The sequence below is a fragment of the Paenibacillus sp. OAS669 genome, from assembly GCF_014873645.1.
Classification (GTDB): Bacteria; Bacillota; Bacilli; order Paenibacillales; family NBRC-103111; genus Paenibacillus_S; species Paenibacillus_S vulneris.
This window is the reverse complement of sequence record NZ_JADBDR010000019.1, coordinates 57135-155773: the sequence shown is the minus strand read 5'-3', so window position 1 is coordinate 155773 and position 98639 is coordinate 57135. Positions and strand designations below refer to the sequence as shown.

The 98639-nt window shown below is 49.4% G+C and carries 106 protein-coding genes, 2 pseudogenes and 1 riboswitch (1 of these 109 only partly in view); of the genes and pseudogenes, 81 read left to right on the top strand and 27 right to left on the bottom strand.

The window, feature by feature from the left end:
- The first annotated feature begins 316 nt into the window (after positions 1-316).
- Both GGC63_RS34735 and GGC63_RS30585 read left to right on the top strand, forming a co-directional pair.
- Positions 317-805 carry a hypothetical protein gene (locus GGC63_RS34735; RefSeq protein WP_225948605.1) on the top strand — a complete coding sequence of 163 codons (489 nt, stop codon included), beginning with the start codon at positions 317-319 and terminating at the stop codon, positions 803-805.
- A 12-nt stretch (positions 806-817) separates the two neighbouring features.
- Positions 818-1273 (top strand): annotated as a pseudogene (locus GGC63_RS30585) (phosphoadenosine phosphosulfate reductase family protein); the annotation flags it as partial.
- 221 nt (positions 1274-1494) lie between these two features.
- Here GGC63_RS30585 and GGC63_RS30580 read toward each other — a convergent pair.
- Complete coding sequence (locus tag GGC63_RS30580) at positions 1495-1965, bottom strand: hypothetical protein (RefSeq protein WP_192705507.1); 471 nt, start codon at positions 1963-1965, stop codon at positions 1495-1497.
- Positions 1966-2085: 120 nt separating this feature from the next.
- Here GGC63_RS30580 and GGC63_RS30575 point away from each other — a divergent pair, with 120 nt between their 5' ends.
- The 16 genes and pseudogenes from GGC63_RS30575 (at position 2086) to GGC63_RS35010 (ending at position 15525) form a co-directional block, all read left to right on the top strand.
- Positions 2086-2226, top strand: a complete 141-nt coding sequence (locus tag GGC63_RS30575; RefSeq protein WP_192705506.1) for a hypothetical protein — start codon at positions 2086-2088, stop codon at positions 2224-2226.
- 101 nt (positions 2227-2327) lie between these two features.
- On the top strand, positions 2328-2576 hold the full coding sequence (locus GGC63_RS30570; RefSeq protein WP_225948604.1) for a hypothetical protein: 249 nt from the start codon (positions 2328-2330) through the stop codon (positions 2574-2576).
- Positions 2577-3000: 424 nt separating this feature from the next.
- Entirely contained in the window at positions 3001-3561 is a 561-nt protein-coding gene (locus GGC63_RS30565) for a tyrosine-type recombinase/integrase (RefSeq protein ID WP_192705505.1), read from the top strand.
- 279 nt (positions 3562-3840) lie between these two features.
- Complete coding sequence (gene terS / locus GGC63_RS30560) at positions 3841-4590, top strand: phage terminase small subunit (protein ID WP_192705504.1); 750 nt, start codon at positions 3841-3843, stop codon at positions 4588-4590.
- A 1-nt stretch (position 4591) separates the two neighbouring features.
- Complete coding sequence (locus tag GGC63_RS30555) at positions 4592-5266, top strand: HNH endonuclease (RefSeq protein WP_192705503.1); 675 nt, start codon at positions 4592-4594, stop codon at positions 5264-5266.
- A 40-nt stretch (positions 5267-5306) separates the two neighbouring features.
- Complete coding sequence (locus GGC63_RS34730) at positions 5307-6035, top strand: DUF4145 domain-containing protein (RefSeq protein WP_225948603.1); 729 nt, start codon at positions 5307-5309, stop codon at positions 6033-6035.
- 20 nt (positions 6036-6055) lie between these two features.
- Complete coding sequence (locus GGC63_RS30545) at positions 6056-6388, top strand: hypothetical protein (protein ID WP_192705502.1); 333 nt, start codon at positions 6056-6058, stop codon at positions 6386-6388.
- Between the two features lie 76 nt (positions 6389-6464).
- Complete coding sequence (locus GGC63_RS30540) at positions 6465-7295, top strand: sugar phosphate isomerase/epimerase family protein (RefSeq protein WP_192705501.1); 831 nt, start codon at positions 6465-6467, stop codon at positions 7293-7295.
- Positions 7296-7300: 5 nt separating this feature from the next.
- Positions 7301-7801, top strand: a complete 501-nt coding sequence (locus GGC63_RS30535; RefSeq protein WP_192705500.1) for a GNAT family N-acetyltransferase — start codon at positions 7301-7303, stop codon at positions 7799-7801.
- A 262-nt stretch (positions 7802-8063) separates the two neighbouring features.
- On the top strand, positions 8064-8909 hold the full coding sequence (locus GGC63_RS30530; protein WP_192705499.1) for an rRNA adenine N-6-methyltransferase family protein: 846 nt from the start codon (positions 8064-8066) through the stop codon (positions 8907-8909).
- Between the two features lie 4 nt (positions 8910-8913).
- The gene (locus GGC63_RS30525) at positions 8914-10146 is read left to right on the top strand and encodes an MFS transporter (RefSeq protein ID WP_079912187.1); all 1233 of its coding nucleotides are present in this window, start codon (positions 8914-8916) and stop codon (positions 10144-10146) included.
- 297 nt (positions 10147-10443) lie between these two features.
- Positions 10444-11877 (top strand): annotated as a pseudogene (locus GGC63_RS30520) (MDR family MFS transporter); the annotation flags it as partial.
- Positions 11878-12007: 130 nt separating this feature from the next.
- Positions 12008-12991: a ribose-phosphate diphosphokinase gene (locus tag GGC63_RS30515; RefSeq protein ID WP_079912189.1), complete on the top strand. Its 984-nt coding sequence runs from the start codon at positions 12008-12010 to the stop codon at positions 12989-12991.
- 88 nt (positions 12992-13079) lie between these two features.
- Complete coding sequence (locus GGC63_RS30510; protein WP_192705497.1) at positions 13080-13544, top strand: GNAT family N-acetyltransferase; 465 nt, start codon at positions 13080-13082, stop codon at positions 13542-13544.
- Between the two features lie 125 nt (positions 13545-13669).
- Entirely contained in the window at positions 13670-15238 is a 1569-nt protein-coding gene (locus GGC63_RS30505; protein WP_192705496.1) for a VOC family protein, read from the top strand.
- 152 nt (positions 15239-15390) lie between these two features.
- Positions 15391-15525 (top strand): hypothetical protein, encoded by a 135-nt coding sequence (locus tag GGC63_RS35010; RefSeq protein WP_256865432.1) that lies wholly within the window; start codon positions 15391-15393, stop codon positions 15523-15525.
- Between the two features lie 164 nt (positions 15526-15689).
- Here GGC63_RS35010 and GGC63_RS30500 read toward each other — a convergent pair whose 3' ends face one another.
- Entirely contained in the window at positions 15690-16079 is a 390-nt protein-coding gene (locus tag GGC63_RS30500) for an SET domain-containing protein (RefSeq protein ID WP_079912193.1), read from the bottom strand.
- Between the two features lie 313 nt (positions 16080-16392).
- On the opposite strand from GGC63_RS30500, the gene GGC63_RS30495 reads away from it, so the two are divergent.
- The gene (locus GGC63_RS30495; protein ID WP_192705495.1) at positions 16393-17070 is read left to right on the top strand and encodes a type 1 glutamine amidotransferase; all 678 of its coding nucleotides are present in this window, start codon (positions 16393-16395) and stop codon (positions 17068-17070) included.
- 26 nt (positions 17071-17096) lie between these two features.
- Positions 17097-18383 (top strand): ammonium transporter, encoded by a 1287-nt coding sequence (locus GGC63_RS30490; protein WP_192705494.1) that lies wholly within the window; start codon positions 17097-17099, stop codon positions 18381-18383.
- 292 nt (positions 18384-18675) lie between these two features.
- On the opposite strand, the gene GGC63_RS30485 is transcribed toward GGC63_RS30490, so the two are convergent.
- Together GGC63_RS30485 and GGC63_RS30480 are read right to left on the bottom strand one after the other, a co-directional pair.
- Positions 18676-20196, bottom strand: coding sequence for an MFS transporter (locus GGC63_RS30485; RefSeq protein ID WP_192705493.1), 1521 nt, complete (start codon positions 20194-20196; stop codon positions 18676-18678).
- A gap of 3 nt (positions 20197-20199) precedes the next feature.
- Positions 20200-20760 (bottom strand): PadR family transcriptional regulator, encoded by a 561-nt coding sequence (locus GGC63_RS30480; protein ID WP_192705492.1) that lies wholly within the window; start codon positions 20758-20760, stop codon positions 20200-20202.
- A gap of 201 nt (positions 20761-20961) precedes the next feature.
- On the opposite strand from GGC63_RS30480, the gene GGC63_RS30475 reads away from it, so the two are divergent.
- The 15 genes from GGC63_RS30475 (at position 20962) to GGC63_RS30405 (ending at position 35679) form a co-directional block, all read left to right on the top strand.
- Positions 20962-21969 carry an aldose 1-epimerase gene (locus GGC63_RS30475; protein ID WP_192705491.1) on the top strand — a complete coding sequence of 336 codons (1008 nt, stop codon included), beginning with the start codon at positions 20962-20964 and terminating at the stop codon, positions 21967-21969.
- Positions 21970-22017: 48 nt separating this feature from the next.
- Positions 22018-22989, top strand: a complete 972-nt coding sequence (locus GGC63_RS30470; RefSeq protein ID WP_192705490.1) for a Gfo/Idh/MocA family protein — start codon at positions 22018-22020, stop codon at positions 22987-22989.
- Between the two features lie 107 nt (positions 22990-23096).
- The gene (locus GGC63_RS30465; protein WP_192705489.1) at positions 23097-23333 is read left to right on the top strand and encodes a hypothetical protein; all 237 of its coding nucleotides are present in this window, start codon (positions 23097-23099) and stop codon (positions 23331-23333) included.
- 115 nt (positions 23334-23448) lie between these two features.
- Complete coding sequence (locus GGC63_RS30460) at positions 23449-24267, top strand: PPK2 family polyphosphate kinase (RefSeq protein ID WP_192705488.1); 819 nt, start codon at positions 23449-23451, stop codon at positions 24265-24267.
- Between the two features lie 215 nt (positions 24268-24482).
- The gene (locus GGC63_RS30455; RefSeq protein WP_192705487.1) at positions 24483-24647 is read left to right on the top strand and encodes a hypothetical protein; all 165 of its coding nucleotides are present in this window, start codon (positions 24483-24485) and stop codon (positions 24645-24647) included.
- Between the two features lie 102 nt (positions 24648-24749).
- On the top strand, positions 24750-25607 hold the full coding sequence (locus GGC63_RS30450) for an aldo/keto reductase (RefSeq protein WP_192705486.1): 858 nt from the start codon (positions 24750-24752) through the stop codon (positions 25605-25607).
- A gap of 19 nt (positions 25608-25626) precedes the next feature.
- Positions 25627-26634 carry a phosphotransferase gene (locus tag GGC63_RS30445; RefSeq protein WP_192705485.1) on the top strand — a complete coding sequence of 336 codons (1008 nt, stop codon included), beginning with the start codon at positions 25627-25629 and terminating at the stop codon, positions 26632-26634.
- Positions 26635-26692: 58 nt separating this feature from the next.
- Positions 26693-27010, top strand: coding sequence for a hypothetical protein (locus GGC63_RS30440; protein WP_192705484.1), 318 nt, complete (start codon positions 26693-26695; stop codon positions 27008-27010).
- Positions 27011-27349: 339 nt separating this feature from the next.
- Complete coding sequence (locus GGC63_RS30435; RefSeq protein ID WP_079912205.1) at positions 27350-27667, top strand: heterocycloanthracin/sonorensin family bacteriocin; 318 nt, start codon at positions 27350-27352, stop codon at positions 27665-27667.
- A 179-nt stretch (positions 27668-27846) separates the two neighbouring features.
- The gene (locus tag GGC63_RS30430) at positions 27847-29772 is read left to right on the top strand and encodes a putative thiazole-containing bacteriocin maturation protein (RefSeq protein ID WP_192705483.1); all 1926 of its coding nucleotides are present in this window, start codon (positions 27847-27849) and stop codon (positions 29770-29772) included.
- A complete protein-coding gene (locus GGC63_RS30425) occupies positions 29769-31712 on the top strand; it encodes a TOMM precursor leader peptide-binding protein (protein ID WP_192705482.1) in 1944 nt (647 codons plus the stop codon). The genes GGC63_RS30430 and GGC63_RS30425 overlap by 4 nt, the downstream gene beginning before the upstream one ends.
- Positions 31713-31731: 19 nt before the next feature.
- Positions 31732-33303, top strand: a complete 1572-nt coding sequence (locus tag GGC63_RS30420; protein WP_192705481.1) for a SagB family peptide dehydrogenase — start codon at positions 31732-31734, stop codon at positions 33301-33303.
- A gap of 238 nt (positions 33304-33541) precedes the next feature.
- A complete protein-coding gene (locus GGC63_RS30415; protein WP_192705480.1) occupies positions 33542-34300 on the top strand; it encodes a copper amine oxidase N-terminal domain-containing protein in 759 nt (252 codons plus the stop codon).
- A gap of 204 nt (positions 34301-34504) precedes the next feature.
- Positions 34505-34972, top strand: coding sequence for an SRPBCC family protein (locus GGC63_RS30410; protein WP_192705479.1), 468 nt, complete (start codon positions 34505-34507; stop codon positions 34970-34972).
- A gap of 209 nt (positions 34973-35181) precedes the next feature.
- Positions 35182-35679 (top strand): FUSC family protein, encoded by a 498-nt coding sequence (locus tag GGC63_RS30405; protein WP_225948617.1) that lies wholly within the window; start codon positions 35182-35184, stop codon positions 35677-35679.
- Here GGC63_RS30405 and GGC63_RS30400 read toward each other — a convergent pair.
- From GGC63_RS30400 to GGC63_RS30365, 8 genes are all read right to left on the bottom strand, one after another.
- Positions 35676-36092 (bottom strand): NUDIX hydrolase, encoded by a 417-nt coding sequence (locus tag GGC63_RS30400; protein ID WP_192705478.1) that lies wholly within the window; start codon positions 36090-36092, stop codon positions 35676-35678. The genes GGC63_RS30405 and GGC63_RS30400 overlap by 4 nt on opposite strands.
- Positions 36093-36279: 187 nt before the next feature.
- Complete coding sequence (locus GGC63_RS30395) at positions 36280-37038, bottom strand: sugar isomerase domain-containing protein (RefSeq protein ID WP_192705477.1); 759 nt, start codon at positions 37036-37038, stop codon at positions 36280-36282.
- Entirely contained in the window at positions 37035-38225 is a 1191-nt protein-coding gene (locus tag GGC63_RS30390) for an N-acetylglucosamine-6-phosphate deacetylase (RefSeq protein ID WP_192705476.1), read from the bottom strand. Before GGC63_RS30390 ends, GGC63_RS30395 begins: the two co-directional genes overlap by 4 nt.
- Positions 38226-38237: 12 nt before the next feature.
- Positions 38238-39017: a glucosamine-6-phosphate deaminase gene (locus GGC63_RS30385; RefSeq protein ID WP_192705475.1), complete on the bottom strand. Its 780-nt coding sequence runs from the start codon at positions 39015-39017 to the stop codon at positions 38238-38240.
- Positions 39014-40309: a neutral/alkaline non-lysosomal ceramidase N-terminal domain-containing protein gene (locus GGC63_RS30380; RefSeq protein ID WP_192705474.1), complete on the bottom strand. Its 1296-nt coding sequence runs from the start codon at positions 40307-40309 to the stop codon at positions 39014-39016. Before GGC63_RS30380 ends, GGC63_RS30385 begins: the two co-directional genes overlap by 4 nt.
- 11 nt (positions 40310-40320) lie before the next feature.
- Complete coding sequence (locus tag GGC63_RS30375) at positions 40321-41604, bottom strand: AGE family epimerase/isomerase (RefSeq protein ID WP_192705473.1); 1284 nt, start codon at positions 41602-41604, stop codon at positions 40321-40323.
- A 78-nt stretch (positions 41605-41682) separates the two neighbouring features.
- Positions 41683-43191 carry a sodium:solute symporter family protein gene (locus GGC63_RS30370; RefSeq protein ID WP_192705472.1) on the bottom strand — a complete coding sequence of 503 codons (1509 nt, stop codon included), beginning with the start codon at positions 43189-43191 and terminating at the stop codon, positions 41683-41685.
- Between the two features lie 150 nt (positions 43192-43341).
- Entirely contained in the window at positions 43342-44484 is a 1143-nt protein-coding gene (locus tag GGC63_RS30365; protein ID WP_192705471.1) for an ROK family transcriptional regulator, read from the bottom strand.
- A 183-nt stretch (positions 44485-44667) separates the two neighbouring features.
- On the opposite strand from GGC63_RS30365, the gene GGC63_RS30360 reads away from it, so the two are divergent.
- Positions 44668-45477 carry an MBL fold metallo-hydrolase gene (locus GGC63_RS30360; RefSeq protein ID WP_079912219.1) on the top strand — a complete coding sequence of 270 codons (810 nt, stop codon included), beginning with the start codon at positions 44668-44670 and terminating at the stop codon, positions 45475-45477.
- Between the two features lie 143 nt (positions 45478-45620).
- On the top strand, positions 45621-46247 hold the full coding sequence (locus GGC63_RS30355; RefSeq protein WP_079912220.1) for a LysE family translocator: 627 nt from the start codon (positions 45621-45623) through the stop codon (positions 46245-46247).
- Positions 46248-46344: 97 nt separating this feature from the next.
- Here the strand turns inward: GGC63_RS30355 and GGC63_RS30350 are convergent, their stop codons facing one another.
- On the bottom strand, positions 46345-47169 hold the full coding sequence (locus GGC63_RS30350; RefSeq protein WP_192705470.1) for a hypothetical protein: 825 nt from the start codon (positions 47167-47169) through the stop codon (positions 46345-46347).
- A gap of 255 nt (positions 47170-47424) precedes the next feature.
- Here GGC63_RS30350 and GGC63_RS30345 point away from each other — a divergent pair, with 255 nt between their 5' ends.
- Together GGC63_RS30345 and GGC63_RS30340 are read left to right on the top strand one after the other, a co-directional pair.
- The gene (locus GGC63_RS30345; protein ID WP_192705469.1) at positions 47425-48219 is read left to right on the top strand and encodes a class I SAM-dependent methyltransferase; all 795 of its coding nucleotides are present in this window, start codon (positions 47425-47427) and stop codon (positions 48217-48219) included.
- Between the two features lie 132 nt (positions 48220-48351).
- Complete coding sequence (locus GGC63_RS30340) at positions 48352-49506, top strand: serine hydrolase domain-containing protein (RefSeq protein WP_192705468.1); 1155 nt, start codon at positions 48352-48354, stop codon at positions 49504-49506.
- A 113-nt stretch (positions 49507-49619) separates the two neighbouring features.
- Here the strand turns inward: GGC63_RS30340 and GGC63_RS30335 are convergent, their stop codons facing one another.
- Together GGC63_RS30335 and GGC63_RS30330 are read right to left on the bottom strand one after the other, a co-directional pair.
- Positions 49620-49916: a GyrI-like domain-containing protein gene (locus GGC63_RS30335; protein WP_192705467.1), complete on the bottom strand. Its 297-nt coding sequence runs from the start codon at positions 49914-49916 to the stop codon at positions 49620-49622.
- Between the two features lie 27 nt (positions 49917-49943).
- On the bottom strand, positions 49944-50210 hold the full coding sequence (locus GGC63_RS30330; RefSeq protein WP_192705466.1) for a hypothetical protein: 267 nt from the start codon (positions 50208-50210) through the stop codon (positions 49944-49946).
- A gap of 268 nt (positions 50211-50478) precedes the next feature.
- Here GGC63_RS30330 and aac(2')-IIb point away from each other — a divergent pair, with 268 nt between their 5' ends.
- From aac(2')-IIb to GGC63_RS30295, 7 genes are all read left to right on the top strand, one after another.
- Positions 50479-51198, top strand: coding sequence for a kasugamycin N-acetyltransferase AAC(2')-IIb (gene aac(2')-IIb, locus GGC63_RS30325; RefSeq protein ID WP_225948602.1), 720 nt, complete (start codon positions 50479-50481; stop codon positions 51196-51198).
- A gap of 114 nt (positions 51199-51312) precedes the next feature.
- Positions 51313-52224: an aminoglycoside phosphotransferase family protein gene (locus GGC63_RS30320; RefSeq protein ID WP_225948601.1), complete on the top strand. Its 912-nt coding sequence runs from the start codon at positions 51313-51315 to the stop codon at positions 52222-52224.
- A 25-nt stretch (positions 52225-52249) separates the two neighbouring features.
- Entirely contained in the window at positions 52250-52444 is a 195-nt protein-coding gene (locus GGC63_RS30315; protein ID WP_144027935.1) for a hypothetical protein, read from the top strand.
- 86 nt (positions 52445-52530) lie between these two features.
- The gene (locus tag GGC63_RS30310) at positions 52531-53481 is read left to right on the top strand and encodes a methylenetetrahydrofolate reductase (protein ID WP_192705465.1); all 951 of its coding nucleotides are present in this window, start codon (positions 52531-52533) and stop codon (positions 53479-53481) included.
- A 26-nt stretch (positions 53482-53507) separates the two neighbouring features.
- The gene (locus GGC63_RS30305; protein WP_192705464.1) at positions 53508-54398 is read left to right on the top strand and encodes a GNAT family N-acetyltransferase; all 891 of its coding nucleotides are present in this window, start codon (positions 53508-53510) and stop codon (positions 54396-54398) included.
- A gap of 174 nt (positions 54399-54572) precedes the next feature.
- Positions 54573-55124 carry a sigma-70 family RNA polymerase sigma factor gene (locus GGC63_RS30300; RefSeq protein WP_192705463.1) on the top strand — a complete coding sequence of 184 codons (552 nt, stop codon included), beginning with the start codon at positions 54573-54575 and terminating at the stop codon, positions 55122-55124.
- Between the two features lie 12 nt (positions 55125-55136).
- The gene (locus GGC63_RS30295) at positions 55137-56168 is read left to right on the top strand and encodes a DUF4179 domain-containing protein (RefSeq protein ID WP_192705462.1); all 1032 of its coding nucleotides are present in this window, start codon (positions 55137-55139) and stop codon (positions 56166-56168) included.
- A 103-nt stretch (positions 56169-56271) separates the two neighbouring features.
- Here GGC63_RS30295 and GGC63_RS30290 read toward each other — a convergent pair whose 3' ends face one another.
- A complete protein-coding gene (locus tag GGC63_RS30290; RefSeq protein ID WP_192705461.1) occupies positions 56272-56829 on the bottom strand; it encodes an NUDIX hydrolase in 558 nt (185 codons plus the stop codon).
- 318 nt (positions 56830-57147) lie between these two features.
- Between GGC63_RS30290 and GGC63_RS30285 the strand changes: the two genes are divergently transcribed.
- From GGC63_RS30285 to GGC63_RS30260, 6 genes are all read left to right on the top strand, one after another.
- Positions 57148-59217, top strand: coding sequence for a bifunctional aldolase/short-chain dehydrogenase (locus tag GGC63_RS30285; RefSeq protein WP_192705460.1), 2070 nt, complete (start codon positions 57148-57150; stop codon positions 59215-59217).
- A 45-nt stretch (positions 59218-59262) separates the two neighbouring features.
- Positions 59263-59634 carry a sensory rhodopsin transducer gene (locus tag GGC63_RS30280; protein ID WP_079912230.1) on the top strand — a complete coding sequence of 124 codons (372 nt, stop codon included), beginning with the start codon at positions 59263-59265 and terminating at the stop codon, positions 59632-59634.
- An 18-nt stretch (positions 59635-59652) separates the two neighbouring features.
- Entirely contained in the window at positions 59653-60915 is a 1263-nt protein-coding gene (rhaA, locus tag GGC63_RS30275) for an L-rhamnose isomerase (protein ID WP_192705459.1), read from the top strand.
- Positions 60916-60937: 22 nt separating this feature from the next.
- The gene (locus GGC63_RS30270; protein ID WP_192705458.1) at positions 60938-62425 is read left to right on the top strand and encodes a rhamnulokinase; all 1488 of its coding nucleotides are present in this window, start codon (positions 60938-60940) and stop codon (positions 62423-62425) included.
- A 13-nt stretch (positions 62426-62438) separates the two neighbouring features.
- Complete coding sequence (locus tag GGC63_RS30265) at positions 62439-63200, top strand: DeoR/GlpR family DNA-binding transcription regulator (protein WP_079912233.1); 762 nt, start codon at positions 62439-62441, stop codon at positions 63198-63200.
- A 219-nt stretch (positions 63201-63419) separates the two neighbouring features.
- Complete coding sequence (locus GGC63_RS30260; RefSeq protein WP_192705457.1) at positions 63420-63836, top strand: VOC family protein; 417 nt, start codon at positions 63420-63422, stop codon at positions 63834-63836.
- Between the two features lie 328 nt (positions 63837-64164).
- On the opposite strand, the gene GGC63_RS30255 is transcribed toward GGC63_RS30260, so the two are convergent.
- On the bottom strand, positions 64165-65007 hold the full coding sequence (locus GGC63_RS30255) for an NlpC/P60 family protein (RefSeq protein ID WP_225948600.1): 843 nt from the start codon (positions 65005-65007) through the stop codon (positions 64165-64167).
- A gap of 3 nt (positions 65008-65010) precedes the next feature.
- A riboswitch (cyclic di-AMP (ydaO/yuaA leader) is annotated at positions 65011-65158 on the bottom strand.
- Between the two features lie 306 nt (positions 65159-65464).
- On the opposite strand from GGC63_RS30255, the gene GGC63_RS30250 reads away from it, so the two are divergent.
- On the top strand, positions 65465-66445 hold the full coding sequence (locus GGC63_RS30250; RefSeq protein ID WP_192705456.1) for an aldo/keto reductase: 981 nt from the start codon (positions 65465-65467) through the stop codon (positions 66443-66445).
- Between the two features lie 92 nt (positions 66446-66537).
- Here the strand turns inward: GGC63_RS30250 and GGC63_RS30245 are convergent, their stop codons facing one another.
- Positions 66538-67380, bottom strand: coding sequence for an aldo/keto reductase (locus tag GGC63_RS30245; protein WP_192705455.1), 843 nt, complete (start codon positions 67378-67380; stop codon positions 66538-66540).
- 60 nt (positions 67381-67440) lie between these two features.
- Positions 67441-68649, bottom strand: a complete 1209-nt coding sequence (locus GGC63_RS30240) for an MFS transporter (RefSeq protein WP_192705454.1) — start codon at positions 68647-68649, stop codon at positions 67441-67443.
- A gap of 152 nt (positions 68650-68801) precedes the next feature.
- On the opposite strand from GGC63_RS30240, the gene GGC63_RS30235 reads away from it, so the two are divergent.
- Complete coding sequence (locus GGC63_RS30235; protein WP_192705453.1) at positions 68802-69200, top strand: winged helix-turn-helix transcriptional regulator; 399 nt, start codon at positions 68802-68804, stop codon at positions 69198-69200.
- A gap of 180 nt (positions 69201-69380) precedes the next feature.
- Here GGC63_RS30235 and GGC63_RS30230 read toward each other — a convergent pair whose 3' ends face one another.
- A complete protein-coding gene (locus GGC63_RS30230) occupies positions 69381-69851 on the bottom strand; it encodes a hypothetical protein (RefSeq protein WP_192705452.1) in 471 nt (156 codons plus the stop codon).
- 250 nt (positions 69852-70101) lie between these two features.
- On the opposite strand from GGC63_RS30230, the gene GGC63_RS30225 reads away from it, so the two are divergent.
- The 9 genes from GGC63_RS30225 to GGC63_RS30185 all read left to right on the top strand — a co-directional run bounded on the left by GGC63_RS30225 (position 70102) and on the right by GGC63_RS30185 (position 75452).
- The gene (locus GGC63_RS30225) at positions 70102-70266 is read left to right on the top strand and encodes a hypothetical protein (protein ID WP_192705451.1); all 165 of its coding nucleotides are present in this window, start codon (positions 70102-70104) and stop codon (positions 70264-70266) included.
- 580 nt (positions 70267-70846) lie between these two features.
- Positions 70847-71398 carry a hypothetical protein gene (locus GGC63_RS30220; RefSeq protein WP_192705450.1) on the top strand — a complete coding sequence of 184 codons (552 nt, stop codon included), beginning with the start codon at positions 70847-70849 and terminating at the stop codon, positions 71396-71398.
- A 477-nt stretch (positions 71399-71875) separates the two neighbouring features.
- Positions 71876-72328: a DUF4274 domain-containing protein gene (locus tag GGC63_RS30215; protein WP_192705449.1), complete on the top strand. Its 453-nt coding sequence runs from the start codon at positions 71876-71878 to the stop codon at positions 72326-72328.
- Positions 72329-72845: 517 nt separating this feature from the next.
- Positions 72846-73148 carry a hypothetical protein gene (locus GGC63_RS30210; protein ID WP_192705448.1) on the top strand — a complete coding sequence of 101 codons (303 nt, stop codon included), beginning with the start codon at positions 72846-72848 and terminating at the stop codon, positions 73146-73148.
- Between the two features lie 87 nt (positions 73149-73235).
- Complete coding sequence (locus GGC63_RS35445) at positions 73236-73463, top strand: pre-toxin TG domain-containing protein (protein WP_192705447.1); 228 nt, start codon at positions 73236-73238, stop codon at positions 73461-73463.
- 132 nt (positions 73464-73595) lie between these two features.
- Positions 73596-73814 carry a hypothetical protein gene (locus GGC63_RS30200; protein ID WP_192705446.1) on the top strand — a complete coding sequence of 73 codons (219 nt, stop codon included), beginning with the start codon at positions 73596-73598 and terminating at the stop codon, positions 73812-73814.
- A 722-nt stretch (positions 73815-74536) separates the two neighbouring features.
- Positions 74537-74773: a hypothetical protein gene (locus GGC63_RS30195; RefSeq protein ID WP_192705445.1), complete on the top strand. Its 237-nt coding sequence runs from the start codon at positions 74537-74539 to the stop codon at positions 74771-74773.
- Positions 74774-74896: 123 nt separating this feature from the next.
- Positions 74897-75157, top strand: coding sequence for a hypothetical protein (locus GGC63_RS30190; protein WP_192705444.1), 261 nt, complete (start codon positions 74897-74899; stop codon positions 75155-75157).
- Between the two features lie 97 nt (positions 75158-75254).
- Entirely contained in the window at positions 75255-75452 is a 198-nt protein-coding gene (locus GGC63_RS30185; protein ID WP_079912242.1) for a DUF4177 domain-containing protein, read from the top strand.
- Positions 75453-75865: 413 nt separating this feature from the next.
- Here GGC63_RS30185 and GGC63_RS30180 read toward each other — a convergent pair whose 3' ends face one another.
- Together GGC63_RS30180 and GGC63_RS30175 are read right to left on the bottom strand one after the other, a co-directional pair.
- Positions 75866-77752 (bottom strand): FtsX-like permease family protein, encoded by a 1887-nt coding sequence (locus tag GGC63_RS30180; RefSeq protein WP_192705443.1) that lies wholly within the window; start codon positions 77750-77752, stop codon positions 75866-75868.
- On the bottom strand, positions 77727-78491 hold the full coding sequence (locus GGC63_RS30175) for an ABC transporter ATP-binding protein (RefSeq protein WP_192705442.1): 765 nt from the start codon (positions 78489-78491) through the stop codon (positions 77727-77729). Before GGC63_RS30175 ends, GGC63_RS30180 begins: the two co-directional genes overlap by 26 nt.
- A 286-nt stretch (positions 78492-78777) precedes the next feature.
- Between GGC63_RS30175 and GGC63_RS30170 the strand changes: the two genes are divergently transcribed.
- The 3 genes from GGC63_RS30170 to GGC63_RS30160 all read left to right on the top strand — a co-directional run bounded on the left by GGC63_RS30170 (position 78778) and on the right by GGC63_RS30160 (position 80625).
- A complete protein-coding gene (locus GGC63_RS30170) occupies positions 78778-79692 on the top strand; it encodes a DUF4097 family beta strand repeat-containing protein (protein ID WP_192705441.1) in 915 nt (304 codons plus the stop codon).
- A 76-nt stretch (positions 79693-79768) separates the two neighbouring features.
- Positions 79769-80038 carry a DUF1294 domain-containing protein gene (locus GGC63_RS30165; RefSeq protein ID WP_192705440.1) on the top strand — a complete coding sequence of 90 codons (270 nt, stop codon included), beginning with the start codon at positions 79769-79771 and terminating at the stop codon, positions 80036-80038.
- A gap of 167 nt (positions 80039-80205) precedes the next feature.
- The gene (locus tag GGC63_RS30160; protein WP_225948599.1) at positions 80206-80625 is read left to right on the top strand and encodes a DUF2809 domain-containing protein; all 420 of its coding nucleotides are present in this window, start codon (positions 80206-80208) and stop codon (positions 80623-80625) included.
- Between the two features lie 44 nt (positions 80626-80669).
- Here GGC63_RS30160 and GGC63_RS30155 read toward each other — a convergent pair whose 3' ends face one another.
- Both GGC63_RS30155 and GGC63_RS30150 read right to left on the bottom strand, forming a co-directional pair.
- Positions 80670-81200: a GNAT family N-acetyltransferase gene (locus GGC63_RS30155; RefSeq protein ID WP_192705439.1), complete on the bottom strand. Its 531-nt coding sequence runs from the start codon at positions 81198-81200 to the stop codon at positions 80670-80672.
- Between the two features lie 22 nt (positions 81201-81222).
- Complete coding sequence (locus GGC63_RS30150) at positions 81223-81690, bottom strand: GyrI-like domain-containing protein (RefSeq protein ID WP_192705438.1); 468 nt, start codon at positions 81688-81690, stop codon at positions 81223-81225.
- Between the two features lie 312 nt (positions 81691-82002).
- Here GGC63_RS30150 and GGC63_RS30145 point away from each other — a divergent pair, with 312 nt between their 5' ends.
- The 9 genes from GGC63_RS30145 to GGC63_RS30105 all read left to right on the top strand — a co-directional run bounded on the left by GGC63_RS30145 (position 82003) and on the right by GGC63_RS30105 (position 91860).
- Positions 82003-82479, top strand: a complete 477-nt coding sequence (locus GGC63_RS30145; protein WP_192705437.1) for a GNAT family N-acetyltransferase — start codon at positions 82003-82005, stop codon at positions 82477-82479.
- Between the two features lie 164 nt (positions 82480-82643).
- Positions 82644-84359 carry an RNA polymerase sigma factor gene (locus GGC63_RS30140; RefSeq protein WP_192705436.1) on the top strand — a complete coding sequence of 572 codons (1716 nt, stop codon included), beginning with the start codon at positions 82644-82646 and terminating at the stop codon, positions 84357-84359.
- The gene (locus GGC63_RS30135) at positions 84356-85489 is read left to right on the top strand and encodes an ABC transporter substrate-binding protein (protein WP_192705435.1); all 1134 of its coding nucleotides are present in this window, start codon (positions 84356-84358) and stop codon (positions 85487-85489) included. Before GGC63_RS30140 ends, GGC63_RS30135 begins: the two co-directional genes overlap by 4 nt.
- A 90-nt stretch (positions 85490-85579) precedes the next feature.
- Positions 85580-86056 (top strand): hypothetical protein, encoded by a 477-nt coding sequence (locus GGC63_RS30130; protein ID WP_192705434.1) that lies wholly within the window; start codon positions 85580-85582, stop codon positions 86054-86056.
- Positions 86057-86278: 222 nt separating this feature from the next.
- Positions 86279-86710 (top strand): hypothetical protein, encoded by a 432-nt coding sequence (locus GGC63_RS30125; protein WP_192705433.1) that lies wholly within the window; start codon positions 86279-86281, stop codon positions 86708-86710.
- 728 nt (positions 86711-87438) lie between these two features.
- Positions 87439-88554, top strand: a complete 1116-nt coding sequence (locus tag GGC63_RS30120; protein ID WP_192705432.1) for a phytase — start codon at positions 87439-87441, stop codon at positions 88552-88554.
- A gap of 327 nt (positions 88555-88881) precedes the next feature.
- The gene (locus tag GGC63_RS30115; RefSeq protein ID WP_192705431.1) at positions 88882-90135 is read left to right on the top strand and encodes a serine hydrolase domain-containing protein; all 1254 of its coding nucleotides are present in this window, start codon (positions 88882-88884) and stop codon (positions 90133-90135) included.
- 17 nt (positions 90136-90152) lie between these two features.
- Positions 90153-90881: a class I SAM-dependent methyltransferase gene (locus tag GGC63_RS30110; protein WP_192705430.1), complete on the top strand. Its 729-nt coding sequence runs from the start codon at positions 90153-90155 to the stop codon at positions 90879-90881.
- 193 nt (positions 90882-91074) lie between these two features.
- Positions 91075-91860, top strand: a complete 786-nt coding sequence (locus tag GGC63_RS30105) for a CAP domain-containing protein (protein ID WP_192705429.1) — start codon at positions 91075-91077, stop codon at positions 91858-91860.
- Positions 91861-91921: 61 nt separating this feature from the next.
- Here GGC63_RS30105 and GGC63_RS30100 read toward each other — a convergent pair whose 3' ends face one another.
- Entirely contained in the window at positions 91922-92791 is an 870-nt protein-coding gene (locus tag GGC63_RS30100; protein WP_192705428.1) for a LysR family transcriptional regulator, read from the bottom strand.
- A 202-nt stretch (positions 92792-92993) separates the two neighbouring features.
- Between GGC63_RS30100 and GGC63_RS30095 the strand changes: the two genes are divergently transcribed.
- Both GGC63_RS30095 and GGC63_RS30090 read left to right on the top strand, forming a co-directional pair.
- Positions 92994-93383: a tautomerase family protein gene (locus GGC63_RS30095; RefSeq protein ID WP_192705427.1), complete on the top strand. Its 390-nt coding sequence runs from the start codon at positions 92994-92996 to the stop codon at positions 93381-93383.
- A gap of 52 nt (positions 93384-93435) precedes the next feature.
- Positions 93436-94518 carry an NAD(P)H-dependent flavin oxidoreductase gene (locus GGC63_RS30090; RefSeq protein WP_192705426.1) on the top strand — a complete coding sequence of 361 codons (1083 nt, stop codon included), beginning with the start codon at positions 93436-93438 and terminating at the stop codon, positions 94516-94518.
- A gap of 292 nt (positions 94519-94810) precedes the next feature.
- Here the strand turns inward: GGC63_RS30090 and GGC63_RS30085 are convergent, their stop codons facing one another.
- Positions 94811-95452: an HAD family hydrolase gene (locus tag GGC63_RS30085; protein ID WP_192705425.1), complete on the bottom strand. Its 642-nt coding sequence runs from the start codon at positions 95450-95452 to the stop codon at positions 94811-94813.
- Between the two features lie 345 nt (positions 95453-95797).
- Here GGC63_RS30085 and GGC63_RS30080 point away from each other — a divergent pair, with 345 nt between their 5' ends.
- The 4 genes from GGC63_RS30080 to GGC63_RS30070 all read left to right on the top strand — a co-directional run bounded on the left by GGC63_RS30080 (position 95798) and on the right by GGC63_RS30070 (position 98076).
- A complete protein-coding gene (locus GGC63_RS30080) occupies positions 95798-96742 on the top strand; it encodes an alpha/beta hydrolase (RefSeq protein ID WP_192705424.1) in 945 nt (314 codons plus the stop codon).
- A gap of 204 nt (positions 96743-96946) precedes the next feature.
- The gene (locus tag GGC63_RS34715; protein WP_225948598.1) at positions 96947-97267 is read left to right on the top strand and encodes an ankyrin repeat domain-containing protein; all 321 of its coding nucleotides are present in this window, start codon (positions 96947-96949) and stop codon (positions 97265-97267) included.
- Positions 97219-97677 (top strand): ankyrin repeat domain-containing protein, encoded by a 459-nt coding sequence (locus GGC63_RS34710; RefSeq protein ID WP_225948614.1) that lies wholly within the window; start codon positions 97219-97221, stop codon positions 97675-97677. The genes GGC63_RS34715 and GGC63_RS34710 overlap by 49 nt, the downstream gene beginning before the upstream one ends.
- Before the next feature lie 126 nt (positions 97678-97803).
- Entirely contained in the window at positions 97804-98076 is a 273-nt protein-coding gene (locus GGC63_RS30070) for a hypothetical protein (protein WP_192705423.1), read from the top strand.
- Between the two features lie 63 nt (positions 98077-98139).
- On the opposite strand, the gene GGC63_RS30065 is transcribed toward GGC63_RS30070, so the two are convergent.
- A protein-coding gene (locus GGC63_RS30065) for a serine hydrolase domain-containing protein (protein WP_192705422.1) crosses the window boundary here: on the bottom strand, positions 98140-98639 show its 3' portion. 1000 nt of this gene lie beyond the right edge of the window; the window shows 500 of its 1500 coding nt (coding positions 1001-1500); the start codon falls outside the window, past its right edge — the gene reads right to left on this strand; its stop codon occupies positions 98140-98142.

Genomic DNA, 98639 nt, shown 5'->3' with positions numbered 1-98639 from the left:
TCCCCTGGGTAGGTATAACGAAGGAATGTAAGGGCATAGACCCGTTGAGACTTGGGAGGGATAACCCCTAGGGATAGAATGGAGCAGGTGCATAATATGAGAATAAATGGGATTTCATTCGAATCCTTTATTTCTCTATGCCCTTTTTGGGTATACCTTCAAGTATAAACATCATCATTAATATTTTTTTAAATCGATGATGATGGAATCCTGCGAATGAGCGAGGTTGAACGAGAAAAGTGAAGCATAATGAGGGAGGCGGACGCTATCGCTCCTACGAGGGATACCCCACCTACCACCTTTCGCATTTTTCTATATGAAATGGGTTTCTCAACAACCTGACCCCACAAAGTGGGGTCTTGGCTTCGAAGCTGATTCAGGTACTTTGCGGGGAGCCCCGAAATTACAAAGATATGTGGTCGAACAATGGCCGACAAAGTTGCAGAAGGATAAACCTGGGCTTTGGGTAAAAAAAGATGATTATGAACTGTATGCGGACGACCCCGAATGTGTCGATCCACCCGAATCCGAGCCCATCGATCCATATAAACCGTATTTTGGTGTTGCAGGGTGGAGATGGGAGCCAACCATTAAGGGTATGACTCCTAAGGTAACCGAATCGACGATCCAGCGGGCATTGAATGCACTTGTTCCTACTGGTAACCCCTTCCTTGACCTCTGCATCTGGAAAGGAGGGTTTCCATCGACAAAAGCTCGTTTTTGCACTCAATACCTGAAAATTATACCGATTGCCAAGCAAGTATACTTCCCGTTGTTTGATGAAGGTTATCACGTTGTCAGCTAGCAGGGTGTAAGGGCAGCGGAGAGCCCGGCCTGTGCGAAACTTCCCGAGAGAGAAGATACTCCAGAGGGATATGAAGTTTACAGGCCATTATTTCACTGGAGCGCCAAGGATGTTTTCGCAATCCATAAAAAATATGGAATCGATCCAAATCCGCTCTATATGCAGGGCATGTCCCGGGTAGGATGCATGCCATGCATAAATGTTAACAAGTCCGAGCTCTTTGAAATCTCGCGCAGGTTTCCAGAGGAGATAGAACGGATTGCAGAATGGGAGCGTATTGTGGCCGGTGCTTCTAGGAGAGGAGATTCATCCTTCCTGCCGGCCCTTGATGATGACGACAAGAAAAACATATATGACTGGGTTGAGTGGTCGAAAACGAGCTATGGCGGCCACAATTATGACCTTTTTAAAATGATAGCTTTGGAAGAGCCAGTGACGTGCTCCAGCGTTTACGGATTGTGCGAGTGACGAACATTATGAATATTAAAATACATGGCAGGGTTTAGAATAATTCAAATACCGACTAAGGGCTGTGGGGGCAGCTTTTGTCAGGATTATGGTGTTTCATACGATGAAGGAGGTCTTACTAGAGAAATTATTAAAGAAATCATCTATAAAGTAAGATAGGCATTAACCACTCCCTAAAGAATGATAAATGCCTATCACTTTTGCACATGCTATAAGGCTATTTAGTTTTCACCCAGAGTACCGACGATGTCGGCAGTGGCATTTCCGATATTTTCAGCTATAACAAAATATGTGCCTTTTTCAAGATAAACCTTAAATGTTTCAGCCCTATGTCCTGATACGGTAAACGGCGGAATGCTACTGATACCATTCTCTTTTACAATTCTGTATTTAATTACAGGATTCGTCTCGTTAATAAAAGAAGGCATTTGAGAAACCCTAAAAGTCGCATAATGTCCGGAATATGCTTCGTATGTTGCAAAAGTTTGAGTTGAGATCGATTCATTAGGATGAAGATAATACACCTCGAACCACATGTTACCTGATACTAAAGCATTGGCGCTTCCCTTTGCCTGAACGCTTAGTTGTCTCTCAGGTGATGCTACCGGGTTGGTCGATGCAAAAGCTGATTGCGCCAAGAGCATCATACTTCCACCAATAATCAGAGCTGAGAATAATTTTTTTAGCTTCATACAGATACCTCCAACATTTATTATGAAATCTATTAGATGATCACCTAAAATATACCATTAATATAATAATATGTAAATAGTAGCATTATAATTTGATCTAAGTGATATCGGAGGGATAGTATGCAACGAGGAAAATGGGAGAAAGTAGTTATGTATGTCAAAAGAAATGAGCATGGAGTAATTGTCCAGCTTCAAGAGCAACAGCCAGAAGAATATGAAGAAACAAAAGAAGAACCGAAATATCGAGTAGTTGGTGATTAAAATAAAGGAATTCCCCAGCGTGTGCCTTGGTCGGAGGCGCTGGGGAATGTATGTTCTCACCCATATTATAACATAAATAAAGGGTGAGGGTATTGTTGGTTATGATGGATGAATTATTCCCTGAGGCTACTGCATCTGATATCAAACGTGCCAGAGTATATTTGTCCCAGTATAAAGAGAAAAAGTGTATCGTTAAACTCCTTGAAAGTAACCCACCCGAGTCTGTAGAAATGAAGAAAGTGCAGGCAGCAGCAATTAATTTTACAAATCTCATTGAGCGTGCTGTTGACCAGATTCTTCATAATGATGTAAAGGCGGTTACTGAGTACAGATTTATAAAAGGAAACTAGCGTGCAGCAACAATCATTAGATTTAGCGGATGTATGTAATTATTGCGATAAAACCATAGATCGAAAAATAGAAGAAGGGGTTGTATCTGTAGCAAATACATTATTATATCTTGCTCAATAATTTCAAGATGTTAAACAGCTGAGGGTGATCAAATTGGTTGCCTTTTTTTCCCTTGCACAGTGATACGGAATTCCTCCGTATTGCTGCGGAAGGAACGACTCAATTAATGAGCTGCTCAGAGAGCAGCTTTTTTATTTATATGAGATTGAAGAGAGGAGGGAAGCGAACTATGAGAGTTTATCTCTCAAAGGATCCGCCATTACCAAAGCAACCGGTTAAATGCAAGGGTTGCGAGTGGGGGCGTTGGGAAGGAACGAAACAAATCTGCATACGGCTGCCGTGTATTAAGGACGGTGGGGAAAAATGAATGTTGTTCAACCGATCCGGGACCCAGCAATCATTGAAGGTATTAAGTATTACCTCAAAATGAGAAGTATGAGGGATTTTCTATTGTTTTGCTTTGGGATATACAGTGGTCTCCGCGTATCCGACTTACTGACTTTACGGGTGTGGATGGTGCGCGGTACACATGTAAAAACGAAGGAAAAGAAGAACGCCCATGACAAGCTATTCATAGTTCATCCTGGAATCCGCAAGGATTTGGATAGCTATATTGCAGACATGGCAGATGATTACTTCCTCTTCCAAAGCCGTCAGACGAAGAAAAAAATTCCTATGAAGAAACAGCCGATTGACCGAAGCACAGCTTACCGCATGCTTAATAAAACAGCAAAGCATTTCGGGCTAAAAGAAATCGGCTGTCACACACTTCGGAAGACATGGGCCTACCAATTATATAAGCAGGACCCCAAGAATTTAGCGTTACTAATGAAAATGTTTGGACACCGTGATCCGGCCTACACTTTGGACAATATTAGAGTCACTCAGGACATGATGGATGCCGCAATTGCCCAACTTCCATGATTTGAGTGAAACATAATTACAACATTGTTGCACTCATTTTCTGAAAGCGAGAAGAAGTCATAAATAGCAAGAAAAACGTCTTTTTAGCGAGTGCAACAGAATATTAATTATGGTTCACTCAACTGACAATATTTAATGGAAAACGGGGCCTAAAAGCAGGCTTTTCAGGATCGATTCTAAGAAAGAAAAGCGTACCGAATAGGCAAAAAGTGACTCAATTCACGTTATACGGGCAATTTCGGAGCCTGAAATGGCTATAAAGGAGGTGAGGTTGATGTAATGTCACGAGAAAGAAGCCCTAACCTGGAAAAGGCATTCAAGTTATGGTGTGAGGGTGATCGTAAGAGAAAGCTTTCTTCGATTGCTAAGGAACTCGGCGTCAGGCCAGAAATGATTCGTAAGTGGAAACACATCGATAATTGGGAAGAACGACCTGATCCTGGTCCTCGTCGGCGCGGTGCTCCTGATGGCAATAAAAATGCTCTTGGTAACAGGGGCGGCAAGGGAGGACCCGAAAGAAACAAGCATGCACTTAGACATGGGGAGTATGAAACGATTTGGCTGGATGCTCTTGAACCTGAAGAACAAATTCGTTTGATGGAAGTAGAAACTGACCCGATCAAGCAGAATGAAAACGAAATTCGGTTGCTGGAACTCCGCGAGCGGCGAATGCTTCAACTCCGGGCCAAAATTCTGAACGGCTGGGATGCCGAAGAGTTAATCAGTATAAGCCAGCTGATCGATGAGGAAACTACCGATGTCACAATCATCAATGAATTGGGCAATGTATCGCAAATGCAAATAAAGCAGCCGGCATTCCGTGAGGTTGAGAAGATCGTAAAAACCCCTCAAATGCTCGAACGCATACTTGCAATCGAAGAAGCTTTGACCCGAGTCCAGGACAAGAAGTCAAAGCTCATTGACCAAAACTTTAAGCTAAGTATGAAGCCGATGCTTGAGAAGGAAGCAGATTTGCGAATGAAAAAAGCGCAGCTTGAAATTAAGAAAATGGAGGAGCAGTCATGGTGATATGGCGAAGCACAGCATACTTCAAACTTTCTACGCCTCTACAAAATGGCGCAATTTCCGGTTAGGTCTTATCAATGAAAGGGGTAATCGATGCCAACGATGCAGCCGCATTATTTTAAAGACCATCGATATAATCGGCCACCATAAAACAGAGCTTACACCGGAAAACGTTCATGATTACAATATCAGCTTGAACCCTGAAATGGTCGAGCTAGTATGCAGCGACTGCCATAATGAGGAACACGGACGCTTTGGCTTCCAAAAAACTAAGAGCGTTTTTATTGTTTATGGTCCACCAATGTCCGGCAAAAAGGAATTTGTTCGGCAGCAGCTGCAGCGTGGGGATTTGGTCGTTGACATGGACGCACTCTATGAAGCCGTGTCAGGGCTTCCCTATTACGATAAGCCGGATGTGCTATTCAATAATGTGATTGGCCTCTTGATCGATAATATCAAGACAAGGCTGGGTAAGTGGGGAAATGCTTGGGTGATTGGTGGCTTTCCAGAACGTTTCAAGCGTGAGCGTATGGCGCAAGACCTTGGCGCTGAGATGATCTTCTGTGAGGCCAGTCGAGATGAATGCATGGCAAGGCTGGCAGCTGACAATGACCGACGCCATAGACAAGCGGAATGGCGCGGGTACATTGATAAGTGGTTTGAAAACTATCAGAAATAACATCTCGTAATACTTTTACCTTTTTCATTGAGTCTACCTCATGTTAATATTAGGTAAAAAGTATAGGGTGATGAAAATGCTTTGTCCACATTGCGGTGTTCACTTTAAGATTCAAAGACCAAAATCAATTTCTTTTGTGACTTCAAATGATGATGAGGCTGTTACTAAGGGGCGCGAGGTAAAAGGGTTCACATGTCCAGATTGCAATGAGGCTATAATTCTATTGAGGACAGGGGAACTTGATTACGATAGTAATAATCCTTTTAACCCATACTATGTAGACGCATTGGAAAGTGAAACAATGATATATCCTAAGTCAAGCGGTGCTGATTTAGGTAAAGAAATTCCTGAGAAGTATAGGAAGGATTTTAATGAAGCTGCAATGATTCTTCGTATAAGCCCTAAAGCCAGTGCAGCTATATGTAGAAGGATGTTACAAGAAATACTGCGAGAAGAATTTAGCATAAGTAAAAGGGACCTTTACCAAGAAATTGAAGAGTTTATCAGCCTACCAAATGTTCCATCTTACTTAGCTGATTCCGTAGATGCCATCAGAAATATAGGAAATTATGCAGCTCATCCTCTGAAAAGCACTCAAACTGGCCAAATCATTGAGGTGGAAGATGGGGAAGCAGAATGGCTACTTGAAGTATTAGAAGCACTTTTTGATTTTGCCTTTATTCAACCGGTTAGACTTCAAGAGCGGAGAGATAAACTAAACGATCGGCTACGTGAACTAGGTAAACAAGAAATGTTAGGAAGACGATGACCCCCGGGTCATTATTTTTTTTGGAAAGACAAATAACCGTATGGGCTGGCAAAAAAAGAAGGCTCGCTAAAGGAGAGAAGAATGGGGAGATTATCATCCTTTATTACTTAGGCTGGCTGTGGATGTTCCTATACGTAGCACTTGGCTGGGTAGCCGTTTCCATGGTCGGCTTCCGGTTCCAGGCTGTTTATTTTATACTCTGTGTTCTGCAAATGCTGGCTTTGGGCGCATATCAAATCTATTGGAAAGGATTACGAACAAGAGATTATGTACTGACGGGTCTTATCCTGGCAGGTTTGTACGCAGAAATGAAGTGGGTGCTGGATATTGTGAAAATGGCATTTGGCAGCTAGCGGACAGAAGAAAAGTTCTCTTCGTTTCAATCGTATGGTACTATTGGATTTATATGGGTTGAAAGAGGTGAGGACTGTGGGCAAGCCGAAGTTCGGCGTTTCAGGAAGTACCATTTTATCCAACCCGGAACGTTTGGAAGAGCTATTTTGGGATGATATAGATCAGATTGAAATAGGAGAATTTCCTGACGAGCGGGCATTTGAACAATTTCTCGAATTGGCCCGGCAGAAGGGAGTGCCGTATGGCGTTCATTCTCCCCTGCTTCGCAGCGGGAGCAAATATGACTTGATTCAACACGTCTATATGGAGCCTGAGGAGGCGTGGAAGCGGCTGGAAGCCGAAGTCTGCCAATTGTCGCGGCTGGGTGCCCAATACGTTTTGGTCCATTTTCCTTATTTTAAAGAAGAGCTTCCCCCTACGGAAGACGTTCATGTACTCATCGAACAAGGCTTGCAAAGATTACATTCGCTGCAGGAAAAGTATTCGATTCCTTTGGTGTGCGAGCCCAAGCTTGGATGGAACCGTTCTGCCGTCGGGATAGAGTATCTGCATCATTTTCCTGTCGAGGTGTGGGAGAAATACAGTATTTCCCTGTGCATTGATATTGGCGATTACCTCATGGCGACGGGAGATCGGATTCTCTCTTATCTGGCCAAGTGGAGGAACCACATCAAGTCGGTTCATCTGCATAATGTAGAGCTTGTGCCGGGGCATTACCACTGGATTCCCGTTCATCCGTCCCACGAAACGAATGGCAGGCAATATCCGATTCAAGAGCTGATTCGTTTTTTAGCCGAATGTGAGGATGTCGTCTTTATATTCGAGCATACACCGCATGGCCAGCATGATAAAGCTTTCATCCAAAGCGGCTATGAATGGATCCGGAAGCTTGCGGAGGGGAGATGACGCCTGTGGACTTAGAGGTCAGGAAGACAGCTTCGAACGAGCTGGAGGACTTCCTGTCCATTCTCCGGGAAGCGGCCTTATGGCTGAAGCAAGGCGGACGGGAGATGTGGAGCGACAGCCAGCTGTCCGCAGAGAGACTGCTGAAGCATCATTCGCTAGACGATATGTACATAGGATATTGTAACGGTGAAGCGGCAGCCGCGATGATTCTCCAGGAGGAGGACGCTATGCTGTGGCCGGATTTGGAACAGAAGGACTCGTTGTTTGTGCACAAGCTTGCCGTTCGCAGGAAGTATGCCAAGCAAGGCGTGTCCGAGCATATGATGGATTGGGCCAAAGCTCACGCCGAATGCGCCGGCAAAGCCTGGATCAGACTCGATTGTGCTGCGGATAGGTCTAAGCTATGCCAGTTTTACGAGAAGCAAGGCTTTAAGAGAGTAAGGGAAAGAGTTGTGCTTGGACAATACCCTACCGCTTTTTATGAATATCGCATTGTGACTACGTAGAATGATACGTAATCCATGCAGAAAGGCTGTGAAAACGGATGATTTGGAAAGTTGGAGCCATTGCAGCGCTTGCCGTGCTGCCGGCGTATTATTACTGGAAATACCGGCTGTGGAATAAACGGGTATAGAACCGCCCCTCCAAGGCGGTCTTTTATTGCCCGGGAAAAGGAAGATGAAGCTGTATCCGGCTGAAAACAGGAACGCTTTTACCAGAAAGGTCAAGCAGTACAATGAGGAAACGGGGATAGGATGAAGATGACGGTTGTATGGTATAATAAATGTCCACGAATTTCCAGACGGCGAGGTGAATCTTCTGAGAAGAAATGAATCCTTCAATACGGACGCGCAGCTGTATGACGAAATGAGGCCTCCTTATGATTCATCGGTGATTGACTGGATCATTAACAAGACCGGGGTGACGGAGCGGGACCAGCTGATCGAGATAGGACCGGGCACGGGGCAGGCGACATTGCCGTTTGCCGAGCGCGGGCTTTCCATTCATTGCATCGAGCTTGGAGAGAAGCTTGCCGCTATCTTAAAGCGGAAGTGTGAGAGATATCCGCAAGTGACGGTAGACGTGAGCCCGTTTGAAACATGGGAATCGGATACGGTACCCCAGCCCAGGCTGATCTATTCGGCTGCAGCCTTCCATTGGATAGATAAGCAGGTAAAGTATAAGAAATGCTCCGACCTGCTGGTGGATCATGGCTTTCTTGCCTTGATGTGGCACGAGCATACGGATGATACGCCGGATATCATAGTCAAGTCCTACGAACTGCTGGAGCGGTATTCAGACAAATCATTTCACTATCCATCCAGACAAGAGCGAAGGCAGAAGCGAATTAACGAGATCGATCATAGCGGTTACTTTACCTTCTGTGAGGCATTTGAGCACAAGTGGATGACGGAGCAAACACCGGACGAATATTTGCAAGCGTTTAAGACGCAATCCTCTTATTTATCGCTTGACGACTCTAGTAAAAAGCGGCTTTCAGAGGAATTGGCGAACCTGCTGGCCGGCTGCGATCAGCCCATCCGCAAGGCGTATGTGACCGCGGTGTACTTGGCCCGGAAAAAGAGTCTGTCTTGTGTAGAAAGCGAGGCTTAGCGCTTTGGAAAAATACAGTCGCTACAATACGATACTGCTGCTTATCGTCGTCTTCGGAGGCTTTCTGATCTTCGGATTTTCGGAAAATATTAAAGGTCCGGCCATTCCCAGAATGCAGGCTGATTTCAGCTTGAATGAAGCGCAGCTGGGATGGCTCCTGGCCTTAAATTCGCTTGGCTATTTGGCTGCCTGCTCTTATACTTCTATTTTATCAAGGAAAATAGGGATCCGATGGACGGGAATCATCGCCTTTGTATCCATGGCGGTTTCGGGCGTATTGATGTATCTCTCCACCTCCTATCCTTTTTTGTCCGCCGCTTATTTTGTGATGTATCTGGGGAACGGGATGCTGGAAATCGGTCTTGCGATTATGGCGGCGCGTATCTTTACCAGGAATACGGGAATGATGATGAATCTCGCCCATTTCTTTTATGGACTCAGCTCGACGGTAGCCCCGATCATTGCGGCTTCCCTTATGGGATGGCATGTGATGGGCGGCGAGCTGGGATGGCGCGGGATGTACCTGATCATGCTGTCTTTATCCTTGCTGCCCGTCATTCCTTCGCTGCTGGGCCGGTTTCCGACGGGGAATCAGGAGGAGGGGGCCAACAGCTCCTTTCGCGATCTGGTCGCTGATCCTGTCGCCTGGCTTATCGTCGCCGTCCTGTCCTTCGGGGTCGTATCGGAGCTTGCTGTCGGAAGCTGGCTGGTTTATTTCCTGGAAAGAGCATATGCATGGCCGATAGAGGACGCTTCACGCATGCTGTCGGTTTTCTTCCTTTTCTTCATGCTCTCCCGTTTATTTCTCGGACCTGTTACCGATAAGATCGGATATACGATGTCCATCATGATATTTTCCGCATTCTCAGGCTTGTGCAGCCTGGCGGCCATTGTACTCGGCGAAAAAGCCGCCATCTTGTTTGCCGTCGCCGGAATCGGCATTGCCCCGATCTATCCGACTGTGATGGCGCTGCTGGCCAAGCGATACGGGAAGGGCGTGGATACCGCGATCACGTTTACCGTCACGCTGATGGGAATTGCCAGTGTTATCGGCAATCTTCTGATAGGATATATCATCGATGGGGTCCGCAGCATGTTCTCTATGCGTGACACCGCGGACAGCCAGCTTATCGGGCTTCAGGCAGGGTATGGGTTTATAGCCGTACTGGCGCTCTTGTGCTCGGTTACCTGCGGGATTCTGTACCTGCGCCTGCGGGAACAGAAGGAAGTCGTATAAAACGGGTAGATGAAGAGGAGATCTAGACCGTAATGAAGGAGAGGGCGCCCGGATGAAGTCAGATCGTAACGCTGGACTTAATAAGGCAGCCAAGAAGGATGTACTGGGAGATGCTTTAGCCGATTGAAGGCTTCCGCCGTTATCAATATTATAACTGCATAAATTTACCACCCCGGTCCCTGTACGAGCAGTTACAGCTGCTTCTCAAAATGAACCGGTATAACCCGGGTGGTTAAGGAGATATTAGAAAGAAATGGATGATGCTTATATGTTGCCTTACGGGACTCAACGCGTTCAGTCAGACGAGAGGAGGCAGACGCTATGAATGCATATCAGCGCAAAATTACAGCAGCGCTATTAATCGCAACGTTTCTATCAGCTATTGAAGGAACGATCATCAGCTCTGCGATGCCCGCCATTGTTAAAAAGCTGGGAGGCATGGAGCTTATCAGCTGGGTGTTTGCCATCTACCTGCTAACATCGGCGGTCACCACTCCGATTTTCGGTAAATTAGCGGATCTTTTCGGCCGCAAAAAGGTGTTCCTAATCGGAACCTCCTTATTTTTATTGGGCTCCATGCTGTGTGGACTTTCTCAGACGATGCAGCAGCTGATCTGGTTCCGCGCCATTCAAGGGATCGGAGCGGGGGCCGTGGTGCCGATTACCTTCACGATCATCGGCGATATTTTTACATTTGAACAGCGGTCCAAGGTCCAGGGAATGTTCAGCTCGGTATGGGGGATCGCCGGTATTTTCGGTCCGCTTGTCGGCGGCTTTCTCGTCGATTATGTCAGCTGGCATTGGATCTTTTACATGAATCTTCCTTTTGGAATCATCTCCATGTTCATTATCGCGAAGAGTCTGCAAGAAAATCTTGAAAAACGGAAGCGTAAAATCGATTACGGCGGGGCTGTAACCTTTACGGTCGGGACGACGGCGCTGCTCTATGCGCTGATTTCCGGCGGCAACGAGTTGTCGTGGAATTCCGCTCCAATGTATATTTTACTCGCGGTTTCGGTCGTATTTCTCATCTCGTTTGTTTGGATTCAGATGCGGCATCCGGAGCCGATGATCCCGGTACAATTGTTTCATCATCGGGAGGTTACGATTTCCAATGTCGTCTCGTTTCTGGCAAGCGGCATTCTGATCGGGATCACGGCTTATCTTCCTCTATGGATTCAAGGAGTTCTTCAGCAAGGAGCTATGTTCTCGGGATTCATTCTTATGCCGATGTCCATCGGATGGCCTATAGGCGCTATGGTTGGAAGCCGTCTCTTGCTCCGGCTGGGCTCCAGACTGATATCCCTGATGGGAATATTTCTTCTGGTTGTCAGCACTCTTTCCTTGACGTTTATAACCATTTCGACACCTAGCTGGGTTATCTTGATCATGATCTTTATATCAGGGCTTGGCTTCGGCTTATCGATGACGATTTTTACTATTGTGGTTCAATCTGCCGTGGGATGGAATTTGCGCGGGGTGGCTACATCCTCCAATACATTTCTGCGCACATTGGGGCAGACCTTGGGCGTTGCGGTGCTGGGAACGTTCCTGAATCAACGTATCGGAACTTACGCCAAAGCAGGCGAAGAGGTTCCTCCTGCCATTCTTGCCGGAGGCATTCATGGCGTGTTCTTGATTATTGCAGGACTAGCTGTCCTCAGCTTGCTTATTTCCTTCTGGATTCCCAAGTTTAAACCGGAGCAGGAGACGGAAAAAGCGAAAGCCTGACCGGCCAGCACAGCAGGAGGGTCCGTTCTTTGAAGCGGCGGCAATCGTTCATCATATTGTCACTCCATGATCTGGGTTTATATGGAATAATTATACATGAATTCAGCTGCAGCTAAATAAGGAGGGCCTTATGAAGATTGGTGAGATCAAAATATTCGCCGGAAGCTCCGGGAAAGCCTTTGCGGACAAGATGTGCCGGTATATGGGAGTCGAAGTCGGGCAATCGGAAACGTTGACCTTCTCCGAAGGCAACACCTTCGTCAGGATCAGGGAGACCGTTCGGGATAAGGACGTCTACCTGGTACAGTCCATCGGCCTCAGGCCAAACGATGAATTTGTGGAGATCTTGTTTTGGGTCGATGCCTTCAAGAGAGCGAGCGCCAATACGGTGACGGTCATAATGCCCTACTTCAGCTACGCCAAGGGGGATAAGAAGGACGAGCCCCGAGTCTCCATCAGAGCCAGGGTGTGCGCGGAAGCGATTGAAATGGCCGGCGCGGACCGGGTCGTTGCGATGGACCTGCACAGCCACCAAATCCAGGGCTTTTTCAAAAAGCCGGTAGACCATCTTTTTGCCCTGCCTGTACTATGTGAAACGATAGCCCGGATGCAACTAGCCGACCCGATTATCGTGTCTCCGGATGCGGGCTTTGCCAAGCAGGCGCGCAAATACGCAGATTACCTGGGTACGTCGCTTGCCATTGGGGACAAGACCCGGAAGGGTCACGATGAGAAAGCTGAGATTTTGGAGCTCATCGGTCATGTTGAGGGAAAAACGGCGATCATCGTCGATGATTTCTCCATTTCCGGCGGCACGTTGATCGAGCTTTCGAAGCTGCTGGTGGAACGGGGCGCAGCAAGAGTCCTCGCATGCTTATCGCATCTGGTTCTCAACGAAGCCGCCGTACGAAAAATCGACAACAGCCCCATCGAGCTCGTAATCAGCACCGATTCCGTGGACAATCCTCATCTGGTCCATTCCAACAAGTTTAAGCTGGTCTCCGTCGCGCCACTGTTCGGGGAGGCCATAAGCCGAATTCATAACCGGGAGTCTTTAAGTCCTTTGTTCGACAGGGTTCCCGATAAAGTCATCACCTGTTCCTTTGATCAATGATACGCAGCATAATGGAAGAGAGAGTTTGCCTATCTGTTTGGCAGGCTCTTTTTTTCATCACATGTACATGTAAGAGGGGGGATCGGATGTGAACGAAGTGATTATCCATAAGGCGGAGCAGCTGGATGGCTCGGAGCTAACCCGATTAGTAGAAGAGAGCACGGGGGAGGGCTTTCGTCATCTTCAGCGGCTAATCCGTGATTATGAAAGCGGAACCAACACCTTCGATAAGCAGGGGGAGGCGCTTTTTCTCGCCTATTATCAAGGCGCTCTTGCCGGTGTATGCGGATTGAATCAGGATCCGTATGCCTTGGATCAGCCGGTTGGCCGCGTTCGCCGTATGTATGTTTCAACAGGAAGCCGGAGACTCGGCATCGGAAGACGGTTGATGGAGGCCGTCATTGCGGAGGCAAGATGTCATTACAGCATGCTGGTTCTAAGAACGGACAATCCGGAAGCGGATCGGTTTTATCGTTCTTTAGGCTTTAAGCCAGATGAAACGGCCGATCATAACAGTCATTACCTCCCATTAGAAGCTTGCGGGCTTGGCTAAGACGACCTGAAGCATGCTGCTTCCAAAGTTTCTGATAATTTTGGACATATCCCTTGTGTTGGAACTCTATTATAATGGGTGACAAATCATACCAAATTAACAAAAGATTTGGAGGGAATCGGGAAATGGAACAAGGTGCAAATCAAATGAACCGGCATGCTGAGGAGGATTATAAGCCTGCTGCGCTGCCGTACGCATTAAAGATAATACACGGCAGCCTGTTTCCGACCAAGGGAGACCATGCTGTTTCAACGGCGGGCTCGCTGCAATTGCTTAGAAGCTTCAAGGCCGCAGCTATCCGCTGTCAGGGGTTGGGGCGCTTCGAGACATTGATTCCCGAAGCGGCCAAACGTTGGCGCGAAAAGCTGCATAAGGTGCCGAACCGGATTCACCCGGAGCTGCATTTCGGACTAGCTCCCTGCTCCGTATCACAGGATTCGGCTGAGACCCATACCTACTATATGGCCGTGGAGGTTAGCAGCTTTGAAGGGCTGCCGGAGGAGTTCGAGCGCATTGAGGTTCGTGCGGATCACTACGTAGTGGTTCGAAAAGAACCAGGGCAGGATGTGAAGGACATCTATGATACCGCTCATAAATTCATCCGGAGCGAACAGAAAAGGATGGCGCCCAAGGATGCGGAGCCGTTAGCTTACCAGCTTGAAATTTTTTATGAAAGCATGGAAGCGTACGGGGAGAGATTGTCAGGGGCTGCGGGCCCCCCGTTCGTCATGGATTTATGTATTCCTGTGGAGGACAGTGAAGGCTACCGTCCAACATCCGTTCCATCCGCTCTCAAAGTCCTGCATCAGCCGCTTGACGGCACAGATACGGGCTTGGTTGACAGGTCATCGGCGACAGAGGGGCCAGCTCCCATAGAGCGTTTCGTTCCGCAGATTGTCTTCGACGGCGGGACGGTTACAACGACATTGGAAGAGCATGAGGAGATGATCGCTTGGCTTGAGCGACATGCCGGTTGGAAAATAGCTCAGCAGGAGAACTGGAAGCCTGTCCCTCAGGCAGCGGTCGGTAAAATGACCCATATGGGTTGGGGAGTTTGGATCGAGTCCGGCAGTTCATCCGAAGGAGAGCCTGTTCCTGCCGTGGCTAAAGGACCCTTCGATCCATTCGTCCGCTGGTGCTGGAGGACCGGGAATGTGCAGGAAAAACGCCAGGAGCTAATGGCAAACGGCGTTCGGGTAAGCGAGCTGTACAGAGACCCAGAGGACTGCGAAAGCTTTGATTTCTGGGCCGGCCCTAAAGAGATGCTGCTGACGGCCATAGAGGATCCGGCATGGAAGGAGCCTTTTCTCGCCGACGCGAACCGGTTCCGGATTACAGTCCGGCATTTGCAGAAGTCGATGGAGTGGTACCACAATTACATTGGAATGGAAACGGTAACAGATCGTTCCGAGCATGGATACGCGGTCATGAAGCTTGGCATCAATTACCATCCGGATGGACAATCCCGATGGCTATTGGAAGAGGACCCTAGCCGTCCCGAAACCGGCCCCGTCGATGGGCTGTTCCGAACCCGGTGCATCATTACTAGCCGGGAGTCGTTCTTCAAGTATCACCAGTTTCTGCGGGATAGCGGAGTTGAGGTTTCGGAAGTCACAGGGTTTCTTCAGCGGGGCCGCGTCTGCTTCCATCTGTATGATCCTGACGGCAACCGGTTTGATGTTAGCAGCTTTTAGTATGCTGTACATGGATGTAGGTCTTTCATCTTATAAGGAAAAAGCGGCGGATATTGTTTAGAATAGCTGGAATTCAGGTAATAGAATGTATAGAAATTAGAGATTGTGAGAATAATAGATTACTAGAGAGGAAAAGAAGGGAGGGAAACCGAATGAAGAGTCCAACCAATCAAGCTGCGGCACACAGCAATCGTTACTATTTCTTAATGTACATAAAAACCGGCGATAAGAAGTATCTAATGCGGATTTTACCTATGGAGCTTGAACAGAAAGCATCCTTTGCCTAGAAAAGCTTTATGGTTAGAATAAAGAGTGAAAAAGACCTTTCCTTTGTCAGAAAAGGTCTTTTTTGACGTTCGGGGCTCCCTGCAAAGCACCTGAATCAGCATCGAAGCCGAGGCCCAGTGAACCCAGGTACAGCGGTTCTTTTTTTGCAGGCAGGATGGCGGGGTTACTCGGCGGATGATTTCTCATCAAACCAAAGAGGATCGTCGCAATCGACTTCCCCGTTGTAATTGATTAAGATTTCCTCCCCGGCCTTGATGTCCGTATACGCATAGAAATCAACCGTATGGTTGTCGAAGTTCAGCTCGTAATAGGCATTAGGCTCATAAGCGTGATTAAACAGCATGCCATAGCCCAGGAGGATAGCGGAATGATGGGCACCGTACTCAAACGCGTAATCCGCAAGCAAGGTTTTCTCAATGTGAACATGCTCTTCGTTAGGGTAAGGAATAACAGGCGCCTCGTGGATCAGAGACCCTTTGGCTATATCACAAGTTGCAAAAACCCCTCTATTGAATTCTCCGTCGCTAAGTTTGGAAGTCTTGATCTCAATCATGGTAGTCACCTGCACGATCTATAGTCTATGAAAAGTCTGAAGATTGGACAATCAGGAAGAACAATATCATGTTACCCCATATCCGAACCTTATTACAATAGAATACCAAAAACATGCAAGTAACTCCAATTCCAAACGACGTGTTATATTCATGTTATGTTATGTAATATAAATGTTAGTTTTTTACTTAATTATCGTTAGTTTTGGTGGTGAATCAATATATTATGTTAGATTTATTGACAAAAACGACATGAGTCCGGTAAAATACGTTCAAGACCTTTAAAGTTTATAGAGAAAAGGGAGGTTTTATTACATGAGGATGCTGCTGCTGAAGCATTTTGACTTCGATGACCCGTCGTATTTCATCTCTTGGGCAGGGCAGCATGAAGCTGAATTGACGATTCTGTTTCCTCCCAACGGATTTCACGCACCTGCCATGGATTCCTTTGATCTCATGATCATATTAGGCGGCCCCATGAGTGCCTATCAGGATAATGAGTATCCTTGGCTGCAGAGCGAGAAGGCGTTCATTCGGGAGGCGGTCGAATCGGGGAGGAAGGTGCTCGGAATATGCCTCGGGGCCCAAATGCTGGCGGAAGTGCTGGGAGGACGGGTGTACCGCAGCCCTCATAAAGAGATCGGTTGGCATCTGGTAAAGCGGAACGGCACCCAGCATCCTTTATTGGAGGGAGTTCCGGACGATTTTTACTCCTTTCATTGGCACGGTGATTGCTTTGATATTCCCGCGGGGGCGGTTTCGCTGGCTTCGTCGGAAGCATGCAGGCATCAGGCGTTTACTTATGGAGAACACGTTCTTGGTCTTCAATTCCATCTGGAAACGACGGAAGGCTGCATGACGACGATGCTGGAGAGATGGCAGCATGAATTGGTAGAGGCACCGTGGATACAGAAAGCGGAGCGCATCCTTGAACAGACAGAGCGGACACAAGCTTCCAAAGCACTATTGCATCAAATTCTTAACAACTATTAAATTTACCAGCGAGCGAGGGTGACGATATGGAAATAGGCGTAAACGGGATATGGACAATGTTGGGCGCCATCCTGGTGCTGTTCATGCAATGCGGATTTATTATGCTGGAGGCCGGCTCCACGCGAATGAAAAATGCCGGTCACATAGCAGGAAAAACGGTTTTTACCGTAGGGATCGTTTCTTTGGTTTTCTGGGCGGTGGGGTATGCTTTTATTTTCGGCTCACAAGGCGGCTCGCTTATCGGCTGGGGCGATTATTTCGGCTTCAATATGATGAATGTGCCGGAAGGAAGCAATGTAGCGCCTACGGTCATGTTCGTATTTCAGCTGTCCTTTGCTGCGATATCGATGTCGGTGGCGTGGGGCGGATTTGCTGAAAGAGCGAAGCTGTCGGCTTACCTGATTTTTGCGGTGCTATTCTCCGCCGTGGTCTACCCTGTCATAGCCCACTGGATCTGGGGCGGCGGCTGGCTGGCTCAGCACGGGAAGCAGGATTTTGCCGGCTCCACTGTCGTACATCTTACAGGAGCTATGGCTGCTTTTGCCGCAACCTTGCTGCTGAAGCCGCGTATCGGCAAATATAACAAGAACGGTACGCCGAACGAAATTCCTGGCCATAACCAAGTGTTCACCACTTTAGGCGTCATGCTGCTGTGGATCGGCTGGTTCGGATTCAATGCAGGCAGTACGATTACGGCCGGTGACGGAAGCTTTTTCGGCTACATTGCGATCAATACCCAATTGGGTGCAGCAGCAGGCGCTGTAGCCGCCTTAATAATCTCCTGGATGTTTACGGGAAAAAGCGACATCAGCACGATGCTGAACGGCGCTTTGGCTGGACTTGTTGCCATTACTGCCTCCTGCGCATTTGTTGAGCCTTGGGCCGCGATCGTCATTGGTCTGGTAGCAGGAATCGTCGTATTCGCCAGCATGAGATTGTTCGAGAAGCTGCGCATCGATGATCCGATCTACGCGCTTTCTGCGCACGGAACGGCTGGGGTATGGGGAACCTTGTCCAACGGCTTCTTCGCCACTCCGGAGTTGGCCGAGAAGGTAGGCGTAGGGAAAGCCGGTCTGTTCTATGGCGGCGGCTTTGAGCAATTGGGCGTTCAAATAATAGGGATTGTCGCTTGCGGCGCTTTTGCTTTCATCGTCTCTTACGTCATTCTTTACGCAATGAAAGCGACTATCGGCATTCGTGTTACGGAAGAGGAAGAAATGATGGGTCTTGACCTGAGCGAGCATGGCACCTACGGATATCCGGAGCAAATGAAGGAAGTCAAGCCGGCTTCGGGTGTATTGGTAAAAGGATAAAAAAACGGCTCTCCCGTCTATAGATGGGGGAGCCGTTTCGTTACAAAGAAACTAAAAAAACTCGAAATGATGCCAATATACTTGCGGTAAGGTATGCCCCTCCGACCGCTGTTGAAATCTATGAATTTGATTGATTTAGCGGTATTTTCACAGATTTCAAAGGCGGGCGTAAACTCCTCCGAGGCATACCTCATCTCCCGTATAGCGCATTTTCTCGAAGTCAGTTTCACTATCCCAAAACGGCTCCCCCGTTAACCACGGGAGAGCCGTTTTGAGGTGGGGCGGGCTAAGGTTAAGCCGATTTGGCCGCTTCGGGAGGAGCGGCCTTAGGTTTGACCATCTTGCCTGGTCCGACGTAGAACCCGGCAATGATCCCCAAGGCGGCAAGGCACAGAGCCAGAATGAACCCGTGATTGATGGAGGCGGCCAGCGACTCTCTCAAGAAATCCTTGATTTCCTGGGGAACCGAGGCCCCTGCTCTCATCAGAAGCTCCGGATTAGCCAATGTATCCAGCTTATCCGCAGGAATCTGATGTGTGGACGCGCCGTCTTGTATCTGATGCGACAAATGGCTGTTAACGATAGCCGCCATCATGGTCGCCCCCAAGACGCCGCCGATGTTTCTCCAAAAGCCTACGATGGAGGAGCTGATGCCGATATATTGCTTGTCGACGCTGAACGCTACCGCACTCTGGGCGATGCTCATTAACGGCCCTATGGCCCCAAAGCCCAGCAGAATCATCAGGAGGATCATATAGCCATTGGAAGCGTTGCTGGGTACGTTCATCAATAAATAGGCGGCAACGATACCGAATAGCATCGATGTGATAATAAGGGAACGAAACGAGACTACTGTTTGGAACGAGGCAAAGACGATCGAACCGACGATTAAGGAGAACATCATGGGAGTTAACAGTCCGTTCGAATTTGGCTGGCCCAGTACAGCGACAGAAAACATAGGCAGATAAGTGATGGCGGAGAACATGATCGCCCCTTGGCAAATACAAGCTATACTGGTGCCGGTAATCATCCGGTTGCGAAACAGCTTCAACGGAAGCACCGGCTCTTCGGCCCGCAGCTCGGTTCGTACGAAGAAGATACCTCCGACTATGGCAACTGCCAATAACGATAGGGTCGGCCATGAAGTCCAGCTGCCATCCTTGCCGCCCCATTCAAGCGCCAGCATCAGCGATACGGTGGAAAGGATCAGCAGGAGAGTGCCCAGATAGTCGATCTTGGGACGTCGTTCGGAGCGGGATTCCTTCAAGGCGAACAACAAGGTCAGGAAGGATAGCGCGCCAAGCGGCACATTGACATAAAAGCACCAGCGCCAGCCCCAGGCTTCGGACAGCAGCGTGCCGATCTGCGGACCGGCGACGGAGGATAGGCCGAAGATGGCCGCAAAGACGCCGGACAGCTTCGCGGCTTGCTTGGGGTCCGCGAACAGCGTGTAGATGATCGTAAAGCTGATAGGCATTAACGCTCCGGAACCGATGCCTTGAAGAGCGCGGAACCAGATCAGCTGTGTTATATTTTGCGAGATGCCGCACAAGGCGGAGCCGATCAGGAAGAAGCCGATCCCGATCAGGTAAAATCGTTTGCGTCCGAACAGATCGGACATTTTGCCGAAGACCAGCATGGTGCTGGTCGCAGCAAGCATGTAAGCGGAGAATACCCAGCTCATGCTTTCAAAGCCGCCGATGTCTTTAATAATGTGGCTCACCGCGGCCGAAGTGATGGTATTATCTAGCGATGACATTAGCAGACCGAGCGCCATGGCTAATAAGATCAAACCGTTATGCTGCTTGCTCATCTATCATTCCTCCTCAATTTGGTTGGTTGCAGGGCGTTCGCCTTGCTCCGTTTGCCTTATTTTAGCTAATCCTTCCTTGACGATCTTCAGATTGCTCTCCGCGCTGGCGATCCCGATTTGGATGCAAATTTCCTGCGTCGGCGTCATGTATTTGCCGAAGCGATCGTAGTCTTTTTTCAATCGCACGAGGTGCGCTTCCTCTCTAAGGATAGCTTCTTCCATCCAGCTTTGGATCAGCTCAGAGTCGGCGAATTGGCCGAAAAACATCCGAACCATGAAATCAGAGCGAAGCACGTTATCCTGCAGCTTGCTCTCCAAATAGCTGTGGAATTGCGCTTTGCCTTTTTCCGTGATGGTGTACACGTTTTTGTTAGGCTTTCCCTGCTGCTCGATGCTTTCCTTGGTAATGAGCTCCTCTTTCTCCATCTTGCTTAGGGTAGGGTAGATGGTACCGAAGCTTGCGTCAAAAAAGTAGGAAAGCAGCTCTTCGAATTGCTGTTTAATGTCATAGCCGGACATGCTTTTGCGCATCAATAAACCAAGAATTGCGTCTTGACCTGTCATCTTTGTCACTCCTATATCGAACTGATATATCAATCGTGAGGTTATATTAACATCCGATATATATCGTGTCAATATATAGACTTGCCTTATTTTGCCCAAAATATTCAAAACCTTTTTGCGCTTCCAGGGGTTTTATTGGATAATGAAGTCAGGATATCGTCTTTATTCCAACTACTACATAGATTTCAGGAGGGCTTTTTCATGAGCCAGGCTTCGATTCAACATGTACTTTTTGATGATGTGCCTTCGATTCAACTGGATGCCGGAGGATACCGGGCTGTTATTGCGTACGCGGTGGGCAGCAATATGGTCGAGCTTAGCCGGCCTGCCGAAGGGTTGAGCTTTCTTCGCACCCCGGATAATGGAGAGCTTCTGCGGCAAAAAAGCCAACGCTACGGGCTGCCCCCCTTATTTCCTCCTAACCGGATTATTGACGGGAAATTTTCCACGCCATACCGGGATTATGTTCTCCCGTTGAACAGCTCGGACGGGGCTCATTTCATGCATGGCATTTTGCACAAACGTCCTTGGCGTATCGAATCGGAGAAGGTTCTTGAGAACGGCGCAGCCGAGGTGGTTCTTGTTATGGACATGGGTAAGGACGGTGAAATGTATCCCTATTTTCCTCATGAATTTACTTATGAGCTCACCTATACCTTGTCAGAGCAGGGTCTTCATCAGCTGGTGCGGATTACGAACCATAGCCATGAACCGATGCCGCTTGGGGTTGGATTTCATACGGCGCTGCGCGTCCCGTTTCACAAGGAAGGACGGGAGGAAGACTACCGTCTCGCGATTTCCGTAGGGGAAGAATGGGACCTGACGCAATTGTTCGTGTCTACCGGCAAGCTGCTGCCATTATCCGAAGCAGATCGAGCACTGCGCGGGGAAGGAATTGCTCCAACGGGGGAGCCGTATGCGAAGCATTTTATAAGCAGCGCCGTGGAGCGGAACGGCAAGCCGTTTTCAGGTGCTGTACTGAAGGATACGGCAAGGAACATCAGCCTGGTCTATGAGGTCGATCCTCAATATGGGCATTGGACGGTTTGGAATGATGACGGCAAGAGCGGATTTACATGTCCTGAGCCGCAAACCTGGACGAATAACGCGCCTAACGTGCCGCTCCCAGGGGAAGTGACCGGATTCCGGCTGCTGGAGCCGGGAGAGACCTGGTCGGCATGGACGAAGCTATTTGCAGAGCTAAGCTAGATTTGTAAGGAAGAAGCATGATGGAATCATTAAGGGGAGAGTGAGTCGATGACACTGCAAATCGGATTTGTCGGCACCGGAGGCTTTACGAAGTTTCACTGCAATTTATTGGCCAAAATGGATGGAGTGCAAATACGGGCCTTCTGCGCGACGAACCAGGAGAAGGCGGACCGGCTAGCCGCTGAGTGGCAGGGAGCCGAAGGCTACGACAGCATTCACCGGATGCTGGACGAGACGTCCCTGGACGCCGTCTACATTTGCGTTCCCCCGATGGCTCATGGAGAAATCGAAACCGCGTTGATTGAGCGGGGCATCCCCTTTTTTGTAGAGAAGCCGGTGGGGCTTGATCTGGAGCTTCCTCACGCAATTTTGCAAAAGGTTCAGGAGAAAAAGCTGATTACCTCCGTCGGGTATCATTTCCGGTATATGGATTCCACGCAGCGTGCGGCGGCGGTGTTAGCCGAGCGTACGATCGGGATGGGCCTCGGCTACTGGATGGGCGGAATGCCACGGGTGGCTTGGTGGCGCAAGCAGGACGGCTCCGGCGGGCAGTTCATCGAGCAGACGACGCATATCGTCGATTTGATGCGCTATCTGATGGGCGAGGCGGTGGAAGTGTACGCAGCCTACGGCAGCCGTTTTATGCATACCTTGGAAGAAGGAGTAACGACCCCGGATGTCGGAACGGTGACGATCAAGCTGGCGAGCGGCGCGGTAGCGACTATCTCGAACACGTGCATGCTTCCTGCAGGAGGGCCGACAGGTCTGCATCTGTATACGGATCAAGGCATTATGGAGCTGACACAGGGGGGCTTGAAGGATATCGGCAAAACGACGGTGTGCGAATATAAGAATCAGAGCAACCCTTACGCTCGCGCGCATGAAGCGTTCCTTCATGCCGTACGGACAGGCGATACCAGCGGCATACTATCCACGTACGAGGATGCGGTCAAAACACAGGCGATTGCTGTAGCTGCTCTTCAATCTGCCGAGCGGGGAGTGCCTGTACGTCTAGGCTGATGAGAATAAACGGAGTGTTCGCCGCAGGACGCTCCGTTAGTCTTTTTTACCGGCAAGTTCAAATAATGGTCACAGTCAAGCGTGGAAAAATATGGGATACTAGAGAGGTGACGCATAAGGCGGAGGAGGTCTTTCGATGTCCCTGGAGGTTTCAATGCTTTACCTGCAACGGCAAATTTCTTCTTGATCCTAGCGACCCGCAGTATAGGAAGGTCAAAACCAAGCAAACCAAATATTATGTATGCCGATCCTGCAATTCGTCGATCCAAGGAGAGGCCGTGAAGCAAACCGGCTTGGACCCTAAGCTGCTTGATCCGAAAGGCTATGACAAGTTCATCCCGTAACTCCTTTTCGCCCGCACGGCTGAAAGGGTAAAAACATCAGAGAGATTGGCTGCAGCCTAGATTTGAGTCAGGTTACATTCTTGTAAAACTATGGATACTTCAGGAGGCTGATCTTGTGCTGAAAAACTACATCTGGCCCCGCGGAAAGAAAAAGAAGCTAAGTCAATACGATCCGGAGGATACGGGATTAGCCGCGAGTAAGGAAGAAGCCGCCGAAGCTGTGGAGAAGCTGAAGGAGGATCTGCAGCAGCTGCAGGACATACTATTCGCCCAAAAGAAATATTCGGTGCTTATTGTATTTCAAGGGATGGATTGCAGCGGCAAGGACGGTGTTATTAAAAAGGTGCTGTCTGGTGTGAATCCGCAGGGCTTCAAGGCAATAGCCTTCAAAAAACCGACGCTGGATGAGGCGGCTCACGATTTTTTATGGAGAACCCACAAGGAAGTGCCTGCCCGGGGCTACATCACCGCCTTCAATCGTTCTTACTACGAGGATGTGCTCATAACCCGCGTCCACGAACAGATCGATGATGAAGAGGCAGAACAGCGCTTTAAGCACATTAAGCATTTTGAAAAGCTGCTGAGCGACCATAACACCGTAGTCATTAAGCTGTTTCTTCATATATCCAAAGACTTCCAAATTTCCAAAATCGAGCAAAGGCTAAAAGACCCGTCCAAAACGTGGAAATTCGATCCTAATGATTTGCTGGAGCGCAATTTCTGGGATTCCTATGAAAAGGTATACGAGGATGTTTTCAATAATTGCAGCTTCAAGCACGCTCCATGGCATATCATCCCTTCGAATCATCGCTGGTACCGTGATTATCTTGTTCTAAGCATTATAGTCGATGAGCTGCGAAAGCTGCCGCTGGAATATCCCGAGCCGGATGCGCAAGTGAAGGAACGAATCCTGCTGCTTCCGGACAGCAAGTGATGATCCCAAGAAGAGCGGTCAACATGCTAATGTGCTGGCGGCTCTTTTTTTGTTCAATCGATATCCCGCATCTAGTTCCTCTGATCGGCTTTTCCTCAGGTAAGTTTGCCTATAATCAAAAAACCTCTTGCTGCCTTATAAGACCGGCTTGTAAAATAATACCAACCCTGAATGGAAGATGAGGTTGGAATAAAGAAAGCAAGGAGAAATGGTATATGAACAACATTGCATTGATCTGTCCTACCCATGATCCTGCCGGCGGCAATGTAGCCTTTATTCGTACCTGTGTGGGGCAACTGCGTGAGATCTATCGAGATATCTACATTACAGTGAGCGATGAAAGCGATAACAGAGTGGTTCGTGAATTGGTTCCAGCATAAGATTCAAGTGTAATGGGGGCGGACGGCTTAGCCTTGCATCATAATCGTAGCGATAAAATAAGCACACCAACGCTGTTAATCCATGGAAAGGGATGAGGCTTGATGTTATACCGAAGATTAGGCGTGACGGACGTACAAATTCCTGTAATCGGTCAAGGAACCTGGAAGCTCGGGGAGGACCCGAGTAACGCTGGGAGAGAAATCGAAGCCTTAAGGTTTGGTTTGGAAAATGGGATGACCTTGATCGATACGGCAGAGGAATATGCCAAAGGAGGCTCGGAGCGCATCGTAGGCGAGGCTGTTGCGGACGTGCGCAAGGAGGTCTTCCTGGTTACGAAGGTGTCCGCCAAGCATTGCTCGTACGAAGGAGTTTTGCAGGCGGCGGAGGCCAGTCTGGAGCGTCTGCGAACCGGCTATATCGACCTTTATTTGCAGCATTGGCCAAGCCCGCAGTTCGAGGTGGCAGAGACAATGAGCGCGATGGCCGAATTGGTCGATAGAGGCTGGGTCCGGTACGTTGGGGTCAGCAATTTTAGCCCTGAGCTGATGATGGAAGCACAGCGCGCTTTGGGCAAGCATCCCCTGGTCTGCAATCAGGTAGGCTATCATCTGAACGATAGATCGGTTGAGAAGGATATACTGCCTTATTGCCGAAGCAATGGAATAACCGTTATGGGCTACTCTCCTTTCGGTTATGCTCCCGAGGTGTTTGGCAAGAAAGGCTTTCCAGCACCCGGTACGAAAGAAAGAGTCATTCTTGAGCAAATCGGAGCCAGGCACGGGAAGACAGCTCATCAGGTTGCGCTAAACTGGATCCTCCGTCAGGAAGGCATGGTGACCATCCCGAAGGCCGCCGGTATCGAACATATAAGAGATAATAGAAATGCTATAGGCTGGGAACTGGACGTAACCGAGCTGGAGTTGATAGAAAGCGCCTTTCCCGTAACAGCGGGGGATTAACAGAGCGGAGGGAAACAAAGTGGATCAGCAACAGGCTATCCAAGCGGCAGTACGAAAGGCGTATTTTCATAAGGACCAGGACATAAGGACGAAGCCCGTCCCTTATGGAGTGAATAACACTACGTGTTATGTGCTTTCAGGAGAACAAAAGTACGTTTTCCGCATCTACGATAACCGCCATGACGAGCAGCCCATTCAATTCGAGCTGAACGTGCTGGCTTCATTGAAGCGGCAAGGCCTATCCTTTGAAGTCCCTGCCCCTGTACCTAATCAAGAAGGACAATGGATTACGAGACTGGATAACGGCAAGCTTGGCGTATTATTTCATTGCATCCCGGGAGAACGGCCCCGTCCGGAGGATGCTTATCGGTTCGGGCGGGCTGCAGGGGAGCTGTCGGTTGCACTGGGCTCCATTGAAGTTTCCGGCAAGCCGCCATACCGCGGAGGCTCCTATCATTTATATGAGGTTCATCCTCTCATTTCCAAAGAGATGCTACATGAAAGCCTGTCTCGGCCGGCGGACCCGGAGGATGCTCAGGCGGCGGAATTTATGCTGCAAGAGGTTGTTTCGATGGAAAAGAAGAAAGAGAGCTTTTCACGAATGCCTCATCAGTTGGTGCATGGCGATCTTGCATTGAGCAATATGTTGATTCACGATGGACGCATTTCCGGCATATTGGACTTTGAATTTTGTTCACCGGACGTCAGAGCGATGGAGCTTGCCGTGGGCTTAATGTCATTCGTTCAAGAGGAGAGTTCCTTTCTTACCAGAGCGGAAAGCATAATTTCCGGATACAGCGAACAGGCTTCGTTAACCGCCGAGGAGATCGGCATGCTTCCCAGCCTTATTAGACTGAGGTATATAGGGTCGTATATCCATCATCTTGGCCGTTCAGCAGCAGGAGTGGGAGCATTCGATGCGGCACGCAAAAGGCTGCATTCATTCTTGAAGCTTTCGGAAGCTCTTGTACGGACTGAGGAGGCATTGCTGCAGCTTGGTTCCAAGTATTTGGCGGCGCGCTTTTAAGCCAGTGCAATAGCAGCAACTTACAGGATGGCAAGCCGATTCGGAATGGAGTTGTTCTATGAAGCTTTTTACGAAAGAAATAAAGAATATCAAGGTAGAGGGACGTTTATTTCATTGCATCATCGATCAAACCCCGCAGCTTGAAGCCGTCATATTCAAAATCTATCCCGCAAGCACCAAAACGTCGTATTGCCAGATGTCGTTTTCCTGGACGGCGGCCTGGTCTGTAACGTTTCATAAGCCTAGTGTTTGTGCCAGCTTAATACGGTATGCGTTGGGAAGCGGCTGGGATCCCAGCCTTGAAAAAAATAGATGGGAAATTCCCGATGCCGATTTTCTTATTCATAAATTGCAGCTTGATAACCTGGAAGGGTAGTATCGTTCTAAAATGGATTTGGAGCGGGCGATTCACGAGCTAGTTCAGGCGTATGCGGTTTGAGTCATTTTTCATATAAGCTGTTCCAATAGATGATTTCCGAAGTGACCGGGAGTCATCTTTTTTCATTTGCAACGCAAGATGCCCTGCGAACTCCCTCTTGAATCAACACTCTGCAGCATCGAGAGCTTGCTCTGGTACAAATGCCCATAAAATGGGCGGTTGACTCAGTAACAAAAGCGGAGATGCTCCATACATTGGAATTATGTTTCAGAAGCGATCGAACCTTCCATCCTGCTTTCACCGTAACCAGAAAAAATTACTTGGAGGTTTTACCCGATGAATGAATTCCAAAATGATCTTCAACAACTGAATGTATCCCAATTTCAAGCGAGCGACATGACCCCTTGGGTCGATGAAAGCCAGTACCAGGCAGCTCCATTCCCAATGGGTGCGGATCCTAACGACCCGTCCAGGTTATGTGTCGGTTTTTGTGCGGGCTTCTGCGGCGGCTTTTGTGGTGTGTTTTGCAGCGGCTTTTGTGCGGGCGTCTGTGGCGGCTTCTGCGGTGGTTTTCGCTGTGGAGGATTCCGTTGCGGTGGTTTCCGTTGCGGAGGATTCCGCTGCGGTGGATTCTGCGGCCATCGCTGCCGTTAAGCCATTAGTTTCTGAGTTGTCTACGTTCGGCAGTCCTGCCGAGGAACTATGCCCCTCACAACATGATGTTGTCAGGGGCATTTTCTTCATGGCAAGGCATGTCGGACGAAACTGCCTACATATAATATACAATACATTGTACCATAAACTGGCAATTCGCAATCGTTAGGAGGAGTGAAATGACCAGTATAACCCCTGCTGCGCGACTGAAGGTAAAGGAGGATACGTTTTTTCTCCCGGTTCCGGATGAGGGTGTGTATTTCCGCAACAATGTCGGTACCTTCCGCATGGAAGGCGCGATGATCGACCGATGGATCGAAAAGCTGGTCCCCATGTTTAACGGGGAGCATACGATGGCGGATTTGACGAACGGCTTGTCGAGCCCTCATCTGGAGAGGGTGTATGAAATTGCCGAAGTATTGTACCGAAAAGGGTTCGTTCGGGATGTAAGTCAAGACATTCCGCATCAATTAACGGATGGGATTATGAAAAAGTTCGCGGGGCAAATCGCTTTTTTGGAAAGCTTCGGCGATTCGGGCGCGTACCGGTTCCAATGCTATCGTCAGGCTGACGTATTGGCGGTCGGGTCCGGGCCTATGTTCGTTTCGCTGGTCGCTGCACTGTTGGAGTCTGGTCTTCCTAAAATCCATATGCTCATAACCGAATCAGTACCGACGAACCGGGAGCGGATTGTGGAGCTGGCCAATCAAGCCCGCCGTACGGACCCGGAGGTCGAAGTTAGGGAAATTGAGCAGCGAAAGGAAGGAGCCGACGGCTGGAGAGAGATGGTAGAGCCATACCAATCCATCGTGTATGTGTCCCAAAAAGGGGATATCGATGAATTCCGGCTTCTTCACGATGTATGCAAAACAGAGAAGAAGCTTTTGCTGCCGGCTATGTGCCTGCATCAAACAGGCATGGCAGGACCTGTTGTGCATCCGGGTTCCGAGGGGTGCTGGGAGTCGGCATGGCGCCGGGTGCATCCAGCCTCTGTATGGAAGGACCCTGAGCTTCATTCCTTCTCCACCACGGCAGGGGCGATGCTCGCGAATGTCATCGTATTTGAGCTGTTCAAGTCGATGACCGGACAATCTGAACCAAGAAATTCATTCTTTCTGTTGGATCTGGAAACATTGGAGGGAAGCTGGCATTCCTTCATCCCTCATCCCATGGTGAACGGCTTCGAGACGAATCGGGCGATTCAGGCGCCGGATCTGCAGCTTGACGGCAGGGAAGAGACCCTGGTCCAGGGGGACCCCAACCGTCTGCTATCGTATATGAGCCGGTTGACTTCACCTCAGTCAGGAATTCTTCATTTATGGGAGGAGGGAGACTTGAGGCAGCTTCCCCTGTCCCAGTGCCGCGTTCAAGCGGTTGATCCGCTGTCGGAAGGGCCCGCGGCTCTGCTGCCTGAGCAGATCGGAGTGGGGCTGACGCATGAGGAAGCCCGCCGGGAAGCGGGATTATTAGGGATTGAGGCGTATGTAGCAAGATGGGCGGAGAAGCTTGTACATACCAACGAAGTGATTGGAATCGGCGCGGGGGCAACCCGGGCGGAAGGAATTGTACGCGGCTTGCAGGCTCATTTGTCCCAACAACAGTCCATGCAGCTCAGGAAACGGGTGCCGTCCGCGGCACGAGTGCCGGCCGGCAGGGTAGAGGACGAACGGTGCCGGTATTATTTGCAGCAGCTGTCCGCCTGGAGAAGGGACCCTGTGATCGCCTTCGGAGAGGAAATAGCAGGCTTTCCTGCCGTGTGGGTTGGGTTTGGCGATGGCTGGTACGGCGGCAGCGGCTTGAATAAGACTGCGGCTCTGCGGAAGGCGCTGCAGGGTGCGCTGTTAGGGCTGCAAAACGGCTCTGTCCCTCCTGCGGATCAGGTGCAGACAGCTTCGTCCGTGCGTATCGTTAGGGAAGTCCCGGGCGAAATCACGTTCCCTTCTATAGAAGGATGGTCCCATTCCAGGTCCATGCAGGAAGCTTTGGAGACGATTAGCAGCCAGGGCAAGCAGCTCTTTGTAGTCGATTTGGCTGTGGAGCCGTTTTTGAAGGAAGAGCTGCAAGGCGTATTCGGTGTGCTGCTGCGAGAGGGGGGATCCCGATGAATACCGGGGTAGCTGTTATCGGAGAAGGCCAGCTGGCGGAGCTTGTATGCGGCGAGCTGTCCTCTTTGTGCCGACTGGCGCGTCGAAGTGATTTCAAGGAGGGAGTGCCGGAAGGAATGGGGCTCGCCCTGGTGCTGAGCGATGCATGGCATCCGTTACTTCATCGGGAAGCGGAAGAGGTGTTCCGCTCCTTGGGCATCCCATGGCTTCGCGGGTTCGTTGCCTTCGGCGAAGGGGCGATAGGCCCGCTGGTTCGACCCGGCCTGACCGGATGCTCGCAGTGCGCCGACACGCGGCATCTGATGGCGGGACGAGACCGCAAGGAAATGTGGATGCTGGAGCAGCGCCTGACGGAGCATGGCGGAGTTCCGCATGATGCATGGGCATCCCGGACAGGATTGCTCCAGATGGCACATCTGATCTTGAAGGAATGCCGTGCAGTGCTTGAGGGCGGACGTTCCCGGCTGGAAGAACGGATGCTGTTCCTGGATATGAAATCATTGAGAGCTTCAAGTCACTTCTTTTTGCCTGACCCGTTATGCCCGGTCTGCAGCCAGCTGCCTGAAGATACTCCGGCGGGAGCCCAAATAACCCTTCAGCCGAGTCCCAAGGTGGACAGAGCAAGCTTCCGGAGCAAGTCATTGAAAGATCTGGCGGGAGTTCTGGTTCAAGACTATCTGGATATCAAGACCGGCTTCCTGAACGGAAAAATGATGGATTTTGTATCTCCGTTTGCCGATGTCAGCGTCAATCTTCCCTTGTTCGATCATGACGAGGTGACGGCGGGGCGAACGCATTCATATGCGAGCAGCGAGCTGACCGCCATTATGGAGGGGCTGGAGAGATACTGCGGCATGGAGCCTCGCGGCAAAAGGCTGGTGATCCGGGACAGCTACCGCAATCTGGCCGATAGCGCTCTGCATCCTGCGGCAGCGGGACTGTATGCCACAGAGCAGTATGAGCGGCCTCATTTTCCGTTCAAGCCCTTTCACCCCGATGACCCGATAGATTGGGTATGGGGCTATTCGTTTGGCAGGCAAAGTCCAATCTTGGTCCCGCTGCAGCTTGCTTATTATACCTCGCCCTGCGGACAAGGCTTTGTCTACGAGACCTCGAACGGCTGTGCGCTGGGCGGCAGTCTGGAGGAAGCTATTTTTTACGGCATTATGGAGGTCGTGGAACGGGATTCCTTCCTGTTAACCTGGTATGCCAGGCTGCCGCTGCCCCGGCTCGATCCTTTTTCCGCAGGCGATTCGGAGCTGGAGCTCATGCTTCACCGCCTGAAGGCGGTTGCGGGCTTCGATGTATTGCTGTATAACGCGACGATGGAGAACGGCATTCCTAGCGTTTGGGCGCTGGCCAAAAATACGAAGCCGAACGGACTTAACCTGATTTGCGCCGCAGGGGCTCACCCTGATCCGGTTCGCGCTGCGAAAAGCTCGGTTCATGAATTATCGGGGATGATGCTCACGCTGAACGGAAAATTCGAGGAGAATCGGGAGCAGTATGCCCGAATGCTTCACGATCCGTCGCTGGTGCGCGGTATGGAGGATCATTCTATGCTGTACAGCCTGCGGGAAGCTGAGGAACGGCTTCACTTTTTGCTGGCAGGGGATCGGCCTCTAAGGTCCTTTGAGGAAGAGTTCAAACGTCCGCCGGAGCACCCGGATTTGACGGATGATTTGAAAGACGTCCTTCAAGCATTCCGGCGGTTGCAGCTCGATGTCATCGTAGTAGATCAAACGACTCCAGAATTAAAGCTCAACGACCTGCATTGCGTCAAGGTGCTCATTCCAGGCATGCTTCCGATGACGTTCGGCCATCATCTCGTCCGACTGACAGGGCTGGACCGGGTATTGAAGGTCCCGCAGCAGCTAGGCTATACAAAGCGGCCATTACTCCCCGAGGAGCTTAATCCTTATCCGCACCCGTTCCCCTAAACCGTGAGGAGGAAAAATGATGAGTCTGGACCGATTCCTGCACAGCCTCCATACGGCAAATGATGAGTCCCGGCCGCCGGATTGGGAAGTCGATTGGGAGGATGCGCCGCTGACCTACAAGCTGTATCGCGGCTTGCCGGTTGTTCCTTTATCGGCGGAAATGCCCTTATCGCTGACTGATCGTCCAACGAGGACTTTTCCTGATTTGTTATCCTTAGGCCATTTGCTGTGGTATGCATACGGTCTGACCCGAGTCAGCCAGTTTCCTGCGGACGTCACGATGTATGGAGGCACCCAGGTCCCGATGTACCGGCGCTTCGTTCCTTCCGGCGGCGGATTGTATCCGAATGAACTTTATGTATATTGGAAGACGTCGGATGTCCCGGAGGGAATATACCATTACGATGCGGCGCACCACCGGCTGGTTCGGCTTCGGGAGGGGAATTACGATGCTTACCTGACCCGGGCGCTTGGCGGCCAATGCGAGATGGAGGGGTGCTGCGGAGCCGTTATGGTTTCCGTTATGTTTTGGAAAAACTTTTACAAATATCACAACTTTGCTTATCGGCTGCAAGGCTTGGATACGGGAGTCCTGATCGGACAGCTCCGTGAAGCGGCCCGGCAGTTCGGGTACGACTCGGCCATGTGTTATCAATTTCTGGACCGGGGGGTTAATCATCTGCTCGGGCTGTCTGACAGAGAGGAGAGCGTCTATGCGGTCATCCCTTTATCGGCAGAGCCTGTGAGGACCTGGATGTATGACGGTATGAGGGGACAGGATGGGAGCACCGCAATGGAGTTATGCAGGGAGCTGCCTTGGATCCGGACGGATCACTATGTACGTTCACAGAACGTCAAGGAGTTTCCTGTGCTGACTGCGATGAATGCCGCGTCCATGCTGGAATCAACGGACTCCTTAGGCTGTGCGGGAGCGGGGAAGCATGCAGATAGCGGGCTGCGGGCCGTATACCTGCCTGAAGTGGAACGGTTGTCCTATGATCTGGCATCGCTTTGCCGGCAGCGGTATTCGCCGGAATCGGATTTTGTTCTGAAGAGAGTCACACCGTCAGACCTGGCTGTGCTTCTACGAGAGGCGGCCGATAGGCTAGCCTATCCCAACGATTCGCAAAGTCCGTGCCGGTCCGATCCCCTTGTATCGCTGTATTGTTGTTTGTATAACGTGGAGGGGATTCCGGACGGAGCCTACCGCTACGATAGAACGGAGCATGCACTGCGCTGTATCGCTCCGGGAGACCACCGGCTGCGGCTGCAGGAGGGAATGTCTCTGCATAACGTGAATTTATTTCAAGTGCCGATATGTATTCATGTGGCGGGTGACCGGAACTATTATCGATCGGCGTTTGGTTATCGCGGGTATCGCATGCAGCAGATGGAAGCGGGGATGCTTGTGCACGGCTTGTTGCTGGCGGCGTCCGCCATCGGCATGGGAGGGAGGCCCTTGCTCGGCTTCAGTCCGGAGAATAGTGATGATCTGTATTCATTGACCGGGCAAGGGAAGACCAGCCTGATCCAAATTCCGATCGGTCATTACCGTCAGCGGCCCCGGTTGGAGGGGGGGCTGCACAGTTAACGATTCACCGGCTTCGAAATTTGCTTAGAGGCCCAGGGAGCTTGGATCTCATCGAATTATGCCAGGTGGGAGCCCAGCGCGGGATATAGTGCCTTTCTCAACCTGTATAGGTTTCTCGACAATCTATCCGTTCGTAAAGAACGGATTTTTTTGTATCTCCAAAAGCTTACTAACATTAATGTTCACGAAACGTTGTGTTAATATATGGTATATTTATATAAAGAAAGGAGTCCTAGATATGAAAAAAATCATTCTTCCACTTTCCATAGGCGTCATGATCGGCTTAACGGCTACGACCGTCTCGGCGGCATCGGAGTCTGTACAAGCTGCTATTGCCCAATTCGTATTCAAGGTGAACGGTGAAGAGAAGGAACTCAAGAACAGTCCATTGGTCGTAGACGGAACCTCCTATTTACCGGTAAGGGAGGTCGCTGCTTTACTCGGCTACGAGCTTGATTACGACGAAGCGACGCGAACCATTCAGCTGGACCCGAAGAAGGCTAACCATAGCATGTACCAGGAATTGACTGCAGCCCCGGACTTGACCGAATGGATCAAGGTACCTGATCTCCTCCGATTTTATGAGGGCAACGACATCAAGGCATCGCTGTCCGGCGATAGCTCGACGACCCATCTGAAGATAGGCGTTTACGGGGTTGGCTTTCCGTTCGCCTTCAGCGACCAGTACCAGCAACCGGATGTCCCTAAGCTTTATCAACGGCCAAGCGGAAAATTGTCCATGCTGGTGTACCAGAGCAATCTGTTCGTCAACAAATCCGAAATAAAAAACCTGGGCTATCCTATCGAAGAGGAATGGATTCCCGCAGCGGAGATAGCCAATGATCAAGTTAAGCTCGATTTCACCCCGTTGAATGGGGTAAAGAAGCTGCAACCCGAATTTTTAAACACGGAACAAGGCATTCTGCGCGCTATGAACTCCAAGGACGGTGTTCTGCTGAACAAAGAGGATTTAAGAGCGAGAGGCTTCATAAAATGAGGATTTTTCATGAGTAATGAACACCCTAGTATAGCGGAAATATGCGAAATAGGAGGGTGGGATTATCCGCCGGTTTACATTGCAATGGTTTTAAACTCATGGGTTTCCAAACAGAGTAGCTGCCGGACAGGCAGTGCTCTTTTTTTACCTTCGTATGCTATGATATAAGTTAGATGAATCTTGAAGCTGAAGGGAGAATCCAAGATGGCGGCATGGAAAAATCAGGCGCCGGTTGCAAAGGCGGAAATGTTGATACGGAGACCGGTTGAAGAAGTATTTGAGGCTTTCATTGATCCTGCAGTGACTACGAAATTCTGGTTTACCCACAGCAGCGGAAGACTGGAGCCAGGGGCACGGGTTAAGTGGGAATGGGACATGTATGGAGCATCCGCAGAGGTTGAAGTGCTGGAGATCGAGAAGAATCAGCGCATTCTCATCCATTTCGGGTCCAGGGTGGAGTGGATCTTTACTTCCAAGGGGGAGAAGGAAACCTTCGTTACGATTACCAATATCGGCTTTCAAGGCGAAGCGGATGATGTCGTGAAGCAGGCGATAGGATCGACGGAAGGGTTTACGATTGTGCTTTGCGGGCTTAAGGCGCTATTGGAGCACGGCATCGTCTTGAATCTTGTGTCGGATAAAGCTCCTTATGCTCACGTGAAGCGTGGATAAGCCGGATAGAAACAAGCATTGGCAGCAAGCCCTGCAATGGTCGAGAGAGGCGAATGTGGAGCCTGCAGAGCTCATTTCCTCCTGTATAGGGATGGGCGTTCCTGTGTGTCTCTTCGCCGCATGGGGCCATCTTCCTCTTGGAATGATAGCTGCACTAGGCGGCATTACCATAGGTGAAATAGGCTTACGCCCGGGCCTTTTGGCGCCAGCTGGCCGGCTGGCAGTATACGCTTCGATTAGGGTGCTGTCTTGGTCTAGCCGAGGGAATCCGGTGGGTATGGCCCGGGCATCATTTTTATTGGATCGTACTGACTGCGGCGATCTTGACGGAACGGAAAGCGGACCCGGTACCGGTCAAAACGATTCAAAGGGTAACCGGCACCGTCATCGGCGTAGCTGCCGTCAGTGCGCTCTTTGCCTATACGCTGCCTGAATGGGCGGTCGTCGTGGCGGTGGGGTTGCTTGCCGGGTTGAGACCGTGGTTGAAGGCGCGGAATTATTTGCTGTACTCCGCAACCATGACCCCGCTTATTTTTTTGCTGTACTCCGCAACCATGACCCCGCTTATTTTTTTGCTGATGGACGCGGGAAAACCGCTCGACGGTCTAGCGCTTCTGGACCGAATAACGGCAACGCTGATCGGAGCAGGCCTCGTCGTGCTGCTTAATCTCATCTTCACCCGGCCGGTCTTTCAAGAGCGGAATTAATCCGTCAAAAGGATCTCCTTGTACATGTTCACTTGTTCGATCATATGTCCAATATTTCCTTCGCCGGCATACTGCGACATATCGAAAAAATCCTGATCCAGGTCCGACCAGTATAATTCGTTTTCATCCCCTGTCACGGCGATATCATGCTTCAATCTTCCGGCATAGACTTCGACGTAGCATTGCTGCAGGTAATAGGTAAAATCCATCACATGATGCAAAGTGACATCCTCTTGGGAAATGCCGGTTTCCTCTAACAGCTCCCGGTAAGCGGCTTCGAACCCGGCTTCTCCCGTCTCGATTTTTCCGCCTACCAGATTGCTGAGTCCCTTGTACGGGTTTTTCAACCGTTTGCACATGAGCAGCCGGTCCATGCTATGATTGTAGATCATTAGAACGTTATAACCTTGCATGAGCTGTCCTCCTGAAATGATTGCATAGACAAGTATAGGTTCACTATGCGCTGAATTATTGCAAATGTAAATAGAAAAAGTCCTTTGGGTTAGTTCCAAAGGACTTTTTTAGATAGAATTTCGGGACTTCCTGTAAAGCTTCGATTCCAAGGCTCCGCTTTGTGAGATTCCTCTACCAAGTGCCTGACTATAGCTTCTTGATTCGTCCTTTAAACTGCTGAATGAAGCGCGAGTTGGATTCGTCGCCGCCGCTGGCATTGCCGCTCATCCAGATGGGCGGGCGGATGCCGTCCTTGACCAGCAGCTCGATGGTTTCCGCGACCAGCGAATTTAAGAGATACGCATTGGCGAAGGTGGACATGGCGGCAACCCGCTGATCAAGCCCCTCGATCTCCACTACCGCGTCTCCGACTTCAATCTTGGTATCCAGCACGATATCGACCAGATCGTGCAAATTGTGCTTGGACGGATGCCGCGCCACATGGTCCGCGGGCGTAGCCAGCGCGTGCCGGACGGAAGTGACGCCGATCGTTCGAATTCCGCGGGCTTTGGCCTCCAGGGCCGAATCTATCGTAGCCGAATTAATGCCATAGGAATTAATAATGATCAATAAATCCCCCTGCTTCAAGCCGTAGTCATCCAGTACGATATTTGCATACCCTGGCGTCCGCTCGACGGCCATGGATCTTAGGGCGCCCCCGCTGAGCAGCGTACCTTCGTCCAGGATGGCACTGATATGCATAAGCCCCCCGGCACGGAAAAAAATCTCCTGCGAGCCCAGGTTCGAGTGGCCACCGGGGCCATAGGCATAGACGAGCTTGTCTTGCTTGATATGCTCCGCCATCATGCGGGCGGCCCGGGCGATCGAAGCCTGTTCTTCCTGATGAAGCAGCTCCAGATGCTGAATAATTTTATGAAGGTATTGGGTCATTGCGGCCGTGCTCATAGACTTCCCTCCCGGCTGGAGGTAGTGGAATCGAAGACGCGATTCCCGTTCTTATAGGTTTGAACGATGCTGAGGCTCTGACGGTTCCATTCGAACAGGGCCAGATCGGCAGGCGAACCGACGGAGAGCCCGTTCTGCGAAGGCAGCTGCATGAAAGCGGCGGGGCGTATCGAAGCCATATCCCACGCCTCCTCGAGCGCTGCCATTCCGCTTCTTGCCAGATGGGAGATCCCCCAGGGCAGGAGCTGCACCGATCCCGCAAGAAGACCGGGGTTGTCTGCCAGATGAAGACGCCCTTCGGGGGTAAGGACGACCCGGCCCCCGATATGATTATCGTACACGCCAGGCTCCATGCCGCTTAAATAGACGGCATCGCTGACGAGCAGCGCGCGTTCTCCCTTGGTGCGCAAAATGACCTTCAATACCGATTCCGGCAAATGGAAGCCGTCGGCGATAAGGCAGGCCGTTAACCCGTCCTGGCTTAGCTGCTCCCATATATAGTTGGGATGCCGGGGGAGCATCAAGTGAGCGCCGTTGCCCAGATGAGTGGACATTCGCGCACCTGCTTTGACGGCAGCGTCGATTTGCCCGGGAGAGGCGGAGGTGTGGCCGATGGAGACGGTCACGCCCTGCTCCACGCACCGCTCAATGAATTCGACCGATCCCGGCCATTCCGGCGACAGCGTGATGATCTTGATCCGGCCTCGAGCCGCCTCCTGCCACCGCTGGAATAAAGGCCAGCTCGGTGCTTTCGTATACAGGCTGTCGTGTGCGCCGCGGGGCCCGTCCTCCGGCGATATGAAGGGGCCTTCCAGATGGATGCCGGCAACCCCGGCATGCGCGGCAGGATCCTCATCACAGGCGCGGGCAATAGACTGCATGGCTTGCTCGATCTCTGCGTCCCCGTTCGTAATGACCGTAGGATAATAAGAGGTCACGCCTTCCTTCCAAAGCCCGCGTGTAGCGCGTTGTACCGCTCCAGCGGCAATCGGTATCGTATTAAAATCGGATCCGCAGTATCCGTTGATCTGCAAATCTACCAGCCCGGGAGCGATCCAGGGCAGTGCTGCTTTCTTCTTCGTTGACAAGGGCTGAATAGCCGAGATTCGGCCGCGCTCGATGTGAACCGTAACGGGTTCCTTTGTCCTGTAGTGAATTCCTTCTACCGTCGTTACGTTTCCCGACATGTCCTTCATCTCCTAACCGAGGTCTCCGTATGCGTCTTTATCCAGATATAGCGTACAATCCGAATGCCGGCGGAGAATCGTAGAAGGACATTCCGTAGAAATGGGACCGCGCAGCGTCCTTTGAACGGCCGCGGTTTTGGTGACACCCGGAACCATGCAGTATAGGTGCGCTCCGGAGAATAGGGCAGGGATAGTCAGCGTCAGAGCATGGGTAGGGACGTCCTGCAGACTGGCAAAGCAGCCGTCGTTGACCTGCTGCTGCCGGCACGGCAAATCGAGCTCGACACTCTTGACGAGTGCCGGATCGTTAAAGTCTGCGACAGGCGGATCATTAAAGGCGATATGACCATTCTCTCCGATACCCAGGCAGACGATATCGATGGGAGCATCCCCTAGCAATCCAGCGTACCGCTGGCATTCCTCGTTGATATCACCCGAGCAGTTGATCAAATGGACGTTCCCCGGCTTGACTTCGTCAAACAGCCGTTCCCGCAGAAAGGCGCTGAATCGCTGCGGAGCTTCCGGGGCAAGCCCGATATATTCGTCCATGTGAAACACGGTAACGCGGGACCAGTCGATCCCGTCGGCCTGCTTCAACGTCTGCAGAAATTCGTTTTGTGAAGGCGCTGCGGCAAAAATCATCCGGATGCTGCTCTTGCTGCCGAGCAGCTCCTTCATTTTGGCGGCGACATCGCTGCCGGCCGCTTTTCCAAGCTGCTCTCTATTCTCGTAGACGTGAACTTGCAGCCGGTCGACGGTTTGCGTTCTTAAGGGGTGTATGGTTTCGTTCATGGTTCAATCTCCTCTCTTATCTCTTGGGCTAGGGCATTCCGGATGAGGCTTTCAATCTGCGGCTGAAAAGGCGCCTGCAGCCCGAAATAGGGGACAGAGCCGTGTGATTCATAGCCGCCCTGTTCCAGCTGCTCCGCCGTTGGCACATAGCCGATCATTCCGTTGGTGTAGCCGAGCGGAAGCATAGTTCCGCGGGATGCTTTTTTTACAAAAAGACCGTAATCCACCACCATTTCCGCATTAAAGGTAATAAGGGAAAGCTCCTTTGCTAAAGTCAGCCTCGTAATTTCGAGCGGAATGGAGCCTTGCCTGCGGGTAGGCTGACCAAGCAGCAGGCGGGCCCGCTCTCCCTGAATGTCTGCCAGCTTCGCCTGCTCCTCGAGCTCTTCCACGGTCGGGACGGACTGAAAGGGCAGCGGCAGCACCAGGGTGTGACTGGGCAATAAAGCTGGAGCGAGCTCGTTCATCGGCTGGCAGCAGATGCGAAGCGCCTCTTCACACAGCCAGCTCCCGAAGCGCTCCACCTCCATGCGGTGGCCCCGATAAAATTGACCGTCCTGAACCAGGGCCGGCCGAATATCCCCGCAGCATCCTTGCAGGAAAGCGCCGGTGACGCCGCTGCCCAGAGCTTGCTCGATCCGTTCCAGAGCCGCTCCGCAGTACTCGGGAGAAATTTCGCTATCCCCCGTCGTAGTGGGATGGCAGGTATAATGAACGAACAGCCCTTTGGTCCTTCCGTCGGGGGTACGGAACCGGATTACGGTGACTTCCGGATCGACGGGGCCGTTCTCGTTCGGGGCCATTTCGATATGCCCGTCGATGTCTTTTCTCCGGTTAAACCCGATCCGGCAGTGTCCGGTTCCCTTTTCCATCATAACGGGCTCCATGGTTTGAAGCGCTTGTTCGATGCCGCTCTCGAGCCTTCGCTCCAATTCCTGCAAATATCCAGGATCCGGCCTGCCAAGAGCATCGGTAAAGCAACCGCTTGTCTGGGGACCGGAATGGTTATGGGTTGCATGGAGCAGCACCGAATCCAATCCGTACCGTTCCCGCAGCTTGGGCGAGAGCCGGTTCACAAGGTCGCTGCCCCACCAAATCAAATCCGCCGATACCAAGAGCACTGTTGTCTTGCTGCCCGAAACTCGAGACTGCTGCAAGCAATGAATTCTCGCGTATAACGGCTGGGCAATATGTTCGAATGTCCCGGTTCGGTGGGCGAAGCCGGCAAGGGGGACGGGCATGGCTGGAGTAATATCCACTTTGGCGGTTCCGAGATGTAAGGATCTTGTCATAGCCTGCCTCCTTATGCGCTCGAAGCATCTGAATAAAGCTCGATGATCAGCAGCACGTTACGTATAATATGGAACGGGTCTTTGACGGGCAGCGCCACGACTTTGTCCATCGGCTCTCCGCTGCGGTCGCGAATCTGAATCCATTCCCCGATCCGAGGGTCCGTGTGGGGAAAGGTCCGAAAGACATAATCATGCGTCTGCCTATACAGCTCCTTGAAGCCCGGATCGCCGGACAGCTCATAGGCCAATAAAGAGGCATATAGCGCTTCGGAATGGGGCCACCACAGCTTGGTGTCCCATGTATCCAGAATCAGCGCTTCGTAAGGGTCTCCTGTCCGCTGGCCTGTCGGCGGGCCGCCGTCCTGGTCGACAAAGCGCAGCAGGCCTCCTTGCTCCGTATCCCATCCCAGCTCAAAGGCCTTTCGAATGACGGGCAGCGTTTGAGTAATGAGATCCTCCCGGCCCAGCTGCCTGGCTGTCTGAATGACGAACCACATGCATTCCAGCGTATGGCCGGGATTGACGTGGCGGCATAGAACGGTAGGAGGTGTCTCGCCGCTGACAGGGAGCAGCTCGGCAATCCGTTGATCAGGCATGCGGAACTCTGTTATGATGGATTCCGCATAATGGAGGCAATCCTTCTTGAGACGCTCGTATGCAGGATGGCGGAAATGCTGCAGCGCCTCCATAAGCTGCTCGGAAATATTCAGCATAATCATGGTGACAGAGTGGGACTTCAAGCCTTGAGGGATTGGATAGGGCTCACTGCGGATTTGCCCATCCCGCAAGCGAAGCCGTATCCGGTCATATCGTTCGAGCGCGTCGTTCGCGAGCTCCTGTCGTCCGCTGCAGCGGGATAATTCGGCAAATCCGAGCACGACGAAGCAATCCGCATAAAAGCTCGTGTCGAAGCCCTCGCCCGGAACGCTCTCCTTCATGCGGCCGTCCTCCGTCAGGAGAAAGGCACAATTCCCGTTGCTGAGGACGACATGGTTCTTGAGAAACGCCGCTGCATGCTCCGCTTCTTGTTGAAAGGTAGAAGCTTCCCCTGGCAGTACACCCTGGTCGGTTAATCTTGCAATCCGTGACCATATCCAGAGGAATCGTCCCTGTGACCAGGTATACTTATCTGTGTTGACAAGGTCGCTTCCCGAATTGGTAAAGCAGGTAAACAGGCCGCCGTGACGCTGATCTACTGCATGTTTCCAGAAGGGAAGCAGGTCTTCCAGCAGGTGGCGTTTATAAAATGACAGCAGCGTACGGGGGTCCCAAGCTTCGTTCATGATGCTGTTCATACCAAGTTCCTCCTGTAGATGGGAGCAAGTTTTGCAAAGGTTCAGTCCGACTATACTTGCCCCCATGATTTGGTTCATTTAAGCTTTCATACCGTGGTCTGGAGAATTTGCTTCCTTCGCATCGGCACTAAGCGATTGCAGGAGCTCTTCAACCTTAGGAGCAACCGGGGCGCTGCCTTTGAGCCAGCCCATGCCGATAAACAGAATGGCCGAAACAACAACGGGAGAAGCCACCAGTGTTGCTGTACTAACAGTAATCACATATTTGACGATAACGAAGGTGACGATCCCGGCCGCCCAAGATACTATGGCCGCAGTAGAATCGCTGCGCTTGAAGGCGGGGATCAAGCCGAGCAGCATCGGGATCGAGATCGGACCGACCAGAGCGCCGAACCAGACGATAAGCAGGTTCAATATGCCGCCGAAGGTGCTGGAGTACACCGCTATAATAAGGGTAAGCACCACGAAGGTGATCATCGCCCCGCGGGCGACACGAAGCGCTGCTTTCTCGCTAAGCGAACGGTATCGCTTGGACATTACAGGCAATATATCGCGGGTAATTACCGCTGTAATGGCATTGGCATCCGACGTGGTCATAGCCATCGTATGGGCAAACATGGAGGCCAGCACCAGGCCGATCAAGCCGTGCGGCAGCAGATCCATCGTCATCATCGAGTAAGACTGGGTCGGATCCTTCAAGTTTTGATAGAAGAGGGGGGCGGCCCACATAGGGAAGAACAGGATGAGAGGCCATACCAGATACAGCACACCGGACAGCAAGGCCGCTTTGCGCGCCTCGGAACCGTTCGGAGAAGCGATGTAGCGCTGCGCCAGGTTCCATGTGCCGCCGTTGTAGCTAAGGAAGTCAATCAGAACGTAGGCAAGGACGAATCCCAAGGTATACGGACCGACCAAAGGCTGACTGTGGGAAGGGGGGAGCTTATCCCAAATGTCTGTAATCGCTTCCATTCCGCCGAGCTTCATGACCACGATGACGAACATGGCGATTCCTGCAATGAGCTGAACGATGAATTGGGCAAAGTCGGTCCAGGCATCCGCCCACAAGCCGCCGATAGCTGAGTAAATAAGGGAGATCAAGCCGGATAAAAAGATGCCCAGATTTAACGGGACCCCGGCGAATACATTGAGGATAACGGCGATGGCGGCCCATTTGGCCCCGACGTCAAACAGCTTGAGCAGCACGCCGCTCCAGGCCATCAATTGCTGGGTAGGCACGTTGTATCTGGTGGAAAGATACTCCATGGGGGATTCGATATTCATCCGTTGGCGCAGCCGGGCCCAGCGGGGAGCGATAAGGGCGGCGCCTGCAAATACCGCTATGGATACCGGGATGGCCCACCATACGTACAGCGTGAATCCGTAAGTATAAGCGACACCCGCATAGGCGACAAAGACAGCCGCGCTGTAACCGGACATGTGATGAGAAATGCCGGACAGCCACCAAGGCATCTTACCGCCTGCCGCAAAAAAGTCTTGAGTACCGCTGATTTGGCGAAAAGACCAAACCCCGATGCCCACCATGAGAAGGAAAAACAGCCCCAACACGATCCAGTCTAACATTGACATAATGGAGTTCACCTCTGCATTTTAATAGGATGCGGACAATTAATCCTAAACTAGGACTAATTCACACTACTAAATTAACACGCTTACATTTCCTGTGTCAATCGTCTATTCACCATTTTGTCACTTTATTTTATGGCAAGAAAAAAGCTGTTATTCCTTTTCAAAATCAAGAATAACAGCGAAAGCGGCCCCGATGCCGGAGGCAAAATGACTTTTGATGAACCGTATGCGAGTCTTCTCGGTCGGAAATTGTAACGCCCGGCTTTCGACAGAGGACAGCACCGATTGCTTGAAGGCTTCCACCTTCTCAAACGGACTGTCGATGACGATAACCCCGGGATTCAGCAGCAAAATAATTTGCGAGACGGCGATACCGACATATTGACCGGCGCGCCGCATGAGGTCATTGAAGGAAGCAGATCCAGCCCCTTGGCTCGACAGATACGGCTCCAAATCCGCTTCCGTTCGGATATCGGGAAGCTGCTCTTGTACTTGTCTCAAGATCGCGGGAATGCTGACCAAGGCCTCCAGGCAGCCTCTTTGGCCGCAGCTGCAGAGAGGCCCGTTGGGGTCCACGCACAAATGTCCTACCTCCCCGGCTGTCCAGCTGGCTCCGCTATAAATTTGGCTGTCAATGATATGAGCTCCCCCTATGCCCTCGTCAATCCGCATATAGAAGGAATTCGACGCATGCTCGGCAGGTAGCCCGGAGGAAGGGGCTATGGCCGCCGCCTTCACAAGGTTCAGCACCTTGGTTTTTACCGGGAGTCTGGCGTCCATCCTGTCTTTAATACGCACGTTTCTCCAGCTTAGATGGGAGGAAAAGTGGACGACCCCCTCCATCGGATCGACCAAGGCCGGAACGGCAACTCCGATGCCAAGCACCTCGGGGTGCTGCGCTACAAGGGAGCTGCACAGCTGAATCAGCTTTTCAATATACGGATCAGGATCATCCCCGTTCATCGGAATGCTGCCCTTGTCCAGCACGGTAGAGCAATAATCCGTAACGACGTACTGAAAGTACGAATGCTGGATCAGGATGCCGATGCTTTTGTACGCTTCGGCCTGCAGCCGCAGCTGGATGCGCGGTCTGCCGACACCCCCTTGTTCATCGATGCCGGCTTCCTTAATGACGCCGTCTTTAATAAATTTATCTACAATCAATGAAATCGTATTTTTGCTTAAACCCAAAGCGGCAGCGATTTCTTGTCTGGACGTGTGATGTCCTGCGCGAAGGAGCGCCAACGTCCGTTTTTCATTTTGCTGCCTTAGCAGGGCTGTACCTTTACTCATGAAATGAGGGGCCTCCTTACCCGAATATACCCTTACACTTCATAATAGCATATTTTAAAAAGACCTAGCTAATGGTCCTCAGGCCTGTTTCTAATGATAAACCTTGTAAATGTCTTGAAAAAAACAGTCGGTTCCAGCATGATGATGGTAAGTGCTCTATCCAATAAAAGGAGGAACCAAACTATGAAGGTGCATTTTCTCGGAACGGCGGCTTTTGAAGGCATCCCGTCGCTCTTTTGCCAATGTCCGACTTGTGAGGAGGCCCGTGAACGCGGAGGGAAAAATATCCGCTCGCGCACATCCGTTATCATCGATAACGAGCTGAAGATCGACCTGCCGCCGGATACGCTATATCATTCTCATCGATATGGAATTCATATGAACCAGGTACGGGATTTGTTGATCACCCATTCGCATTCCGACCACTTGTATGCCGAAGATATGGTCATTCGGGCCAAAGGGTTTGCGCAGTACGGGGGTAGCCCCCTTCATGTCTACGGCCACGACCTTCCTCTGAGGCTCTGCCTTCAGACGCTTCAGGAGTACAACCACAGCTATGAATTTCATCGGGTGCTTCCGTTTGAGCCTGTCCAGACCCAAACGGCGACAATTGTTCCACTGCTGGCGGATCATGATAAGCGGGAAACCTGCTTGCTGTATTACATAGAAAAAGACGGGAAAACCATCCTTTACGGTCACGACAGCGGTTGGTTTCCCGAACAGACATGGGCCTGGCTGCAGGATAAAAAGCTGGATTTGGCGATTCTGGAATGCACCACCGGACGAAGTGTGCACCGTAACAATCATATGAACATCGAGGCTGTGATAGAGGCGAAGGCCTGGCTCGACGCCAACGGAGTGTTGAAGCCGGGAGCGCCGGCCGTCGTTACGCATTTCTCGCATAATGCAAGGCTGCTGCATGAAGATTTGATGGAGCTGTTCGAGCCGGCCGGTATCCAGGTCGCATATGACGGATGGGTGCTCTCATTGTGAAGCAAGATCGGATAGGCTACTGGGGATTTCATCTGGCGGGAGAGCGGAATTTAGCCTGCTGCTGCGATACCATAACAAATTGACAAGATGCTAGACACTCCGTACAATCTCCTTACGAATGCTAGATTTGGAGGAGAGACCTCATGTTTGATTGGGCCACCTTGAGTACGTTTGTAGCTGTCCTTATCGGGCTGTTTCTCGTGCCTGGTCCCGCTGTGCTGCTAACCGCCACCCGCGCCGTTCAAGGCGGGCCGAAGGCCGGCATTATGGCTGCGCTGGGCATCGCAACAGGTGATTTGCTTCATACTTTATTCGCTGCTATCGGGCTTTCGGCGATATTGATGACCTCGGCTATTGCATTTCAATTGGTCAAATATGCCGGAGCTGCCTATTTGATTTATTTGGGCATTCGTGCCCTAATCGAGAAGCCGTCCGATCCAGCGCTGCCGAAGGTTCAGGAGCTGCCGCCTCTGCTGTCCTTTGGGCAGGCGATAGTGACGGAGCTTTTGAATCCTAAGACAGCTCTATTCTTTTTAGCGTTTTTGCCCCAGTTTGTCCATCCGGAGCGGGGAGGATCGGTTCCCCAGTTCCTTATTCTCGGCCTTATCTTTGTCATACTGGGTACCCTATACACAATCGGGATAGCTCTAGGCATCCGTCAGCTTGGACGGCTGGTGAACAAAGTATCCTGGCTTGGTCGGTGGAGCGGCAAGCTGATCGGCGGCATTTATATTGGACTCGGACTTAAAGTCGCGATGCAGAATCGTTGAGGGCGGGAATCCATTGGAATAAGGGAAAAAAGAAGTCGACGGCGCGCACTGTCGGCTTTTTTCTTTTGCAGGCCAGCCGGGTGTGGACTAACAATAATTAGAACATGTGAAGCAGAGCGGGCCACAGTCTCAGGGGGACGCCGCAATGAGGACAGTCTGACTCACCCGCTAACCAGGGGAGCTGAGCTAGAAATGCCTCATCTTCAATCCGCTTGGCTTGGAGATACAGGTGCTTCCAGTTAAGCTCCTCGATCGTCTCCGAGGGCCGGACCTCTATCCGGAGGCCTTCTTTTTTTGGAGCAAACACGGGATCCTCCTTATACAGGAGCAGCGGACCGCTCTGCTGAGCGTCCGGCCACAAATACACGTCTTCACCGCAAGCCGGACACCCGAGGACGTATTCCTCGCCGTCCGGGAAAACAGTCAGCATGGAGGCCGCATCCCTGAAGCCTGCATAGGCGGCGGAAGCGGCAAGAAAGTATCGCTTCTCCGTCTCTTTAGTTCGTACATAGGAGACGAGCGATTCTCCCAAACCGGCCAGAACCGCTAGAGCCTCCCGATACGCCCGATAGATCTCCTTGGCCGCCTCTGGCTCCAGAGCTATACGGTCTCTGGCAAACTCGGCCGGAATCTCGCAATCCGGTTCATTGGGATTATTCGCTTCGAACATGCCGCAAGAGATGTAAATATCCAGCTGCGTCTCCAGATGGCCGGACGTTTGCGCGAGCATGAACAGATGAGGGACGGCGGCGTAGGTACAGCTGTATATCGTATTTTGATGAAAAAGCTGCTCCCAATACAATTCGTCCCGAACCTCAGGGTCGTATTGCTCTTTCAATCGGCTGAGCAGCATAGGGACCCTGTGCGACGATCCGAAGGGACCGCGCAGCTCTTGCCATCGGGGATCCGATAATAACAGCATTCCTTCAACCTCTTTCTCTATTCAGGTCGGGTGAGTCTGAATTTTTCTTTTATTATACCTGAGGGGGAATGGGCCGGTAACTCAACACAAGGCCTATTTTCCAGGGCGCTAATGGCATCACCTCCGACAGAGTCTGCCGCATGGAATGGGAAAAAGAGGAATAAATGGTTTCTAATGATTTTTTAACATGGTAGAACGGATGCCCTCGTTGTACATTAGTTTAGAGGAATGCTTTTATCGGAAGGGAGTGCTGGGATGGATCATAAAGCCAAAGCCGTCTGGAATGAATGGTCGGATACATGGTACAGGCAGTATAGAACAGAGGAGGCCATTGCGAAGCTCATAGACAATCCTGCGTCGGCATTTCATCCGGCCGCTTTCGCCTTGTTGAACAAGGCGCTGCCCAGCTTTCAGGGCAAAAAAATATGTGTTCCGTCAAGCGGGGATAACCATGCCGTATTCGCTTTTCATTTGCTCGGAGCTCAAGTAACATCATGTGATATCTCAGAGCGGCAATTGGAAAACAGCGAAGCGATAGCCCGACAATACGGTTGGGACATTGAGTTTGTATGCGATGACACGATGGAATTAAGCAAGCTGCAAAGCGGGGCATACGATTTGGTATACACCTCTAACGGGGTCCATATCTGGATTCATGATCTTGCGTCCATGTATACCCAGATACATAGAATTCTTAAGGACCAAGGCGCTTATCTCATGTATGATGTACATCCATTTAACCGTCCGTTTGGGAAAAATACCGATACACTGCAGGTTGTCTATCCGTATGATTCTATCATTCGTTACGAAAAGGATGAGGTCCCAAGATATGCATGGCGTGTTCAGGATCTGTTGAATGCTATCGTTTCATCCGGCCTCAGCTTGAGGCAAATCGAAGAAATGGCGGATGAAGCGGGTTCATTTTGGATCGACGGTTCGCAGCAGGAACGGGACGGGGTTACCAAAGAAGAGCTTGACCGTCTGCGCAGCTGGCAAAGCAATCCCCTGGCGGCTCTTCCTCAATGGCTATCGATATATGCGGTTAAATAGCAGGAAGTTATATCATGATTGGCAGCATGTTGGTTTGGCGCAAGCCGGTCATCATGTAAAAGAGTTACACCGTAATGTGGAAGTATATGGTATAATTTTCATTTGAAGTCAACTTTTCTGAGGAGGTTGAAGATGAAGCTGCGTTATGGGCATCCGGAGGAAGCCGGAATGTGTGAATCGCGTATCGCCAGATTGGAGTCGTTGCAGCAGCAATGGGTCGATAGCGGGGTTGCGCCGATTATCGTTTCATTAATTGCACGCAAAGGCATCATCGTTTCCCACAAGCTGTATGTCGATCCTGACTACGATAAAGCCTACGGCCCGATGAAGCTGGACACGATATTTCAGCTGGCCTCGATCTCCAAACCGGTAACGGCCACCGCTATCCTGATGCTGGCGGAAGAGGGGAAAGTATCCGTCGCTTTACCGGTGCAGGATTACATACCCGAATTTGTCGGTGAGAAAAAAGAAAACGTTCTCATCCACCATCTATTGACCCACACCTCCGGAATCGACACATCGAACGTATTGAAATTATCAAATAACCCCGAATTTGTCAGCCAGATGAACAGCTGTCCGGATAATCAGCACCCGGAGGTTCATAAATACGTGACGGCCGGATATACGGCCCCGTTGTCCGCATTTCCCGGAACGGAGATGAGCTATTGCAGCTACGGCTTTGTGCTGCTGACGGAAATCATCCGTCGCGTAACCGGGCAAAGCTTCGAGCAGTTTATGGCAGAGCGAATGTTCCTGCCGTTAGGAATGAAGGATACTGCGTTTGTCGTACCTCCCGAGCAATATGCACGGGTAGCCAAGCATCCGCCGAATGCGCCGTTCCCGAGCTTTGCTGATTATGAGAATTTGACGGTTCCGTGGGGAAGCAGCGGATTATGCTCTACCGCATACGATATGGCGGTATTTTGCCAAACCTTTTTAAACGGCGGAACCTATGAAGGAAACAGGCTTCTCAGCAAGCTAAGCGTTCAAAAAATGACCACGAATCAGGTTCCCGGCGTTTCATCGCGGCTTGGGGAGGAATTTTATAAGGAAGCCTCCTGGGGACTGGGCTGGAATGTGAGCGGAACCAAGCATGATTACACAGGGACCTTAAGGTCCGAGAGGACATATTCCCACTCCGGCCGCGGCAATACGCAGATTATGGTGGACCCGGACAATGAACTCGTTGCAATAAACTTCCAAGTGACGATGAAGAGAATCAAGGATCGTCCTTATCATTATTTTGAATATTTTAATGATGCAGCGTTAGCTTGTATTGTCGATTAAATCGCTTAAAGGGATAAGCTGTGTAATATAGCAGCCTGAACGAGGCTTACTGGTTTGATCCGGCGGCCTCGTTCGGCGATGCTAGGCTGGGCGCGGACTCGATAACCCTTCTATTATTCTGCGTGTTCAATGCGCTGTCTAATAATCACCTTACAACGATTATGAAAAAACATAGGGGTCATAATAATTTCGGTACTGGCACCTATTGCTTCATATCCTTGTACTCGTAATTCTTCTTCAAGCTTTGCTTTGGTTAGCGCAATGTCGTCATAGTAGCCTTCATGCAAAATTTGTGCGAACATGCCGCCGGGGACCGTCTTGAAGTAAATGGAAGGGTCGATGGAGCCCAGACTATCTACCATCGCACTATGCAGATGCCGATCCTCCAGATAATCGGGTACGCAGATCATAAAGGTAATGAGAGTCCCCTTCCCGGTTCAAACCTCACATTCAAATTCCGCCGGCCCAATAATAAAATTTTTATTGAGGTGTTTTACCGTGTAATGCTTGATCCGGTTTAAGCATTTGTAAATTTTGTTGGAATCCAGCAGCTTGCGGATATCAAAGGCTCCTACTTTCGTCGTCATGATATACTTCAAATCCGGCAAGGTATGTATTCTGACCTGCTTGCTCTTTTCTCCTGTGGAAAATACTCCTTTTAACTGCTTTTTCAAATCGTCTTTAACGATTTTGGTTAATGCCATAGGTTCCCGCCGCCTTTATGGAATTATTTTAGACCATGCTTTCCTGAGGGCATTTGCACGCTGTGTATTTCCCAACCATCGGGTACTTATTGGAAATAACAATTCGATGTGAAATAAGGGGGAAATCCTTCCTGTATTTAGAGAAGAGTAGTGACGATGGAACCATAGATAGGAGTGGGGACATTGAATTAAATCAAAAATTTCCCAGGCAATCTCAGTCTGTTCTGATACTATGATTAATGATAAAACAAAGATAGGGGATGGAAGCTTGAGTGATAAGGAAGCTATACGTTTAACCGCCCGCGATCTGATGGAGCTCCATGTCGAGGCGTTGTTTACCTGCGATTCGAACAAGCGTCTTTGGCTGATTAACGAGCCTTGGCCGGGAGAGGCGCAGGCGCCCCGTTTTTTCCTGGGACGTACGATAGAGGGAGGGACTCTCTGCCGGTTCCGGCATGATGTCCCGGAGGAACTGATTGAACAGCTGGAGGCGTTGTGCACTGACGAGCCTCTCGTCACGGATTTACGGACGAAACCCAAGCATTTTGAAACCTACATGGCTCTCCTTCACGGGGAGCGATTTACGATGGGCCCTTGTTTTCAAATTCCCGATAAGCTGACTACGTCCATGCAGGTTGTCACCATCACGAGGGATAACGGGATGGATTATTTGCAGAACGGTTTTGAATGGCTGCTTTCAGAAATAGACTACGCCCAGCCCTGTGTAGCACTAGTGCGCGAGGGTCAAGCCGTTTCAATCTGCCGGAGCGTTCGTATCACTCTTAAGGCCCACGAGGCGGGACTTGAAACATTGGAGGCATTCCGCGGCCAAGGATATGCGGCTGAAGCGGTCGCCGGATGGGCGGCAGCAGTGAGGGAATCAGGGGCTCTTCCTTTATATAGCACGTCATGGGACAATCTGGCCTCTCAGAGCGTAGCTAGAAAAACAGCCCTGTCCTTGTACGGAGCCAATTTCACTATCACATAGTTGTTGCTATAGCCTCAGGCTATAACTAGATATAGATAAATGGAGTTACCCTTTCGCTTCCGTTTCATGGTATCTTTTTGTAAACATCTTGTATTTAGGGAGGTCCCTAATAGGATGAACGATCGATATGGTTTCAAGCCAAATGAGGTTGCAAGGATAGTACGACGCTTTGGTCTGGATTTTTATGAAAAAGCTATGAGAGAACTGGACACCTTCTCTGATAAATGGGGCCTGAGCCGCTTACGATTGATTCCTTCCTATTCGGCAAATTTAGTTGTAAAATGCCATTCGGACATTTTTGGAAGCGCCGTGCTTAAAATAGGAAATCCCGCGCAGGTAGCAACAGAGTATGGGGCCTTGCTTGAATATAACGGTGGACGGTTTTGTACCGTGTTTGCCGCTGATGTTGAAAGGGGAGTCCTGCTGGAAGAGCAGGTGCAACCGGGGAAGTCTTTAAGGGATGAAGAATCTCTTCACAGGAGATTAGCGGTATTCTGTTCGTTGTATCAAGGTTTGCATAGAATGCCCTCCAACTCAGGAGCCTTTCCAACTTATACGGAATGGGTAAGCAGAATAACGGATTACATGAGCAAGCAGGAGCTCTATACAGAATTATATTTGCATATGAAAAAAGCAAAAGATATTTGCTTATCGGTTTCATCTGCATTTTCGCAAACCATGCTGCTTCATGGCGACTTCCATCATGATAATATTTTATTATGCGGGCATGAAACATATAAAATTATCGATCCTAAAGACGTACTAGGCGATCCGGTATTTGATGTTCCGCGGTTTATATTGAATGAATTTGAAGATGAGAAAAACTCGGAATTACATGGCAAAATAGCGGATATTATAGCTTTCTTAGAAAAGACCCTTCATATTCCGAACGAAATATTAAAAAAATGCCTCTACGTCGAAGCCGCTATGGGAGTGTGCTGGCGTATAGAAGACGGAATAGCCTCCGAGGAATATTCAAGTCTGCTAGAGGAGATTGCTTTTGTCGAAGCAATAATGAATACATGATGTGCTGTACCGGGAGGTCAAGGGATTGGAACAAGACCAATTGGGAAAAAAGAGATTGAAACGAGCAGCTCTCCTCATCTTTGCCGTTCAAAGCATCTGCATGGCGGCAGCTGATTATATCCTTGATCGTATGGGTTTGAGCCATAATTACTACTACCTCATACTGCTGCTGTTTTTCATTGCAAGCTGGTCTTATTTGTACTATCAAGAGCGTAAATAGGATCAGGCGCACTGCTAGGTGCAAACATAAATTTTACAGATTCAGGCTGAATAGTAAATAAATACTAAATTAGGAGCGGCGAGAACATGCTAAAAGAGAAAATACAAAAGAAAGAGACCGGCATTGTCGTGTACGGTATGACTCCGCCAAAAGCAGCGAATACACCGGAAAAAATCGCGGAAATTGCCCAGAAACAAGTGGAAAGAATAAAGGATCTCGATATCGACGCACTGCTTCTGTACGATGTTCAGGAAGAAGCGGACAGGGTGGAGGAAGAGCGGCCTTTTCCGTATCTGCCGACTATCGATCCTACTACCTATAGCCATGAATATTTAAGTGAGCTGCAGATCCCCCGCATTATTTACCGCTGTGTAGGAAAATACAGTGAGGAACAGTTTGTGGACTGGCTGGCCGCGGATAGGGACCAGGAACGGTTCTCCGTCTATGTCGGTGCTTCCTCCAGCAAGCAGGAGGTTCAGCTGGATTTATCCGGCGCTTATCAATTAAGCAGGCAGCATAACAGCCGGTTAACGTTTGGGGGAGTCGTCATCCCCGAGAGACATATGACAAAGAATGACGAGCATCTGCGCGTCGTCCATAAGGTCAAGAACGGATGCTCCTTCTTCGTGTCCCAAGCCACCTATAATGTAGAGGCATCGAAAAACTTCTTGTCGGATTATTATTACTACTGTCAAAATAACGGATTGGACATGGTGCCTATCTTATTTAATCTTGCCCCTTGCGGTTCCATCAAAACGTTGGACTTTATGAAGTGGCTCGGGATCAGCATACCGGCGTGGCTGGAAAATGATCTGAAATACTCCAGCGATGTTCTGGAGAAATCCATCACATGGTCTCAAAAAATCTTTGAAGATCTGTTGGATTTTGCGCTTGAAAAAGGAATCCCTATCGGCTGCAGCGTCGAAAGCGTCTCTACCCGGAAAATAGAAATCGAGGCATCCGTGCAGCTGGTTAAGGATATAAAGTCCATGCTGGATAAGAAATTGCCGGCAGCCCCAATCCAGATGCTCCGCTAACGGAACGAGGAGGGGACGAGGTTCGTATGGAAGCTGCTTTATACCATTCATCACACAGTAAGCCGTTATATAAGCTGGTTCATGATCATATCATTCAAATCCCTCCTTATATCGGGATAACCTTCGATGAGTTCCTTACGATCTTGCATAACCCGTGCCATATGACGGATAAGATCTACGGCTCATTTGAACGGAATATCGTTACGCTGGTTGGAATTGTTAATGGGGGGCTATTCGCGGCGGCTCAAATTACTTTTCCCGTCAAATCCGAGGATGGGGACGCCGGAGATACAACGGAAGCGATACTGAACTGGTTGTTTGCAGACAGATGCAGGCAGCACGATACGGCATCTTTTTATAAAGCTATTTTACAGGTAGTGAACGATAAGGGATACCAAAGACTTACGACTTCGAGAAACCCGTTTGGGTCCGGCTGGTCAGGAATTCCGGATGCTTGGCCGCATCTATTGCAAGCCACGTCGACAGCAACGTCGACTGTAGATATATGGGATAGTTATTGGTTTCATTCAGGGAGCAGAGAAGAGACTATTAGCTCTTTAATAGAGGCAGAGGTTACGGATAATCTTCCTGAGCTTCAGGTGCATTTTCAATTTTTCCTGGGGGACCAAGACTTAGGAGAAATAGATGTATGGTTCCCCTCGGAGGCAGCACGCAGTTTAAGACAAGCGGGAGTGGCCGACGTAGAGTGGATCCAGGTACCGGAGCCCTATCAGGGCAAACGGTATGGTGAAAAACTGCTAAGATATGCTCAAGCCTATTGTGCCGGCATGGGCTATCCCCGTTTCGTCTTATGGACCCAGGAGGAGCCTATGCGGAGGCTTGCAGCAAGAATAGGTTATGATAAGGGCCCCCGGTTTCATTGGATAACTCAGGAGATAGCACCAGCCCGGCCGTAGGGATATCCCACTGGAGTATATTGGCAATAGTTCAAGCCCGATAGGTTTTTCAACAAACTCAGCTTTCTTCTACTGGAAGGAAGCTTTTTTTCTTTTTCTGTACCCGGTATTGATAGAAAATGGGCTTTTGCAACGTATGAATAAGTAGGAAAGCGGTGAAACAGGGAGGCTGGAATGAAGATTAGGGAAACGGACTTGGCTGCCGAATTGCGAAAGCGCAACGAGAAAGCTTTATATAGGCTGATTGATTTATACGGAGGGTTGATTCGAAGCATTATCCGCACCCACATTCCAAATCCGGATGCTCTGGATGAATGTATGGATGACGTTTTGCTCTCCATTTGGAACCATATCGATACATATGACGAGGAGAAAAATTCTTTTAAAAACTGGGTCGTCGCGGTAACCAAATACAAATCCATTGATTACAGGCGGTCTTATGCAAGATTTCATAAGAAGTATCCTATGGAAGAGACCGACTTGGACCGTTTGGTAGACTCAGCGGAGCCCTCGAAGGATGAAATCAGCTGCGAAATGGAACAGCTTCTGGGACACTTAAAGGCTCACGATAGGGAACTTCTTGTTAAGCATTATGTGAAGGAATACAGCATTGACGAAATCGCCGTAGATATGGGAGTACAACGATCTTGGATTTACAATCGCTTGTCGAGGGCGCGTCAAAAGCTGCGTGAAATAATGAAAAAAAGAAACGGCATTGATGTTTAGCGGGGTGATGGGATGAAACGTGATTTTGAAATGTTGAATGAGATAAGCGTAGATTTGTCGCGGTATGATGCGGAGGAGCTAAGTTATTTCGAAAGAAAGCGGATCAAGAAACGAATCAGCCGCAAATTGGGAAAGAAGTCACCGCTTCCCCGTATAGCTGTAGTTGCCGTGTTGTGCGGGTCCCTCTTGTGGCTTCCCGCCATTCAATCGGATGTCAGAGCTGCCTTTTACGGGCTAGCCTCCAGTATTCCTGCAGTGCGCGGCATGCTGGACTTATTCGTCGGGCAGCCGGAACAGCGGCTGGCGGAGTATAAGACTACCGTCGGACAAACGGTGAGTGATAATGGAATCGACGTTCGCCTTGATGAGGTGCTTATAGACACAGGGCGACTAATTATCAGCAGCACCTTCCATTCGGATAAGATAAATCTGGAAGATGCGCTGAGCCCTTTTCCTAGCGTATATATCAATGGCAAGGACGTTATGAAAAATGGCGGGGGAGGCAACGGAAACAAAGCCAAGATCGACGATAACACGTATTCCTTTATCTCCTCTGTGAATTTGAACGGTACAACGATAGAGGGGGATTTGGAGATTAGGATAGTTTATAAGGATTTAGACTTTGCAGGAAATGAACCTGCTCATAAGGGGAACTGGGGCTTCACCCTCCACACCTCTGCCGAGAAGCTCTTGGGAGATACCAGGACGATTGCCATTGATAGATCATTCTCTTTGGATAACGGGCAGCAAATCCGCATCGAAGCTATGGAATTAAGTCCTATATCGACAACGATTCATTATCACATTCTCAATGGAAAAGATTTGGACGTGCTCTTTCAGGTAACAGGGTCGGATGGCAGCCGGCTGATACCCGTCTCGGCAGTTACAATGTCCCAAAATAGTCATATCCGATTCTCCAAGCTGCCGGAGGACCTACCCTCGCTAACCGTTGTTCCTTATGTGATATCCGGTGAAGAAGGGTCAAAGCAACCGAAAGAAAAGACGTTCCTCGAGAAAGAGAGCTTTGAAGTAAAGATCAAGTAGTTTGACAGGTTTGAGTACCATTTAGAGAAGAGAGAGTAGACGGATCAAAACTTCGTGATAGGGCTGACGGTAAGAAACGATCACCAGCCTTATCATAGGATTTTTAGCGCTTGAATTCGTCCCGGCTCTTTCTTCTTAAGCTATCCGCCAGTTCATATAATTCGGCTAGATCCGCTCTGCCGGTCTGGATGAACCGATGCTTAGCTTCCTGCAATGTCATGGCTTCTACTGTTAGGACTCGTTCGCCATTTTCTGGTATCTGCGGGGCGGAGACGAGTTCAACCTCGCCGTATCCGACTATCCGATAATAAACGGGATGCGGCAAATGGGGTCTGTAGGGCTTCTCGGCTGAGGAAACGAATTTCCAAGCCCCGATTATCTTAAAGGACGAGACCAGCCGCGCCCCGGCTTCCTCCATAAGCTCACGTACCAACGCATCGCGGTAATGTTCATTTGGCTCCAAGGTACCTCCGGGGATTTCCCAGCCTCCGTTCTCCAATTGGATTGCTACGCATTGTCCCTTCACGAATGGAACCAGATTTACATTGCTTATCAAATGCTCCGGGGGCGAAGTGTCCCATACCTCAAAACCGGTGATGACTGTACCCCAGTCGCACTCCCTGAATAAGTTTGGATACCGCTCTTTATGGATTGCAGACATCAGCTTTATCCCTCCCTTTAATGCAAGCAGGAACGAATCTATGAATCTCTTTCTATTTTACACAAAAATCACCAAAAAAAGGGTGGAAACTAATAAACCCTACGAATCTATTCACGTTAAAGTGAGGCTGCCGGATGGCGGCCTTGCTGCGCTGTAGGGATATCCTGCTTAACCCCAATGAAAAAATGGATAAGGAGAAATTATAATTTTTTTGTTTTGTTTTGTTTTGTTTTTCAACAAAAAACACTATATTCAAAAATAAACAAATATGATAAGATGTAAACAAAACAAAATAAACATCTAAGCGGAGGTTTAATCATGGTACAAAGTTTATGGGATGCATCCAAAGCAGCAGAGCTCACTACAGGTCTTGATCAATTGGTTTATCGCTCGAATCTGATAGGTACGGATCGTCGCGTATGTAACTACGGCGGCGGGAACACCTCCAGCAAAACGATCGTGAAGGATTTCCGCGGTCGCGACGTCGAAGTTATGTTTGTCAAAGGCAGCGGTTCTGATCTTGCTACGATGAAAGCGTCTAATTTTACCGGCTTGCGCATGGATGACATTCGTCCATTGTATGAAAGAGACGAGATGTCCGACGAAGATATGGTTGCCTATCTGGCAAATTGTATGATTGACGCCAAACATCCGCGTGCTTCTATCGAAACTTTGCTTCATGCATTTCTTCCATTTAAGCATGTAGATCACACACATCCGGACTCCATTATCAGCCTTTGCTGCGCAGATAACGGCAAGGAGCTGGCCCGTGAAATTTTTGGAGACCGTTTCGTATGGGTTCCTTACATCCGTCCAGGCTTCAAATTGTCCAAAATGATCGCAGAAGGCGTAAGAAACAACCCGAAAGCCGAGCTTGTCCTTATGGAGAAACACGGTCTTGTGACTTGGGGAGAAACCTCCGAAGAGGCTTATGCTCAAACGATTAAAATCATCACTGAAGCGGAAAGCTTTATCGAAGCACGCATTAACGAAAGCAAAGTATTCGGCGGCGTGAAGCATGGTGCGTTGACGGCTGAGCAGCGCAGAAGCATTGCTGCACAAGTGATGCCTGCGATCCGCGGAGCTGTTAGCGATGCTAAGAAAATGATTCTTTCCTTCGATGACGCTGAAGATGTATTGCAATTCGTAGGCGGACAGGATTCTGCCAAGCTGTCGCAAGTCGGCGCCGCTTGCCCGGATCACCTGGTGCATACGAAGGTCGTACCGTTGTTCATCGATTGGACTCCGAACGCAGACGATGTAGACGGATTGAAAGCCAAATTAAAAGAAGGCATTGCTGCCTATAAAGAAGAATACAAAGCTTACTTCGACCGCAACAAAAACGAAGGCGACGTCATGTTCGAAGCTGCGCCGCGCGTTATTCTGATCCCTGGCGTAGGGATGATCAACACCGGCAAAAGCTGGGCGATGTCTCAAGTGAGCGGCGCATTGTACCATCGTGCGATTGCTGTTATGAGAGGCGCAACGGCTCTTGGCCAATTCGTTTCCCTGAGCGAAAATGAGTCCTACAACGTCGAGTACTGGCCGCTTGAGCTTTACAAGCTGTCCCTGGCTCCGGCAGAGGCTGAATTCTCCCGCAAAGTTGCGTTCATCACAGGCGGAGCAGGCGGTATCGGCAGTGAAACAGCCCGTCGTTTGGTTTCCGAAGGCGCTCATGTAGTGCTGGCGGATTTGAACCTGGAGGGCGCTGAGAAGGTTGCTTCGGAAATTAACGCGAAGTTTGGCGAGAACCGTGCGATCGCCGTTAAGATGGATGTAACGAGCGAAGAGATGGTTAAGGCTGCTTATGCCGAAACTGCCCTGGCTTACGGCGGTGTAGATATTATCGTCAACAACGCAGGTCTGGCTACGTCCAGCCCATTCGATCAAACCTCGCTCAAAGAATGGAACTTGAACATGAGCGTGCTTGGCACAGGCTACTTCCTCGTTGCCCGTGAAGCCTTCATCCTGATGAAGGAGCAAGCTATCGGCGGCAACATGGTATTCATCGGCTCCAAGAACTCGGTATATGCCGGCAAGAGCGCATCGGCTTACAGCGCAGCCAAAGCACTGGAAGCTCATCTTGCACGTTGTATTGCAGCAGAGGGCGGCGAATTCGGCATTCGCGTCAACACGATCCTGCCTGACGCCATCCTTCAAGGCTCGGCAATCTGGAACGGCAACTGGCGCAATGAACGCGCTGCGGCATACGGCATCGAACCGGATCAATTGGAAGAATACTACCGCAAACGCACGACCCTGCTTGTCAATATTTATCCGCGTGATATTGCGGAAGGCGTTGCATTCTTCGCTTCTTCGAAATCGGACAAAACCACAGGCTGCATGCTGACCATCGACGGCGGCGTACCTGCTGCGTTCACCCGTTAATCGGTCTTTATCCTAATGATCATCATTTGAAGGGAGAGTTGTCATATGCCATCGGCTACTGGGGAAAAAGTATGGATTATTCCTGACGGTTACATTCCGGAGGTAAGCTCCGGAGCGTTAACCAGTCATGAATCGATCTGCGTATTGAATACCGCGTCGGAGGATGCCCGCCTTACCATCACGATCTTCTTTGAAGATCGTGATCCGCTGGAGGATATTGCGGAAGTGGTCCAGGCCCGCCGTACGAAGCATATCCGCACAAGCTCTTTAGCCAAGGACGGAAAATCCATTCCTGTTGGCGTTCCGTATGCCATTGAAGTGAAGAGCGATATTCCTGTTATTGTGCAATACAGCCGATTGGATGCGACTCAGGCTGAGAATGCTCTTATGTCCGTAATAGCTTATCCCATCAAATAATATAGAGGAGTTGTATCCATGGATAAAAAAGTTCAAGCCAATTATGAATTGGCTAAAGAGCTGTACGCAGCCCACGGCATTGATGTAGATCAAGTGCTTCAGCAGCTGGAACAAGTCAAAATTTCCATGCACTGCTGGCAAGGCGACGATGTAAAAGGATTCCTGAACCGTGATCAGGATCTGACCGGAGGTATTTCCGTTACCGGTAACTATCCCGGAGCGGCGCGTACTCCTGAAGAGCTTCGGGCAGACCTGGAAAAAGCGTTCTCGTTGATCCCCGGCAAGCATAAGGTGAATCTTCACGCCATCTATGCGGATACAGATGAGAAGGTAGAGCTCGATCAGCTTGAACCGAAGCATTTTGAGAACTGGGTACAGTGGGCGAAAGAGCAAGGCTTGGGTCTGGATTTCAACCCGACCTGCTTCTCTCACGAGAAATCCAGCGACGGCTTTACGTTGAGCCATGCCAACCCGGAAATCCGCCAGTTCTGGATTGACCACTGCAAGGCTTCCCGGAAGATCGGCGCTTACTTCGGTGAGCAGCTGGGCCAAACCTGCGTGACGAACGTATGGATTCCCGACGGCTTCAAGGACGTTCCGGCTGACCGTATGGCTCCGAGACAACGCTTGAAATCCGCACTGGACGAAGTATTTGCCGAAGAGATCAATCCGGCATATAACCTGGATGCAGTAGAAAGCAAGCTGTTCGGACTCGGCTCCGAAGCTTATGTGGTCGGTTCCCATGAATTTTATATGGGCTACGGCATTCAAAATAACAAGCTGATCTGTCTGGATGCCGGCCACTTCCATCCGACAGAAGTAATTTCTAATAAATTGTCCTCTCTGGCTCTCTTCACGGATGGCATTCTGCTGCATGTGAGCCGTCCGATGAGATGGGATAGCGACCACGTTGTCACTTTGGACGACGAATTGATCGATATCGGCCGTGAACTGGTTCGCGGCGGATTGCTCGATAAAACACATATCGGCTTGGATTTCTTTGATGCGAGCATCAACCGCGTGGCTGCTTGGGTTATCGGTACGCGTAACACGATCAAAGCGCTGCTGCGCGCCATGCTCGATCCGGTAGAAGCGTTGAAAAAAGCCGAGCTCGAGGGCGATTATACGACCCGCTTGGCCTTGACCGAAGAGTTCAAATCGTATCCTTTCGGCGCTGTATGGGATTACTACTGCGCATCCAAGGGTGTTCCTGTGCGCGAAGAGTGGCTTGCCAAGGTGAAAGCCTACGAACAAGAAGTACTGCTTAAGCGCGGCAACTAATTAACGAATAAGGGTGATACCTTTGGGAGACATTATTGCTTTTGATCTGGGGGCTAGCAGCGGAAGAGCGATGCTTGGCCGCCTGGTAGACGGCAAGATCGAAATCACCGAGCTTCACCGGTTTTCCAATGATCCAGTGCAGGTGGGCGACCGCCTGCATTGGGATCTATTGCGTTTGTACCATGAAATCAAGCAAGGGCTGCTGATTGCCAAGAACAAAGGGATTGAAGTCTCAAGCATCGGGATCGATTCTTGGGCCGTCGACTTTGGGTTTATCGGCGCCAACGGCGAGTTGATCGGCAATCCTTATCATTATCGGGACCGCCATACCGAGAATATGATGGAGAAGCTGTTCGAACAGATTCCGGCTTCCGACATTTTCGGAAAAACGGGCATACAGTTTTTGCAGTTCAATACGATCTTCCAGCTCTTTGCGTTGAAGCAGGCCCAATCTCCTTGGCTGCAAGAAGGTAACCGTTTTCTTATGATTCCGGATTTGCTGAGGTATTTCTTGACGGGAGAAATGCACAACGAATTCTCCAACGCAACGACAACCCAGCTGTTTAACCCGATCGAAGGAACGTGGGACAAAGAGCTTCTGAAACGGCTGGATTTGCCGGAAGCCTGGTTTGGCGAGGTGCTGCAGCCGGGCAGTCCGGCCGGGATGCTGCAAGCCTCCGTATGCGAGGAGCTGGGCATTCCTTCAGTTCCTGTTATCGCCGTGGCGGAGCACGATACAGGTTCCGCTGTTGCGGCTGTCCCGGCGACGGACCGTTCCTTCGCTTACTTAAGCTGCGGAACCTGGTCGCTGATGGGAACCGAGGTACAGCAGCCGGTCATTAATGAAACGGCGCAAAAGCTTAACTTCACTAACGAAGGCGGAGTGGAAGGAACCTACCGCCTGCTCAAAAATATTATGGGCTTGTGGATTCTGCAGGAAAGCCGCCGTGTATGGGAGAAGGCAGGGAAATCCTATTCGTTCCCTGAGCTGGTTCAATTAGCAAGTGAAGCCGAGCCATTCGGCGCCTTCATTGATCCGGATCATCCGATGTTCCTGGCTCCGGGCGACATGCCGGCACGGATCGTTCAATACTGCCGTGAAACCGGACAGCAGGCGCCGGAAACGGCCGGCGAGTTCGTTCGCTGCATCCTGGAGAGCTTGGCCTTGAAATACCGCTTTGTGTTCGAAATGACCGAGCGTTTATCGGGACAGCAATTCAACGGCCTGCATATGGTCGGTGGCGGCATTAACAACACGCTGCTGTGCCAATGGTCGGCGAATGCTATCGGCAAGCCTGTATGGGCAGGGCCTTCGGAAGGCAGCGCCATCGGCAATATGGCGGTGCAATGGATCGCCCAAGGCGTATTCGCCGATATTTGGGAAGCGCGTCAGGCTATCCGAAGCTCGTTCCCTGTTGAGGAATATCAACCTGAGGAACAGGAGCTGTGGGGGCCTGCTTACGACAGATTTGTTAAGCTGACAGGGCTTGCAGAATCATCTAATCTGTAAAGAGAGGGAAGCTATGCTAGCTGCGGAGCGTTACGAGAAAATTGTAAGTGTGGTCAATCAAAGAGGCGCTGTAAGAGTTTCTGAGCTTAGCGAGCTCTTTCAGGTGACGGAGGAGACGATTCGCCGGGATCTGGACCGTTTGGAGCAAGCAGGTCGCCTTGCCCGCTCACATGGCGGAGCGGTCAGTATCAAGGACGACCAGCAGCCGGAAATTCCTTATTTCGAACGGGAAATCACCTACGCCGAGGAGAAGAAAAGGATTGCCCAGGAAGCGATCAAGCGGATCGGTCCGAACGATCGGATTCTTCTTGATGCCAGCTCTACGGCCTGGTATATGGCTGCGGAAGTACCTGATCTTCCTCTGACCGTTCTTACCAATTCGATCAAGGTCGCAACGGAGCTGAGCAAAAAGGAGAAGATCGATGTGATCTCGACGGGGGGCATATTGGCACAACGTTCCTTATCCTTCGTCGGTCCTCTGGCAGAGCGTTCCCTGGATACTTATCATGTCGATAAGGTATTCCTATCCTGCAAGGGCGTCCATCTTGAGCGCGGAATCAGCGAGTCTAACGAGCTGCAGGCCCGCATCAAAGAGCGGATGATCGGTATTGCGGATGAAGTCATTCTTCTGGTCGACTCGAGCAAATTCGGCGTGCAAGCATTTACTCATGTTGCGGATTTGTCCGAAATCGATGTCGTTATTACGGATCGCCGCATAGAGAAAGAGATGGTCGAGCAGCTGCAGGATCTTGGAATTACGGTCATTACGGTATAAATAGAGTCCCTATGAGAGAGGATCTCCATATACATTCATGTGAATAAAAAACGGTTGGCCAAAGTATTGGCCGACCGTTTTTTATTATCAAGATAGAACGGATAAGATTCCGATCGCGATAATTTATTAAACACTGCAGAATCACTGACACACCTTTGTCAGTGTGGGCCGAGTACAATAAGATTACCCAATATAAAGTGATCTTAGGAGGTCATGCAGATGCAAGGTGCACAAACGTTTCGGGGGATAGCTACAATCAGTTTTTGGGCGGATGATCTGGATAAGGCAAAAGCGTGGTACACGGAGCTTCTTGGAATCGAACCGTATTTTGAGAGACCGGGCTATGCCGAATTCCGTCTTGGTGACTATCAGCAAGAGCTGGGACTGATTGATAGACGCTATGCACCCGCAGGTTTAGCGAAGGGCCCGGGAGGCGCAACACTTTATTGGCATGTAGACGATATATCCGCGGTTCTCGATAAGCTGTTGTCGATGGGGGTTGAGGAGCTCGAAGCGATGAAAGAGCGCGGCGGCGGCTTCATTACTGCCTCCGTTGTCGATCCGTTCGGCAACATTATCGGGATTATGAATAACCCGCATTTTGTGAAGGTGAGGGACTCCATAAGAGGAGAATAGCTTGCTGGAGGACATGTCTGCCTTTAAGCTCTTCTGCTTCGGAGGTCTACTAATATATATAAAAACAGGCTGCATAAGCAGCCCGCCAGGTTGTTGAAAAAAACTAACTTACGGAAAAATAGCAAATGGCTAGGTGGGGTATCCCTTGGAGGAGCGATAGCGTTCGCCTTTGTTTTCGGGAAATCCCCTCTATAAAGCGAATATAATCAAAAATTTCCCGAAAACAACAGCGACCGGAGGGGGATACCCCACTGGGGGTACCAAAGCTATTTATCCAATTTTCAGGTTTTTCAACAGACTCAAGCTGCGAAAAGCAGCCTGTTCCACCTTACAACGTAATAGCCTTGGCCCCTATGTACCTGGAGCCCCAATAAGAGCTGTACAGCGAATCAATGTGAACTCCGCGGGAATTCGTAGCCGAAATGAACTGTCCATTCCCCAAGTAGATTCCGACATGGGAGGCCCCCGCGAAGAATACCAGGTCGCCCGGCGAAGGGTTGGCAACGGAGACTCCTACCGTATCGTACATCTCATTCGAGGTTCTGGGGAGATCGATTCCCTGGTTAGCGGCAATGACAAAACGGACGAATCCTGAACAATCAAACCCGTTCGGAGTGCTGCCTCCCCATCGATAAGGAACGCCAAGATAGGCTTGGGCGAACTGCAGCATCGTATCCTGCTTCTTGGCTCTGTACCAGGCAGGGGCGTGGTACTTCCCATCCGCATCCACGATAGCGAGCTGATTGTCATTATCCCACTGCACTTTATAGCCGAGTGCTTCCGAAATGAAACGGAGCGGGATATATACGCTTCCCCGATCCATGCCGATCAAGGAAGTAACATCGATTTTTTTTCCATTGACAAGCACAAACGTATCCCCGGTTTTCAACTCCAGGGTCTGATTTCCCTTATTCATGGAGACACGAATTTCTTTTCCTTCCCTGGACCAGTTGATCTGGTATCCAAGCGCTTCCATCAGTGGACGGAACGGTACCTGAAGCTGGGAGTAGGTGTCCACGACAGGCTGCCCCTCAGGAAAGTTCACGATCGTATCATTAACCTGAATCTTGACTCCTTCATCCAAAGCTGAGGCATGGGCATGTACTCCGGCAAAGAGACTGCAAGAAATAAATGCAAACGAAAAAATAAGCTTTTTTCCAAAAAACTTCAAAACCTGATTCCTCCTAATTGCCTCCGAGGTTAGTTGACGGGTTAGGGAGAGGTTTTCCCTTATTCATCCAATAAACCGACGAATATTCACCCCAAAATAAGATGTCCCCCGTACAAGCACTTATGCTGTGCTGATTCGGCATTTTTTACTAAAAGCTGTCCATACATTGTATTCGTGAATCCATCGGCGAATCAGTGGGTAAGCTTCGCCAAACGCTCCATCATTTTCCGCAAAAAAAGGATAACTTTTCATGAGCAGTTACCAAGATACACCATAGGGGGCCAAAGTTAAAGGGACTTGCGGCACATTTTTGCATGGGAGCAAGACTTACGCTGAGGTAACTTAATATCCCCGGACTGCCTATCTTACCTAATATTGCGTACTGTTAAAAAAATCCAAGGAGCGGTATGATGAGAATGGGAAGTACCGCAGCACTCAAAATAAGGAGGTATGGGTTATGGAGTACACTTATTTAGGCCGTTCCGGATTGAAGGTGAGCAGGCTGTGCCTGGGAACCATGAACTTCGGCGTCGATACGGACGAATCGGAGGCTTACCGGATCATGGATGCGGCTGTAGATGCAGGGGTCAATTTTTTTGATACGGCGAATGTTTATGGCGGGCCGGGTGCGCGAGGGAGAACAGAGGAGATTATCGGCCGTTGGTTCGCTCAAGGCGGAGGCCGCCGGGAGAAGGTCGTGCTGGCGACCAAAGTATACGGAGATATGGAGGACCCGAATGACGGGCCTAATGCGGCCAGAGGGCTCTCTGCTTATAAAATTAGACGACATTTGGATGCTTCATTGAAGCGGCTTCAAACCGAACATATTGAGCTGTACCAGATGCATCACGTGGATCGCCATGCTGCGTGGGATGAGCTCTGGGAAGCGTTTCGCGTGTCTATTTATCAAGGCAAAATCGGCTATGTGGGGGCCAGCAATTTTGCAGGGCGCGATTTGGTGAAGGCTCAATATGAAGCCAAGAGCCGCCATTTTCTTGGGCTTGTGTCGGAGCAGCATAAATACAGCTTGCTGTGCAGATGGCCCGAGCTGGAGGTGCTCCCTGCGGCAGAGGAATTCGGGATCGGGGTTATCGCCTGGAGTCCTCTCGACGGCGGTCTTCTCGGCGGCAATGCGCTGAACCCTGCCCAAGGATCGCGCAGCGTCCGCATCCAGGCACGCGCCGAAGAGCGGCGCGGCCAGCTGGAGGTGTTCAGCAAGCTGTGCAAGGAGCTTGGCGAGAGTGAAGCCAATGTAGCGCTGGCTTGGACGTTAGTCCATCCGGCGATGACAGCGCCGATCATTGGGCCGCGGACGCTGGAGCAGTTCCAGAGTACGCTGCGTGTCACGGATATCAAGCTGGATGAGGATGTGCTGAAGCGGCTGGACGAGATTTTCCCCGGACCTGGCGGCGAAGCGCCTAAGGCGTATGCCTGGTAACATGGAATAGCCAATAATAAAAAAGCAGCGGCAAGCCAAGGACATGGCTTTCATGTCCGGCTGCCGCTGCTTTTTTTCATTCCATCATTTCATTAAAAATCAAAGTTGTCCGGATCCGGACCTACCCGAAGATCCTGATTCAATCGGTCTATTCGGTTCATATCATCGGCCGATAGCTCAAAGTCGAACAAATCCGCGTTTTCAATAATCCGCTGCTCTTTGGTGGATTTGGGAATCGTGATCACGCCATGCTGCAAATCCCAGCGCAGAATCACCTGGGCTACTGATTTGCCGTACTTCGCCGCGAGCTCTTGAAGGTCAGGATGATCCAGTAGCTGGCCCTGCATGAGAGGAGACCAGGCTTCCAGCTGTATGCCTTGCTCCTTGCAGAAATCCCGCAGCTCCTGCTGCGTCAAGCGAGGGTGAAATTCAACCTGATTGACCGCAGGCTTGATCTCGGCATCCTTCATCAAGTCCTTCAGATGATGGACTTGGAAGTTGCTTACGCCAATGGCTTTGACGCGGCCTGCTTTATACAAAGTCTCCAATGCTCTCCAAGCCTCTTTGTATTTGCCTTGGACAGGCCAGTGGATAAGGTACAGATCGAGGTAGTCCAAGCCCAGCTTCTGCAGGCTGGTTTCATAGGCAGCAAGGGTCGATTCATAACCCAGGTCGGCATTCCAGACCTTCGAGGTGACGAATAGATCTTCTCTTCGGATAGAATGTTCCCGAATAGACTCGTGGATCCCTTCCCCTACGCTTTTTTCATTCTCATAAATAGCCGCCGTATCGATACTGCGGTAGCCGTGCTTGAAGGCGGACGCAACGGCCTGCACCAGCTCGGAGCCTTCCGCCACTTTAAATACGCCTAGTCCGAGCCAAGGCATGTTCACTCCATTATTTAAGGTTACGGTATCTTGTACATGTTTACTCATTTTAATATAGCCTCCCAAGGATTTGTTAATAAAAAGATTGGTTTTGATTCAGCCTATAATTCAAGCGGCACTGTCCAGCTGAACGCGAGCTGCATCCTTTTTTTCTAAGAAGCGGCTCCAGCCTGTTAATATAATGGCTCCAAACACCATGACGGCACCAACCCAAGGGGTGTGGATAAGCCCCAATTGATTGACGACGACGCTTCCCAAGTAAGCGCCAATCGCAATACCTGCGTTGAACGCTGCAATATTGACGGCAGAGGCTACATCGATTGCTTTTGGTACGAATCGTTCGGCTAGCATCACTACATAGACCTGCAGGCCGGGCACGTTCATGAAAGCCAATAGCCCCATCAAGAAAATAGTCAGCAGGCCCGCCGCTTTATATGGCGCTGTGAACGTTAAGGCGGCCAGAACGACGAATTGCAAAATAAACATATAAAACAACGCGCTAATAGGCTTACGGTTGGCCGCTTTGCCTCCGATCACATTACCGATAGCAATGGCAATGCCGTAGAGAAGAAGGAGCAGGGCGACAGTCGATTCCGGAAATCCGGTTATTTCATGAAGCAGCGGAGACAAATAGGTAAAGACCACGAAGGTTCCGCCGTATCCCAAGGCTGTAATGGCAAAGGCCAGAAGCAGACGCCCATGGGTAATAATCTTGATCTGCTCTTGCAGCCGGGTTTTTGTACCGGGGCGCAGAGAAGAAGGGACCAAGACTACATTGGCCAGCAAGGCCGCCAGCCCAACGGCTGCGATAGCGATAAAGGCTGCTCTCCATCCCAATTGCTGACCGAGGAAGGTTCCCAGAGGAACTCCGGTCACCGTGGCCACCGTCAACCCGGAAAACATGATGGAGATAGCGCTGGCCCTGCGATTCTCGGGCACAAGATCTGCCGCAATGGTCGATCCGATCGACATGAACACTCCGTGCGAGAATGCCGTAATCACTCGTGCCGCCAGTAACACGCCGATCCCGCTTGCAGTAGCCGCGATAGCATTGCCGGTAATAAAGACGATCATGATCCATATCAGCAGCGTTTTCCGTGACAGGCCTGAGGTTAAGGAAGTCAGGATAGGGGCTCCGAAAGTAACCCCCAATGCATATAGAGTAACGGTAAGACCCGATGTCGTAATGGATATTTGTAAATCCTGTGCGATAAGGGGGAGCAACCCTACGCTGATAAACTCCGTCGTTCCTATCGCAAAGGCGCTAATAGCCAATGCCAGCAGAGCTAGAGTACTTCTCCTTTGATCTAATGTCATTTTGTACCACTCCTATAGTATGGTCATCACCGGCCGGTAAGTGCTATTATGATGGATAAGCAAGTGAAAGGGAAGTACGTACCTTGAAGTACTATAGGTACTTCGAAGTAATATAGGTACTAAAAAGTGCCTATAACAGGAGGGGACTGGCGATGATCAAAAAGAAATATAACATTTCTGTAGAAGCGACCTTAGAGGTCATCGGGGGCAAGTGGAAGTGCGTGATTCTATGTCATTTAACCCATGGGAAAAAAAGAACCAGCGATTTAAAGCGGCTGATGCCGGGCATCACCCAAAAAATGCTGACCCAGCAATTGAGGGAATTGGAGCAGGACGGTATCGTCAAACGGATTATTTACAATCAGGTTCCTCCCAAAGTGGAGTATGAGCTAAGCGAGTATGGCTGGAGCCTAAAATCGATTTTGGACTCGCTGTGCGCCTGGGGTGAGAAACATATTATTAAAGAATACGGAGATAAATTTGCCGTTCTGGAGGATAATATTCTTAACCACAAAACGGAGGCGGAGGATTCGGAGCTTCAGGAGGTTTAATTCTTTCCTGCTCCTTATGACACGGCGGGTTATATTCCCCTTCCATGCGGTTGGCTGTCCAGCTGAAACGTTAGAAGGGGTTGTCTATAATGGCTGGTGTAAGCGGTGTGACCGGCACTGTCCGATCCGCCGCTCCATCCATACGGCCAATGTTTCTGCTAAATCCTCTTTCTCTACGGACTACTCAAAATTAACCTTCAGAAAAGCTCGAATCACCATCAATAAGGCTATTAATAATAGCACTAAATTTTCGACTGAAAAAGCTAACCAGTACTCTCTCTTTCTAAGCACTCCGAAAGGATTAGCAGCTAGAAAAATTGCAGCAGCGCCATACAGCAAAGCTACGTTGATGCGATTCGTAATGTCGGACCAGCAAAGAAGGAATATAAAGAAATAGATGATAGAAATTAGAACGTTCTTGAACCCGTATACTCCCAAGCTCGGATCTGTCCAAAAATTGCTGCGTTCCGGCACGTCTCTTACAAAGCTGCCAAGGTTTCTGGTGAGGAACAGCCTATCATAAAAATTCGGGGAACGAGAGTACATGAACTGGACAGTTGGATACATAACGACCAGGACAGCTCCTAAGAAGCCTAGCGATTTAATCAGTATGACCAAATAGGAAATCCAGTATGAAATCCAAAACATCATGCTGCACCATCCTTGTAAGCAATATGCTGGGAAACCTAGCAGACGACATACGTCAACGACAATTATACCATATTCATCCAAAAGGGAACTTTATAATCATAGTAATATCGAGCTCATTCTTGCCGGTTCCTTTCTATTGATAGAACGGCGTGATGAGTCCATAGCGGCTTTAAAGCGGCTGTATGACCAATTGGAGCCTGGCGGACGGCTTATCCTGGATAGTATATAACACAATATAGAGGTAATCGATATGAAGTTATCGAGAGAAAGAGCTGAACAACTGGCGCTTGAATATGTAAATGAAGAAACGAATGAAAACTTCAAATTGGTGCTAGTTGATGTGGAAATTTCGAAAATTTCTCCAAAATATTGGGCAGCAACTTTTGAGGTTAGAACTTCCGAAGGGCATATTTGAATTTACCACGTACTCAAGGAAGAGTTCCCTACAAACCATCAGAACATTATACATCAAATTTTATAAGTATTAACAAATCCCGAGCCAATCCCGATAATTGGGCTGTAGCTTTCGAAATCAGAACAAAAACAGGCAGTCTCCTAGAAGGATCTGTTTTTGTAATGGTAGATGATAGTACTTCTGAGGCTTGGTTTTTTTGGTTAATTAAATTGTTGATGACTTTGCTTATTTTACCTTGATTGGTTTCGTACCTTTCAAGGTTTCTTTCTTTGCAGCTGGGGTTGCGTGATGAACCGAGGGAGGCGACTTCCTGGTCGACCTCCCAGCAAGCATTTAGTGGCATTAACCTGGTGCCCTGCCAATGACTGTCGACAGCCGACCGCTGGGCGGAAGGAATTGGCTCGACGTTAGGTCTAGAGTCTATTCCTGGCCTGACAATTACTTAAAGATTTGCCGAAGTGGGACCCCATGCGTAATAAATTTGCTAGAATGTTGAAAGAAGTTCGAGCATTATTTAACGATATTAAAAGGGTGTCAAATGGCGCGAATACATACAATGATTGTTTGTATAGGAGGAAATATGTCATTTATATTAGTAGAGCGTGAAAAAAGACCAATAAAATTAAGACGGAAGAAGGTCATACCATCAACAATATCAGTTTTGAACAGGGACACATTAGTAGATGGCGAGTATATTGGTGTAAGGAGCCATCAGCGAGTAAACCTGCTAAATCATGGTGGATCATTACTCGCTGCGCCTGAATTTAGAGATGCGTATTACATTAGTAATATGATTCCAGCAACACTAGATGAAGGAGCTGCTCAAATTGAAAATGATGAGGTATTTGTCGACGAAAAAAAGCTATCGAAGGTAAAGCGATACTCATTTGAAAATTACATTTTTACAGATGTGTGGAAGGATACTTTTAATTCATTTTGGGTACCTTGCTCATTTTCTGTTCAAAACCACAGAATAGGGAGTGGATGGTTGAAAGTCTCTACAAAAGAGATAATACTGTTAGAGGGTTCGATACCGAGGCAGTCAAATAATATTCTGGTTAATTTTCTGCTCTCTTTGTGGGATACTAAGAATGAAGTGATGCTGGATAACCTAAAGGAAATCGGTTTTTGAAACTAGTCTGTCTGTTGATAAAATGATATAGGCTTACTCCAACTTGCTGATAAGGAGGAGTGAGCCGTTTTTTGTATCTCATAGTTAAGGAAGAAGAAGCAATTCTACTATTAAATTTTCATAATTGTTGAAGCATCCTTCATTGAGGATGAAACAAAAATGGTCGCATTAAATCGTTATGCCATTATTGATATAACACATAAATCAGCGGTTTTAATAGAGGACCGCATCTAGGGTGGCGACTTCCTAGTTGATGCAGTGCCAAGCATTCAGTGGCAATAACCTTGTGACCGGCCAATGATTGTCGACAGCCGACCGCTGGGCGGAAGGAATTGGCTCGACGTTAGGTCTAGTGCCTATTCCTAGCCTGAAGCACGGCGGGAAGTATGCGGGCAAGGGGCATCTGTAGAACTTTGGGAGAGGAAATTATGTCAAATGATGAAGTGAAATGGGTTTGTGAAAGGATGATATATCATTATGAATGGAGAAGAACTTCAAAAGCTAAAAGAACTGTTATACAGTGAGGATAACAGCAACATTATTTCAGAAATCAAAAAAATGAATCCTCTGGAACTCCATATCTTTGTCGCTAACTATAACTGGAACAGTGGCTTTGAAATACCTAAGGCTATACTAGATAATGGGAATTGTGATTTAGGGACTGGTCTGCTGTTGTTTTATCGTGCTGATGGTTATCGTGTACTCGAATCTAAAGATGCTGTTACTGAGTCTTCCCTAAGCGATTGGAAGAAGTTTATTAGTAACTTGTTCGATAAGATTGTTGCTGGCGACTTCCCAAATAAGATGATTTCTTTTACACCGCCACTAACAAAAGTGCAAGCCTTTAAGTTGAGAAAATCAAACTCTGGTATTCCTGAAATATTTTTTGATAAATCTCCTGGTGACGATGTAGAAATTCCAGTCCTCTAGTATGTGTCGTGTGAGACATGCGAACAAACATCATGATGAAATTGGCTGTCTCGCCGCACCATACACCACTAATTAAGCGGGCGGGGAATAACGAAGCCAAGCAAATTGGCCAATCAATGATTACTGGGTAAATTGAACTTGGTTGATTAGTGTGAGGGGATACGCTATTGTAAATCATTTGGGTTTTACCGTGACTTTATCCAAAGCTACCATACAGATAAGGACTAAAGATATGAATGAAAATGAGTGTATAAAGGAGAAATAGAGTTTTACAACAAATTGCTGATAGAGCTATGGCCGGAGAAGAAGTGTACTGTCCAAAGTGTGTTGAACTGCTTATCATAAATAAATTGGGTAGCGGGAAACATCCTTCTGTTTTTTGTCCTAATCACGATTTCAAAGTAATTATTGACTATAAAGAGAACAACGTGGTTGAAAATTTGGGTTTGGATAAAAAATAAATTATCTAAGTTTGAAGTGTCAATACGTAATCCTTTAAGAGAATAGGGGGGTGAACATGTATAACTTACTATTAATTAAAGAAGAATGCCCTAGATGTGGGGAGATTGTTAATACAGAAGCCGAATTTAAAATGGGTATGATGAATCTGGATACCTACAAATTGGGGGACACATTAACATGGGCGACAGGGCAGTGTAAGCCTCCGCACCAGAAAAGACCACCTGACGGAAGTTCAAAAGGCGAGGGATATGTCTGTTGTCCTAATTGTGATAAAGATTTTTGGGTAGTCATAAGGGTTGAACATGATACTATTGTCGATGTAAAAGTAGATAATACTAAGACAGGTTATATAAAATAATTTTCAAAAGTTTCTACCTTGATAGGCTTCGTGCCTTTTAAGGTTTTCTTTTTGGTGGGGGCTACCTAGTCTGACCGGTACGCATATGTGAACGGCAACCCGGTTTCGTACATCGACCCGTTTGGGTTAAGTCGCGACGGCGATACATCCCCATGGATCAAGGGAGGCGATTTCCTGGTCGATGCAGTGCCAATTGTAGGCACGATTAAAGGATTCCAGCAGGCATTTAGTGGCATTAACTTGGTGACCGGCCAACGATTGTCGACAGCCGACCGCTGGTTTACCACGTACTCAAGGAAGAGTTCCCTACAATGATTTGACACAATTTAATGCACCTGAACAATTTGTATTCGATTTGCTCTCTAATTCCAATAAACGATGGAATATGTTAAATGAAAGTGAGAGACAACATGCTATTGATTACATTTTGGATTTTGGAGGGATTCGATGACTGAAAATGAAGCAAAGCGAATAGCGCTAGAGTTAGTAGATAAAAATCCATCAGAACATTATACATTTAATTTCATTAGTATTAACAAATCCCGAGCCAATCCCAATAATTGGGCTGTAGCTTTTGAAGTCAGAACAAAAACAGGCAGTCTCCTAGAAGGACCCGTTTTTGTAATGGTAGATGATCGTAGTTCTGAGGCTTGGTTTTTTGGTTAATTAAATTGTTGATGACTTTGCTTATTTTACCTTGATTGGTTTCGTACCTTTCAAGGTTTCTTTTTTTGTAGGGGGTGTATGATGAATCAAGGAAGGCGACTTCCTGGTCAACGCAGTGCCTATTGTAGGCACTCTAAAAGGCTTCCAGCAAGCATTTAGTGGCATTAACCCGGTGAAAGGCCAACGATTGTCAACACGACCGTTGGACGGAAGGAATTGGCTCGACTTTAGGTCTATTGCCTATTCCTGGCCAGAAGCACGGCAGAAAGTATGCTACTAAGGGAATTGTTGACGCGGAGCAGAGTGTGGAGCGGTGGGACTCGACTCGGCGGTAAACTATACGGTGAAAAAGACTTAGGATTGTTAGGGAAATATCTCGAAAAAAGAGGAGCAACTCTTAAGGTTGGAGATGAGCATTTGCCGCCCAATAAAGGCGGTGCATTTGATGGCTCGACTGGAACACTTTATCTTAGAGGTAATTCGACACAATATGAAGTTTGGCATGAACTTTCACACTATCTATAATATAAGAAGCTTGGGAAAGAGGCATATTCCAATTTACCGCGTACTTACGGACCAGTGCCTATGGATGACTTAACAAAATTCAATGCTCCAGAGCAATTCGTATTCGATATGCTTTCAAACGGAAAAAGGTGGAATATGTTAAATGATTCCGAGCGGGGGCATGCAAGCTGGTATATAGATAATTTTGGAGGTATTCGATGAGTAATGAAATAAAAGAAGTCACTGAAGAAGATGTAAAAAGGATTGCACTTGAATATATTTCACAGAACCCATCTTCAGCATTTAAACTAACACTAGTGAACGTCAATAAAAGTAGTAGCCGATATCCTTGTTGGTCAGTTATCTTTGAAATGCGAAACCAAGATAGAAATATCGTAGATGGTCCCTTAGTTTTAGGAATAGACGAATACGGCGAAGTCATTTTTGTTGGTTAGTAGTTTAAAGAAGGTGGTAATTGGAGACCCGATTACCACCTTCATTATTCCTAAGTTAAAATTACAACTTAGGGAACGGGTAATCCTACATCAAGAAATCCAATTTTTGCTGATAGTAGTTTCTTGATTGCCGCAGCTGAAAAAAGTGATACAAAAGCCCTGAATATTATTCGTGACGGGAAGACTTATATTACACCTAATGAGTTCCTTAACGTTAGTACCACCGCCCAAAGGAATTCACGTAAAGCATTTTTACAACAAGAAGGTGTAGAAGTCTTTGGAGGGTCACAAGCAAAAGCAATTTCAGAAACTCAGGAGTTTCAGCAAATCTTTAGTTTAATTAAATCATCGCATGGACGTGGTGATGCTGCTCTGGGGGCTTAGAAACTCAATCTAAGTTTGAAGTGCCAATACGTAATCCTAGAGATCAAGGGTTAGCACCTAATGAAAATTCAAACCAAAGGAAAGGAAGAATGGATTTATGGAACAGTGGGAATATAAGACACTTAAGTTTTTTACAAAAGGATTCTTTGCTGGAGGAAAGTTAGATTTGGATGAGTTTGACAACGAAATCAATGTAATGGGTTCTAATGGATGGGAACTGGTGTCCTGCTTTGATACTAGTCAACATCAAGGATCGTCTAGAGAAGTTATTTGTGTATTCAAAAGAAGGAAGTAGATATTAACGTCGCCAGACGATTGCGAGACCGACCGGCCGTTGCCCAGTAACCGAGGCGTTGCTTGCTCCAAGCATCCGTCTATCTGAATTTCAATATCAAGACAAAATCAGACTACTTATGAAATGAATGAAATTTCTGCTTCGGGAATGCGTTTATGGAGTGAAACCTGGGGGGAACATCTGAAGCACGTCGATGATGGCGAAACCTCGTGTAGGTTCAGCTGTTCTATAATTGTTCTAACCGGATTGGAATGCCTGTTAATCTCAAATCAATTGCATTCATCTATAGGTTCACTGCCGCCACGAACAAAAACACCTCCAAGATTGTGTCCATATCTTACGACATGGTTGCATCTTCTTGAAGGTGTTTTCATTTGTTTCACTCCATGGGGTCAATCCCAAGCCTGCTCACGTTAGAATACTTCCTTCAATTTCTTCACATAATTGGCGCGAATGAACAGGAAGTACATGATCTGAATGACCGCGAATGTGCCAAGCACAAGCGCGGATTCCTTGAACAAATTGACGCCGAACGTATTTTGCAGCGTATTCAGCGCCACCGCTCCGTGCACGACGGCCACGACGATCGGCACGAAGAATAGCAGACCGATCTGCGTCGACACAATCTTCGACAGCTCGGCTTCCGTCAGCCCCAGCTTCGTAATGGCGCGGTACTGCACACGATCATGGGGCAGGTCGGCATACAGCCGGAAGTACAGGAAGCTGCCCGCGGCGACGTAAAACACCGCTCCGATGAACAATCCGGTTAACAAGATTTGACCGAACGATTGGTTGTTTTCGTTCACTGCGTAGGAGCGCGACATAAAGTCGAACTCTTTGCCGCCTTCAGATAGCTGCGTGACCAGCTGTTTGGATACGGCCAAGGTTCGCTGCCAATCCTTCACGTCATACACAAAGGAGATGGAATCATCCTTCGACTCCGGCAGCGCCTGGAAAGCGGCATCGGAGACAACGGCGAAATCGTAAAACTCCAGCTGCCGCAGTTGAACCGGCATGACATTCTCCCCGGTCACGGCGAATCCGCCGACTCCCGGCACATCGATCTGCTTCGTTAGGCCGCGAGTCTGCCCGCCGAAGCCCATATCATCGGGATAAAACAGCAGGGCTTCTTTGTCGGCCACGGCGACATGGGTATTCAATAAAGCATTGTAATCGGCCGCAGAAATGAATTTGTACTTCTTTTTCGTCTGCGCGTCAGTAATCGCCTTTTTGTGGATAATGAACGGTTGATAATCGATGCCTTCATTTTTTAACGCTTGCTCGATTAGCGCCGTATGCTCGTTCTGCTTGCTGTTGCCGGCATAGGATTCGTATTTGAAGGTCGGAAGTGCTTCGGACAGCTGTCCCGTAAACATCGATTTCATCCCCACCAGCGTGCCGATGGCGCAGAAGGCTACGGTCGAAATCATCGCCACCAGGAAAAACATCCGCGCATTATCTTTCATGCGGTAAGCCAAGTCCGACAGCGTGATCATATTCGTCTGGCTGCGGTACAGGCTTTGCTTGGTTTTCAGCTTGTTGATAACATAGACGCTCAGTTGCGTGAATAAGAAATAGGTACCAATGCTGACTATAACCACAACCGGGAGCAGAGCCAACAATACGAGCGCTCCCTTGACAATGAACGCGACGGCGTAGCCGAGGGCGATCAGCGCGGCCGCCAGAATAGCCAGCAGCATGGAGGCTTTGGGCTCGGGCTTCGGCTTGGCCGTTCCCTTCAGCAGGTCTATGAGCGAGCTGCTGCGCAGAATAACGGCGGTGAACAGCGAGATGAATACAAACAGCAGCGTGAACGCCACGAACGTAAACAAGGCCGCCCTGACCGGCCAATAGAACGTAAGCGGACGCTCCAGCGTCAGGAGCGACGTCCCCAGCATCAAGATGCCTTTGGAGAGCAGCAGCCCGACGATAATGCCCGATACGGTCGAAGCCAAGCCGATGATGACATTTTCCAAGAAGACCAGCCGCCGCAGCTGCAGATCCGACATCCCGTGCATGAGGCAAATGCCGAATTCTTTCTTACGCGACTTCAGAAACGCACTCATTGAATACAAGATAAAGAAAAATGTGAATACATAAATGATATATTGTGATACATCCATGCTTGTTTGAGCGCCCTGGCCGTACGAGCCTTTATCGGAGAAATCCAGCTCCGGATGGAATGCCAGCATCGAGTAGACGAAGAAGATCATCACAGAAAACGCGCTGCTGAAAAAGTAACCGGCATACAGCCGTTTATTACGGACGACGTTCTTAAAGGCGAACTGACGAAAGTTCATCGGGCGTCCCCCCTAAAGACGTTAATACGTTCATAATATCCTCGAAAAATTCCTGCCGACCGTCCATACGCTGCAGCTCCCTGTACAACGTACCGTCCTTGATAAAAATAATCCGGTCACAGTAGCTGGCCGCCTGAGCGTCATGCGTCACCATCATCATCGTCGCGCCGTCTTCCTTATTCAGCTTCTGCAGTGTCTCCAACACATCCTTGGCCGCCTTGGAATCGAGATTCCCCGTCGGCTCGTCGGCCAGAATCAGCTTCGGGTCGTGGATAATCGCCCGGGCAATGGCCGTCCGCTGGGATTGACCGCCGGAGATTTCATACGTACGCTTGTTCAAAATATGGGAGATGCCAAGCTTGTCCGCGATCCGGTTCACCCGCTCGTCCTGCTCCCGGATACTGACATTTTCCAGCGTGAGAGGGAAAATAATATTTTCCTTCACCGTCAATGTGTTTAGCAGGTTGAAATCCTGAAAGACAAAGCCGAGCTCGCGTCGGCGGAATAAAGCCAGCTGATGCTTATTCAGCGAGAACGCGTTCTTCCCATCAATGTGCACTTCCCCGGAGGAAGGCTTGTCGATCGTAGAGATGACATTGAGCAGGGTGGTTTTGCCGCTGCCGGACGGCCCCATGACGCCGACAAATTCTCCCTTGCGCACCGTCAAGTTCAGGTTCGACAGCGCTTGATACGTGACTTGGCCTTCGTAGACTTTGGATACATTGCGAACTTCCAGCATGGTAAATCAACACGCTCCTTTTTGAAATGGATTCTATATTCACACAGTACCCGTTTCGAAGCCAAGCAGCCATTGATTTACCTTACACAACCTTTCAATTTTGTCATGTTGGGGATCGGTGATTGTCTATGGATTTGCTGATAGAAATGGCCTGCAATCACCTGGACCTAAGTCGGGGAATGATTCAATCCGCGGGTCCAGTGCGGCGTAACGCTCGTTCATGGTAAATTAAGTATGCTCCTACAACGGGCAAACGAGATATGATGGATCGATCGGGGGATTAACAATGAAGAATGAGACTATCAAAGGGAAGCTGCTTATCGTGGCAGGGGTTGTCATCCTTGCAGCTTTCTGTGTTAACGAGTATGGCTTCGCCAAAAATCTGTTCTCTTGGAGCACCAAGCCTGTCCATATAGAGAAATCGGTCCAAGCAGCGGAGCTTCGCCATTTGCTAGTGGATACGGATAGCGCAGATGTCAATATCATTAATGGATATTCCGGGGATATAGAAGTCCGATTGGACGGAAATGTAAAGCAGGAAGCTGTGGATCGCGTTCAGCTGAAGGTAGAGCCTCAAGGGGATACCTTGAAGTTGAAGGTGGAGAACCCGGATGGCTTCCAGCTGGGATTGAACTTCTCGGGTTTGAAGCTGACCGTAGAATTGCCGGAGCTGGATTGGCAGACCGTGAAGGTACATACGGAAAGCGGAGATATCAGCCTGGAAGAGATGAAGGGAAAGACTGTTAATATTTCGGCAAGCAGCGGAGATATTACGGTGAAGGACGTTGAATCCGGACAATTGACGTTGGAAGCGAAATCAGGAGATATTGTAACGCAGGATTATACGGCTGATGCTTTGATTTTTCAAACGGGAAGCGGGGATGTGAGGCTAGTTAACGGGCAGTCCTCTATCCAGGGAGAGACCCAATCGGGCGATATTGTTGTGAAAGTAAACGATTTGGACAAGGACGTGAATCTTAAAGCTGAGAGCGGCGATGTGAAGGTTTATCTGGAGAAGGAGCCTAAGTCGTTAACGGTTCAGTATAATGGGGGTTCAGGCAGCGGACAAATCGGCTGGGATGGAGTAACTTATGTGGAACGGGGGGAGGACGACCACAGGCTGAAAGGGGTTTTCGGAGCCGGGGAGACTCATCTGAAGGTTCGTACGGGATCGGGGGAGTTCTGGCTGGGGCAGCAGTAGTCACTTCGACGCGACAAGCATCTGCTCTACAAAACGAAGCTGGGCATACAATTTATTAGGAAAGGCTGTTAGTGAAATGTATATCATATTGATTTACCTGATTATCCTAAATGCCGCTGGTTTTTTCATGATGGGGTATGATAAGGTTCAATCCCGAAGAGGAGGCCGGCGCATTCCCGAGAAGCGTTTGATGACCCTTGCTGCAGCGGGGGGCGCTCTCGGGACTTGGGCTGCGATGAGGCTGCATAGACACAAGACCAAGCATATGAAATTCGTGGCGGGAGTTCCGCTGCTATTTCTATTGAATGTTGTATGCATCTATTACGTATATAAGTTGATTTCATAGGTGACGGGCTTTGGCACCAATCGGAACGCAGGCTATAAAATACATAGCTCGAGAGGCGATCATCGTTAGTCATTTATCACCAGCTCGTTATTGTTTGGAGCGAAGCATTTTGGGACAATGGATGGCAAGAGCTATTGTATACAAAATAGGAACTGGGATGATTGCCGTTGCGTACACGCATCAACTATTTGCTTGCTATGATAGTAACCATAATTTTAGGTTTAAGCTCGAGGAAATTTTCCGCTCTGCTGCCCGAATGGATCGCCGAGAATGCCGGGGATATGCTGTGGGCCGGTATGGTTTATTTTGGCTTCCGGCTTTGCTTCATCAAGAGGGGATTATTATGGGCAGTTGGAAGCAGTATCTTGTTCAGCTTCGCCATCGAATTCAGCCAGCTCTATCAGGCGGAATGGATCGTTAATCTAAGGAATACGGTACTAGGTGCGCTGGTGCTGGGAAAAGGATTTCTGGCGGTGGACCTGGTCCGGTATATCTTCGGCATTGCGATCGCGTACTGCCTGGATTATTGCGTGCTGTATCGTAAAAAAAGAGGGGCCGAACGAGAGACGGATGATTCTCGGAAGTAAAAGAAAAACCGCCCACACAGGGCGGATGATTTGTATCATCGGCCTTAAGGCCGTTTCGCATGATATAGCACGTGCTTCTCCAATGGATGATCTTTTGCAACTCTGGGATGATCGAAGAATTTTATAAAGTTCATTCCGATTTTGGTCATTACGTTTTTGGAAGGAGTATTCACCTCGGCTGTAAAGCTGTACACTTCATCGAACCCCAGCTCTTGAAATCCGTATTGTAAACAAGCCTTCGCCCCCTCGGTGGCATACCCCTTGCCCCATGCCTCTTGCTTCAAACGCCATCCGATTTCGATGCAAGGCGTAAAATCGGCCGCAAAGGCTGCCCGCCGAAAGCCTATAAACCCTACAAATGCTTTGGTTTCCTTCAATTCCACAGCGTACAACCCAAACCCACATTCCTCGAATTCAGATAGGATCGATGTATAGAAAGCATCGGTTTCATCGGCGGACATGGTTTTGGGAAAATACCTCATGACCCGTTCATCTGCGTTGAGTTGGCGAAAAGGCTCCAGATCGGTTTCCTCCCAGTCACGCAGCAGCAGTCTCGATGTTTCTATGTAGATCATGATATACCTCCGAACAAGGATCTTACTCCGTTACTTTGGGAAAATAAATTTCCGTGATTCCATGGGGCTGCAAGGTTTCGTTAAAGGTTTCAAATCGGGCTTTCGCGATATCCAGTCCGTATTTCTTTTGATGAGCCGGGGTGCAGAAAAATTGCCAAAAGGAACAAATGTATTTTTCCTCGAATCGAAATACGACATATTCTTCATCAGGTAGATGCAAAGATACCATTCCCTCAGGAATTTCTTCCGGCTGGTCCATATTCAATCCTACTGTCATCCTGGATCCATTCTCATGAATCAGCATATACGTGTTCTCATCCAAGGGTCCTCTAATTTCATGTTTTCTTGCATCCAGTCTAGCGAATAGCTGCTTCTCGTCTTCATAAGATTGGGGCAATGGATTTTGTACTCCAACAAACCATCTTTCTTGGAAACGTTCCGTTCGTGTACTCCAGAGCGATTCCATGTCTACCGTCTTTTGTTCGGACATTGGCATCACCTTTCTTTTATTTTTTTATGTGAAAATCGGGGTGAGCAGTTTTAGCAAGCAAAAACGGAAAATCAGCAGTCCTTCAAATCATTGCGCCAATTACCAGATCCTGTATTTTATTATAGCGTCTTGACGGTGGACAGAACATCTTTTTTTTGGATTCTTCAAGCGGCTGTCGTTGCTCCTCTAAGATGCTGTTGTTAAGAAGAACCCCTTGCTTAATGCCCATCAAAGAGGTTATTCTTACCACAATGGCGATAAAACCAAGCATGGATCGGTCGCTCAGCTGAAATAGATAAAGGAGGGCTTACATTGAATTGTCATCTTGCCCTATATCGTACGGAATGGGACGCCGCCGTTCGCGGTCTGGAGCTGGAAGAGGAGCAAAAGAAGTTTGTTGCGCTGCCAAGCGCCGTTATCGATTTGTCCCTGGAGGACGCTGCCCGGCATCCGGTTGTGATTCTCATGGATGAAGAGCCCGCAGGATTTTTTGTGCTGCATCATAGTGAGGAGTTTCAAGCCTTGGCAGGCAATGAGAATGCTCTGCTGCTGCGTGCTTTTTCCATCGACAGGAACCATCAAGGGAAAGGGCTGGCAGGAATCGTGATGAATCAGCTGCCTGAATTTGTGATCCGGCATTTTCCCGAGGCGAATGAAATCGTGCTTGCCGTTAACGAGAGCAACACGATTGCGAAGCGATTGTATGAGAAGGCGGGCTTTCAATATAAAGGAATGACCAGAGCAGGCCGGAGTGGAAAGGAGCTTGTCCTTCATTATTCGCTGCATTAATAATCATACGGTTACGGGAACTGCTGGATGAAATGACTAATTGAGAATCATATCTGGAAGGATATCCAAGCGGGACGTCGAAAGCTTTGAAAAAAGTTTTCGGCGTTTTTGTTGTGTGCACAGTCCTAATTGGCATCTATAGAGTAAGGGGAGGTGAATTTCGGATGAAGCCCTGTGGCGATGCAGCGGAGCATGACGTTCCTAGCCCGGACGATGGGGAAATGGCGGAGCGTGCCCGAATGGGCGACATGGAAGCGTTCGGTGAGCTGATAGGGCGGCACAGGAGCAAAGCGCTCGGATTGGCGAACCAAATGGCCAAGGACAACGGATGGGCGGAGGATATCACGCAGGAAGCGCTTATCAAGGCGTTCCTGCATGTCGGAAAGCTTGTGAATCCGGAGCGCTTCGCCGTCTGGTTAAGGCAAATTGTAAAGAATGAGGCGTACATGAAGCTTCGTAGAGGAGGTCCGTACGGCAAGGAACTGCCGATCTCCAGCATCATCTCTGGCATGGACCCAGGCAAGCCGGCTGATCAAGAGGATGCATTGGAAAGACTGCTTACCCGTATGGGCGAGGAGCAGCAGGCGGAGTCCGAACCGCAGAAAGCGCTGCTGCGCAAGGAGTGGCTGTCCTTGTTCCGAAGCCTGCTTCCGTGCTTGAATGAGCGGGAGCGAGGCATGTTTGAGGCGTATTTCTTCCTGCAGCTGACAGCGGATGAGGTGGCGGAGCGCTTTGGAACGACTACAGGCAGCGTTCATACCTACTTGTACCGCTCCAAAGCCAAAATTCAAAAAAGAGTGCTGGCAAAAGGACAACGAAGCGATTGGATGACCCCGTCACAGGTGGTTCGGAAAAATGCCCTATCCATGCCGACAGGCATTCCGGATAGTAAGGATACGTATGCGGACCGGATCGGCAAGCTGCTGCGGGCAAGGGGCGAGGCTGTGACGGCGGCGGAGGTAATGGGGAGAAGCGGGCATGCGTTTCGACTGGCGGTGTCCAAGCTCAATACATACGCCGACGGGTTGTTTGTATTCGATTGGAAGCTGGACATCCGGGAGCTGGTCGGAGGCTACGGCTACGAGCCCGTCTTTTTGACGGGACAGCTGGAAGGGACGCCGGTCCCGGTCCGTCAGGTAGCTATGATGTTCGAGGTGGTTCCGGCGGATGAACAAGCCGTCATGTCATTCATAAGACGATTCATCGATTGCGGCTGTCCGGTGCTGTTTTTTGACACGTACGTTCAGCGTCCATTTGTATACGAGTGGAATTTGATTTATAGCTACAACGATATGGAACGGATCGTGGAGCTGACGGACGTGACGCCCCCTTATCGGAAAACGTTGAGTTATGAGGAGGTCGCTGCATCTCCGCTGCGATTTTTATGCGGACTGCAGAAAATGGGCCGGAAGACGAACGTTCACGATATCGGGCAAATCCTTCAACAAATCATCGGTCAAGCACGTGCAAAAGGAAACGAAGAGCATGCCTTCGGCATTCACGCCTACGGGCATTGGATTCGCCATCTGCATAGCGGTCCAAGGCTGGCTAACGCTTTTGGACATCGCTATTTGGCCTATACCAGCTCCAGTGCCAGAATGTTCGCAGGCCGTTTCTTACGATCGTTGGGTACGAACCGGCATGAGGAAAGCGTTCTCGGGGATGCAGCTGCTTTATATGAGGAGTCGGCGGAGTGCTTAAGGCAAGTCAGTGAAGCGGCCCCCCTGCTGGGCGAGTATGAATGGACTGCCCATAGCTTGAGGAAGGCGGCTGGCTGGCTCGACCAAGCTAGACAGGCGGAGGAGCAGGCGGTCCGGCTGTTGGAAGACTATGTGCAAGTATTAAGTATGAAAAATAAAAATCAGGGGGAATTAGGGTGAGCGCAACGAAAGTTCTTACTGTCATTACGCAGGCTAACGGAAAAGGCTTGGAGGCCTTGTACCAAAAGACGGATCAATTTATGGCGCGCCATGCCGGCATCGAGGTGCAAATTGAACAGGCGAACGGCAACTTCAATGTGTTGAACAAAATTAAAAGCGCTGAACCGGCGGATATTATCCATTTATCGGAGAGTGTGTTCGGACCGTATTTGCGCCAAGGGCTCATCCTGGACCTGATGCCCTATTTTCAGCAGGATGCTGAAATTTCCCCGGAGGACTTCCATGGAGGCGCTCTTGCCGGGCCGACCGATGACGGCAAGCTGGCGGCGCTGCCTGTCGATATTGCCGTACCTCTCATTTATTACCGCAAGAAAGCATTCGCGGAAGCAGGGATTGAGGAGCCGCATGATGGCTGGACCTTCGAGGAATTCAGGGAGATTGCAAGCCGTCTGACGAAGGACGAGCAATACGGACTGAGGCTTGGTGTCGACATCGAATGGTTCGAGCCGTTCGTCAAGCGAAGCGGCGGAGCCTACTTCTCGCCTGACGGAAGCACGGCGCAGGGCTATGTAGACGGCGAAGCGACGGCTGCGGCGCTGCAGATGATTGTCGACTGGTTCCGGGTGCAGCGTATCGTACCAATGCCGGGTATCGTCGGGGAAGGGGATCAAGCTTTTACTGAGCGGTTTGCCATGGTGTACGACTTTTCCTGGTGGATTCCTTTCGTAACGCATCAGCGCAAGGAGGAGTACGGTGTGGTGGGCTTGCCGCGATCGGCCGATGGGCAGGATACGACGATGATGTACATGGGCGGCTACGGGATATCATCCCGATGCGAGCATCCGGAGATGGCATGGGAGCTTCTGAAGGAGCTAGCCGTTCCGAAGGAGGGCTATCCGCTAAGTCAGCTGCCTGCAGCCAAATCGACTGCAGGGAGACTCGGTACAGCGAACCACCCGTTCTTGAAGGTGGCTCTTGCCGAGCTGGATAAAGCATCAAGAAGCGCCTTCTATGTAAGTCAAAAATGGAACGCCAACCGGGAGCTCGTGAAGCAGGATCTGATGAGCTGGATTACAGAAGGCGCAGAGATCCGTGCTTCGCTTCGCAAATGGGCGGAAGCTTTAAGGTAACACTTGGGACAAAGATGAAATAGTAGAGCTTACACTGCAACAAGAAGATATTGTAAGCCGTCTATCGTTACAGAAAGGACGGTGGCGGGTATGAAAGCAGCGAAATGGGGGGTGCCTGTTCTTATCATTCTGGCCTTTGCAGGCGGCTATTATGTTCGGGGATTAACGAGTGGTCAGAGTTCGGGGCATTCATGGGTGAGGGAGGCAGAGCCTCCCATGCCTGCCATTCAGGTCAACGGGAAGCAGGTACCGGTTGTACGTGGCAGCTACTCGTGGTGCAGCGGATCGTTCCTGCAGGCCACCTGCAGATCGGTAGATATGATTTCGCCTGCCGAAATCATGGAGAAGAACGGAATCCGGCCTGTCGTTGTTCCTCCTAACTCAATGATAACAACGAAGGCTCCTCCGGGTATCAAGCAATTTACCTTATCCCGGGAGGGTGCTAAGGACAATGGCGATCCATACCAAACCCCAGCGGAAAAAGGAATTTACTTCTATCACATTCATGGCGAGTGGTTTGGGGACCAAGGGAACGCCGAGTTTTATTTTGCCGTCGAAGTACAATAGCTTATTGGAACCGGTCCGATCAAAGCTGAGCGGGAGAAGAGGATTTCGCTGACGGCGGGATCTGTCTTTTCCTTTTTTTATTATTATATCTGTAGTTATCTATACGTGGAGGCGGAGGGATCCATATGAGAAGATTCGGATTGCTAGCATGGGTGTTCTGCATTCTTTCTGAAGGGAGAGCTTCAGGACAAAGAAATTGTTCTACAACGTGATAAACCCGCCATGTATGGATGGCTTGGCTTCGACTTTCCCGACGTCGGTACTAGGGTCATGGTGCTAATGCAGCAGAGCAGCTCGCTCGTTCTTACTGGTGAAGTCAACTCGGTTGCTATTGTAGAAGATAATCAGAAAGTGAAATTGTACCAGGGCACGACAATGGGGCAGTGGACCCCGGAGTTATATGAGGAAGCTTACAGCGCCTATCTTGCCGGGCAAATATCATCCTTCTCCGAACCCAAGAACATGGATAATCCCAATGATTCGGGAGCGGTCTTTGGAGTAATGCCTGCCGGATCATATGCAGCACAAAGCATATGTCATCTTAACGATTGCGTTGGTCTGTACCGTTCTGCTTATAACCATTATGCTTTGTTACCGTATCATTCCACGAAAAAAATAGGGGTACATATACTCGGAAAAGAAAAGATGATCTAGTTATTGTCTGTGCTGCATAACCGGTCTGCTCTTGGAAAGAGCGGGCTTTTTTGGCATGGGTGAATAAGTTTTGTAAAGGCTTTCTTTTTTTCTTTGTAAAGGATTGACAACGATCCCAAAGTAAGATATCCTGAATTTGAAGATAAAAGAAAGCGCTTAACCAATGTCTCGTCAAATATCTGGCTTCACTGTAATGTTGTAATGGTTACCGTGGTTCTGAATATGCTTGTCATATATGCTTTTTTAAGCGGGCGTCATTTATTTATAAGATCCATATGAACTCCCAACCTAAATATTGGGGAATATTTTCGCAAAAATAGGTTAAGCGATTACCCTATACCAACTGAATAATTCATCGAGAGCAGCCCACTATCACCAATTGTCGACTGCTCTTTTTTCTTAGCTAGTCCAACGTATGAAAGGGGGTGGTTGGAAAAGGAGCGCAATGAAGGAAAGAGAAAAAGTCTGGAGGAAGGGAGGGAGCGAGGCAAACTCCAATTTGGTTTATGTATACAGCAAGCTAGCAGAGGTGAATTAGTGAGAAAAGTCTGGCCCTATTTAGATGAACGCGGATAAATGATGGTTTTCTTAACCATTTGACAAATCGGTCAAAAGGCTAATAAGTCATATACATGACTTACATTATTATGAAAATATGTATCTAATTAACTTATTCTATGCGCCGTCATGAACTTGAAAGAGCGCTAATAACAAAGGAGACATGAGACATGAACAAATGGAAATTTACCGTAATCACGGCAGGCTTGGTTGGTTTGTTATTTCAGTCCGCAGCATGGGCTGCAGCGCCCGCAGTCAGTGTGAAACCAAAGGCCGAGACCGCAGCGGTAGCGGCTGGTGACGATGCCGCGGACGATCCGGCGATCTGGGTTCATCCTACGGATAAGTCGAAGAGCCGGATCATTGCGACTAACAAAGGCGGCGGACTGCTTGTCTACGATCTGGACGGTAACGAGTTGTATTCCTATACGACAGGCAAAATGAATAATATCGATGTCCGTTATAATTTCCCCTTAGGCTCGAAAAAGGTGGATATTGCGGCCGCAACGAACCGTACGACCAACACCGTCGATATTTACTCCATAGATAAAGCAACGGGAGCTCTCACGAATATATCGGGTACTCCGATTGTTTCTAATGTGGCGGAGGTGTATGGATTTGCTTTGTATCACAGCTTGCGGTCCGGGAAGTTCTATGCGCTCTTGACGGGTAAGGACGGGGAATTTGAGCAATACGAGCTGAGTCATAATGGGGCAGGCAAGGTTAACGGCACCCTGGTGCGGTCGTTTACCACAGCAACGCAGTCCGAGGGATTGGTCGCCGATGATGAATACGGGTACTTGTACATTGCGGAGGAAGATGTGGCTATATGGAAATACGATGCCGAACCAAATGGAGGCAGCACACCGCTGCGTAAAGTCGATTCTGCCGACGGCAACCATTTGACGGCGGATATCGAAGGGCTCACCATATATTATGGAGATGACGGAGATGGATACCTGCTTGCCTCCAGCCAAGGAAACAGCACATATGCGGTGTACGAACGCGAGGATGATAACGATTATGTTGCCAGCTTCAAGGTTGTCGACCATAACGGGGTAGACGGAGTCAGCGGAACCGACGGCATCGACGTTCTGAGCTTCGGACTTGGCAGTAAATACCCGCACGGTATTTTTGTAGCGCAGGACGATGAGAACCTGCAAAACGGCGCTATTATTAACCAAAACTTTAAATTTGTCGATTGGGAAGAAATTGCCGATGAAGCCGATTTAGATATAGATGACGATATTAATCCGCGCGAGCTCAAGAAGCGCAGCCGCGACTAAGAAGAACCTCCACAGAACAAAGGGAAACGGTGTGTATAACGCTGTCTCTTTTTGTTATTAAGCCAGGCCGGTGACAACACAATGTGGGTGCTTGTCCGAACAGCACTCTCTTTTTACTCGGAAAAAGAGACAAAAAAACCGCCCTAGAGGAAGGCGGCATTGATTTTAGACATATTTTAAGCAAGGGGGCAGTTCCCTGCTCCTTATGATATTATTATAAATGGAACAATAATATAAGTCTACATTTTTCTGGAAAACTCCTTTATAGTTGTTTAAAGCTGCCCAGTATGGACGGCTGCAATCTAGCGGGGGAGGTCTCTGGATGGGATGAATACGTTGGCTGATGAGATAGAGGAATATTTAGATGAGTATGAGAAGCAGTGGGCGCTAAGCGGAACGGTGCTTGTTGCTAGGGAGGGGAAGGTTCTTTTTAACAAGGCTTACGGCTACGCCAATCTGGAGCATCGCGTTCCTAATACCACAGATACCAAGTTCCGCATATGGTCTCTGACCAAAAGCTTCACGGCTATGGCGGTCATGATGCTGCAGGAGAAAGGCCTTCTTGCTCTTGAAGACGATATCGGCAGGTACATACCGGAGCTGGCGGATAAAGGGATCTTCATCCTTCATCTATTACACCATACTTCCGGCCTCGTGAATTATACCAACTTACCTGGGTATCATTTTCGGCTTAATAAATTACGGCTTTCACATGAAGATATCATCCATTTGCTTGTGGGTAAACCGCTTCAGTTCAAACCGGGTACTTCGTTTGAATATACCAATTCATCATATTATTTACTCGGCATGATTGTAGAGAAGGTAACGGGTTTGACCTTTGAGCAATTTTTGCACAGCAGCATCCTTCAGCCTCTGGGGATGAATAGCACGGGGATGTTCCACCATACCAAAGTCATTCCGGGCATGTCCTCCGGCTATCATTCCTCATGGGACGATCTCATTCCCTGTGAATATTTGAATATGAGCAGCAGCTTTACGGCAGGGGCCATGTATTCGACTGTGGAGGATCTGTTGAAATGGGACCAAGCGCTGTATACGGAAAAGCTTGTAACGAAGGCGACGCTGGATCGCGCGTTTGAGCCCAGCTTTAACTACGGTTTCGGATGGTTTATAGATGAGCGGTTCCATCGCAGAAGAATCCATCATTCAGGCGCTTATCGGGGCCATCGAAGCGATATGCAGCGTTTTCCGGATGACCAAATAACCATCATAATGCTGACCAACTATGATTTTGTCCCGATTCTAAGGCTGACGGAAAGGATTGCAGGACTGGTTTTTGGCCAAAAACCGATCATTCCGGTGAGGCCTGAGCGTTACCCTCTCGCAGATGAGGTATACGTCCGGTACATGGGAACTTATGAAGGGGAAGGGTTTGACTGTAAAGCCGTCGTGGATCGGAATGCACATCAATGGTACTTCGTTTTTAATGATGACCAATATATCCCCTTTTACCCGATATCGGAAACAAGATTTCATCACACCTGGTACGAATGGGACTGTGAATTTTCCGTTGATGGTATGGGAGGCATTTTCTTTCTGGGCATGAGAAAAACAAAATAATGAATAAGGGTGAGAGCATGAAGGAGAAGGTCCTCGAGGCATACAACAGACTGGCAGCAGATTATGAAAAGAATGTCGATACCCAAAGCGGTCATAACGCCTATTACGAACGGCCGGCCATGATGAAGCTGATGCCGGAGAATTTGAATCGGCTTACCGTTCTGGATGCCGGATGTGCCGCAGGCTGGTACACAGAGCAGCTGGTGAATCGAGGTGCCGCTGTAACGGCTATCGACCTAAGTCCGGAGATGGTGGCAGCCTGCAAGAGGCGGGTAGGCGATAAAGCAGCGGTGCTGGCTTGCGATTTAGCGGGCGAACTTCCGTTTCAGGAGGCAGCGTTTGACCTTATCGTCAGTTCGTTGACTCTTCATTACATTGACGACTGGACGCCCACCTTCCGTGAATTTCATAGAGTATTGAAACCGGGGGGCACCTTGCTTTATTCTGTTCATCATCCTTTCATGGATTTTAATCTTTTTGATCGACCGGATTACTTCGCCCATGAGGTATTGACAGATATATGGAATAAAAAGGATATCGGTCCGGTAGAGGTCACGTTTTATAGAAGACCCTTGCAAGAAGTGATTAATATAACATCGGAGCAATTCAGCATTGAGCAAATCGTGGAGCCACGACCTGATAAGGATTACAGGGATCGGCCGGAAGCCGGGTCTTGGTACGAGAAATGGGATGAACATTTGTCAACGCATCCTCATTTTTTCATTGTTAAAGCACGCAGGCGATGATGGGTTCTGCTGACGATCATTGGATGATATCGGCAAAAGGTATTATCTATCACAGTGGCATTGCTTAGTATTTTTAGACACTATACCTATACGTTGAAGATAATTGTTTTCCCGGTATAAATCCTCCTCGATGCGGAAATGTTAAGTTGGTATCTTACATTTAACCACATTAGGGGGAAGCAGCATTCGTCATATGAAAAAAATCGTTATGATCGCCGTTTTGATATGGATTACAGGCTGCACGAATCACGGCGGTTCAACTGAACGCCAGCAGGTGACCACCAAGCAGACGGACCGTGCAGGACAGAGCCATCAAGCGGCCCCAACCCGAATTATCACATCGGCTTCATCGACTTCTACGGACAGAGGCGGCAAGTCACATTTGACTATCAAACAAGTCAAGCCGAACGACCTGACCTCAGATTTGCTTGATCTGATCCAGCAGCCAGGAGAGGCACCTGGTACTTCGCCGCAGCAGCCGGCGGGAACGCCAACGGGTACACCGACAGGAACACCGGTGGGTATGCCGAACAATCAGTTCCCTGTGGGAGCCCCGCCAAACCAGACTCCTTCGGGCACAAACAACCGGCATGCCCCTGCGAAGGGGGACGCTTCGGCTTACGCTCAACAGGTGCTGGATCTGGTGAATCAGGAACGATCCAAAGCAGGTATGGGGGCGCTCAGCATGGATTCCAAACTGTCCAACATGGCGATGGCCAAAGCCAAAGACATGTACGACAACAACTATTTTGACCATAACTCCCCGATTCATGGATCCCCATTCGACATGATGAAGGAATACGGAATCACGTATAACACGGCTGGAGAGAATATCGCGAACGGGCAGACCACCCCGCAGCAGGTTATGCAGGACTGGATGAACAGCCCAGGACATAAAGCCAACATCCTGAATAAAAGCTTCACCTATATCGGAGTCGCTTTTTACAATAACGAATGGGTGCAGGAGTTTACGGGATAAGCAAAGATTGCGCAGCATGTAGCACGTTCAGCCTCTTCGGGATTTCCGGGAGGCTGCTTTTTTAATGAAAATGCTCTTTCATCTCCGATAAGAATGCTGACAAGGCGGGAGTAATTAATGCATCCTTTCGTCTAACAAACACCGTTTTTACCATGGCATGCTCTTTAGAGATCTCATGGCAACGAACCCGCCCTTGCTGCTCCACTTCATTGATGATAGAACGAGGCAAAAGAGCGATGCCCAGTCCAGCGCCGACACAACCAATGATGGCCTCGAATGATCCGAACTCCATGAACTTCACCGGCGATAAACCTTCATTCAGAAGCAAATGCTCCAGCTTTGCCCGATAGGAGCATCCCTTGTGGAAAACGAGAAACGTAAGCAGCTTAATATCATGAATGGAATGAATAGGTGGATGCGAAACAGGCGTAACAAGCACCAGCTCCTCAGAAACAACATCTTCTTGGATCAATTCAGGGTGCACCACCGGACCTGTAACGAACGCTCCATTTAACTCATAATGAAGAAGTGCATGGAGATGCTGTTCACTCGGGCCTGTGATTAGAGATAAATCCACGGCGGGATAATGAGTATGATATTGGGTTAGGAGAGCAGGCAAACGAATAGCAGCAGTTGTTTCTAAAGCCCCTATATGAAGTGTTCCTGTTGGAGCAGCGGAACTTTCAACTGCCGATCTTGCTTCCTGGATGACGTGAAGTATTTTCTCTACATAAGGAAGCAGTATTTGACCTGAGGGAGATAGCGTAATTCCCCTATTATGGCGATAAAATAACTGTGTTTGCAGATCCGATTCCAGTTGTTGAATTTTATGAGTAACATTAGATTGAGCAAAATTTAATTTATTGGCTGCTTTAGAGATATTGCCTTCCTGTGCAGCGGTGTAAAATACTTTGAGTAACTGAATATCCATACAAACCTCCGACTTTTAACTTTGATATATAAAATAGTGATACCTGACATCTTATTTCTGTATTATACATGTTTTTAAGAACGAGGTATCATCATAAGTGACAAGCATAGAAATGAGGAACTCTAACTTCATCGAATTTGTTTTGGAATAAAACCTAGTCGGGAAGATCTATTAACATTACTAAAGTGAGGAAGGTTAACACATGCCATTACTTCGTTTTGACCTTATCGAAGGGCGAGATAAACAAGCAGTAAAAAAACTTTTAGATGTTGTTCATCAAGTTGTCGTAGAAGCTTTCGATGTTCCTGAGCGAGATCGTTATCAAATCGTTCACGAACATCCCGCCCATCATATGATTATTGAAGATACTGGATTAGGCTTTAATCGTACCGAAAATCTGGTTATTCTTTCCATCGTAAGCAAGGCACGGTCAAAAGAGAAGAAACAAAAACTCTATTCCTTACTGGCTGAAAGGTTAGAAGCTGAATGCGGTATTGCACCTACTGATTTAATGATTTCAATTGTTGAAAATAATGACGAAGATTGGAGTTTTGGATTAGGTGAGGCACAATTTTTGATAGGTAAGTTATAAAGCTGCTGACTTGCTATGTAACTGGAATTGAGTATGGAGGAGTATGAGAAGAATGAAGCTAGATACTGCGCTTTGTCGCCTGTTTCAAATTCGTTACCCCATCTTTCTGGCCGGGATGGCTGGAGGACCCGTTACGGTCCGCCTGGCTGCTGCCGTATCCAATGCGGGAGGTCTTGGAACACTGGGAGGTGCCTATATGGCGCCCGAAGAACTCCGTGCTGCAATACGTGAGCTTCGTGAACTGACGGACGCCCCTTTCGGGGTGAATTTGTTTTCGGTCCAAGCTGCCGATGATAATTCGAGAACCGAAGAAGTACAGCGGGAACTAAACGAGATGCGAAAGCAGCTGGGCATTTCACCGGCTTCGGGAGAGGCCGTGCAATCGCCCGATTATTTCGAGCAGCAATTCGCCGTCTTGATAGAGGAGCAAGTACCGGTGATTAGTACGGCTTTTGGCGTTCTTCCCGCGCATATGATGAAGCAAGCGAAAGATCAAGGCATCCGAATCGTTACTATGGCGACGACGGTGCAGGAAGCACTTCTTGCCGAGCAAGCGGGTTGTGATGCGATTGTGGCCCAAGGAAGCGAAGCCGGGGGGCACCGTGGAACCTTCGACATCTCAAGTCGGCCCATGGGCGCTAATATCGGAACGATGGCTTTAGTACCACAAATGACAGACCACGTTCGTGCCCCGGTTATCGCAGCGGGTGGGATCATGGACGGACGCGGGCTTGTCGCAGCACTCGCGCTGGGGGCCCAAGGTGTGCAATTGGGCACTCGTTTTTTGACCTCACTCGAGTCCGGAGCTCATGAAGCCTATCAGAAGATGCTGCTTTCCGGCAATGAGGAAAGTACGGTCATAACGAAGGCTTTTTCGGGTCGTCCGGCCAGAGGGATGAAGAACTCTTTTATCGAGATGTGGGATAAGAGAGGCATTGAGCCGCTTCCGTTTCCGACGCAGAATACGGCAACAAGGGATATTCGAAACGCGGCATCAAAGCAAAATAACCCGGATTTTATGTCATTATGGGCTGGGCAAGGGTTAAGGATGTTGACATCCGGTCAAAGCGCAGCGAGTATCGTGGAAGAAATCATTCATCAAGCCAAATCGATTCTTCTTAACACCAATCGTTAGTCGTTGCCAGGTATCGAGAACGTTCAGAAGCACCGAGTCAGAAGATGTTTCACATCGTCAGATGAACAAATGGAGCACTCCAGGTTTTCGACCGTGTGCTCCATTTTGATTTATTCGGCGGATGAACTTCTTCTATTGCAAGCCGATCGACGGAAAGCGGTCCCAACCGGAATGATTCTTTGAGACCCGATGGATTGCTACAAAAGCATATTGAATTTCTATGGTGGATCAATACTGAGAAAAAAACTATGCTACAAGAAGCCATTTACATAACACGCTGGTGAATGCTCTCTCAGGTTACATTCAGGATAATGTCCTTTAGTTCAATCAGAGTCTTGATTCGATAGCTGGCCTGTGAGAAGTCATGTGTTTTTGTGAAGTCGTTATGGACAATAGCACAGTCGATACCAGCCGCCACGGCTGAGCTCAACCCTCTGTTTGAATCCTCTACAACCAGGGTCTCTTCTTTGGTAGCTCCAAAGCGCTTTAGGCCGGTCAAGTAAGGTTCCGGGTGCGGCTTGGTGCGCTCGTAATCTTCGCGGACAAGGACGAATTCCATGAATTTCCTAATCTGGCGCTTTTCATGAATAAGTTGAAAATCCGCACGTTTTGCAGTCGTCACGATGGCCATGCGGACGTACTTTGACAGTTCGGCTAGAGCTTCAACTACGCCTTCAATCTCTATGGCTTCTGCTCTTAGATATTCCTGATAATAGACGTCGCGGACCTCACGCTGCTTGCTGATGGTCTGTTCATCAATACCTGCCGCCCTAGCTTGGGACCAAGTGCCCAACGACTGGGTCATGTCGCGGAGGTATTGATCTTTATCCAAGGTAAATCCAATGTCAGCCAGAGCGCGTTCTCCCGCTTTGTAATACCAGAATTCAGTATCAACCAGAACACCATCATGATCGAAGAGTATGTACTTTTTCATGGTTTCATTCTCCTTTGTCAGCTGCGGCCACCATGCGTGCCATCACGCGCCGTTGATCACTTCTTGCGACTTAGCTGATCGCGGATCAGCGGCAAGAAAACATCCGTTTCTGAGGGTAGTTAAGCGTTGGAGGTCCTTGACACAAATATACCCTTAATCTATTTGAAAAGTACAGAAAAATCTGGAAAATAGTTTGTGTCATTGGACAAGATTCAATTTTTGCCTATGGATCGTTAAAGAATCGTCAGCTGCTTGTTAAGGGGCTAGCCAGGGATGTGCAGGTTTGGGAATCATTCATTTGGTGTAAAAAGTAATTGACATCAAAATGAAAGGGAGTCTGATACTATGCCAAACGAAGTGATACTAGAGCCGGAAGCGCAGAAATTCGTGGAGGACACGGCGGCCCCTCCGTTCCTGTACCAATTAGGGCCAAGACATGGACGTAAAAAAGTGGATGAAGTTCAGTCGGGTTCTGTGAACAAGCCGGACGTCGATATTGAGGAGCGCAGCGTACCGGGAGGACCAAACGGTGAGGTGCCGGTAACGATCTTGAAGCCGAAGAATGTCTCGTCAGCTTTGCCTGTTATCGTGTATATCCATGGAGCCGGCTGGGTGTTCGGCAATGCGCATACGCATGACCGCTTGATTCGCGAATTGGCCGTGGGTTCACAGTCGGTTGTTGTGTTCCCGAATTACAGCCTTTCGCCAGAGAGTAAATTTCCTACCGCGATAGAAGAGATTTATGCCGTCGTCGAATGGGTTGCCAAGTATGGTGAGGAGATCGGCGCAGACCCCTCCAAGCTGACGGTCGCCGGCGATAGTGTAGGGGGCAATATGACGGCTGCGATTACGTTAATGGTTAAAGATCGTGAAGGCCCGGCCATTCACAAGCAGCTGCTGTTTTATCCGGTAACCGATGCTTCTTTCGATACCGATTCCTACAAGCAATTCGCGGAAGGGTATTTCCTAAGCAGGGAAGGGATGCAGTGGTTCTGGGATCAATATACGACCAGTCCGGAGGAACGCGCGCGGATTACGGCATCGCCGCTTCGTGCTTCGACCGGGCAGCTTAAGGGATTGCCTCCCGCATTAATCATTACCGCCGAAGCAGATGTGCTGCGCGATGAGGGAGAGGCTTATGCCGCTAAGCTGCGTGAAGCGGGAGTGCAGGTGACGTCCGTGCGTTTTCAAGGCATCATCCACGATTTTGTCATGCTGAATGCGCTCGCGGACACGAATGCCGCACGAGGGGCACTGCTGCTGGCGAACGCTTGGCTGAAGGAAGGCTAACTACAGTTGATCCCACATCGTGAGGGAAGCGCGAAGCTTTTTTTGAAATCCGAGCCATGCAAGTTTTTAAGCCCGATCCGTTGCAAGGATAGCCGGGATAATTTCGTCGGGCAATTGATCTAGTGGATGATGTTGGCCTATCATAGAGAGGGCAGGTTTATTTTGGAAAAGCACATCGCAAATATTGGTCAAGGAGAGGGATTCATGGATTTCATCCAACCTGATGATCCAGTGGCAGTGTCGTTCGTTCATGCGGTAAAAACGGGCGATGCAGGCGCCATATGTCGCCTCCTGGAAGAGTTTCCGGGCTTGGCATCGAAGAGAGCCTTAGACAAAAAAGGCGGTTCGCGTACTGCACTACACGTCGTTTCCGACTGGCCCGGATATTTTCCCAATGCACCCGAAGTCGTGAAGATACTTATCGCTGCAGGAGCTGACCCCAATGCAACCGCCGTGGAAGGAACTCGGAGACGCCGCTGCACTGGGCGGCAAGCAGTGACGATGTGGAGGTTGCCGCTGCGTTGATTGATGGGGGAGCCGACATGGAAGCGGTGGGGGGTTCCATCGCTGGCGGCACCCCTTTGGATAATGCAGTGGGTTATGGATGCTGGAATGTCGCAAGGCTTTTAGTCGAGCGAGGCGCTCGTGTTGATAAGCTTTGGCATGCAGCAGCTCTTGGGATGATATCCCGTATGGAAGAGCTGATGGCTTCCATCCCGTCACCTACGACGAATGACATTAACGAAGCATTCTGGCAAGCCTGTCACGGAGGCCAGCGGCGTGCGGCCGAGTACCTGCTCGCTCAAGGAGCGGATATCAATGGGGTTCCCGGTTATGCGGTAGAGACACCCCTCGATATAGCTGGTAGTCTTGACACCCGAAGGGACACCCTGACTACTTGGCTGAGAAGCATTGGCGCCAAATCGTCGAAGTAAATAGGGCTGGTAAAGGGATCATCCTTTTTCCTCCAATGAAAATTTGCATACAAGGGGGAATTCCTGCTGCAAATCATCATAAGTACGATAGTATTAGGCTTTCTTTTCCTCCAAGACCTGTACACCATGATCGCGCATCCAGCTCACTACAAACCGTGGAGACCGGTGGTTACTACCGGCTTCGGGTTATTGTTCATGATCATAGCGGTCATTTACTATTGGGCTGCCTACAGGCCAAAGGTGGGGCCGGTAGGAGCGGGACCTAATGATACGGAGATATGGTCCGGTTTTCTTTATATGATGATTGCCGGCGGCTTGTTCTTCACGCTCGGGTTGGTAGGCTGGGCTGTAGTCAAGGGCCGCGAATCGAAAAACAACAGTGCCGCTGAAGGTCAATAAGCTAGACATCAACATGCCTCTGATAAAGTCGGAGGCCTATTTTTATTTCGGCTGCTCCGTGTATTAGTGGGCTTCGGCATCTTTATGAGCTTGAAAGAATCGAAGCAGAGGCTCGGAGAGCTGGTAGTCCAGTAAAACATTCGTTAAAAAGTACGTTTTCACGGAAATCTCCCGCCCGTTCCATAGATAGGTTCGTTCCCAGTCCTGAGTGGATAGCCGCTGTAAAATCGAGTAAAGCCGCTCTCTTTGCTCCATATAACGCCGGAGCCAGAGTCTTGAAACATCGGCTGATGACAGACGGCTGGCTTGTTCCCATTCTGCCGCTGTTTCAGCCGGGGGGATCTGAGACTGGAGAATATCCAGAGCTATGGCATCGCGATGTACGATGCGTACAAGGAGGTCCTTGGGCGAGCTTGAATTGGAAGCGGACAGCGGCTCGAGCCAATGCTTTTCTTCAATCATTTCCAACGCCCGGGCTTTAAGGTGAAAGGAGCGATAATGATGCAGCATAAATTGCATCTCTCCCGTATCCATCTCCAAAGGGATGAGTTCGGGAGGGGCTT

What these genes read in the sequence shown, in the direction of transcription:
- GGC63_RS30485 (WP_192705493.1), bottom strand. Translation starts at nt 20,196, where the DNA reads ATGAGCAAGCAGCATAACGGTTTGATCTTATTAGCCATGGCGCTCGGT.
- GGC63_RS30165 (WP_192705440.1), top strand. Translation starts at nt 79,769, where the DNA reads ATGTATATCATATTGATTTACCTGATTATCCTAAATGCCGCTGGTTTT.
- GGC63_RS30440 (WP_192705484.1), top strand. Translation starts at nt 26,693, where the DNA reads ATGAAGCTTTTTACGAAAGAAATAAAGAATATCAAGGTAGAGGGACGT.
- GGC63_RS30555 (WP_192705503.1), top strand. Translation starts at nt 4,592, where the DNA reads ATGGCGAAGCACAGCATACTTCAAACTTTCTACGCCTCTACAAAATGG.
- GGC63_RS30515 (WP_079912189.1), top strand. Translation starts at nt 12,008, where the DNA reads ATGAAGATTGGTGAGATCAAAATATTCGCCGGAAGCTCCGGGAAAGCC.
- GGC63_RS30310 (WP_192705465.1), top strand. Translation starts at nt 52,531, where the DNA reads ATGCTAAAAGAGAAAATACAAAAGAAAGAGACCGGCATTGTCGTGTAC.
- GGC63_RS30215 (WP_192705449.1), top strand. Translation starts at nt 71,876, where the DNA reads ATGAATGGAGAAGAACTTCAAAAGCTAAAAGAACTGTTATACAGTGAG.
- GGC63_RS30345 (WP_192705469.1), top strand. Translation starts at nt 47,425, where the DNA reads ATGGATCATAAAGCCAAAGCCGTCTGGAATGAATGGTCGGATACATGG.
- GGC63_RS30155 (WP_192705439.1), bottom strand. Translation starts at nt 81,200, where the DNA reads ATGATCTACATAGAAACATCGAGACTGCTGCTGCGTGACTGGGAGGAA.
- GGC63_RS30480 (WP_192705492.1), bottom strand. Translation starts at nt 20,760, where the DNA reads ATGACAGGTCAAGACGCAATTCTTGGTTTATTGATGCGCAAAAGCATG.
- GGC63_RS30090 (WP_192705426.1), top strand. Translation starts at nt 93,436, where the DNA reads ATGAAGCTAGATACTGCGCTTTGTCGCCTGTTTCAAATTCGTTACCCC.
- GGC63_RS30220 (WP_192705450.1), top strand. Translation starts at nt 70,847, where the DNA reads ATGTCATTTATATTAGTAGAGCGTGAAAAAAGACCAATAAAATTAAGA.
- GGC63_RS30395 (WP_192705477.1), bottom strand. Translation starts at nt 37,038, where the DNA reads ATGAGCACGGCCGCAATGACCCAATACCTTCATAAAATTATTCAGCAT.
- GGC63_RS30335 (WP_192705467.1), bottom strand. Translation starts at nt 49,916, where the DNA reads ATGATCTGCGTACCCGATTATCTGGAGGATCGGCATCTGCATAGTGCG.
- GGC63_RS30375 (WP_192705473.1), bottom strand. Translation starts at nt 41,604, where the DNA reads ATGAACAGCATCATGAACGAAGCTTGGGACCCCCGTACGCTGCTGTCA.
- GGC63_RS30410 (WP_192705479.1), top strand. Translation starts at nt 34,505, where the DNA reads ATGGCGGCATGGAAAAATCAGGCGCCGGTTGCAAAGGCGGAAATGTTG.
- GGC63_RS30435 (WP_079912205.1), top strand. Translation starts at nt 27,350, where the DNA reads ATGAATGAATTCCAAAATGATCTTCAACAACTGAATGTATCCCAATTT.
- GGC63_RS30115 (WP_192705431.1), top strand. Translation starts at nt 88,882, where the DNA reads ATGAATACGTTGGCTGATGAGATAGAGGAATATTTAGATGAGTATGAG.
- GGC63_RS30110 (WP_192705430.1), top strand. Translation starts at nt 90,153, where the DNA reads ATGAAGGAGAAGGTCCTCGAGGCATACAACAGACTGGCAGCAGATTAT.
- GGC63_RS30100 (WP_192705428.1), bottom strand. Translation starts at nt 92,791, where the DNA reads ATGGATATTCAGTTACTCAAAGTATTTTACACCGCTGCACAGGAAGGC.
- GGC63_RS30340 (WP_192705468.1), top strand. Translation starts at nt 48,352, where the DNA reads ATGAAGCTGCGTTATGGGCATCCGGAGGAAGCCGGAATGTGTGAATCG.
- GGC63_RS30140 (WP_192705436.1), top strand. Translation starts at nt 82,644, where the DNA reads ATGAAGCCCTGTGGCGATGCAGCGGAGCATGACGTTCCTAGCCCGGAC.
- terS (WP_192705504.1), top strand. Translation starts at nt 3,841, where the DNA reads ATGTCACGAGAAAGAAGCCCTAACCTGGAAAAGGCATTCAAGTTATGG.
- GGC63_RS30430 (WP_192705483.1), top strand. Translation starts at nt 27,847, where the DNA reads ATGACCAGTATAACCCCTGCTGCGCGACTGAAGGTAAAGGAGGATACG.
- GGC63_RS30125 (WP_192705433.1), top strand. Translation starts at nt 86,279, where the DNA reads ATGTATGGATGGCTTGGCTTCGACTTTCCCGACGTCGGTACTAGGGTC.
- GGC63_RS30200 (WP_192705446.1), top strand. Translation starts at nt 73,596, where the DNA reads ATGACTGAAAATGAAGCAAAGCGAATAGCGCTAGAGTTAGTAGATAAA.
- GGC63_RS30475 (WP_192705491.1), top strand. Translation starts at nt 20,962, where the DNA reads ATGAGCCAGGCTTCGATTCAACATGTACTTTTTGATGATGTGCCTTCG.
- GGC63_RS30450 (WP_192705486.1), top strand. Translation starts at nt 24,750, where the DNA reads ATGTTATACCGAAGATTAGGCGTGACGGACGTACAAATTCCTGTAATC.
- GGC63_RS30260 (WP_192705457.1), top strand. Translation starts at nt 63,420, where the DNA reads ATGCAAGGTGCACAAACGTTTCGGGGGATAGCTACAATCAGTTTTTGG.
- GGC63_RS30250 (WP_192705456.1), top strand. Translation starts at nt 65,465, where the DNA reads ATGGAGTACACTTATTTAGGCCGTTCCGGATTGAAGGTGAGCAGGCTG.
- GGC63_RS30105 (WP_192705429.1), top strand. Translation starts at nt 91,075, where the DNA reads ATGAAAAAAATCGTTATGATCGCCGTTTTGATATGGATTACAGGCTGC.
- GGC63_RS30495 (WP_192705495.1), top strand. Translation starts at nt 16,393, where the DNA reads ATGAGGATGCTGCTGCTGAAGCATTTTGACTTCGATGACCCGTCGTAT.
- GGC63_RS30420 (WP_192705481.1), top strand. Translation starts at nt 31,732, where the DNA reads ATGAGTCTGGACCGATTCCTGCACAGCCTCCATACGGCAAATGATGAG.
- GGC63_RS30180 (WP_192705443.1), bottom strand. Translation starts at nt 77,752, where the DNA reads ATGAACTTTCGTCAGTTCGCCTTTAAGAACGTCGTCCGTAATAAACGG.
- GGC63_RS30385 (WP_192705475.1), bottom strand. Translation starts at nt 39,017, where the DNA reads ATGAACGAAACCATACACCCCTTAAGAACGCAAACCGTCGACCGGCTG.
- GGC63_RS30265 (WP_079912233.1), top strand. Translation starts at nt 62,439, where the DNA reads ATGCTAGCTGCGGAGCGTTACGAGAAAATTGTAAGTGTGGTCAATCAA.
- GGC63_RS30150 (WP_192705438.1), bottom strand. Translation starts at nt 81,690, where the DNA reads ATGTCCGAACAAAAGACGGTAGACATGGAATCGCTCTGGAGTACACGA.
- GGC63_RS30080 (WP_192705424.1), top strand. Translation starts at nt 95,798, where the DNA reads ATGCCAAACGAAGTGATACTAGAGCCGGAAGCGCAGAAATTCGTGGAG.
- GGC63_RS30245 (WP_192705455.1), bottom strand. Translation starts at nt 67,380, where the DNA reads ATGAGTAAACATGTACAAGATACCGTAACCTTAAATAATGGAGTGAAC.
- GGC63_RS30365 (WP_192705471.1), bottom strand. Translation starts at nt 44,484, where the DNA reads ATGAGTAAAGGTACAGCCCTGCTAAGGCAGCAAAATGAAAAACGGACG.
- rhaA (WP_192705459.1), top strand. Translation starts at nt 59,653, where the DNA reads ATGGATAAAAAAGTTCAAGCCAATTATGAATTGGCTAAAGAGCTGTAC.
- GGC63_RS30235 (WP_192705453.1), top strand. Translation starts at nt 68,802, where the DNA reads ATGATCAAAAAGAAATATAACATTTCTGTAGAAGCGACCTTAGAGGTC.
- GGC63_RS30285 (WP_192705460.1), top strand. Translation starts at nt 57,148, where the DNA reads ATGGTACAAAGTTTATGGGATGCATCCAAAGCAGCAGAGCTCACTACA.
- GGC63_RS30355 (WP_079912220.1), top strand. Translation starts at nt 45,621, where the DNA reads ATGTTTGATTGGGCCACCTTGAGTACGTTTGTAGCTGTCCTTATCGGG.
- GGC63_RS30470 (WP_192705490.1), top strand. Translation starts at nt 22,018, where the DNA reads ATGACACTGCAAATCGGATTTGTCGGCACCGGAGGCTTTACGAAGTTT.
- GGC63_RS30230 (WP_192705452.1), bottom strand. Translation starts at nt 69,851, where the DNA reads ATGATGTTTTGGATTTCATACTGGATTTCCTATTTGGTCATACTGATT.
- GGC63_RS30390 (WP_192705476.1), bottom strand. Translation starts at nt 38,225, where the DNA reads ATGTCGGGAAACGTAACGACGGTAGAAGGAATTCACTACAGGACAAAG.
- GGC63_RS30295 (WP_192705462.1), top strand. Translation starts at nt 55,137, where the DNA reads ATGAAACGTGATTTTGAAATGTTGAATGAGATAAGCGTAGATTTGTCG.
- GGC63_RS30300 (WP_192705463.1), top strand. Translation starts at nt 54,573, where the DNA reads ATGAAGATTAGGGAAACGGACTTGGCTGCCGAATTGCGAAAGCGCAAC.
- GGC63_RS30505 (WP_192705496.1), top strand. Translation starts at nt 13,670, where the DNA reads ATGGAACAAGGTGCAAATCAAATGAACCGGCATGCTGAGGAGGATTAT.
- GGC63_RS30290 (WP_192705461.1), bottom strand. Translation starts at nt 56,829, where the DNA reads ATGTCTGCAATCCATAAAGAGCGGTATCCAAACTTATTCAGGGAGTGC.
- GGC63_RS30085 (WP_192705425.1), bottom strand. Translation starts at nt 95,452, where the DNA reads ATGAAAAAGTACATACTCTTCGATCATGATGGTGTTCTGGTTGATACT.
- GGC63_RS30280 (WP_079912230.1), top strand. Translation starts at nt 59,263, where the DNA reads ATGCCATCGGCTACTGGGGAAAAAGTATGGATTATTCCTGACGGTTAC.
- GGC63_RS30565 (WP_192705505.1), top strand. Translation starts at nt 3,001, where the DNA reads ATGAATGTTGTTCAACCGATCCGGGACCCAGCAATCATTGAAGGTATT.
- GGC63_RS30370 (WP_192705472.1), bottom strand. Translation starts at nt 43,191, where the DNA reads ATGTCAATGTTAGACTGGATCGTGTTGGGGCTGTTTTTCCTTCTCATG.
- GGC63_RS30330 (WP_192705466.1), bottom strand. Translation starts at nt 50,210, where the DNA reads ATGGCATTAACCAAAATCGTTAAAGACGATTTGAAAAAGCAGTTAAAA.
- GGC63_RS35010 (WP_256865432.1), top strand. Translation starts at nt 15,391, where the DNA reads ATGAAGAGTCCAACCAATCAAGCTGCGGCACACAGCAATCGTTACTAT.
- GGC63_RS30185 (WP_079912242.1), top strand. Translation starts at nt 75,255, where the DNA reads ATGGAACAGTGGGAATATAAGACACTTAAGTTTTTTACAAAAGGATTC.
- GGC63_RS30490 (WP_192705494.1), top strand. Translation starts at nt 17,097, where the DNA reads ATGGAAATAGGCGTAAACGGGATATGGACAATGTTGGGCGCCATCCTG.
- GGC63_RS34715 (WP_225948598.1), top strand. Translation starts at nt 96,947, where the DNA reads ATGGATTTCATCCAACCTGATGATCCAGTGGCAGTGTCGTTCGTTCAT.
- GGC63_RS30210 (WP_192705448.1), top strand. Translation starts at nt 72,846, where the DNA reads ATGTATAACTTACTATTAATTAAAGAAGAATGCCCTAGATGTGGGGAG.
- GGC63_RS30400 (WP_192705478.1), bottom strand. Translation starts at nt 36,092, where the DNA reads ATGCAAGGTTATAACGTTCTAATGATCTACAATCATAGCATGGACCGG.
- GGC63_RS34730 (WP_225948603.1), top strand. Translation starts at nt 5,307, where the DNA reads ATGTTAATATTAGGTAAAAAGTATAGGGTGATGAAAATGCTTTGTCCA.
- GGC63_RS30130 (WP_192705434.1), top strand. Translation starts at nt 85,580, where the DNA reads ATGAAAGCAGCGAAATGGGGGGTGCCTGTTCTTATCATTCTGGCCTTT.
- GGC63_RS30240 (WP_192705454.1), bottom strand. Translation starts at nt 68,649, where the DNA reads ATGACATTAGATCAAAGGAGAAGTACTCTAGCTCTGCTGGCATTGGCT.
- GGC63_RS30070 (WP_192705423.1), top strand. Translation starts at nt 97,804, where the DNA reads ATGATCGCGCATCCAGCTCACTACAAACCGTGGAGACCGGTGGTTACT.
- GGC63_RS30195 (WP_192705445.1), top strand. Translation starts at nt 74,537, where the DNA reads ATGAGTAATGAAATAAAAGAAGTCACTGAAGAAGATGTAAAAAGGATT.
- GGC63_RS30225 (WP_192705451.1), top strand. Translation starts at nt 70,102, where the DNA reads ATGAAGTTATCGAGAGAAAGAGCTGAACAACTGGCGCTTGAATATGTA.
- GGC63_RS30575 (WP_192705506.1), top strand. Translation starts at nt 2,086, where the DNA reads ATGCAACGAGGAAAATGGGAGAAAGTAGTTATGTATGTCAAAAGAAAT.
- GGC63_RS30170 (WP_192705441.1), top strand. Translation starts at nt 78,778, where the DNA reads ATGAAGAATGAGACTATCAAAGGGAAGCTGCTTATCGTGGCAGGGGTT.
- GGC63_RS30305 (WP_192705464.1), top strand. Translation starts at nt 53,508, where the DNA reads ATGGAAGCTGCTTTATACCATTCATCACACAGTAAGCCGTTATATAAG.
- GGC63_RS30455 (WP_192705487.1), top strand. Translation starts at nt 24,483, where the DNA reads ATGAACAACATTGCATTGATCTGTCCTACCCATGATCCTGCCGGCGGC.
- GGC63_RS30175 (WP_192705442.1), bottom strand. Translation starts at nt 78,491, where the DNA reads ATGCTGGAAGTTCGCAATGTATCCAAAGTCTACGAAGGCCAAGTCACG.
- GGC63_RS30120 (WP_192705432.1), top strand. Translation starts at nt 87,439, where the DNA reads ATGAACAAATGGAAATTTACCGTAATCACGGCAGGCTTGGTTGGTTTG.
- GGC63_RS30095 (WP_192705427.1), top strand. Translation starts at nt 92,994, where the DNA reads ATGCCATTACTTCGTTTTGACCTTATCGAAGGGCGAGATAAACAAGCA.
- GGC63_RS30500 (WP_079912193.1), bottom strand. Translation starts at nt 16,079, where the DNA reads ATGATTGAGATCAAGACTTCCAAACTTAGCGACGGAGAATTCAATAGA.
- GGC63_RS30350 (WP_192705470.1), bottom strand. Translation starts at nt 47,169, where the DNA reads ATGCTGTTATTATCGGATCCCCGATGGCAAGAGCTGCGCGGTCCCTTC.
- GGC63_RS30320 (WP_225948601.1), top strand. Translation starts at nt 51,313, where the DNA reads ATGAACGATCGATATGGTTTCAAGCCAAATGAGGTTGCAAGGATAGTA.
- GGC63_RS30580 (WP_192705507.1), bottom strand. Translation starts at nt 1,965, where the DNA reads ATGAAGCTAAAAAAATTATTCTCAGCTCTGATTATTGGTGGAAGTATG.
- GGC63_RS34735 (WP_225948605.1), top strand. Translation starts at nt 317, where the DNA reads ATGAAATGGGTTTCTCAACAACCTGACCCCACAAAGTGGGGTCTTGGC.
- GGC63_RS30570 (WP_225948604.1), top strand. Translation starts at nt 2,328, where the DNA reads ATGATGGATGAATTATTCCCTGAGGCTACTGCATCTGATATCAAACGT.
- GGC63_RS30425 (WP_192705482.1), top strand. Translation starts at nt 29,769, where the DNA reads ATGAATACCGGGGTAGCTGTTATCGGAGAAGGCCAGCTGGCGGAGCTT.
- GGC63_RS30415 (WP_192705480.1), top strand. Translation starts at nt 33,542, where the DNA reads ATGAAAAAAATCATTCTTCCACTTTCCATAGGCGTCATGATCGGCTTA.
- GGC63_RS30360 (WP_079912219.1), top strand. Translation starts at nt 44,668, where the DNA reads ATGAAGGTGCATTTTCTCGGAACGGCGGCTTTTGAAGGCATCCCGTCG.
- GGC63_RS30380 (WP_192705474.1), bottom strand. Translation starts at nt 40,309, where the DNA reads ATGACAAGATCCTTACATCTCGGAACCGCCAAAGTGGATATTACTCCA.